This is a genomic window from Variovorax sp. ISS6 (genome assembly GCF_056523145.1).
The window spans coordinates 168242-283584 of sequence record NZ_JAWRZC010000002.1 but is presented as its reverse complement, the minus strand read 5'-3'; the positions used below and the strand labels follow the sequence as shown (position 1 = coordinate 283584).

General features: G+C 70.6%; 56 protein-coding genes (2 of these 56 running past the window's edge). 49 read left to right on the top strand and 7 right to left on the bottom strand.

Features of this window, described 5'->3' with window-relative positions:
- The 21 genes from AC1HIL_RS33040 to AC1HIL_RS32940 form a co-directional block, all read left to right on the top strand.
- Positions 1-35011 carry the 3' portion of an Ig-like domain-containing protein gene (locus AC1HIL_RS33040; RefSeq protein WP_479669096.1) on the top strand. The gene continues 13718 nt to the left of window position 1, outside the view, so the window shows 35011 of its 48729 coding nt (coding positions 13719-48729); its start codon lies off the left edge, out of view; it ends in the stop codon at positions 35009-35011.
- 29 nt (positions 35012-35040) lie between these two features.
- Positions 35041-36624 carry a TolC family protein gene (locus AC1HIL_RS33035; RefSeq protein WP_479669097.1) on the top strand — a complete coding sequence of 528 codons (1584 nt, stop codon included), beginning with the start codon at positions 35041-35043 and terminating at the stop codon, positions 36622-36624.
- Positions 36625-36663: 39 nt separating this feature from the next.
- Complete coding sequence (locus AC1HIL_RS33030) at positions 36664-37776, top strand: efflux RND transporter periplasmic adaptor subunit (RefSeq protein ID WP_479669098.1); 1113 nt, start codon at positions 36664-36666, stop codon at positions 37774-37776.
- 16 nt (positions 37777-37792) lie between these two features.
- Positions 37793-39244 carry an efflux RND transporter periplasmic adaptor subunit gene (locus AC1HIL_RS33025; RefSeq protein WP_479669099.1) on the top strand — a complete coding sequence of 484 codons (1452 nt, stop codon included), beginning with the start codon at positions 37793-37795 and terminating at the stop codon, positions 39242-39244.
- Between the two features lie 13 nt (positions 39245-39257).
- Positions 39258-41417, top strand: coding sequence for a peptidase M50 (locus AC1HIL_RS33020; protein ID WP_479669100.1), 2160 nt, complete (start codon positions 39258-39260; stop codon positions 41415-41417).
- Between the two features lie 160 nt (positions 41418-41577).
- Complete coding sequence (gspG, locus tag AC1HIL_RS33015) at positions 41578-42027, top strand: type II secretion system major pseudopilin GspG (protein ID WP_479669101.1); 450 nt, start codon at positions 41578-41580, stop codon at positions 42025-42027.
- Positions 42024-43064: a type II secretion system minor pseudopilin GspK gene (gene gspK, locus AC1HIL_RS33010; RefSeq protein WP_479669102.1), complete on the top strand. Its 1041-nt coding sequence runs from the start codon at positions 42024-42026 to the stop codon at positions 43062-43064. The genes gspG and gspK overlap by 4 nt, the downstream gene beginning before the upstream one ends.
- Positions 43061-44233, top strand: coding sequence for a type II secretion system protein GspL (gene gspL, locus AC1HIL_RS33005; RefSeq protein WP_479669103.1), 1173 nt, complete (start codon positions 43061-43063; stop codon positions 44231-44233). The genes gspK and gspL overlap by 4 nt, the downstream gene beginning before the upstream one ends.
- A gap of 8 nt (positions 44234-44241) precedes the next feature.
- Entirely contained in the window at positions 44242-44892 is a 651-nt protein-coding gene (gene gspM / locus AC1HIL_RS33000; protein WP_479669104.1) for a type II secretion system protein GspM, read from the top strand.
- Complete coding sequence (gene gspD, locus AC1HIL_RS32995) at positions 44892-47522, top strand: type II secretion system secretin GspD (protein WP_479669105.1); 2631 nt, start codon at positions 44892-44894, stop codon at positions 47520-47522. The genes gspM and gspD overlap by 1 nt, the downstream gene beginning before the upstream one ends.
- On the top strand, positions 47519-48958 hold the full coding sequence (gene gspE / locus AC1HIL_RS32990; protein WP_479669106.1) for a type II secretion system ATPase GspE: 1440 nt from the start codon (positions 47519-47521) through the stop codon (positions 48956-48958). Before gspD ends, gspE begins: the two co-directional genes overlap by 4 nt.
- A gap of 8 nt (positions 48959-48966) precedes the next feature.
- Positions 48967-50169 carry a type II secretion system inner membrane protein GspF gene (gene gspF / locus AC1HIL_RS32985; RefSeq protein ID WP_479669107.1) on the top strand — a complete coding sequence of 401 codons (1203 nt, stop codon included), beginning with the start codon at positions 48967-48969 and terminating at the stop codon, positions 50167-50169.
- A 257-nt stretch (positions 50170-50426) separates the two neighbouring features.
- Positions 50427-51665 (top strand): substrate-binding domain-containing protein, encoded by a 1239-nt coding sequence (locus AC1HIL_RS32980; RefSeq protein ID WP_479669108.1) that lies wholly within the window; start codon positions 50427-50429, stop codon positions 51663-51665.
- Between the two features lie 198 nt (positions 51666-51863).
- Positions 51864-53027 (top strand): substrate-binding domain-containing protein, encoded by a 1164-nt coding sequence (locus AC1HIL_RS32975; protein ID WP_479669109.1) that lies wholly within the window; start codon positions 51864-51866, stop codon positions 53025-53027.
- A gap of 208 nt (positions 53028-53235) precedes the next feature.
- The gene (locus AC1HIL_RS32970) at positions 53236-53991 is read left to right on the top strand and encodes an STN domain-containing protein (RefSeq protein ID WP_479669110.1); all 756 of its coding nucleotides are present in this window, start codon (positions 53236-53238) and stop codon (positions 53989-53991) included.
- Positions 53988-54584 (top strand): RNA polymerase sigma factor, encoded by a 597-nt coding sequence (locus tag AC1HIL_RS32965; RefSeq protein WP_479669112.1) that lies wholly within the window; start codon positions 53988-53990, stop codon positions 54582-54584. The genes AC1HIL_RS32970 and AC1HIL_RS32965 overlap by 4 nt, the downstream gene beginning before the upstream one ends.
- Positions 54584-55591, top strand: a complete 1008-nt coding sequence (locus AC1HIL_RS32960; protein ID WP_479669113.1) for a FecR family protein — start codon at positions 54584-54586, stop codon at positions 55589-55591. The genes AC1HIL_RS32965 and AC1HIL_RS32960 overlap by 1 nt, the downstream gene beginning before the upstream one ends.
- Before the next feature lie 73 nt (positions 55592-55664).
- A complete protein-coding gene (locus AC1HIL_RS32955) occupies positions 55665-56042 on the top strand; it encodes a FecR/PupR family sigma factor regulator (RefSeq protein ID WP_479669114.1) in 378 nt (125 codons plus the stop codon).
- The gene (locus tag AC1HIL_RS32950; protein WP_479669115.1) at positions 56033-68869 is read left to right on the top strand and encodes a filamentous haemagglutinin family protein; all 12837 of its coding nucleotides are present in this window, start codon (positions 56033-56035) and stop codon (positions 68867-68869) included. Before AC1HIL_RS32955 ends, AC1HIL_RS32950 begins: the two co-directional genes overlap by 10 nt.
- A gap of 178 nt (positions 68870-69047) precedes the next feature.
- Positions 69048-69632 (top strand): RNA polymerase sigma factor, encoded by a 585-nt coding sequence (locus AC1HIL_RS32945; protein WP_479669116.1) that lies wholly within the window; start codon positions 69048-69050, stop codon positions 69630-69632.
- 114 nt (positions 69633-69746) lie between these two features.
- Positions 69747-70379 (top strand): transposase, encoded by a 633-nt coding sequence (locus AC1HIL_RS32940; protein ID WP_479669117.1) that lies wholly within the window; start codon positions 69747-69749, stop codon positions 70377-70379.
- Positions 70380-70384: 5 nt separating this feature from the next.
- Here the strand turns inward: AC1HIL_RS32940 and AC1HIL_RS32935 are convergent, their stop codons facing one another.
- On the bottom strand, positions 70385-70822 hold the full coding sequence (locus AC1HIL_RS32935) for a type II secretion system protein N (protein ID WP_479669118.1): 438 nt from the start codon (positions 70820-70822) through the stop codon (positions 70385-70387).
- 144 nt (positions 70823-70966) lie between these two features.
- On the opposite strand from AC1HIL_RS32935, the gene AC1HIL_RS32930 reads away from it, so the two are divergent.
- The 27 genes from AC1HIL_RS32930 (at position 70967) to AC1HIL_RS32800 (ending at position 108449) form a co-directional block, all read left to right on the top strand.
- Positions 70967-71482, top strand: a complete 516-nt coding sequence (locus AC1HIL_RS32930) for a prepilin-type N-terminal cleavage/methylation domain-containing protein (protein ID WP_479669119.1) — start codon at positions 70967-70969, stop codon at positions 71480-71482.
- Between the two features lie 24 nt (positions 71483-71506).
- A complete protein-coding gene (gene gspI / locus AC1HIL_RS32925; protein WP_479669120.1) occupies positions 71507-71866 on the top strand; it encodes a type II secretion system minor pseudopilin GspI in 360 nt (119 codons plus the stop codon).
- Complete coding sequence (locus AC1HIL_RS32920) at positions 71867-72574, top strand: PulJ/GspJ family protein (protein ID WP_479669121.1); 708 nt, start codon at positions 71867-71869, stop codon at positions 72572-72574. It begins immediately after the preceding gene.
- A gap of 21 nt (positions 72575-72595) precedes the next feature.
- Entirely contained in the window at positions 72596-73849 is a 1254-nt protein-coding gene (locus AC1HIL_RS32915; RefSeq protein WP_479669122.1) for a cation:proton antiporter, read from the top strand.
- Between the two features lie 155 nt (positions 73850-74004).
- Positions 74005-75153 (top strand): transporter substrate-binding domain-containing protein, encoded by a 1149-nt coding sequence (locus AC1HIL_RS32910; RefSeq protein WP_479669123.1) that lies wholly within the window; start codon positions 74005-74007, stop codon positions 75151-75153.
- Between the two features lie 16 nt (positions 75154-75169).
- A complete protein-coding gene (locus AC1HIL_RS32905) occupies positions 75170-75769 on the top strand; it encodes an ANTAR domain-containing response regulator (RefSeq protein WP_093346041.1) in 600 nt (199 codons plus the stop codon).
- A gap of 259 nt (positions 75770-76028) precedes the next feature.
- Positions 76029-77276: a transporter substrate-binding domain-containing protein gene (locus tag AC1HIL_RS32900; protein ID WP_479669124.1), complete on the top strand. Its 1248-nt coding sequence runs from the start codon at positions 76029-76031 to the stop codon at positions 77274-77276.
- 76 nt (positions 77277-77352) lie between these two features.
- Positions 77353-78246, top strand: a complete 894-nt coding sequence (urtB, locus tag AC1HIL_RS32895; RefSeq protein WP_057591911.1) for an urea ABC transporter permease subunit UrtB — start codon at positions 77353-77355, stop codon at positions 78244-78246.
- A 5-nt stretch (positions 78247-78251) separates the two neighbouring features.
- Positions 78252-79367 carry an urea ABC transporter permease subunit UrtC gene (urtC, locus tag AC1HIL_RS32890; protein WP_479669125.1) on the top strand — a complete coding sequence of 372 codons (1116 nt, stop codon included), beginning with the start codon at positions 78252-78254 and terminating at the stop codon, positions 79365-79367.
- Positions 79364-80122, top strand: coding sequence for an urea ABC transporter ATP-binding protein UrtD (urtD, locus tag AC1HIL_RS32885; protein ID WP_479669126.1), 759 nt, complete (start codon positions 79364-79366; stop codon positions 80120-80122). Before urtC ends, urtD begins: the two co-directional genes overlap by 4 nt.
- Positions 80116-80808 (top strand): ATP-binding cassette domain-containing protein, encoded by a 693-nt coding sequence (locus AC1HIL_RS32880; protein WP_479669127.1) that lies wholly within the window; start codon positions 80116-80118, stop codon positions 80806-80808. Before urtD ends, AC1HIL_RS32880 begins: the two co-directional genes overlap by 7 nt.
- A 55-nt stretch (positions 80809-80863) precedes the next feature.
- Complete coding sequence (locus tag AC1HIL_RS32875) at positions 80864-82405, top strand: amidase (protein WP_479669128.1); 1542 nt, start codon at positions 80864-80866, stop codon at positions 82403-82405.
- A 172-nt stretch (positions 82406-82577) separates the two neighbouring features.
- Complete coding sequence (phnA, locus tag AC1HIL_RS32870) at positions 82578-83816, top strand: phosphonoacetate hydrolase (RefSeq protein ID WP_479669129.1); 1239 nt, start codon at positions 82578-82580, stop codon at positions 83814-83816.
- Between the two features lie 10 nt (positions 83817-83826).
- Positions 83827-84924 (top strand): iron-containing alcohol dehydrogenase PsrA, encoded by a 1098-nt coding sequence (psrA, locus tag AC1HIL_RS32865; protein ID WP_479669130.1) that lies wholly within the window; start codon positions 83827-83829, stop codon positions 84922-84924.
- The gene (gene phnY, locus AC1HIL_RS32860; protein ID WP_422099179.1) at positions 84921-86366 is read left to right on the top strand and encodes a phosphonoacetaldehyde dehydrogenase; all 1446 of its coding nucleotides are present in this window, start codon (positions 84921-84923) and stop codon (positions 86364-86366) included. The genes psrA and phnY overlap by 4 nt, the downstream gene beginning before the upstream one ends.
- Before the next feature lie 109 nt (positions 86367-86475).
- Entirely contained in the window at positions 86476-88041 is a 1566-nt protein-coding gene (locus AC1HIL_RS32855; RefSeq protein ID WP_479669131.1) for an ABC transporter substrate-binding protein, read from the top strand.
- Between the two features lie 49 nt (positions 88042-88090).
- Positions 88091-89047 (top strand): ABC transporter permease, encoded by a 957-nt coding sequence (locus AC1HIL_RS32850; protein WP_093346069.1) that lies wholly within the window; start codon positions 88091-88093, stop codon positions 89045-89047.
- A gap of 3 nt (positions 89048-89050) precedes the next feature.
- Positions 89051-89896 (top strand): ABC transporter permease, encoded by an 846-nt coding sequence (locus AC1HIL_RS32845; RefSeq protein ID WP_261210613.1) that lies wholly within the window; start codon positions 89051-89053, stop codon positions 89894-89896.
- A gap of 14 nt (positions 89897-89910) precedes the next feature.
- The gene (locus AC1HIL_RS32840) at positions 89911-91611 is read left to right on the top strand and encodes a dipeptide ABC transporter ATP-binding protein (protein WP_479669132.1); all 1701 of its coding nucleotides are present in this window, start codon (positions 89911-89913) and stop codon (positions 91609-91611) included.
- Positions 91608-92408 (top strand): phosphodiesterase, encoded by an 801-nt coding sequence (locus AC1HIL_RS32835; protein ID WP_479669133.1) that lies wholly within the window; start codon positions 91608-91610, stop codon positions 92406-92408. The genes AC1HIL_RS32840 and AC1HIL_RS32835 overlap by 4 nt, the downstream gene beginning before the upstream one ends.
- Entirely contained in the window at positions 92405-93664 is a 1260-nt protein-coding gene (locus AC1HIL_RS32830; protein WP_479669134.1) for an alkaline phosphatase family protein, read from the top strand. Before AC1HIL_RS32835 ends, AC1HIL_RS32830 begins: the two co-directional genes overlap by 4 nt.
- Positions 93665-93776: 112 nt before the next feature.
- The gene (locus tag AC1HIL_RS32825) at positions 93777-94844 is read left to right on the top strand and encodes a porin (protein WP_479672801.1); all 1068 of its coding nucleotides are present in this window, start codon (positions 93777-93779) and stop codon (positions 94842-94844) included.
- A gap of 50 nt (positions 94845-94894) precedes the next feature.
- The gene (locus AC1HIL_RS32820) at positions 94895-96499 is read left to right on the top strand and encodes an alkaline phosphatase D family protein (protein ID WP_479669136.1); all 1605 of its coding nucleotides are present in this window, start codon (positions 94895-94897) and stop codon (positions 96497-96499) included.
- Positions 96500-96503: 4 nt separating this feature from the next.
- On the top strand, positions 96504-97808 hold the full coding sequence (locus AC1HIL_RS32815; RefSeq protein WP_479669137.1) for an MgtC/SapB family protein: 1305 nt from the start codon (positions 96504-96506) through the stop codon (positions 97806-97808).
- Positions 97809-97846: 38 nt separating this feature from the next.
- Positions 97847-99844 carry an acetate--CoA ligase gene (acs, locus tag AC1HIL_RS32810; RefSeq protein ID WP_479669138.1) on the top strand — a complete coding sequence of 666 codons (1998 nt, stop codon included), beginning with the start codon at positions 97847-97849 and terminating at the stop codon, positions 99842-99844.
- Positions 99845-100014: 170 nt separating this feature from the next.
- A complete protein-coding gene (locus tag AC1HIL_RS32805) occupies positions 100015-100233 on the top strand; it encodes a hypothetical protein (RefSeq protein WP_479669139.1) in 219 nt (72 codons plus the stop codon).
- Positions 100230-108449 (top strand): glycoside hydrolase family 94 protein, encoded by an 8220-nt coding sequence (locus AC1HIL_RS32800; RefSeq protein WP_479669140.1) that lies wholly within the window; start codon positions 100230-100232, stop codon positions 108447-108449. The genes AC1HIL_RS32805 and AC1HIL_RS32800 overlap by 4 nt, the downstream gene beginning before the upstream one ends.
- A 16-nt stretch (positions 108450-108465) precedes the next feature.
- Here the strand turns inward: AC1HIL_RS32800 and AC1HIL_RS32795 are convergent, their stop codons facing one another.
- Positions 108466-109263, bottom strand: a complete 798-nt coding sequence (locus AC1HIL_RS32795; RefSeq protein ID WP_479669141.1) for a LuxR C-terminal-related transcriptional regulator — start codon at positions 109261-109263, stop codon at positions 108466-108468.
- 209 nt (positions 109264-109472) lie between these two features.
- Here AC1HIL_RS32795 and gmd point away from each other — a divergent pair, with 209 nt between their 5' ends.
- Positions 109473-110513, top strand: a complete 1041-nt coding sequence (gene gmd / locus AC1HIL_RS32790; RefSeq protein WP_479669142.1) for a GDP-mannose 4,6-dehydratase — start codon at positions 109473-109475, stop codon at positions 110511-110513.
- A gap of 13 nt (positions 110514-110526) precedes the next feature.
- Here gmd and AC1HIL_RS32785 read toward each other — a convergent pair whose 3' ends face one another.
- The 5 genes in view from AC1HIL_RS32785 to AC1HIL_RS32765 are tightly spaced (at most 47 nt apart) and all read right to left on the bottom strand, a layout consistent with a single transcriptional unit that may run on beyond the window.
- On the bottom strand, positions 110527-112059 hold the full coding sequence (locus AC1HIL_RS32785) for a mannose-1-phosphate guanylyltransferase/mannose-6-phosphate isomerase (protein WP_479669143.1): 1533 nt from the start codon (positions 112057-112059) through the stop codon (positions 110527-110529).
- Between the two features lie 47 nt (positions 112060-112106).
- Entirely contained in the window at positions 112107-112892 is a 786-nt protein-coding gene (locus AC1HIL_RS32780; protein ID WP_093350099.1) for a response regulator transcription factor, read from the bottom strand.
- A complete protein-coding gene (galE, locus tag AC1HIL_RS32775; protein ID WP_479669144.1) occupies positions 112865-113995 on the bottom strand; it encodes a UDP-glucose 4-epimerase GalE in 1131 nt (376 codons plus the stop codon). Before galE ends, AC1HIL_RS32780 begins: the two co-directional genes overlap by 28 nt.
- Complete coding sequence (locus tag AC1HIL_RS32770; protein ID WP_479669145.1) at positions 113992-115263, bottom strand: WcaI family glycosyltransferase; 1272 nt, start codon at positions 115261-115263, stop codon at positions 113992-113994. The genes galE and AC1HIL_RS32770 overlap by 4 nt, the downstream gene beginning before the upstream one ends.
- Positions 115260-115343 carry the final stretch of a lipopolysaccharide biosynthesis protein gene (locus AC1HIL_RS32765; protein WP_479669146.1) on the bottom strand. 1227 nt of this gene lie beyond the right edge of the window, so the window shows 84 of its 1311 coding nt (coding positions 1228-1311); its start codon lies off the right edge, out of view — the gene reads right to left on this strand; it ends in the stop codon at positions 115260-115262. Before AC1HIL_RS32765 ends, AC1HIL_RS32770 begins: the two co-directional genes overlap by 4 nt.

The window sequence follows — 115343 nt, the reverse complement described above, 5'->3', positions numbered from 1 at the left end:
CGACGGCGGCTACGCCTTCGTGCCGGTGGCCAACTACAACGGCCCGGTGCCGGTCGCCACCTATGCCGTGACCGACGGCACCGCCACCTCGACCGCGACGCTCACGCTGCAGGTCACGCCGGTGACCGACGGCTTCAGCGACGCGAGCGAGAGCGTCTCGACCAACGAGGACACGCCGCTGTCGGGCTCGGTGCTCACGGGCACCAGCAGTGTCGACGGCCCGGTCGCGGTCACGGGCTTCACGATCGGCGCGACCAGCTATGCGGCGGGCGACACTGCCACCATCGCCGGCATCGGCACGCTGACCATCGCGGCCGACGGCAGCTACACCTTCACGCCCGCGGCCAACTACAACGGCCCGGTGCCGGTCGTCGGCTACACGGTGAGCGACGGCACCAGCACCGACAGCTCGACGCTGACCATCAGCGTCACCGCGGTCAACGACGCGCCGGTGGCCGGCAACGACACGGTCGCGGCCACCGAGGACACGCCGCTGACCATTCCCGCGGCCACGCTGCTGGGCAACGACACCGATGTCGACGGCAACATCCTGACGATCACCAGCGTGCAGGGCGCCATCAACGGCACGGTGAGCCTCGTCGGCGGCGACGTGGTGTTCACGCCCGCGCCCAACTACAACGGCCCGGCCAGCTTCACCTACACGGTGAGCGACGGCAATGGCGGCACCTCGACCGCGACCGTGACGGTGAATGTCGCGGCCGTCAACGACGCGCCCACCGCGGGCAACGACGTGGCGAGCACGCCGATCAACACGCCGCTGGCGAACATCCCGGTGCTGGCCAACGACAGCGACGTGGACGGCGATGCGCTCACCGTCACCGGCGCCACGCTCGCCGATCCCTCGCAGGGCACGATCACGGTCAACCCGAACGGCACGCTGAGCTTCACGCCCGCCACCGACGTGACGGGCGCGGTGCGCGTGAACTACACCGTGAGCGACGGCAACGGCGGCACGGCCACGGCGACGCTGACGATCAACGTCGGCGCCAACACGCCGCCGCAGAGCGCGAACGTCACGGTCGACGGCACCGAGGACACGCCGCTGACCCTGACCACGGCCGACTTCCCATTCACCGATGCCGATGCCGGCCAGCGGCTCGCGAACGTGCGCATCGACAGCCTGCCGGCCAACGGCACGCTGCTGCTCAACGGCGTGGCGGTGACGGCCGGCCAGCTGGTCTCGGCCGCCGACATCGCCAGCGGCGCGCTGAGCTTCGTGCCGGGCGCCAACGGCAACGGCACCGGCTATGCGAGCTTCACCTTCTCGGTGCAGGACAGCGCCGGCGCCTTCGACACCGCGCCGAACACGATCAGCATCGACATCGCCGCTATCAACGACGCGCCGGTGGCGAATCCCGACAGCATCACCATCGCCGAGGACACGACCGCCACCGGCAACGTGCTGGGCAACGACAGCGACGTCGACGGCGACACGCTGAGCGTGACCCAGTTCGTGGTCGGCGGCAGCACCTACACGGCCGGCCAGACCGCCACGCTCGCTGGCGTCGGCACGCTGACCATCGCCGCCAACGGTGCCTACACCTTCACGCCGGCGCCCGACTACAACGGCCCGGTGCCCGTGGCCACCTACACGGTGAGCGACGGCAGCGCCACCGCCAGCTCGACGCTCACCATCGCCGTGACACCGGTCGACGACGCCTTCACCGACGCCGACGAGAACGTGCGCGTCAACGAGGACTCGGTGCTCACGGGCTCGGTGCTCGCGGGCACCAGCAGCGTCGACGGCCCGGTCACGGTCACCGGCTTCACCATCGGCAGCACCAGCTACGCCCCGGGCGACACCGCCACCCTCGCGGGCGTCGGCACGCTGACCATTGCCGCCAACGGCAGCTACACCTTCACGCCGGCACCCAACTACAACGGCCCGGTGCCGGTCGTCACCTACACCATGACCGACGGCTCGAGCAACGACAGCTCGACGCTGACCATCGTGGTCGACCCGGTGGACGACGCCTTCTCGGACGCCGACGAGAGCGTGACCACGCCCGAGGACACGCCGGTCTCCGGCTCGGTGCTCGTGGGCACCAGCAGCGTCGACGGCCCGGTCACGGTCACCGGCTTCGCGATCGGCGCGGCCAGCTACGCCGCGGGCGACACCGCCACCATCGCGGGCGTCGGCACGCTGACCATCGCCGCCGACGGCAGCTACACCTTCACGCCGGCCGCCAACTTCAACGGCCCGGTGCCGGTCGTCAGCTACACCCTGACCGACGGCTCGAGCGGCGACAGCTCGACGCTGACCATCGTCGTCACCGCGGTCAACGACGCGCCCGTGCCGGCCGCCGACACCGGCAGCACGGCCGAGGACACGCCGCTCGCCGGCAACGTGCTGGCCAACGACACCGACGTCGACGGCGACACGCTGGTCGTCACCGGCTTCAGCGTCGACGGCAACAGCTACGCGGCCGGCCAGACCGCCACCCTCGCGGGCGTCGGCACGCTGACCATCGCCGCCGACGGCAGCTACAGCTTCACGCCGGCCGCCGACTTCAACGGCAGCGTGCCGGTGGCGAGCTACACGGTCAGCGACGGCACGGCCAGCGCGAGCGCCACCCTGACGCTGACGGTCGGGGCCGTCAACGACGCGCCGGTCAACACGCTGCCCGCGGGCTGGAACACCAGCGAGGACACGCCGGTGGGCCTGACCGGCCTGCAGGTCTCGGACGTGGATGCCGGCGGCGCGCCGGTGCGCGTCACCCTGAGCGTGCCCAGCGGCACCCTGACGGCCGCCTCGGGCGGCGGCGTGACAGTGACCGGCAGCGGCACCGGCGAGCTGGTGCTCGAGGGCTCGATCGCGAGCATCAACGCCTACCTGGCCGGCGCGGCGCGGCCCGACTACCGGCCGGTGGCCAATGCCGACGGCAACGTGGTGCTGACCATGACCACCAGCGACCTCGGCAACACCGGCGCCGGCGGTCCGCGCACCGACACCGACACTGCGGTGATCGCGATCGCTCCGGTCAACGACGCGCCCTCGGGCGTCGACCGCACGGTCACCATCGGCGAGGACGGCAGCTACACCTTCTCGGTGGCCGATTTCCCGTTCTCCGATGCCGCCGACAGCCCGGCCAACGGCCTGCAGGCGGTGGTCATCACCACCTTGCCGCCGGCCGCCGAGGGCGTGCTCACGCTCAATGGCGTGGCCGTGACCGAGGGCCAGGTGATCGCGGCCGGCAGCCTCGGCCAGCTGCGCTTCACCCCGGCCGCCAACGTGAACGGCAGCGGCATCGGCGCCTTCGGCTTCCAGGTGGTGGACGACGGCGGCACGGCCAACGGCGGCCAGAACACCGACCCGGTGCCCAACACCTTCCGCTTCGACGTCACGCCCGACAACGACGCGCCGGTGGCCAACCCCGACACGGTGGCCGCGACCGAGGACACGCCGCTGACGATTCCCGCGGGCACGCTGCTCGCGAACGACACCGACGTCGACGGCAACCCGCTGACCATCACCAGCGTGCAGGACGCCACCAACGGCACGGTGAGCCTGGTGGGCAACAACGTGGTGTTCACCCCGAACGCCAACTACAACGGCCCGGCCAGCTTCACCTACACGGCGAGCGACGGCAACGGCGGCAGCTCGACCGTGACCGTCACGGTCAATGTCGCGGCCGTCAACGACGCGCCCGATGCCGCGAACGACGTGGCGAGCACGCCGATCAACACGCCGCTGGCCAACATCCCGGTGCTGGCGAACGACATCGACGTGGACGGCGACAGCCTCACGGTCACGGGCGCCACGCTGAACGATCCCGCGCAGGGCACGGTCAGCGTCAACGGCGACGGCACCCTGAACTTCACGCCGGCCAGCAACGTGAGCGGGCCGGTGGTGATCACCTACACGGTCAGCGACGGCAAGGGCGGCACCGACACCGCGACGCTCACGGTCAACGTGGGGGCCAACACGCCGCCGACCAGCGCCGACGCCACGATCGCCGGCACCGAGGACACGCCGGTCGTGCTGGCCACGGCCAACTTCGCGTTCACCGACAGCGACGCGGGCCAGACCCTGGCGAACGTGCGCATCGACACGCTGCCGGCCAATGGCACGCTGCTGCTCAACGGCGTGGCGGTGACGGCCGGGCAGCTGGTCTCGGCCGCCGACATCGCCGCCGGCCGCCTGAGCTTCGTTCCCGGTGCCAACGGCAACGGCACGGGCTATGCGAGCTTCACGTTCTCGGTGCAGGACTCGGCCGGCGCCTTCGACGCGACGCCGAACACCATCCGCTTCGACATCGCGGCGGTCAACGACGCGCCGGTGGCCAACCCCGACACGGTGGCCGCGACCGAGGACACGCCGCTGACGATTCCCGCGGGCACGCTGCTCGCGAACGACACCGACGTCGACGGCAACCCGCTGACCATCACCAGCGTGCAGGACGCCACCAACGGCACGGTGAGCCTGGTGGGCAACAACGTGGTGTTCACCCCGAACGCCAACTACAACGGCCCGGCCAGCTTCACCTACACGGTGAGCGATGGCCAGGGTGGCACCTCGACGGTCACCGTGACCGTCAATGTCGCGGCCGTCAACGACGCGCCGATCGTCAACCCCGACAGCGTGACCGTGCCCGAGGACACGGTGGCCACCGGCAACGTGCTGGCCAACGACAGCGACGTGGAGGGCACGCCGCTGGTGGTGACCGAATACACCGTCGACGGCAACACCTACGCCGCGGGCGACACGGCCACGCTGGCCGGCATTGGCGCGCTGGTGATCAATGCCGACGGCAGCTGGCGCTTCACGCCGGCGGCCAACTACAACGGCCCGGTGCCGGTCGCGAGCTACCTCGCGAGCGACGGCAGCCTGGTCTCGAGCTCGACGCTGTCGATCGTCGTCTCGGCGGTCAACGATGCGCCGGTGGGCAATGCCGACACCGGCACGCTGGCCGAGGACGGCAGCGCCAGCGGCAACGTGCTGGCCAACGACAGCGATCCCGACGGCGATGCGCTGAGCGTCACCGGCTTCAGCATCGGCGGCACCAGCTACCTGGCCGGCGAGAGCGCGAACATCGCAGGGGTGGGCACGCTGGCGATCAACGCCGACGGCAGCTGGCTCTTCACGCCCGCGCCCAACTACAACGGCCCGGTGCCCGAGGCCACCTACACGCTGAGCGACGGCACGGCCAGCGCCACCGCGACGCTGAGCCTCACGGTCACGCCGGTGAACGACGCGCCGGTGGCCGGCAACGACGTCGCGAGCACGCCGATCAACGTGCCGCTCGCCAACATCCCGGTGCTGGCCAACGACAGCGACGTGGATGGCGACCCGCTCGCCGTCACCAGCGCCACGGTGGATCCGGCGCGCGGCACGGTCTCGATCAACCCCGACGGCACGCTGAACTTCACGCCGGCGGCCAACGTGACGGGCGCGGTCGTCATCGGCTACACCGTGAGCGACGGCAAGGGCGGCACGGCGAACGCCACCCTGACCGTGAACGTGGGCGCGAACACGCCGCCCACCAGCGCCGATGCCACGGTGGCCGGCACGGAAGACACGCCGGTGGTGCTGGGCACCGCCAATTTCGCGTTCACCGATGGCGATGCGGGCCAGACGCTCGCCAACGTGCGCATCGACACGCTGCCGGCCAACGGCACGCTGCTGCTCGATGGCGTGGCGGTCGGTGCCGGGCAGGTCATTTCCGCCGCGGACATCGCGGCGGGTCGCCTGAGCTTCATGCCGGGCGCCAACGGCAACGGCACGGGCTACGCGAGCTTCACCTTCTCGGTGCAGGACTCGGCCGGCGCCTTCGATGCGACGCCGAACACGATCAGCTTCGACATCGCGGCGGTCAACGACGCGCCGGTGGCGAACCCCGACACGGTGACGGCCGTCGAGGACACGCCGCTGAGCATTCCGGTCGGCACGCTGCTCGCCAACGACACCGACGTCGACGGCAACCCGCTGACCCTCACGAGCGTGCAGGACGCCACCAACGGCACGGTGAGCCTGGTGGGCGGCAATGTGGTGTTCACGCCCAACGCCAACTACAACGGCCCGGCCAGCTTCAGCTACACCGTGAGCGACGGTCAGGGCGGCACATCGACCGTCACTGTCACGGTGAACGTCGGCGCCGTGAACGACGCGCCAGTGGCCGGCAACGACATCGCGAGCACGCCGATCAACGTGCCGCTCACGAACATCCCGGTGCTGGCGAACGACAGCGATGTCGACGGCGACAGCCTCACCGTGACCAGCGCGACGCTGAACAACCCGGCGCAGGGAACAGTCAGCATCAACGCCGACGGCACCCTGAACTTCACCCCCGCGGCCAACGTCAGCGGCCCGGTCGTCATCGGCTACACCGTGAGCGACGGCAACGGCGGCACCGCGAACGCGACGCTGACCGTCAATGTCGGCGCCAACACGCCGCCGACCAGTGCCGACGCCACCATCGCCGGCACCGAAGACACCCCGGTCGTGCTCGGTACCGCCAATTTCGCCTTCACCGACGCCGATGCCGGCCAGACGCTGGCCGCGGTGCGCATCGACACGCTGCCGGCCGACGGCACGCTGCTGCTCAACGGCGTGGCCGTGACGGCCGGTCAGGTCGTCTCCGCTGCCGACATCGCCGCGGGCCGCCTGAGCTTCGCTCCTGGCGCCAACGGCAACGGCACGGGCTACGCGAGCTTCACGTTCTCGGTGCAGGACTCGGGCGGCGCCTTCGACGCCGCGCCGAACACGATCCGCTTCGACATCGCCGCGGTCAACGACGCGCCCGTGGCGGCGCCCGATGCCATCACCACGCCCGAGGACACGGTTGCGACCGGCAACGTGCTGGGCAACGACACCGACGCGGACGGCGACACGCTCACGGTCACCCAGTTCACGATCGACGGCGCCACCTACACGGCCGGCCAGACCGCCACGCTCGCGGGCATCGGCACGCTGCGCATCGCGGCCGACGGCGGCTACGTCTTCACGCCCGCGCCCGACTACAACGGCCCGGTGCCGGTCGCGACCTACGCCGTCAGCGACGGCAGCGCGACCGCGACGGCCACGCTGACCATCGCGGTCGCGCCGGTCAACGACGCGCCGGTGGCCAGCCCCGACACCGCCACCGTGGCCGAGGACACGCCGGCCACCGGCAACCTGCTGGGCAACGACAGCGATGCGGACGGCAACACGCTCGCCGTCACCGGCTTCACCGTCGCGGGCGACACCACCGCCTATGCCGCCGGCGACACCGCCACGCTCGCGGGCATCGGCAGCCTGCTGATCCGCGCCGACGGCAGCTATGTCTTCACGCCCGCGGCCAACTACAACGGCCCGGTGCCGGTCGTCACCTACACCGTGAGCGACGGCAGCGCGAGCGCGACATCGACCTTGACGATCGGCGTGACGCCGGTCAACGACGCACCGGTGGCCGGCGACGACATCGCAAGCACGCCGATCAACACGCCGCTGACGAACATCCCGGTGCTCGCGAACGACGGCGATGTCGACGGCGACGCGCTGACGGTCACGAGCGCGACGCTGGACAACCCGGCGCAGGGCACGGTGTCGATCAACCCCGACGGCACGCTGAACTTCACGCCCGCGGCCAATGTCAGCGGCGCGGTCGTGATCCGCTACACCGTGAGCGACGGCAACGGCGGAACCGACACCGCGACCCTGACGGTCAACGTGGGCGCGAACACGCCCCCGGCCAGCGCCGACACCACGGTCGCCGGCATCGAAGACACGCCGGTGGTGCTGGGCACCGCGAACTTCCCCTTCACCGACGGCGACGCGGGCCAGACCCTGGCCGCGGTGCGCATCGACACCTTGCCGGCCGACGGCACGCTGCTGCTCGATGGCGTGGCCGTGACCGCGGGCCAGGTCGTCTCGGCCGCCGACATCGCGGCGGGCCGCCTGAGCTTCGTGCCCGGCGCCAACGGCAACGGCACGGGCTACGCGAGCCTGCGCTTCTCGGTGCAGGACAGCGCGGGCGCCTTCGACGCCACGCCGAACACGCTGAGCTTCGACATCGCCGCGGTCAACGACGCGCCGGTGGCCAATGCCGACACCGCCACCGTGACCGAGGACACGCCCGCCAGCGGCAACGTGCTGACCAACGACAGCGACGTGGACGGCGACACCCTCGCCGTGACGGGCTTCAGCATCGCGGGCGACGCCACCGTCTACCTGCCGGGCCAGACCGCGACGATCTCGGGCGCGGGCAGCCTGACGATGAACGCCGACGGCAGCTACAGCTTCACGCCCGCGGCCAACTACAACGGCCCGGTGCCGGTCGTGAGCTACACCGTCGCCGACGGCAAGGGCGGCAGCGCGAGCGCGACCCTGACGCTGAACGTCAGCGCCGTCAACGACGCGCCGGTGGCCAACCCCGACAGCGCCAGCACCGCCGAGGACACGCCGGTGTCGGGCAACCTGCTGGGCAACGACAGCGATGCCGACGGCGACGCGCTAGCGATCACGGGCTTCAGCGTCGGCGGCACCGCCTATGCGCCGGGGCAGACCGCGACCCTCGACGGCGTCGGCACGATCACCGTCGGCGCCAACGGCGCCTACAGCTTCACGCCGGCCGCGAACTTCAACGGCGCGGTGCCGGTCGTGACCTATACCGTGAGCGACGGCAACGCCAGCGCGAGCTCGACCCTCGCCATCGCCGTGACGCCGGTCAACGACGCGCCGGTGGCCGGCAACGACCTCGCGAGCACGCCGATCAACACGCCGCTGGCGAACATCCCGGTGCTGGCCAACGACAGCGATGTCGATGGCGACAGCCTCACGGTCACGATCGCCACGCTGGACAACCCGGCCCAGGGCACGGTGTCGATCAATGCCGACGGCACCTTGAACTTCACGCCGGCCAGCAACGTGACCGGCCCGGTCGTCATCCGCTACACGGTGAGCGACGGCAACGGCGGCACCGCCACGGCCACGCTCACCGTCAACGTGGCGGCCAACACGCCGCCGCAGAGCGCCGACGCGACGGTATCGGGCACCGAGGACACGCCCGTGGTGCTGGGCCTGGGCAACTTCGCCTTCAGCGACGCCGACGCGGGCCAGAGCTTCGCCAATGTGCGCGTCGACACGCTGCCGGCCAACGGCACGCTGCTGCTCGACGGCGTGGCCGTGACGGCGGGACAGGTCGTCTCGACGGCCGACATCGCCGCGGGGCGGCTGAGCTTCGTGCCGGGCGCCGATGGCAACGGCACGGGCTACGCGAGCTTCACTTTCTCGGTGCAGGACTCGGCCGGGGCCTTCGACACCTCGCCGAACACGATCACGTTCGACATCGCGGCGGTCAACGACGCGCCGGTCGCGAACCCCGACACGGTGACGGCCGTCGAGGACACGCCGCTGAGCATCCCGGTCGGCACGCTGCTGGCCAACGACTCCGACGTCGACGACAACCCGCTGACCCTCGTCAGCGTGCAGGACGCGACCAATGGCACGGTGAGCCTGGTCAACGGCAACGTGGTCTTCACGCCGGCCGCCAACTACAACGGGCCGGCGAGCTTCAGCTACACCGTCAGCGACGGGCAGGGCGGCACCTCGACGGTGACGGTGACCGTGAATGTGGGCGCGGTCAACGACGCGCCGGTGGCCGGCAACGACATCGCGAGCACGCCGATCAACACGCCGCTGGCGAACATTCCGGTGCTGGCGAACGACAGCGATGTCGATGGCGACTCGCTGACGGTCACGAGCGCGACGCTGAACAACCCCGCGCAGGGCACGGTCAGCATCAACGCCGATGGCACGCTGAACTTCACGCCCGCCAGCAATGTCAGCGGCCCGGTCGTCATCAGCTACACGATCAGCGACGGCAACGGCGGCACCGCCAATGCGACGCTGACGGTCAATGTCGGTGCGAACACGCCGCCGACCAGCGCCGATGCCACGGTGGCCGGCACCGAGGACACGCCGGTCGTGCTGGGCACGGGCAATTTCGCCTTCACCGACGCCGATGCCGGCCAGACGCTGGCCGCGGTGCGCATCGACACCGTGCCGGCCAATGGCACGCTGCTCCTGAATGGCGTCGCGGTCACCGCCGGCCAGGTCATCTCGGCCGCCGACATCGCCGCGGGCCGCCTGAGCTTCGCTCCGGCCGCCAATGGCAACGGCACGGGCTATGCGAGCTTCACTTTCTCGGTGCAGGACTCGGGCGGCGCCTTCGATACGGCGCCGAACACGATCAGCTTCGACATCGCCGCGGTCAACGACGCGCCCGTGGCCAACCCCGACATCCTCGATGCGACGGAAGACACGCCGCTGACGATTCCGGCGGGCACGCTGCTGGACAACGACACGGACGCCGACGGCAATCCGCTGACCATCGTGAGCGTGCAGGACGCCACCAACGGCACCGTGAGCCTGGTCGGCGGCAACGTGGTGTTCACGCCTGCAGCCAACTACAACGGCCCGGCCAGCTTCACCTACACCGTGAGCGACGGCCAGGGCGGCAGCTCGACCGTCACGGTCACGCTCAACGTGGGTGCCGTCAACGATGCGCCCGTGGCCGGCAACGACACGGCGAGCACGCCGATCAACACGCCGCTGGCCAACATCCCGGTACTGGCGAACGACAGCGACGTCGATGGCGACATCCTCACCGTGAGCTCGGCCAGCGTCGATCCGGCCCTGGGCACGGTCCAGGTCAACGTCGACGGCACGCTGAACTTCACGCCCGCCAGCAACGTGACGGGCCCCGTGGTCATCAGCTACACCGTGAGCGACGGCAAGGGCGGCACGGCCACCGCGACGCTCACGGTCAATGTCGGCGCCAACACGCCGCCGGCCAGTGCCGACGCCACGGTGGCCGGCACCGAGGACACACCGGTGGTGCTGGCCCTGGGCAACTTTGCCTTCTCCGACGCCGATGCCGGCCAGAGCCTGGCGGGCGTGCGCATCGACACGCTGCCGGCGGACGGCACGCTGCTGTTGAACGGCGTGGCGGTCACGGCCGGGCAGGTGGTCTCGGCGGCCGATATCGCCGCGGGGCGGCTGAGCTTCGTGCCGGGCGCGAACGGCAACGGCACGGGCTACGCGAGCTTCAGCTTCTCGGTGCAGGACTCGGCAGGGGCCTTCGACGCGGCGCCGAACACGATCAGCTTCGACATCGCGGCGGTCAACGACGCGCCGGTGGCGAATCCCGACACGGTGACAGCCGTCGAGGACACGCCGCTGAGCATCCCGGTGGCGACCTTGCTCGCCAACGACACGGATGTCGACGGCAACCCGCTGAGCATCACGAGCGTGCAGGGCGCGGTCAACGGCACGGTCGGCCTGGTCGGCGGCAGCGTGGTGTTCACGCCGAACGCCAACTACAACGGGCCGGCCAGCTTCACCTACACCGTGAGCGACGGTCAGGGCGGTAGCTCGACCGTCACGGTCACCGTGAACGTCGGTGCCGTGAACGATGCGCCGGTGGCCGGCAACGACCTCGCGAGCACGCCGATCAACGCGCCGCTGGCCAACATCCCGGTGCTGGCGAACGACAGCGACGTCGATGGCGACAGCCTCACGGTCACCAGCGCCACGCTGAACAATCCGGCGCAGGGCAGCGTCAGCATCAATGCCGACGGCACGCTGAACTTCACGCCCGCGGCCAACGTCAGCGGCCCGGTCGTCATCAGCTACACCGTGAGCGACGGCAACGGTGGCACGGCCACGGCCACGCTGACGGTCAATGTCGGCGCCAACACGCCGCCGACCAGCGCGGACGCGACGATCGCGGGCACCGAGGACACACCGGTCGTGCTCGGCACGGGCAACTTCGCCTTCACCGACGCCGATGCCGGCCAGACGCTGGCCGCGGTGCGCATCGACACCTTGCCGGCGGACGGCACGCTGCTGCTCAACGGCGTGGCCGTGACGGCAGGCCAAATCGTCTCGGCCGCCGACATCGCCGCGGGCCGCCTGAGCTTCGCGCCCGGCGCCAACGGCAACGGCACGGGCTACGCGAGCTTCACGTTCTCGGTGCAGGACTCGGCCGGTGCCTTCGATACCGCGCCGAACACGATCCGCTTCGACATCGCCGCAGTCAACGACGCGCCGGTGGCGAACCCCGACACGGTGGCCGCGACCGAGGACACGCCGTTCACGATCACCGCGGCCACGCTGCTGGGCAACGACAGCGACGTCGATGGCGACACCCTGGCCATCACCAGCGTGCAGGATGCGGTCAACGGCAGCGTGAGCCTGCTGGGCGGCAACGTGGTCTTCACGCCCGCGGCCAACTACAACGGCCCGGCCAGCTTCAGCTACACGGTCAGCGACGGCAAGGGCGGCAGCTCGACGGTGACCGTCACGGTCAACGTGGGCGCGGTCAACGATGCGCCCGTGGCCGGCAACGACATCGCGAGCACGCCGATCAACGTGCCGCTCTCGAACATCCCGGTGCTCGCGAACGACAGCGACGTGGACGGCGACATCCTCACGGTCACCAGTGCCAGCGTCGATCCGGCCCTGGGCAGCGTCAGTGTCAATGCCGACGGCACGCTGAACTTCACGCCGGCCGCCAACGTCAGCGGACCGATCTCGATCACCTACACGGTCAGCGACGGCAAAGGCGGCAGCGCCAGCGCGACGCTGACGGTGAACGTCGGCACCAACACGCCGCCCGACAGCACCGATGCCACCGTGGCCGGCACGGAGGACACGCCGCTGGTCCTCGGGCCTTCGAACTTCGCCTTCAGCGATGCCGACGCGGGCCAGACCCTGGCCAACGTGCGCATCGACACGTTGCCGGCCAAAGGCACGTTGCTGCTCGACGGCGTGGCGGTCACCGCCGGCCAGGTGATCTCGGCGGCGGACATCTCAGCCGGCCGGCTGAGCTTCGCTCCGGCCGCCAACGGCAACGGCACGGGCTACGCGAGCTTCACCTTCTCGGTGCAGGATTCGGGCGGCGCCTTCGACACAGCGCCGAACCGCCTCACCATCGACATCGCGGCGGTCAACGATGCGCCGGCCGGCGCGGTCGACACCGTCGGCGCGACCGAGGACACGCCGCTGTCGATCCCCGTGGCCACGCTACTGGCCAACGACAGCGACGTCGACGGCGACACGCTCGCGATCGTCAGCGTGCAGGATGCCGTCAACGGCAGCGTGCGGCTCGATGGCGGCAACGTGGTCTTCACACCGAACGCCAACTACAACGGCCCGGCCAGCTTCACCTACACGGTGAGCGACGGCAAGGGCGGCACCTCGACCGTGACGGTCACGGTCAACGTGGGCGCGGTCAACGACGCGCCGGTGGCCGGCAACGACGTGGCGAGCACACCGATCAACACGCCGCTGACGAACATCCAGGTGCTGGCGAACGACAGCGATGTCGATGGCGACAGCCTCACCGTGACCAGCGCGACGCTGAACAACCCGGCGCAGGGAACGGTGACGGTCAACGCCGACGGCACGCTGAACTTCACGCCCGCGGCCAACGTCAGCGGACCGGTCGTCATCAGCTACACCGTGAGCGACGGCAACGGCGGCACCGCCACCGCGACCCTGACGGTCAACGTCGGCGCGAACACGCCGCCGACCAGCGCCGACGCGACGGTCGCCGGTACCGAGGACACGCCGGTCGTGCTGGGCACCGCCAATTTCGCGTTCACCGATACGGATGCGGGCCAGACCCTGGCCAATGTGCGCATCGACACGCTGCCCACCGATGGCACGCTGCTGCTCGATGGCGTGGCGGTCACCGCCGGCCAGCTGATATCGGCCGCCGACATCGCGGCCGGACGGCTGAGCTTCGTGCCGGGCGCCAACGGCAACGGCACGGGCTATGCGAGCTTCAGCTTCTCGGTGCAGGATTCGGGCGGTGCCTTCGACGCGACGCAGAACACGATCAGTTTCGACATCGCGGCGGTCAACGACGCACCGGTGGCGAATCCCGAGACGGTCAGCGCGCTCGAGGACACGCCGCTGAGCATCCCGGTCGGCACGCTGCTGGCCAACGACACCGATGTGGACGGGAACCCGCTGACCATCACGAGCGTGCAGGACGCGACCAATGGCACGGTGAGCCTGGTCAATGGCAACGTGGTCTTCACACCCGCGGCCAACTACAACGGAGCGGCGAGCTTCACTTACACAGTGAGCGACGGGCAGGGCGGCACCTCGACCGTCACCGTGACGGTCAACGTCGCAGCGGTGAACGACGCGCCCGTGGCTGGCAACGACATCGCGAGCACGCCGATCAACACGCCGCTCTCGAACATCCCGGTGCTGGCGAACGACAGCGATGTCGATGGCGACAGCCTCACGGTCACCAGTGCCACGCTGAACAACCCGGCCCAAGGCACGGTGTCGATCAATGCCGACGGCACGCTGAACTTCACCCCGGCCAGCAACGTCACGGGCGCGGTCGTCATCAGCTACACCGTGAGCGACGGCAAGGGCGGCACCGCGACGGCCACGCTGACCGTCAACGTCGGCACCAACACGCCGCCGAACAGTGCCGATGCGACCCTCTCCGGCACGGAAGACACGCCGCTCGTGCTCACGAGCGCGAACTTCGCCTTCACCGATGCCGATGCGGGCCAGACCCTGGCCAATGTGCGCATCGACACGCTGCCCGCGAACGGCACACTGCTGCTCGACGGCGTGGCCGTCACGCCGGGCCAGGTGATCTCCGCCGCCGACATCGCGGCCGGGCGTCTGAGCTTCGTGCCGGGCGCCGACGGCAATGGCACGGGCTACGCCAGCTTCAGCTTCTCGGTGCAGGACTCGGCCGGTGCCTTCGACGCCACGCCGAACCGCATCGGCTTCGACATCGCCGCGGTCAACGACGCGCCCGTGGGCGTGCCCGATGCCGTCGACGCGACCGAGGACACGCCGCTGAGCATCCCGGTGGCCACATTGCTGGGCAACGACAGCGACGTCGATGGCGACACGCTGGCCATCGTCAGCGTGCAGGACGGTGTCAATGGCACGGTGGCGCTGATCGGCGGCAACGTGGTGTTCACGCCGAACGCCAACTACAACGGCCCGGCCGGCTTCACCTACACGGTGAGCGACGGAAAGGGCGGCACATCGACGGTCGCGGTCACGGTCAATGTCGCTTCTGTCAACGACGCGCCGGTGGCCGGCAACGACGTGGCGAGCACGCCGATCAACACGCCGCTGACGAACATTCCGGTGCTGGCGAACGACAGCGATGTCGATGGCGACCCGCTGACGGTGACCGCGGCGACGGTCGACCCGGCGCGCGGAACGGTCACGGTCAATGCCGACGGCACGCTGAACTTCACGCCCGCGGCCAACGTGACCGGCGCGGTGGTGATCAGCTACACCGTGAGCGACGGCAAGGGCGGCACCGCGATCGCCACGCTGACGGTCAATGTCGGCGCCAACACGCCGCCGACCGGCGCCGACGCCACGGTCGCCGGCACCGAGGACACCCCGGTCGTGCTCGACTCCTCGAGCTTCGCGTTCACCGACGCGGACGCGGGCCAGACGCTCGCGAATGTTCGCATCGACACGCTGCCGGCCAATGGCACGCTGCTGCTCAACGGCGTGGCGGTGACGGCGGGGCAGGTCGTTTCGGCGGCCGACATCGCGGCCGGACGCCTGAGCTTCGTGCCGGGCGCCGACGGCAACGGCACGGGCTACGCGAGCTTCACCTTCTCGGTGCAGGACTCGGCCGGTGCCTTCGATGCCACGCCGAACACCATCAGCTTCGACATCGCGCCTGTCAACGACGCGCCGGTGGCGAATCCCGACACGGTGACCGCGACCGAGGACACGGCGCTGACCATTCCCGTCGGCACACTGCTCGCGAACGACCGCGACGTGGACGGGAACACGCTCGCCATCGTGAGCGTGCAGGATGCGACCAATGGCACCGTGAGCCTGGTGGGCGGCAATGTGGTGTTCACGCCCGCGGCCAATTACAACGGCCCGGCCAGCTTCACCTACACCGTGAGCGATGGGCAGGGTGGTACTTCGACCGTGACGGTCACGGTGAATGTCGGTGCGGTCAACGACGCGCCGGTAGCTGGCGATGACATCGCGAGCACGCCGATCAACACGCCGCTGACCAATATCCCGGTTCTGGCCAATGACGGCGATGTCGACGGCGACAGCCTCACCGTTACCGCCGCCACGCTGAACAATCCGGCGCAGGGTACGGTCAGCATCAACGCCGATGGCACCTTGAACTTCACGCCGGCGTCCAACGTGACCGGTCCGGTCGTCATCAGCTACACGGTGAGCGATGGCAAGGGCGGTGTGGACACGGCGACCTTGACCGTCAACGTCGGCACCAATACGCCGCCGAACAGCGCCGATGCGACGATCTCGGGCACCGAAGACACGCCGGTCGTCCTGGGCACCGCGAACTTCGCGTTCACCGATGCCGATGCGGGCCAGGCGCTGGCCAACGTTCGAATCGATACGCTGCCGGCCAACGGCACGTTGCTGCTCAACGGCGTGGCGGTCACGGCCGGCCAGGTGATCTCGGCCGCCGACATCGCGGCGGGCAACCTGAGCTTCGTGCCGGGCGCGAACGGCAATGGCACGAACTACGCGAGCTTCACCTTCTCGGTGCAGGACTCGGGCGGCGCTTTCGACGCCACGCCGAACACCATTACCTTCGACATCGCGGCCGTCAACGACGCGCCAGTAGCCAACCCCGACACCATCGGCGCGGTCGAGGACACGCCGCTGACGATCCCCGTGGGCACACTGCTCGCGAACGATACGGATGTCGACGGCAACCCGCTGACCATCACGAGCGTGCAGGACGCGACCAACGGCACCGTGAGTCTGGTCGGCGGCAACGTGGTCTTCACACCGGCCGCCAACTACAACGGCCCGGCCAGCTTCAGCTACACCGTGAGCGATGGCCAGGGCGGCAGCTCGACCGTGACCGTCACGGTCAACGTGGGCGCGGTCAACGATGCGCCGGTGGCGACCAACGACATCGCGACCACCCCGATCAATACGCCGCTTGCGAACATTCCGGTGCTGGCCAACGACACCGACGTGGACGGCGATCCGCTGACCGTGACCGGCGCCACGCTGAACAATCCGGCGCAAGGCACGGTGACGGTCAATGCGGACGGCACGCTGAACTTCACGCCCGCCGCCAACGTGACGGGCCCGGTCGTCATCAGCTACACCGTGAGCGACGGCAAGGGCGGCACGGATACCGCGACGCTGACAGTCAATGTGGGCGCGAACACGCCACCGAACAGCGCGGACGCAACGATCTCTGGCACCGAGGACACGCCGGTCGTGCTGGGCACCGCGAACTTCGCCTTCACCGATGCGGATGCCGGCCAGGCGCTGGCGAACGTTCGCATCGACACGCTGCCGACCAATGGCACGCTGCTGCTGGATGGGGTGGCGGTCACCACCGGGCAAGTGATCTCGGCGGCTGACATCGCCGCGGGCCGGCTGAGCTTCGTGCCGGCCACGAATGGCAACGGTACGGGCTACGCCAGCTTCAGCTTCTCGGTGCAGGACTCGGGCGGTGCCTTCGATGCCGCGCCGAACCGCATCACCTTCGACATCGCGGCGGTCAACGATGCGCCAGTCGGTACGCCCGACACCATCAACGCAGTCGAGGACACGCCGCTGACCATTCCCGCCTCGGCATTGCTGGGCAACGACAGCGATGCCGATGGCGACACGCTGACCATCACGAGCGTGCAGGGCGCGGTCAATGGCACGGTCAGCCTGGTCGGCGGCAACGTGGTATTCACGCCCAACGCCAACTACAACGGTCCGGCCAGCTTCACCTATACGGTGAGCGATGGCAATGGCGGCAGCTCGACGGTGATGGTCACCGTCAATGTGGGTGCGGCCAACGATGCGCCGGTGGGGAACCTCGATACCGTCGATGCGACCGAGGACACGCAGCTGACGATCCCGAGCAGCGTGCTGCTGGGCAACGACACCGACGTGGATGGCGATGCGCTGACCATCACGAGTGTGCAGGACGCGGTCAATGGTTCGGTGAGCCTGGTCGGTGGCAACGTGGTGTTCACACCGGCTGCCAACTACAACGGCCCCGCGAGCTTCACGTACACCGTGAGCGACGGGCAGGGCGGTACGTCGACCGTGACGGTCACGGTCAACGTGAGCTCGGTCAACGACGCGCCGGTGGCGGGCAACGACATCGCGAGCACGCCGATCAACACGCCGCTCGCGAATATCCCGGTTTTGGCGAACGACAGCGATGTCGATGGCGACAACCTCACGGTCACCAGCGCCACGCTAAACAACCCGGCACAGGGCACGGTCAGCATCAACGCCGACGGCACCTTGAACTTCACGCCGGCGAGCAATGTGACGGGCGCCGTGGTCATCAGCTACACGGTGAGCGACGGCAACGGCGGCACCGCAACGGCCACGCTGACGGTGAATGTGGGTGCGAACACGCCGCCCACCAGTGCCGACGCGACGGTCGCCGGCACCGAGGACACGCCTTTCGTGCTCGGCACCGCGAACTTCGCCTTCACCGATGGCGATGCGGGCCAGACGCTCGCCAATGTGCGCATCGACACGCTGCCGGCCAACGGCACGCTGCTGCTCGATGGCGTGGCGGTCAGCGCCGGTCAAGTCGTCTCGGCCGCCGATATCGCCGCGGGCCGACTGAGCTTCGTGCCGGGTGCGAACGGCAACGGCACGGGCTACGCGAGCTTCAGCTTCTCGGTGCAGGACTCGGCAGGCGCCTTCGACGCGACGCCGAACACCATCCGCTTCGACATCGCGCCCGTCAACGACGCACCGGTGGCGAATCCCGATACGGTGACGGCCGTCGAGGACACGCCGCTGAGCCTTCCGGTGTCGACCTTGCTCGCCAACGACACCGATGTCGACGGCAACACCCTGAGCATCACCAGCGTTCAGGACGCGACCAACGGCACCGTGAGCCTGGTGGGCGGCAACGTGGTGTTCACGCCCAACGCCAATTACAACGGTCCGGCCAGCTTCACCTACACCGTCAGCGACGGGCAGGGCGGCAGCTCGACCGTCACGGTCACGGTCAACGTGGGCGCCGTGAATGATGCGCCGGTGGGCGGCAACGACATTGCCAGCACCCCCATCAACACGCCGCTGGCGAACATCCCCGTGCTGGCCAACGACAGCGATGTCGATGGCGATGCGCTGACGGTGAGCTCCGCGACCGTGGATCCTTCCCGTGGCACGGTCAGCATCAACGCCGATGGCACGCTGAATTTCACGCCGGCCAGCAACGTCACGGGCGCCGTGGTCATCACCTACACGGTGAGCGACGGCAACGGCGGCACCGCGACTGCCACGCTGACGGTCAATGTCGGGGCGAACACGCCGCCGAACAGTGTCGACGCCACGATCTCCGGTACGGAAGACACGTCGGTGGTGCTGGGCACCGCGAACTTTGCATTCACTGATGCCGACAGCGGTCAGACCCTGGCCAATGTGCGCATCGATACGCTGCCGGCCAATGGCACGCTGTTGCTCGACGGCGTGGCAGTCACCGCGGGCCAGGTCGTCTCTGCCGCTGACATCGCGGCTGGTCGCCTGAGCTTCGCTCCGGCCGCCAACGGCAATGGTCCGGCCTACGCAAGCTTCAGCTTCTCGGTGCAGGACTCGGGCGGGGCCTTCGACACCGCGCCCAACACCATCACCTTCGACATCGCCGCGGTCAACGACGCACCGGTCGGCAACCCCGACACGGTGAGCGCGAGCGAGGATGTGCCGCTGACGATCCCCGTGGGCGCGCTGCTGAGCAACGACACCGACGCGGACGGCGATGCGCTGACGATCGTGAGCGTGCAGGATGCCGTCAATGGCACGGTGACCTTGGCCAACGGCAGCGTGGTCTTCACGCCCACGGCCAACTACAACGGCCCGGCCAGCTTCACCTACACGGTGAGCGACGGCAAGGGTGGTACCTCGACCACGACCGTGACGGTCAACGTCGCCGCCGTGAACGATGCGCCGGTGGCCGGCGACGATATTGCCAGCACGCCGATCAACACGCCGCTCACGAACATCCCGGTGCTCGCGAACGACAGCGATGTCGATGGAGATCCGCTCACCGTCACCAGCGCCACGGTGGATCCGGCGCTCGGCACGGTCACGATCAACGCCGATGGCACGCTGAACTTCACGCCGGCCAGTAACGTGACTGGCGCCGTAGTCATCACCTACACGGTGAGCGATGGCGAAGGTGGCACCGACACCGCGACCTTGACGGTCAATGTCGGCACCAACACGCCGCCGAACAGCGCCGATGCAATGGTCACCGGCACCGAGGACACGCCAGTCGTCCTCGGAACGGCCAACTTCGCCTTCACCGATGCGGATGCCGGACAGACGCTCGCGAACGTTCGCATCGACACGCTGCCGGCCAATGGCACCTTGCTGCTCGATGGGGTGGCTGTCACGGCAGGTCAAGTCATCTCGGCCGCCGACATCGCCGCCGGCCGCCTGAGCTTCGTGCCCGCGGCCAATGGCAACGGCACGAACTACGCGAGCTTCACCTTCTCGGTGCAGGACTCGGCAGGGGCCTTCGACGCGACGCCGAACCGCATCGGCTTCGACATCGCCCCGGTCAACGATGCGCCGGTGGCGAACCCCGACACCGTGGCCGCGACCGAAGACACGCCGCTGACCATCGCGGCATCCACGCTGCTCGCCAACGACACCGATGTCGACGGTAACCCGCTGACCATCACGAGCGTGCAGGACGCGACCAACGGGACCGTGAGCCTGGTCAATGGCAACGTGGTGTTCACGCCCGCGGCCAACTACAACGGACCGGCCAGCTTCACCTACACCGTGAGCGACGGCCAAGGCGGCACCTCGACGGTCACCGTGACGGTCAACGTCGCGGCGGTCAACGACGCGCCGGTCGCGGGCAACGACATCGCCAGCACGCCGATCAACACGCTGCTCTCGAGCATCCCGGTCCTCGCCAACGACAGCGACGTCGATGGCGACCCGCTGACGGTCACCAGCGCCACGCTGAACAACCCGGCGCAGGGCTCGGTCAGCATCAACGCCGACGGCACGCTGAACTTCACCCCGGCCAGCAACGTCACGGGCGCGGTCGTCATCAGCTACACCGTGAGCGACGGCAAGGGCGGCACCGCGACGGCCACGCTGACCGTCAACGTCGGCACCAACACGCCGCCGAACAGTGCCGATGCGACCCTCTCCGGCACGGAAGACACGCCGCTCGTGCTCACGAGCGCGAACTTCGCCTTCACCGATGCCGATGCGGGCCAGACCCTGGCCAATGTGCGCATCGACACGCTCCCTGCGAACGGCACGCTGCTGCTCGATGGCGTGGCCGTCACCGCCGGCCAGGTGATCTCGGCGGCGGACATCGCCGCCGGGCGCCTGAGCTTCGTGCCCGGTACCGACGGCAACGGCACGGGCTACGCGAGCTTCACTTTCTCGGTGCAGGACTCGGCCGGCGCCTTCGACACGACGCCGAACCGCATCACCATCGACATCGCTGCGGTCAACGACGCGCCGGTGGCCGCGCCGGACACGGTGGCCGCCGTCGAAGACACGCCGCTGAGCATCCCGGTGGGCAGCCTGCTGGGCAACGACACCGACGCCGATGGCGACACGCTGGTCATCATCAGCGTGCAGGACGGCATCAACGGCACGGTGGCGCTGATCGGCGGCAACGTGGTGTTCACGCCGAATGCCAACTACAACGGCCCGGCCAGCTTCACCTACACGGTGAGCGACGGCAAGGGCGGCAGCTCGACCACGACGGTGACGGTCAATGTCGCCGCGGTCAACGACGCGCCGGTGGCCGGCAACGACATCGCGAGCACGCCGATCAACACGCCGCTGACGAACATCCCGGTGCTGGCGAACGACAGCGATGTCGATGGCGACAGCCTCACCGTGACCAGCGCCACGCTGAACAACCCGGCGCAGGGCACGGTGACGGTCAACACCGACGGCACGCTGAACTTCACGCCCGCCAGCAACGTGACGGGCCCCGTGGTCATCAGCTACACCGTGAGCGACGGCAAGGGCGGCACCGCCACGGCCACGTTGACCGTCAATGTCGGCGGCAACACGCCGCCCGACAGCGCCGATGCCACCATCGGCGGCAGCGAAGACACCGCGGTGATCCTGAATCCGTCGAACTTCGCTTTCAGCGACGCGGACTCGGGCCAGACCCTGGCGAACGTCCAGATCGACACGCTGCCGGCCAACGGCACCTTGCTGCTCGATGGCGTGGCCGTGAGCGCAGGCCAGGTGATCTCCTCCGCCGACATCGCCGCGGGCCGGCTGAGCTTCGTGCCCGCGGCCAATGGCAACGGCACGGGCTACGCGAGCTTCACCTTCTCGGTGCAGGACTCGGGCGGGGCCTTCGACGCCACGCCGAACCGGATCACTTTCGACATCGCGCCGGTCAACGATGCGCCTTTGGGCAACCCCGACACCGTCAATGCGGTGGAGGACACGCCGCTGAGCATTCCGGTCGGCACGCTGCTGGGCAACGACACCGATGTGGACGGCGATCCGCTCACCATCGTGAGCGTGCAGGACGCGACCAATGGCACGGTCAGCCTGGTCAATGGCAACGTGGTGTTCACGCCGGCTGCCAACTACAATGGGCCGGCCAGCTTCACGTACACCGTGAGCGATGGGCAGGGCGGCTCGTCGACCGTGACGGTCACGGTGAACGTCGGGGCCGTCAACGACGCGCCAGTGGCTGGCGACGACATCGCGAGCACGCCGATCAACACGCCGCTGACCAATATCCCGGTGCTGGCGAACGACAGCGATGTTGATGGCGACAGCCTCACTGTCACCGCCGCCACGCTGAACAATCCGGCGCAGGGCACGGTCACGGTCAATGCCGACGGCACGCTGAACTTCACACCCGCGGCCAATGTGACCGGTCCCGTCGTCATCAGCTATACGGTGAGCGACGGCAAGGGTGGTGTGGATACGGCGACGCTGACGGTGAATGTCGGCACCAATACCCCGCCGAACAGCGCCGATGCGACGATCTCGGGCACCGAGGACACGCCGGTCGTTCTGGGCACTGCGAACTTCGCCTTCACGGATTCCGATGCGGGCCAGGCGCTCGCCAATGTGCGCATCGATACGCTGCCGGTCAACGGTACGCTGCTGCTCAATGGCGTGGCCGTCACTGCCGGCCAAGTGATCTCGGCGGCCGACATCGCGGCGAGCAATCTGAGCTTCGTGCCGGGCGCAAACGGCAACGGTACGGGCTACGCGAGCTTCACCTTCTCGGTGCAGGACTCGGGCGGCGCCTTCGACACCACGCCGAACCAGATCACCTTCGACATCGCAGCAGTCAACGACGCGCCGGTGGCGAACCCCGACACCATCGGTGCGGTCGAGGACACCCTGCTGACGATCCCCGTGAGTACGCTGCTCGCGAACGACACCGACGTCGACGGCAACCCGCTGACCCTCGTCAGCGTGCAGGACGCCACCAACGGCACGGTCAGCCTGGTCAATGGCAACGTGGTCTTCACGCCCGCCGCCAACTACAACGGACCGGCCAGCTTCACTTACACCGTGAGCGACGGCCAGGGCGGCACTTCGACGGTCACGGTCACCGTGAATGTCGGCGCCGTGAACGACGCGCCGGTCGCCGGCAACGACATTGCCAGCACGCCGATCAACACCCCGCTGGCCAACATCCCGGTACTGGCCAACGACAGCGATGTCGATGGCGACAACCTCACGGTCACCAGCGCCAGCCTCAACAACCCGGCGCAGGGAACGGTCAGCATCAACGCCGACGGCACGCTGAACTTCAACCCCGCGGCGAACGTGACGGGCCCGGTCGCCATCAGCTACACCGTGAGCGACGGAAAGGGCGGCAGCGCGACCGCCACGCTGACGGTCAATGTCGGCACCAACACGCCGCCCAACAGCGCGGACGCGACGATCTCGGGCACCGAGGACACGCCGGTCGTGCTGGGCACCGCGAACTTCGCCTTCACCGACGCGGATGCGGGCCAGGCGCTGGCGAACGTTCGCATCGACACGCTGCCGACCAATGGCACGCTGCTGATCGATGGCGTGGCGGTCACTACCGGGCAGGTGATCTCGGCTGCGGACATCGCCGCGGGCCGGCTGAGCTTCGTTCCCGCGGCCAACGGCAATGGCACGGCTTATGCCAGCTTCAGCTTCTCGGTGCAGGACTCGGGCGGTGCCTTCGATACCGCGCCAAACCGTATCACCTTCGATATCTCCGCAGTCAACGATGCGCCGGTCGGAACACCCGATACCGTGAATGCGGTCGAAGACACACCGCTGACCATTCCCACGTCGGCATTGCTGGGCAACGACAGCGATGTCGATGGCGATACGCTGACCATCACGAGCGTGCAGGGTGCCGTCAATGGCACGGTCAGCCTGGTGGGCGGCAACGTGGTGTTCACGCCGAACGCAAACTACAACGGCCCGGCCAGCTTCACCTACACGGTGAGCGATGGCAACGGCGGCAGCTCGACGGTGACGGTCACCGTCAATGTCAGCGCGGCCAACGATGCGCCGGTGGGGAACCCCGATACCGTCGATGCGACCGAGGACACGCCGCTGACGATCCCGAGCAGCGTGCTGCTGGGCAACGACACCGACGTGGATGGCGATGCGCTGACCATCGTGAGCGTGCAGGATGCGGTAAACGGCACGGTGAGCCTGGTCGGTGGCAACGTGGTATTCACGCCCGCTGCCAACTACAACGGCCCGGCCAGCTTCACCTACACGGTAAGCGATGGCAATGGCGGCAGCTCGACCGTGACGGTCACGGTCAACGTGGGTGCTGTCAACGACGCGCCGGTGGCTGGCAACGACATCGCGAGCACGCCGATCAACACGCCGCTGGCGAACATTCCGGTGCTCGCGAACGACAGCGACGTCGATGGCGACTCGCTGACGGTCACCAATGCCACGCTGAACAACCCGGCCCAGGGTTCGGTGTCGATCAATGCCGATGGCACCCTGAACTTCACGCCCGCCAGCAACGTGACGGGCGCGGTCGTCATCACCTACACGGTGAGCGACGGCAAGGGTGGCACCGCCACCGCCACGCTGACCGTCAACGTCGGCACCAACACCGCGCCGAACAGCGCCGATGCGACCCTGTCCGGCACCGAGGACACACCAGTCGTCCTGGGCACGGCCACCTTCGCCTTCACCGATGCGGACGCCGGCCAGACCCTGGCGAACGTCCGCATCGACACGCTGCCCACCAACGGCACGCTGCTGCTCGACGGCGTGGCCGTGACGGCCGGCCAGGTGGTCTCGGCGGCCGACATCGCCGCGGGACGGCTGAGCTTCGTACCCGCCGCCAACGGCAACGGCACGGGCTACGCGAGCTTCACCTTCTCGGTGCAGGATTCGGGCGGTGCCTTCGACACCACGCCGAACCGCATCACCTTCGATATCGCGGCCGTCAACGACACGCCGGTCGCTAACCCCGACACCGTCAATGCGGTAGAAGACACGCCACTGAGCATCCCGGTCGGCACGCTGCTGGGCAACGACACCGACGTGGACGGCGACCCGCTCACCATCGTGAGCGTGCAGGACGCGACCAACGGCACGGTGAGCCTGGTGGGCGGCAATGTGGTGTTCACGCCCGCTGCCAACTACAACGGGCCAGCCAGTTTCACGTACACCGTGAGCGATGGGCAGGGCGGCTCGTCGACCGTGACGGTCACGGTGAACGTCGGGGCCGTCAACGACGCGCCGGTGGCTGGCGATGACATCGCGAGCACGCCGATCAATACGCCGCTCACCAACATTCCGGTGCTGGCCAACGACAGCGATGTCGATGGCGACAGCCTCACGGTCACGAGCGCGACGCTGAACAATCCGGCCCAAGGTACGGTCACGGTCAATGCCGACGGCACGTTGAATTTCACACCGGCCAACAACGTGACTGGCCCGGTGGTGATCAGCTACACCGTGAGCGACGGCAAGGGTGGCGTGGACACGGCGACGCTGACGGTCAACGTCGGCACCAATACCCCGCCGAACAGCGCTGACGCGACGATCTCCGGTATCGAGGACACGCCCGTCGTTCTGGGTACCGCGAACTTCGCCTTCACGGATGCGGATTCGGGCCAGGCGCTGGCCAATGTGCGCATCGATACGCTGCCGGTCAACGGCACGTTGCTGCTCAACGGTGTTGCGGTCACTGCCGGCCAGGTGATCTCGGCCGCAGACATCGCCGCAGGCAACCTGAGCTTCGTGCCGGCCGCCAACGGCAATGGCACGAACTACGCGAGCTTCACCTTCTCGGTGCAGGATTCGGGCGGCGCCTTCGACACCACGCCGAACCGCATCAACTTCGACATCGCGCCGGTCAACGATGCACCCGTGGGCAACCCCGACACCGTCAGCGCGGTGGAGGACACGCCGTTGACGATCCCAGTGGGAACACTGCTGGGCAATGACTCCGATGTCGACGGCAACCCGCTGACCATCACCAGCGTGCAGGACGCGACCAATGGCACCGTGAGCCTGGTCGGCGGCAACGTGGTCTTCACGCCCGCTGCCAACTACAACGGCCCGGCCAGCTTCACCTACACGGTGAGCGATGGCCAGGGTGGCACATCGACGGTCACGGTCACCGTGAATGTCGGCGCCGTGAACGACGCGCCGGTCGCGGGCAACGACATCGCGAGCACGCCGATCAACACGCCGCTCTCGAACATCCCGGTGCTGGCCAATGACAGCGATGTCGACGGCGACAGCCTCACGGTCACCAGCGCCACGCTCAACAATCCGGCCCAAGGCACGGTGACCATCAACGCCGACGGCACGCTGAACTTCACGCCCGCCGCCAACGTCACGGGCGCCGTGGTCATCAGCTACACGGTGAGCGACGGCAAGGGAGGGACGGACACCGCCACCCTGACGGTCAACGTCGGCACCAATACGCCGCCCGACAGCGCGGACGCGACGATCTCCGGCACCGAAGACACTCCGGTCGTCCTGACCACGGCCAACTTCGCCTTCACCGACACGGATGCCGGCCAGACGCTCGCGAACGTTCGCATCGACACGCTGCCGGCCAATGGCACGCTGCTGCTCGATGGCGTGGCGGTCACCACGGGGCAGGTGATCTCGGCGGCCGACATCGCCGCGGGCCGGCTGAGCTTCGTGCCGGCCGCCAATGGCAACGGCACGGGCTACGCCAGCTTCAGCTTCTCGGTGCAAGACTCCGGTGGCGCATTCGATGCCACGCCGAACCGCATCAGCTTCGACATCGCGCCGGTCAACGATGCGCCGGTCGGCACGCCCGACACCGTCAACGCGGTCGAGGACACACCGCTGACCATTCCCGCGTCGGCATTGCTGGGCAACGACAGCGATGCCGATGGCGACACGCTGACCATCACGAGCGTGCAGGGCGCGGTCAATGGCACGGTGAGCCTGGTGGGCGGCAACGTGGTGTTCACACCGAATGCCAACTACAACGGCCCGGCCAGCTTCACCTACACGGTGAGCGACGGCAACGGCGGCAGCTCGAACGTGACGGTGACCGTGAACGTCGCGGCGGCCAACGACGCACCCGTGGCCTCACCCGACACGGTCGCCGCGACCGAAGACACGCCGCTGACCATTCCCACCGGGAATCTGCTGGCCAACGACACCGACGTGGACGGCGATGCGCTCACCATCACGAGCGTGCAGGACGCGGTCAACGGCACGGTGAGCCTGGTGGGCAGCAACGTGGTGTTCACGCCGAATGCCAACTACAACGGCCCGGCCAGCTTCACCTACACGGTGAGCGACGGCAAGGGCGGCAGCTCGACCACGACCGTGACGGTCAATGTCGCCGCCGTGAACGACGCACCGGTGGCTGGCGACGACATCGCGAGCACGCCGATCAACACGCCGCTGGCCAATATCCCGGTGCTGGCGAACGACAGCGACGTGGATGGCGACGCGCTCACGGTGACGGGCGCGAGCGTCAATCCGGCGCTCGGCTCGGTCACGGTCAATGCCGACGGCACCTTGAATTTCACGCCGGCCAACAACGTGACGGGACCGGTCGTCATCAGCTACACGGTGAGCGACGGCAAGGGCGGCACGGACACGGCCACGCTGACGGTGAACGTCGGTACGAACACGCCACCCAACAGCGCCGACGCGACGATCTCGGGCACCGAGGACACGCCGCTGGTCCTGACCTCGGCCAACTTCGCGTTCACCGATGCAGATGCGGGCCAGACGCTGGCGAACGTTCGCATCGACACGCTGCCGGCCAATGGCACATTGCTGCTGAATGGCACGGCCGTCACGGCGGGCCAGGTGATCTCGGCGGCCGACATCGCGGCGGGTCGGCTGAGCTTCGTGCCGGCGGCCAATGGCAACGGCACGAACTACGCGAGCTTCACTTTCTCGGTGCAGGACTCGGGTGGCGCCTTCGATACGACGCCGAACCGCATCAGCTTCGACATCGCGCCGGTCAACGATGCGTCGGTGGGCAACCCCGACACCGTCAACGCGGTGGAGGACACGCCGCTGAGCATTCCGGTCGGCACGCTGCTGGGCAACGACACCGATGTGGATGGCGATCCGCTCACCATCGTGAGCGTGCAGGACGCCACCAACGGCAGCGTCAGCCTGGTCGGCGGCAACGTGGTCTTCACCCCGAACGCCAACTACAACGGCCCGGCCAGCTTCAGCTACACGGTGAGCGACGGGCAGGGCGGTACTTCGACGGTCACGGTGACCGTCAATGTCGGTGCGGTCAATGACGCACCCATCGCGGGCAACGACATCGCGAGCACGCCGATCAACACGCCGCTGACCAACATCCCGGTGCTGGCGAACGACAGCGATGTCGATGGCGACAGCCTCACCGTCACCGCCGCCACGCTGAACAACCCGGCGCAGGGAACGGTCAGCATCAATGCCGACGGCACGCTGAGCTTCACGCCGGCCAACAACGTGACGGGCGCGGTGGTCATCAGCTACACGGTGAGCGATGGCAAGGGCGGCACCGCGACTGCCACGCTGACGGTCAACGTGGGGACCAACACGCCGCCGAACAGTGCGGACGTGACCATTGCCGGCACCGAAGACACGCCGGTTGTGCTGGGCACCGCCAACTTCGCGTTCACCGATGCCGATAGTGGCCAGACGCTGGCGAATGTGCGCATCGATACGTTGCCTGCGAACGGCACGCTGCTGCTCGATGGCGTGGCCGTGACGGCCGGCCAGGTCATCTCGGCGGCCGACATTGCGGCCGGTCGCCTGAGCTTCGCTCCGGCCGCCAACGGCAATGGTCCGGCCTACGCCAGCTTCAGCTTCTCGGTGCAGGACTCGGGCGGGGCCTTCGACACCGCGCCCAACACCATCACCTTCGACATCGCCGCGGTCAACGACGCACCGGTCGGCAACCCCGACATGGTGAGCGCGAGCGAGGACGTGCCGCTGACGATCCCGGTGGGCACGCTGCTGGGCAACGACACGGATGTCGACGGCGACGCATTGACGATCGTGAGCGTGCAGGATGCCGTCAACGGGACGGTCACGCTGGCGAACGGCAGCGTGGTCTTCACGCCGAACGCCAACTACAACGGCCCTGCCAGCTTCACCTACACCGTGAGCGACGGAAAGGGTGGCACCTCGACCACGACCGTGACGGTCAATGTCGCCGCCGTGAACGACGCGCCGGTGGCGGGCGACGACCTCGCGAGCACGCCGATCAACACGCCGCTCACGAACATCCCGGTGCTCGCGAACGACAGCGATGTCGACGGAGATCCGCTCACCGTCACCAGCGCCACGGTGGATCCGGCGCGCGGCACGGTCACGGTCAACGCCGATGGCACGCTGAACTTCACGCCTGCTGCCAACGTGACGGGGTCGGTGGTCATCACCTACACGGTGAGCGATGGCAAGGGCGGCACGGACACCGCCACCTTGACGGTCAATGTCGGCACCAACACGCCGCCGAACAGCGCCGATGCGACGATCGCCGGCACCGAAGACACCGCCATCACGCTGACGAGCGCGAACTTCGTGTTCACCGACGCGGACAGCGGCCAGACCCTGGCGAACGTTCGCATCGACACGCTGCCGGCCAACGGCACCTTGCTGCTGAACGGAACGGCCGTGACGGCGGGCCAGGTGATCTCGGCTGCCGACATCGCCGCCGGTCGCCTGAGCTTCGTCCCCGCGGCCAACGGCAACGGCACGAACTACGCGAGCTTCACCTTCTCGGTGCAGGACTCGGGTGGTGCCTTCGACGCCACACCGAACCGGATCACTTTCGACATCGCTCCGGTCAACGATGCGCCGGTGGCGAACCCCGACACCGTCAATGCGGTGGAGGACACGCCGCTGACGATCCCAGTGGGCACGCTGCTCGCGAACGACACCGACGTGGACGGCAATCCGCTGACCATCGTCAGCGTGCAGGACGCCACCAACGGAACGGTCAGTCTGGTCAATGGCAACGTGGTGTTCACGCCGGCCGCCAACTACAACGGTCCGGCCAGCTTCACCTACACAGTGAGCGACGGCCAAGGCGGCACCTCGACGGTCACCGTGACGGTCAACGTCGCGGCGGTCAACGACGCGCCGGTGGCGGGTGACGACATCGCCAGCACGCCGATCAACACGCCGCTCTCGAGCATCCCGGTCCTCGCCAACGACAGCGACGTCGATGGCGACAGCCTCACGGTCACCAGTGCCACGCTGAACAACCCGGCCCAAGGCACGGTGTCGATCAATGCCGACGGCACGCTGAACTTCACCCCGGCCAGCAACGTCACGGGCGCGGTCGTCATCAGCTACACCGTGAGCGACGGCAAGGGCGGCACCGCGACGGCCACGCTGACCGTCAACGTCGGCACCAACACGCCGCCGAACAGTGCCGATGCGACCCTCTCCGGCACGGAAGACACGCCGCTCGTGTTCACGAGCGCGAACTTCGCCTTCACCGACGCGGACGCCGGCCAGACCCTCGCGAACGTCCGCATCGACACACTGCCGACCAACGGCACGCTGCTGTTCAACGGCGTGGCCGTCACCTCGGGCCAGGTGATCTCCGCCGCCGACATCGCCGCGGGCCGCTTGAGCTTCGTGCCCGCGGCCAACGGCAACGGCGCCGCCTACGCGAGCTTCACCTTCTCGGTACAGGACTCCGCCGGCGCCTTCGACGCCACGCCCAACCGCATCACCATCGACATCGCACCGGTCAACGACCTGCCGGTCGCGAACCCCGACGCGCAGACCATTCCCGAGGACACGGTCGCCACGGGCAATGTGCTGGGCAACGACAGCGACGCCGACGACAACACGCTCACGGTGACGCAGTTCGTGGTCGACGGCAGCACCTACACGGCCGGGCAGAGCGCCTCCCTGGCGGGAGTGGGCACGCTGGTCATCAATGCCGACGGCAGCTACGTCTTCACGCCGGCCGCCAACTACAACGGCCCTGTGCCGGTGGCGACCTATACCGTCAGCGACGGCACGGCCACCGCGAGCGCCACGCTCACGCTCGCCGTTTCCCCGGTGGCCGACGGTTTCTCCGACGGCGACGAAAGCGTGAGCACGGCGGAGGACACGCCGATCTCGGGCTCGGTGCTCGCGGGCACCAGCAGTCCCGACGGCACGGTGACGGTCACCGGCTTCAGCGTGGCCGGCGATGCCACGGCCTATGCCGCGGGCCAGACCGCCAGCATCGCGGGCGTGGGCATGCTGAGGATCAACGCCGACGGCAGCTACACCTTCACGCCGGCGGCCAACTACAACGGCCCGGTGCCGGTCGCGACCTATCGCCTGAGCGACGGCAGCAGCACCGACACGTCGACGCTGACCATCGTGGTCACGCCGGTGGACGATCCCTTCACCGACGCCGACGAGAACGTGAGCACGCCCGAGGACACGCCGATCTCCGGCACCGTGCTCGCGGGCACCAGCAGCGTCGACGGCCCGGTGACGGTCACCGGCTTCACGGTGGCGGGCGACGCCACGGCCTATGCCGCGGGCCAGACGGCCAGCATCGCGGGCGTGGGCACGCTGACGATCCGCGCCGACGGCAGCTACACCTTCACCCCGGCGACAAACTACAGCGGCTCGGTGCCGGTCGCCACCTATGCGATGACCGACGGCTCGAGCACCGACAGCTCGACGCTGACGATCACGGTGAGCGGCAGCAACGACGCGCCGGTGGCGAACCCCGACACGAAAACCGTGCCCGAGGACACGCCGGCCACCGGGAACGTGCTGGGCAACGACAGCGATCTCGACGGCGACAGCCTGACGGTGACGGGCTTCACGGTCGGCGGCATCAGCTACACCGCCGGCCAGACGGCCACGCTCGCCGGCGTGGGCACGCTGGCGATCGATGCCGACGGCAGCTACGTCTTCACGCCCGCGGCCAACTACAACGGCCCGGTGCCCGTGGCGACCTACACCGTGAGCGACGGCACCGCCACCGCGAGCGCGACGCTGACCATCGTCGTCACGCCGGTCAACGACGCACCAGTGGCGGGCGACGACCTCGCGAGCACGCCGATCAACACGCCGCTCACGAACATCCCGGTGCTCGCGAACGACAGCGATGTCGACGGAGATCCGCTCACCGTCACCAGCGCCACGGTGGATCCGGCGCGCGGCACGGTCACGGTCAACGCCGATGGCACGCTGAACTTCACGCCTGCTGCCAACGTGACGGGGTCGGTGGTCATCACCTACACGGTGAGCGATGGCAAGGGCGGCACGGACACCGCCACCTTGACGGTCAATGTCGGCACCAACACGCCGCCGAACAGCGCCGATGCGACGATCGCCGGCACCGAAGACACCGCCATCACGCTGACGAGCGCGAACTTCGTGTTCACCGACGCGGACAGCGGCCAGACCCTGGCGAACGTTCGCATCGACACGCTGCCGGCCAACGGCACCTTGCTGCTGAACGGAACGGCCGTGACGGCGGGCCAGGTGATCTCGGCTGCCGACATCGCCGCCGGTCGCCTGAGCTTCGTCCCCGCGGCCAACGGCAACGGCACGAACTACGCGAGCTTCACCTTCTCGGTGCAGGACTCGGGTGGTGCCTTCGACGCCACACCGAACCGGATCACTTTCGACATCGCTCCGGTCAACGATGCGCCGGTGGCGAACCCCGACACCGTCAATGCGGTGGAGGACACGCCGCTGACGATCCCGGCCGCCACCTTGCTGGGCAACGACACCGACGTCGACGGCAACCCGCTGACCATCGTGAGCGTGCAGGATGCGACCAACGGCACGGTCAGCCTCGTCGGCGGCAATGTCGTCTTCACCCCGAACGCCAACTACAACGGCCCGGCCAGCTTCACCTACACCGTGAGCGACGGCCAGGGTGGCACCTCGACGGTCAGCGTGACCGTCAACGTCGCCGCCGTGAACGACGCGCCGGTGGCTGGCAACGACATCGCCAGCACGCCGATCAACACGCCGCTGAACAACATCCCCGTGCTGGCGAACGACAGCGACGTCGATGGCGACAGTCTCACGGTGACCGGCGCCGTGCTGGACAACCCGGCCCTCGGCACGGTCACGGTGAACCCCGACGGCACGCTGAACTTCGTGCCGGCCACCAACCTCAACGGCCCGGTCGTCATCCGCTACACCGTCAGCGACGGCAAGGGCGGCACCGCCACCGCGACCCTGACGGTCAATGTCGGCGCCAACACGCCGCCGGACAGCGTCGACGCGACGATCCGCGGCAGCGAGGACACGGCGCTCGTGCTCACCGGCGCGAACTTCGCGTTCACCGATGCCGATGCGGGCCAGACCCTGGCGAACGTTCGCATCGACACGCTGCCGGTCAATGGCACGCTGCTGCTCGACGGCGTGGCGGTGACGGCGGGCCAGGTGATCTCGGCGGCCGACATCGCGGCCGGCCGGCTGAGCTTCGTGCCCGCGGCCAACGGCAGCGGCACGGCCTACGCGAGCTTCACCTTCTCGGTGCAGGACTCCGCCGGTGCCTTCGACATCACGCCCAACCGCATCACCATCGACATCGCGCCGGTCAACGGCGCACCGGTGGTGCGACCCGACAGCGCCGTCTCGGCTGGCGGCGCGCCGGTCACGATCGACGTGCTGGCCAACGACAGCGACCCCGAGGGCGGCCCGCTCACGGTGCGCGACATCAACGGCGTGCCGATCGCGGTCGGCGGCTCGGTCGCGGTGGACGGCGGCACGGTCACGCTCAATGCCGACGGCACGCTCACCTTCGTGCCGCTGCCGGGCTTCTCGGGCACGCCGAGCTTCTCGTACACCGCGGTCGACCGCGACGGCGCCACCGCCACCGGCACGGTGAGCCTCACGGTCTCGCCGGCCACGCAGCCGCCGGCGCCGCCCCCGCCACCCGTCCCGCCGCTGGCTGAGGTGCCGCCGAGCGTCGGCCAACTGCTCGAGTTCGGCCAGCCCGACTGGCCCGCGGGCTGGGATATCCGTACCGAGTGGGGCTACAAGGCCTACGAGCTCAAGCCGATGGCGGTGCCGCTGCACATCGACGAGGCGGTCAATGCCATCCGTCCGCTCTACGGCATCCAGTTCCTCGACGGCAAGGAACCGCTGCGCATCGCGCTCGAAGGCATCCGCCCGCTCGACGGCATTCCGCGGCTCGACAGCGGAACGCCGATCCTCGACGTGGTCGAGAGCCTGCAGCGCCGCTTCGTGGTGCTCGACCCGGCGCGCGCGATGTTCTCGCGCCAGGGCGACGTGCGGGTGCTCGATGCCGTGCGCCCGGGCCAGGAACTGCTGGTGGGCGACACCGCGGACCGGCCGGACGGTGCGTCGGGCCTCGGCGCGCTCGGCGCCGCGGCTTCGGAAGCCTCGAACGACCCGCGCATCGGCAACGAGCGCACGCCGCCGCAGCGCCTGGCACCGCCGGCGCCGCGCGCGGCCGGGCTGCCGGTGGGCGACGTGGGCGGGCTGCTCTTCAGCGAGCAGATCGCCTTCCACGTCAACCAGTCGGCCACGGAAACGGAGCAACTGGCTGCCGCCCTGCGCGCGCAGCCGGTTGTGGAGATCACCCCTTGAGAAACCGAACTCGAAGAAAGACGTCCGCCATGCCATCGATCCAACGCACGACCCGCACGACCCGTCCACGCGCCGCCGCGCCTGCCGCCACATCGAGGCTGCGCGCCGCCGCGCTCGCCGCCGCCTCGATCGCCGTGCTGGCGGGCTGCAGCGTCACGCCCGCGCCGCTGACCAAGACCGAGCTGACGCTGCGCGTGGACCGCAACCTCAAGTCGCTGACGGCCGACCAGGAGCCGGTGGGCGGCGCGATCGGCCTCTACGAGGCGATGGCGCGCGCGCTCAAGTACAACCTCGACTACAAGGTCGCGATGATGGAGGAGGCGGTGCGCGGGCGCGAGCTCGACCGGGCGCGCTTCGACATGCTGCCGCAGCTGGTGGCCAATGCCGGCTACAACGGGCGCAGCAACGACAGCGGCGCGAGCAGCCGCTCGCTGCTGACCGGGCGGCAATCGCTGGAGCCCTCGACCTCGTCGGAGCGCCAGACCACGGCCGCCGACCTGAGCCTGAGCTGGGACGTGCTGGACTTCGGCGTCTCGTATGCGCGCGCCAAGCAGACGGCAGACCAGCGGCTGATCTCGCTCGAGAACCGCCGCAAGGTCGCCAACCGCATGGTGGAGGACGTGCGCACCGCCTACTGGCGCGCCATCAGCGCCGAGCGGCTGATCCGCAAGCTCACGCAGCTGTCGGGCGACGTCAACAACGCGCTCGGCGATTCGGAGGAGATCGCGCGCCGGCGCACCACCAGCCCGCTGGCCGCGCTGACCTACCAGCGCGACCTGATCGACGTGCAGCGCCAGATCCAGGCGCTGCAGCGCGAGCTGGTGATCGCCAAGGCGCAGCTCGCCGCGCTCATGAACCTCGCGCCCGGCACCGAGTTCTCGCTGGTGGTGCCGCAGCGCAGCGCGCTGTCGACCGAGTTCTGCCTCTCGGGCGAGGGGATGGTGCGCGCGGCGCTGGAGAACCGCTCGGAGCTGCGCGAAATCGCCTACCGGCTGCGCATCAACGAGAGCGACGGCACGGTCGCGCTGCTGCGCAACCTGCCGAGCGTGCGCGCCTTCATCGGCACCAACTACGACTCCAACGACTTCCTCTACAACAACAACTGGTCGGGCGTGGGCGTGCGAGCGAGCTGGAACCTGGTGAGCCTGTTCCGCTATCCCGCCGACAAGCGGCTGATCGAGACCCAGGCCGAGTGGCTGACCGAGCGCGAGCGCGCGCTGACCATGGCCATCATGACCCAGGTGCACGTGAGCCGCGCGCAGTTCGCGTTCGCGCGCCAGTCGCTGATCACGGCCGGGCGCTACTCGGAAGTGCAGGGCGGCATCACCACGCAGATGCAGTCGGCCTTCAAGGCCAACCAGGAGAGCCGCCAGCGCGTGATCCGCGAGGAGATGAACGGCCTGCTGGCCGAGGTGCGCTACGACCTGGCCTATGCCGACATGCAGAACGCCTTCGCCAACGTCTACAGCGCGATCGGCCTCGACAGCTTCACGCCCGAGGTCAGCAGCCGCGACTCGGTGGCGCAGCTCGCGGGCGGGCTGCAGCAGCTGTGGCAGAGCCGCCAGGACATGACCGGCGCCACCGCGGCCGCAGCCTGCGGCGCGGCGTCCTGACGCGCGACTTCTCTCGTTCCACCACCGGGCCCTCGCTCCATGAACCTCGACGATCCCACCCCCGAGCCGTCCCGCAGCCCATCGCCCGACCGCGCGCGTTGGCGAACGCTGGCGATCGGTGCCGCCTTCGCGATCGTGCTGGTCGCGATCGCCTGGGGCTACCTGGGCGGCGGCGGCGCGAAGAAGCGCGAGGCAGTGCCGCCGGTGGCGGCGGCGCCCGCGCCGACCCCGGCACCGGCACCTGCTGCAACCGCAGCCAAGCCCGCGCCCGCCGCCGAGCCGGTCGTGGCGCCGGGCACCGCGCTCGCGGCGATGGCACCGCCCGCGGCGCCGTCCACGCCCGCGCCGCTCGCGGCCGCCACGCCACCCCAGGGCACCGGCAATGCCGCCGCCGTCGCGGCGGCGGCCGCCCCCGGCGCGCTGGCCTCGATCGCGCCGGCCGACGCACCGCGCGCCGATGCCAGCGCGGTGCGCGGCGTGGTCAAGCCCAAGGACGAGGTGCTGTTCTCGGCCAAGATCGCCGCGCGCATCGCGCAGATGCCCTTCAAGGAGGGCGAGCGCTTCCAGAAAGGCGCGGTGCTGGTGGCCTTCGACTGCTCGCGCATCCGCGCCGAGGCGAATGCCGCCTGGGCCGCCAACCGCGCGAGCCAGACCATCCTCAAGCAGAGCGAGGAGCTCGACCGCTACGAGGCCATCGGCAAGAGCGACGTGCAGATCGCCAAGGCCAAGGCCGAGCAGACCGGCGCCGAGGCGACCGCGCTCGAGGCCCAGATGCGCGACTGCACCATCGTCGCGCCGTTCTCGGGCATCGTGGTGGAGAACATCTCGCACCAGCACGAGAACGCCGCCGCCGGCAAGGAGCTCACGCGCGTGCTCAACGACAGTGAGCTCGAGATGCACCTGATCGCGCCCTCGGCTTGGCTCGGCTGGCTGGCGCCGGGCAGCCCCTTCAGGTTCAGGATCGACGAGACCGGCCGCAGCTACGAGGCCAAAGTCACGCGGCTCGGCGCCGCGGTCGACCCCGTGAGCCAGACGGTGCGCGTGGTCGGCCAGTTCGCCGGCGGCCGCGAGGCGGTGCTGCCGGGCATGAGCGGCAGCGCGGAATTCGCGCAGAACCCGGCCTCGCGGCAGCGCGCGCAGGCCACCCCATGAGAAGGCGGACAGCACCATGAGCGCAGCACCCCTGGGGGATGGTCCTGGAGGCCCTGGAAGCCCCGCAAGCCCGTCGCCGAAGCCGGCGCAGGCGGCGCCAGCCGGCGCGCGCGTGGTCGACGCCACGCCGCGCTTTCGCGACGGCACGCTGGTGCTGCTCGAGCTCGAGGCCGAGATCCGGCGCCAGCAGACCGAGAAGGAGCTGGTCTTCCACCTGCTCAACGAGGCCAAGCGCATCCTGCCGTTCCGCCAGGCCTTCTGCCTGCGCCGGCGCCATGCCGACGCGGCCTTCCAGGCGATCGGCGTGTCGAGCCTGGCCGCGGTGGACCGCAACGTGCCGCTGATCCGCTGGATCGAGCGGCTGGTGGCGAGCCTGCCGGCCGAAGCCTCGCGCACCGAGGCGCCGCTGGCCTTCGGCCGAGAGGCCTACGTCGACCCCGAGGAGCGCGACGCGGCGGCCTATCCGTTCGCGCACGCGCTGTGGCTGCCGATGCGCATGAAGGACGGCGACGCGCTCGGCGGCGTGCTGCTGTTCGCGCTCGAGCCCTGGAGCGAGCCGCAGCAGAAGGTGGCGCGCCGGCTGGCCGAGACCTACTCGCACGCCTGGGGCGCGCTGGCCGGGCCGACCCGCTTCTGGGAGCGCTGGCGCTTCGAGCGCCGCACGCGCTGGCTGATCGCCGCGGCGGTGCTGCTGGCCTGCATCTTCCCGGTGTCGATGAGCGCGCTGGCACCGATGGAGGTGGCCGCGGCCGACCCGGCCGTGATCGCCGCGCCGCTCACGGGCGTGGTGGCCGAGATCCTGGTGCCGCCGAACACGCCCGTGAAAGCCAACCAGCCGATCCTGCGCTTCGAGGACACCAAGCTGCGCAACGAGCTCGAGCTCGCGCAGCGCAAGATGCAGGTGGCGACCGCGCGCTTCGCGAGCACCTCGCAGGCCGCGATCGACAGCGCCGACGCCAATCGCGAGGTGGCGATCAACAAGGCCGAGCTCGACCTCGCCACCGCGCAGTACGACTATGCGCGCGACCTGATGGCCAAGTCGGTGCTCAGCGCGCCGGTCGACGGCATCGCGGTCTACAGCGACCGCCGCGACTGGCAGGGCCGGCCGGTGGAGACGGGCCAGCAGATCATGAAGATCGCCAACGCCGAGCGCATCGAGTTCAGCATCTTCCTGCCGGTGCAGGACAGCATGCTGATCGAGGACGGCGCGCGCGTGAAGATCTATCTCGACAGCGATCCGCTGCGCCCGATCGAGGCCCACCTGCTGCGTGCCGGCTACCAGGCCGAGAAGACCGACGGCAGCACGCTGGCCTTCCGCCTCGCGGCGCGCGCCGACGATGCCCAGGCCCTGCACCAGCTGCGCATCGGCACGCGCGGCACCGCGCAGGTCTACGGCGGCAAGGTGCCGCTGCTGTTCTACGTGCTGCGCCGCCCGATCACCGTGGCGCGCCAGACCCTGGGCTGGTAGGAGGCCGACGCCCATGGCCCCCAAGCCGGCCATCGCCCAGGGCGAACTGCCCGACGACGCGCTGCTGCCCGAGCTGCGCGAGGAGCTGCGCTTCGACCGCAGCTCGCCGCTGCTCGACGGCGCGCCGAGCTGGAGCATCTTCGACCCGGTGCGGCATGCCTACTTCCAGATCGGCCAGGTCGAGCTCGCGCTGCTTTCGGCCTGGCGCGGGCGCACGGTCGGCGAGATGCGGCGGCTGTTCGCGCAGCAGCAGGGCGCCGAGCCCGAGCCCGGCGCCGTCAAGGCGCTGCTGCAGTTCCTCGCGAGCAACAACCTTACGCGCGCGCCGCTGGGCGACGCGGTCAAGAGCCTGAGCGCGCAGGCCAGGGCGCACGACCAGGCCTGGTGGAAATGGCTGCTGCACCATTACCTGTTCATCCGCGTGCCGCTGGTCAAGCCCGACCGCTTCCTGCGCCGCACCGTGCACTGGGTGGCGCCGCTGTTCACGCGCGGCTTCGGGCTGCTGATCGTCGCGCTCGGGCTGGTGGGCCTGTATTTCGTCTCGCGCCAGTGGGACGAGTTCCTGCACACCTTCCCGTACTTCTTCTCGCTGCAGGGCATCGCGATCTACGGCCTGAGCCTGGCCTTCACCAAGACCATGCACGAGCTCGGCCATGCCTATGCCGCCACGCGCTACGGCTGCCGCGTGCCGACCATGGGCGTCTCGTTCCTGGTGATGGTGCCGGTGCTCTACACCGACACCACCGACACCTGGAAGCTGCGCTCGCGCAAGCAGCGGCTGCTGGTCGACGGCGACGGCGTGCTCACCGAGCTGTGCCTGGCGAGCATCGCGACCTTCCTCTGGGCCTTCCTGCCCGACGGGCCGGTGCGCAGCGCCGCCTTCGTGATCGCCACCACGAGCTGGATCAGCACGCTGGCGATCAACCTGAGCCCGTTCATGCGCTTCGACGGCTACTACTTCCTGTCGGACATGATCGGCGTTCCCAACCTCAGCAGCCGCTCGCAGGCCTTCGGCCAGTGGCAGCTGCGCGAATGGCTGTTCGGCCTCGGGGCGCCCATGCCCGAGCCGGTGGCGCCGCGCACCGCGCGCATGTTCGCCTTCTTCGCCTGGGCGACCTGGTTCTACCGCTTCTTCCTGTTCCTCGGCATCGCGCTCGTGGTCTACCACTTCTTCTTCAAGGCCGTGGGCATCTTCCTGTTCGCGGTCGAGATCGGCTGGTTCATCGTGATGCCGGTGGCGCGCGAGGTCGGCCACTGGTGGCGCATGCGCGAGCGCATCGTGCCCGGACGGCGCGGCATCGCGAGCCTGGCGATCCTCGGCGCGCTGCTGCTGGCGGCCTTCGTGCCGCTGGACGTCAACGTCAAGGTGCCGGCCGTGCTCGGTGCCACGCGCGAGGAGCCGGTGTTCGCGCCCGAGGCGGCGCAGGTCGCCGAGCTCAAGGTGCGCCCCGGCGAACGCGTGCGCGAGGGCCAGGTGCTGTTCACGCTCGCCTCGCCGATGCTCGAACAGGAGCAGCGCGAGGCGCGCATCCGGCTCGCGCTGCTGCAGGCGCGGCTCGCGCGCTCGGTGGCCGACAAGATCGACCGCGCCCAGACCCAGGAGCTGCTGCGCGGCGTGGTGGCCGAGCAGGAGAACCTCAGCGGCCTGGCCAAGCGCCGCGCGCTGCTGCAGGTGAAGGCCCCGTTCGCCGGCACCGTGGCCGACTACGACGCCGAGCTGCATCCGCAGCGCTGGATCACCGGCAAGCAGCTGCTGGCGCGCATCGTCGACGAAGGCGGCGCGCAGGACCTGCGCGGCTATGTCGAGGGCCAGCATGCCTGGCGCCTGCGCGACGGCGCCGTCGGCCGCTTCGTGCCCGACGATCCGCGCCAGGCCAGCTTCGAGGTGCGGCTGGTGGGCCTGTCGTCGGTCGCGGCCGAGGAGATCGATTCGGCCTACCTGCAGTCGGTGCACGGCGGCCCGATCGCGGTCAACGTCACCGACAAGGGCAAGGCGGTGCCCAACCAGAGCCAGTACCCGTTGTTGATGCGGCCGCTGGAGCCGCAGCGCGACGCGATCTACCTGCACCAGATCGTGCGCGGCGTGGTCACGCTCGACGCGCAGGGCGAGAGCTTCTTCGCGAAGGTGGCGCGGCAGGTGCTGCGGGTGCTGGCGCGGGAGAGCGGGTTGTGAGGGCCGCGCGAGCCGCACTGTGGCCCGCTCGTGTGAAGCTGGCGTGACGACGAGCCCGCGAGGGCGCGCGCGCCAAGCTCCCGAGGATTTTCAATCGGACTGACATCTACCGCTGCGAGCATGGACCGGACCGCTGAAGTCCAATGTTCGGGAGCGAAAGATGACCGCAGTTTCAAGCCGTCGCCGCACGGATCGGCAGACCCGTCTTGAGGCGGCCTTCACCCTCATCGAACTGATGGTGGTGCTCGTCATCATCGGCGTGCTGGCGGCGCTGATCGTGCCCAGCCTGATGGACCGTCCCGACCAGGCACGCGCCACCGCGGCGCGCCAGGACGTGGCGGCCATCATGCAGGGGCTGAAGCTCTACCGCCTCGACAACGGCGCCTACCCGAGCGCCGCGCAGGGGTTGCGCGCCCTGGTCGAGAAGCCCTCGGCGGGCAAACCGCCGGCCAACTGGCGCCCCTACCTGGAACGGCTGCCCGCCGACCCCTGGGGCAATGCCTACCAGTACCTCAACCCCGGCACCCGCGGCGAGATCGACGTGTTCTCGCTCGGCGCGGATGGCGAGCCCGGCGGCGAGAAGGCCAACGCGGACATCGGTTCCTGGTGATCGCGGGCCCACACGTGCGCGGCTCGATCGTCATCGCGGCAAGGGCGGACCGCGCGCGGCAGCGCGGCATGGCGGTCGTGAGCGCGCTTTTCATCGTGGCGCTGATCGCCGCGCTCGCCGCCGTGATGATGAACCGCCAGAGCGCCGCGATCCGCGAAACCCAGGGCGAGCAGTCGCGAGTGCAGGCGCGCTGGCTGCTGCGCGGCGAACTCGGCGCGGCACAACAACTTCTGCGTGCCGAGGCCACGCGCGATCCCACCACCCGGCTCGACGGCGCCTGGAGCCGGCCCTCGGTGCGGCCGGCCGGCGGCCTGCTGGCCGTGGAGGGCGGCGCCCGCCTGGTGAGCGAGATCAGCGACGAACAGGGCAAGTACAACCTGCGCAACCTGGTCGAGCGCGGGCGCATCGACCCGATCGAGCTCGGGATCTTCCAGCGCCTGTGCGCCTCGCTCGGCGTGCCGGCGACCGCATCGCAGGCGATCGCGCGGCGGATCGCGCTGAGCTTCGGTGACGACGAGTCCGCCACCTCGGGGAGCTTCGCGGCGCAGGAAGGCGCGGTCGATCCGGCGGCCGTGGCCGCCGCGTCGCTGGGCCTGCCGCTCGACCTGCCGCGCCAGCCCAGGGCGCCGCGCCCGCGCGCGGTGGAGGACCTGCTCGCCACCGCCGGCGTCGACGCCACGGCGGTCGCCAGGCTGGCTCCCTTCGTCACGGTGCTGCCGTTTCGCACCTGGATCAACGCCAACACCGCGAGCGCCGAACTGGTGGCCGCGGGCGTGCCGGGCCTCTCGCTCGAACGCGCGCGCGAACTGCTGGCCGCGCGCGACCGTGGCCAGTGGTTCATCAACACGGGCGATTTCTCCAACCGACTCCAGATGCCGGAATTCGACACCCTGGCCCTGCGCATCGGCGTCACCAGCAACTGGTTTCGCGTGGCCAGCATGCTCGAGACGCCGCGCACGAAGTTCTTGCAGACGGTGCTGCTACTCGACGACAAGGCTTCGCTGCCGCGCGTGATGTGGTTGCGGGAGGGCGTATGAAAGCCCGCCCCGTGCAGCGCCTGCGGCTGCGGCTGCCCGGATGGGCGGGCGAGGGCGGTGGCCCGGTGCTGGCGCACTGCGGCTGGCGCGCGGAAGACGGCACCTGGCACGACGAGGGCGAGTTGGCGCTGGCGACCATCGCCGAGCGCTTCGCGGCCCGGCGCGTGGAAGCGGCGCTGCACCCGGCCGACACGCCGATGCGGGCCTTCGTCCTGCCGCCGCTCACCGGCCGCCGACTGCGCGAGGCCGTGCTGGGTGCCGTGGAACCCTGCGCGCTGCAACCGGTGGAACAGCTCGTGGTGGCCTTCGGCCCGCGCGATGCGCGCGGCCAGGTGCCGACCGCCTGGGTGGCGCGCGACACCATCGAGGGCTGGCGCGTGCTGCTGCATCGCCACGGCCTGCCGGTGCGCGAGCTGCACCTGCCGACCGCCTTCCTGCCCATGGCCGCCGAAGGCGGGACGGCCTGGCCCATCGAGCGCTGGCTGATCGTGCGCATGGGCGCGGCCCAGGGCTTCGTGCACTGGCTGCCCGAGGGCGAGGACCGCGCGCTGGCGCTCGCCGCGCAGGCGGGCGACGCGGCGCCGGACGCGATCCGATGGCTGGACGACGAACCGGCGGACGCCGCGCACTGGTCGGGCGAGGGCTGGGGCTGGGCGCTGCCCGCGGGCGAGGCCGCGAGCGACGGCATGGCCGCCTCGCTCGCGCTGCCCGCGCTGGGCTGGGGGGCGCTCGCGCTCGTGGTGTGGCTGACCGTTCTCAACGTGCAGGCCGACCGCCTGGCGGCACAGGGGCAGGGCCTGAAGCGGCAGATGGCGGCGCGCGTGCAGGCCGCCTTCCCCGACATCCCGGTCGTGGTCGATCCGCTGAAGCAGGCGCGCCAGCACAAGGATGCGCGCGCCGCCGGCGACGTACCCGTCACCGGGAGCGACTACGCGGGCCTTTCGCAGGCCGCCGCGAGCCTGCTGGCCGAGGTGCCCACGGGACAGGTGCAGCGGCTCGACTACGCCGCGGGAACGCTGCGCCTGCGCTGGCGCGAGGGCGGCGCGCCGGTGGGCGAGGCATGGCGTGCGTTGCAGGCCCGGGGCCGCGAACGAGGATGGGTGCTCGAGGGCGATGCGGCCGAACTGCGCCTCGGTGTCGCGGCGCCGGCAGCACAGGGCGGCCCATGACGCGGCCCATGAACGCCGTCCCGCGGCGCCTGCACGCGCTGGCCGGCCGATGGCATGCGGCGGGACAGCGGCTGCGCGCGGGTACCGCGCGCTGGTGCGCCTTGCCCGCGCGTGACCGCCTGGCGGTGGGAATCGCGGCGCTGGTGATGGTGCTGGCCCTGCTGTGGCTGCTCGCGGCCCAGCCTGCGCTCGAGCGGCGCGCGCGCTGGCAACGCGAGCTGCCGCTGTTGCAGGCCCAGTCCGCCGAGCTCGAGCGGCTGCTGGCCGACGTGCCAACGGCACGTCCGCTCGACGCACCGCGGCGCGGCGGCACGGCGGACGCCGACGGCCTGCGCGAACCGCTCGCCGTCGGGCTCGACCGTGCCGGCCTGCGCGGCCTCTATCGCATCGACGCCGTCGTGGCCGATGCGCCCGGCGCCGCCGGCAAGCCGGCCCCGGCCAAGGCCTGGCGGATCGAATTCGACGCACCCGTTCCGCCGGGATGGGTGCTTTCCTGGCTCGCGGAAGTCGCCGCGCGCGGCGACCTCGAGGTCGGCGCCGCGATGCTCGAGCGTGTCGCACCTGTCGCTTCCGGGAACGGCGGCGATGGCGGGGCGCAAGGCAGCGTGCGCGGCCGGGTGGACCTGCAGTCCACCCAACTCATCAAGGACGGTCAGTGATGCGAGATCGAATGGGCCCGGCATGGCGCCGATGGGCAACGGCGTGCGGCCTGGCATTGGCCGCCGCGGGCAGCGGCGCGGCGCCGGCCACGGACACCCAGGGCGTGGCGGCCGCCGCCGCGCCGCAGCCCGCGCGCGGCGGCCGCGACGAGCGCGTGGTGCTCAACTTCGTCGATGCCGACATCGCCTCGGTGGTCTCGGCGCTGGCCCGCTTCCTCGGACGCAGCTTCCTGTTCGACCCGCGCGTGAAGGGCCAGATCACCCTGGTGTCCGAAGGCGAGGTGCCCGCGCCCACGGCCTACGCGATGCTGTCCTCGGCCCTGCGCATGCGCGGCTTCGCGATCGTCGACGTGGGCGAGGTGAGCCGCGTCGTGCCGGTGGCCGACGCGAAGCTGCAGGGCGGCACCGTCAACACCCGCAGCCCCGGCGGCGGGCTGGCCACGCGCACCTTCCGGCTCAGCTACGAGAACGCCGAGGCGATGCTGCCGGTGCTCAAGCCGCTGATCGCGGCCGAAAACAGCATCGCCGCCTATCCGGCCAACAACACGCTGGTGGTGACCGACTACGTCGACAACCTCGAGCGCCTGGCGCGCATCATCGAGAGCATCGACACGCCGACCTCGCTCGACGCCGACATCGTCAAGCTGCGCAACGGCGTGGCCACGGATGTGGCCGCGCTGGCGTCGGAACTGCTCGAAGGCAGCGGTGGCGAGAAGGGCCGCCGCGACATCGTGGTGCTGGCCGATCCGCGCTCCAACAGCATCGTGATCCGCTCCAGCAGCCCGGGACGCACGGCGCTCGCGCGCGAGCTGATCGCCAAGCTCGAGAACGCGCAGAGCGATCCGGGCAACCTGCACGTGGTCTATCTGCGCAATGCACAGGCGGTGAATCTCGCGGGCGTCCTGCGCGGACTTCTGACCGGCGAATCGCCGGACACCGCCACCAGCGGCAGCGGCTCGGTACGCGCGGCGCTCGGCGCGGGCGGCATGCTCGCGGGCGCCGGGGCCGCGAACGGTGGCGGCACGGCGGGAACGAGCGGCGCGAACGGCACGGGCGGCACCGTGGGCAGCAGCGGCGGCAACACCTCGGGCGGCAGCAACGGCAGCCGCTTCGGTGGCGGCGTGTCCGGCACCGCGGGCGGCACCGGCGGCCGCGGCGGCTCGGCGGGCGGCGGCGGCGGGGCCACGGCATTCTCCGCGGGCGGCGTGACGGTGCAGGCCGATGCCACCACCAACACCCTGCTGATCGCCGCACCCGAACCCATGTACCGCAGCCTGCGGCGCGTGATCGACACGCTCGACCAGCGGCGCGCGCAGGTGCTGGTCGAAAGCCTGATCGTCGAGGTGACCGAGACCGATGCGGCCGAGCTCGGCATCCAGTGGATGGCCACCGGCCGCAACGGCCAGGTGATCGGCGGCGCGAACTACGGCGCGGCCACGCTCAACGCGGCCGCGCGCAATTCCATCGAGGCCTTGCCGCGCGGACTCAACATCGGCATCGTCGACGGCACCGTCAACCTGCCGGGCGTGGGCGAGATCCTCAACCTCAAGATGCTCGCGCGCGCGCTGCAGGCGAAGAACGGCGCCAACATCCTGTCGACCCCGAACATCCTCACGCTCGACAACGAGCCCGCGTCGATCATGGTGGGCAAGACCGTGCCTTTCGTGAGCGGCCAGTACATCACCAACGGCACCACCAACAACAACCCGTTCCAGACCATCCAGCGCGAGGACATCGGCCTGAAGCTCAACATCCGCCCGCAGATCTCCGAGGGGGGGACCGTCAAGCTCGACATCTACCAGGAGGTCTCGAGCATCGACGAGCAGAACTCGGGCCTCTCGGGCATCGTCACCAACAAGCGCGCGCTCGACACCAGCGTGCTGGTGGACGACGGCCAGATCATGGTGCTCGGCGGACTGATGGAAGACAGCGTGACCCACGGCAGCGAGGGCGTGCCGGTACTCGGCGACGTGCCGGTGCTCGGCAACCTGTTCCGCTACGACAAGCGCCAGCGCGCCAAGACCAACCTGATGGTGTTCCTGCGGCCCTACGTGATCCGCGACGCGAACGCGGGTCGCGGCCTCACGCAGGACCGCTACGACTTCATGCGCATGCAGCAGGGCCTGGTGCGGCCGCCCGCGCGCGGCCTGCTGCCCGGCATGGGCGCGCCAGCGTTGCCGCCTTCGGACCTGCCGGTGGCCGCGCGCACGCGCTCGCTCGACCTGCGGCCCGAAGGCTGGGAGCGCACGCGCGAGCAGCCACCGCCCGCCACTCTCACCGACAGCACCGTGCGCCAGCGGCCCGCGCCGCCACCGCAGGCCGCCGAGGACACGGTGCGCACCCGGCTTCCGCTGGGCCTGACCGTCGCCTCCGATCCTTCGGCGCTCTACGGGGGAAGCAACGACAAGGTCACGGTGATCCAGATCGCCGATGTGCGCGCCGACCAGGACGCGCAGCGCATCGTCCAGCGCGTGCGCATCAGCGGCATCGCCGCCTATGTGGTCGGCGGGCCCGGCGGCGAGGGCAACCTGGTGCGTACCGAGGTCGCGCGCGATCCGCAGGCCGTGGACAACGCCGTCGCGCTGCTGCGCGAACTGGGCTTCCGCCCGGAACTGGTGATCTCCCCATGAGCCCCGCGCTTCCCCACGCCTGGGCGCGCAGCCAGCGCATCGTCCTGCAGCCGGCCGACGAGGCGGCGGCCGAGGGCGCGTGCATCGTCGTCTGCCGTCGCACGCCGGGCTGGGCCGTGGCGGAGGTGCGGCGGCGCTTCGGTGCGCTGCCGCTGCACCAGGTCGGCGACGGCGAGATGGACCGGCTGCTCGAGCGCGGCTACGCCGAAGGCGACGATGCCGCCTCGGTGGTGGGGGCGGTCGAGCAGCAGGTCGACCTCGACCGCCTGATGCAGGACATTCCGGCTGTCACCGACCTGCTCGACGCCCAGGACGATGCGCCGGTGATCCGGATGATCAACGCGCTGCTGGCGCAGGCCGCGCGCGATGGCGCAAGCGACATCCACCTCGAGTCCTTCGAGACCCATTCGGTGGTGCGCTACCGCGTCGACGGCACGCTGCGCGACGTGGTGGCGCCGCGCAAGGCGCTGCATGCGGCGCTGATCTCGCGCATCAAGATCATGGCGCAGCTCGACATCGCCGAGAAGCGACTGCCGCAGGACGGCCGCATCACCCTGCGCGTGGGCGGGCGCCCGATCGACGTGCGCGTGTCGACCGTGCCCACCGCGCATGGCGAGCGCGCCGTGCTGCGCCTGCTCGAGAAGGACGCGGGCCGCCTGCAGCTCGAACGCCTGGGCATGGCGAGCAACACCCTGGCCGAACTCACGCGGCTGGTGCGGCAGCCGCACGGCATCGTGCTGGTCACGGGGCCCACCGGCAGCGGCAAGACCACCACGCTCTACGCGGCGCTCGGCCAGCTCGACCTGTCGACGAGCAACATCCTCACCGTCGAGGATCCGGTCGAGTACGACCTGCCGGGCATCGGCCAGATTCCCGTCCACGCGAAGATCGGCATGACCTTCGGCGCCGCCTTGCGCGCCGCGCTGCGGCAGGATCCCGACAACATCATGATCGGCGAGATCCGCGACCTCGAGACCGCGCAGATCGCGGTGCAGTCCTCGCTGACCGGGCACGGCGTGCTGGCCTCGCTGCACACCAACGACGCCGTGTCGGCGGTCACTCGCATGAGCGACATGGGCATCGAGCCCTTCCTGCTGTCGTCCTCGCTGCTGGGCGTGCTCGCGCAACGCCTCGTGCGCCGTCTTTGCCCCGAGTGCAAGACGGCGCATCCGCAAACAGATGGGCGCACCGTCTACCGGCCGGCGGGCTGCCCCGCCTGCGGCCACTCGGGCTTCAAGGGCCGTACCGGCATCCACGAGCTGTTCGTGATCGACGACGAGATCCGGCGCCTGATCCACCAGGGCGGCGATGAGCAGGCCATGCGCGCCGCCGCCGCCGAGCGCGGCATGCGTTCGATGCGCGAGGATGGCCAGCGCTGGGTCCGCGAGGGCGTGACCACGGCCGAGGAAATCGTGCGCGTGACGCGCGACGCCTGAGCTTCGCCATGGCACGCTTCGAGTTCGAGGCCGCGAACGGCGCGGGCGAGATCCAGCGCGGCAGCGCCGAGGGCGAGTCCGCTCGCGCGGTGCGCGCCCAGTTGCGCGAGCGCGGCCTGACGCCGCTGCAGGTGCGCGAGGCCGCGGCCGGCGGCTCCTTCTCCTTCCTGAACCCGGCGCTCGGTGCCGCCGACCTGTGCTGGTCCACGCGCGAGCTCGCGAGCCTGCTGGGCGCGCGGTTGCCGCTCGAGGCGGCGCTGGTCGCCACCATCGAGCAAGCCGAGCGTCGGCATGTGGCCGAGGCGCTGAGCGCGGTGTGCGACGGCGTGCGCGCCGGCATGCGGCTGGCCGACGCGCTCGGCGAGCGGCCGCGCGACTTCCCGGCGATCTATCGCGCGCTGGTGAGCGCGGGCGAGGACTCGGGCGACCTCGCGCGCGTGATGGAACGGCTGGCCGACTACCTCGAGAACCGCGACAACCTGCGCGGCAAGGTCCTGACCGCCTTCATCTACCCGGCCGTGGTCGGCTTCGTCTCGCTGTGCATCGTCGTCTTCCTGCTCGGCTACGTGGTGCCGCAGGTGGTGGGTGCCTTCGCGCAGGCGAAGCAGGAGCTTCCCGCGATCACGCGCGCGATGCTGGCGGCCAGCGCCTTCGTGCGCGAATGGGGCTGGCTGAGCGCGGGCGTGCTCGCGGCCGGCTGGATCGCCGCGCGTGCCGCGCTGCGCGACGCGACAAGGCGCATGCGCTGGCATGCCGCGATATTGCGCATGCCGGTCGCGGGCCGCTTCGCGCTCGGCGTCGACACCGCGCGCTTCGCCTCCACGCTGTCGATCCTGATGGATGCCGGCGTGCCGCTGCTGCGCGCGCTCGAGGCCGCGCGGCAGACGCTCGGCAACGAATGGATCAAGCGCTGCGTGCTCGAGGCCACCGGCCGCGTGAAGGAGGGCACGCCGCTCGCCGCCGCGCTGAAGGCGCAAAGAATATTTCCCTCGAACCTCGTCCACCTGGTCGCCAGCGGCGAGAAGACGGGAGCGCTCGCGGCGATGTTCGAGCGTGCCGCGCAGAACCTCTCGCGCGACCTCGAGCGCCGCGCGATGCGACTCACCACGCTGCTCGAACCCCTGATGATCCTTGGCATGGGCGGCGTCGTGATGGCCATCGTGCTGGCCGTGCTGATGCCGATCATGGAGATGAACCAGATGGTGCGCTGAGGACGAAAGTCCTCGCGCGATCGTCTTCGCGCGATCTCGCGTGTTGCCGGATGCAGCGCGAACTCGGGAGTTTTCCACCGCGTCTTCCCGAGCTTTTTTCGGCCTGCTGTCACCCCCCGAAAAGAAGATTCATGGGTCGCCAGGAAGGCGGCACAGGTAGCGAGGAGGCAGGCGGATTCGATGGCCCCATGGGGCCCCGCGAACCACCTGTCTTTGGCAGCTCAAATCTTTATTGGTCAATGCAAAGGAGTTTCCCAATGCGTGCAATGTTCAAGCCGGTCGCGATGGCGGCCGTGATGGTGGCGGGCCTCGTGGCCGCCGGTGCAGCTTCTGCCCAGATCGCCGTCGGTGGCGGTGCGACCCTGCCCGAGGTGCTGTACGACGCAATCCTGCCGAGCGGCGTGGGCCAGACGAACTTCAGCTACACCGGCACGGGCTCGGGCGCTGGCAAGACGGCGTTCTACACGAACAACGCCACCAGCTTCAAGAACGAATCGCTGGCCACCACGCCCGCCTGGGGCGCGACCCAGTCGGTGCATTTCGCCGGCAGCGATTCGCTGGTGACCAGCACCGAGCGTGACGCCTACAACAACGACGTGTTCCCGGCCGGTGGCACGCAGACCCGCCTGCAAGCCTGGGGCCGCCAGATCCAGGTGCCCGCCGTCGGCACCGCCGTGCTGGTTCCCTACAAGCGCGCCGGCATCGCCGACCTGAACCTGACCGACGCACAGATGTGCGCCGTGTTCAGCAACAAGACCGGCGGCCAGACCTGGGGCCAGCTGCGCGGCACGACCGACGCCACCACCGTGAAGGTCGTCTACCGCACCGACACCAGCGGCACGACCGAACTGCTGAGCCGCTACCTGGTCGCCGCCTGCCCGGGTTCGGGCTTCGTCGTCTCCAACGCCTTCACCACCGTGGTGGCCGGCGCCCTGACCGGCGGCACGATTCCCACCCACTGGGTTCCCGTGACTGGCAGCAGCGGTGTTTCGGGCGCCTTCGGCACCGACAGCCGCATCGGCTACCTGAGCCCCGAAGCCGCCTACACCGGCAGCGACAACTCGGTGGTCGCGAAGATCAACGGCAACCTGGCCGATGCCACCGCGATCCAGACCGTGCTCGCCACGAAGGCACTGCCGACCGCTGGCGTGACGCCGGCCGAACTGATCGCCGCGCGCGATCCGCTGAACTGGGTCCCGGCCTATGCCAAGCCGGCCAGCGGCTATCCGATCTTCGGCACGACCAACCTGCTCGTGAACCAGTGCTACAAGGACGCCAACGTCCAGACCAAGGTTCGCAACTTCCTGGTCGGCCTGTTCGGCACCACCTACAACGCCACGATCACCTCGCACAACTTCGTGAACCTGCCGGCCACCGGCACGGACACGAAGAACTGGAAGAAGGCGATCTCGGACGTGTTCCTGAACGTGAACCATCCGCTGGGCATCGGCAACGTCAGCGTCTGCAACGGCATCGGCCGCCCGCTGGCGAACTGATCGACAAGGACCGTATCGCGGTCCGACCGCTGGCATGACCTTCGGGGCAGGCCAGCGATCCCGGCCCCGGGGCGCGAAGGCTGCGATCGGCGGCCGGAGCCTTCGGGGCCTTCGCGCGTGTTCCGTTTCGTCACCTGTCCCCCGTCGTGCGCGCCGACGCGAAGGCGCGTCTCCCACACCCCTCGCCGGAGTTCCCTCATGCTTGCAAACTGCCTGAAGACCGCCGCGTCCCTGCTCGCGGCCACGGCCCTGTGGACCGCCGCGAGCGTCCACGCCCAGATCGTCGTGGGCGGTGGCTCGCCCGTTCCCCAGCCCCTGTACGAGACGCTGATGCCCAGCGGCGTGGGTCTCACCAGCTTCAGCTATACGGGCATCGGCAGCAACGGCGCCAAGCAGGCCTTCCTCGACAACAACGCGAGCTCGCTCAACAACGAGTCCCTGGCGGCGCGGCCCGCCTGGTCCTCGATCCAGTCGGTGCATTTCGCCGCGGGCGAGGCACCGCTGAACGCGGTCGAGCTGTCGAACTACAACATGCTGCATGGCCTGGACTGGGGCCCGCTGGCCCAGCTCCCTGCACTGGCCCTGCCGGTGCTCCTGCCTTTCAAGCGCACGGGCCTGGCCAGCCTCAATCTCGGCACCGCGAAGATGTGTGCGCTCTTCGCCAGCAAGCCCGGCGGCCAGACCTGGGGCCAGTTGCTCTCGACCAGCGACCCGACCCCCGTCAAGCTGGTGTACCGCACCGATACCAATGGCCTCACCGAGGCGCTGAGTCGCTACTTGGTAAACGCCTGTCCGGCCGGGGGCTTCACGGTGTCGAACAACTTCGCCACGATGGTCGGCGGCGCATTGCCCGGCGGCACGATCCCTTCGCAATGGGTCGCCGTATCCGGCGACAGCGCGATGGCCGCCGCGATGACGGCCGACGGCCGCATCGGCTATCTGGCGCCGAATGCGAGCTTCACGGGCACCAGCCCCGCGGTCGTGGCCCAGATCAACGGCACGCTGCCGGTGACTTCGGCGATCCAGGCGGCCCTGGCCACGCAACCCCTGCCGGCGGGCGCGGCGAACAACCCGATGAGCTGGCTGCCGCCTTACGCGACGCCTGCTCCGGGCACGACCTACCCGATCGTCGCGCTCAGCGGCGTGCTGATCAACCAGTGCTATCGCGATGCCGTGGTGCAGACCAGGCTGCGCAACTTCCTCAACGGCTTCTACGGTCTCGCGAGCCTGCCCAGCCCCTACATCGCACTGCCGGCGGCCTGGCGCAGCACCATCGCCAGCACCTTCCTGGCCGGCGGCGGCCCGTTGTCGGTCGGCAACGTGAGCGTCTGCAACGCCATCGGCCGCCCGCTGCAGAACTGAGGGGACGTCCGCACGATGCAAGCCTGGCGTTCGTGCCGTGGCGAGGCGACACCGGTGCGCGGCTTCCATGTCACGCGAGCGTCACCACCACGGATTAACGTTGTTCCCAGACTGAGCCCGCCGCGCCGTCCCGGATCGTCCGGCGAACGCGGCGACTCGGGGGAATGCGCGCCTATCGGGTATGAGAGCGAATTCGGCATCGGTCAGTGTGCTGACACTGGTCGGGTGTCTGGCCGGAGCGGCCACGCTGCTCGCGCCGTGCGGCGCGCAGGCGCAGGCAGTGCGCTCGAACGCATCTGTAACGACAACAACAACAGCGACGCCGGCATCGCCCGGCGGGCAGATCGATTTCGACATCGGCGCGCAGCGCCTGGGCGATGCGATCGATGCGTACAGCCGGGCCACGGGACTCGACGTGCTGCTCGATGGCGAGGATGCGAGCCGCATGGCGGGCGCCGTGCACGGGCGGTTCAACGCCGCGCAGGCGCTCGAGGCGATGCTGGCCGGAACGGGGCTGGAGGCGCGCCATGCCAGCGCGACGTCGGTGGTGATCCAGGCCGCTCGCGCGCCGGTCGCGCCGGCGCCGCCAACGATGGCGGACGCGCCGGTGATCGAGGAGTCGGGGTTCCACGGAGGAGATGTCTTGTACCAGTCCTATGCCGCCCAGGTGCAGCAGGCGCTGCGCGCCTCGCTGTGCGGTGCCAGCGAAACGCGGCCCGGTGGCTATCGCCTCGCGTTGCAGTTGCGGCTCGACGCACGCGGCGCGGTCGAGCGCTTCCGCCTCCTGAGCACGACCGGCCAGACCAGCCGCGACGCGGCCGTGCTGCGCAAGGTGCGCACGCTTGCGGTCGGCGTACCGCCGCCGCCTTCGCTGCCGCAACCGCTGGTGGTCCTGCTGCTGCCGGAGGGGCCGGATGCCGAGCCGGCCTGTGCCACATCGGCTGCCGCCGGGGCCTTGCAGTGACGAATGACGCCGCGGGCCTCGCGGCGAGCCTGCGCGCGCGCGTGGTCGCGCGCTATGCCGAACTGCGCGGCAAGCTCGAGCGCATCGTGGGCTCGCGCGATGTCGCTGCCGACGCCATGCAGGAGACCTGGTTGCGCCTCGCGACCAGCGCCACCGAAGCTGGCGCGCCGCCCGGCGCGGGCGCCTCGAGTCCAGGGCTGGTGCACAACCCGGACGCCTACCTGCTGCGCATGGCCGCGAACATCGCGATCGACCGCTACCGGCACGACAACGAGGCACTGCTGGTGCGCGGCGAGATCGACGCGCTGATGCATGTGGTGGACGAGACCGCCGACCCCGCGCGCATCGCGAGCGCGCGCAGCGACGTGGACGCACTGAGCCATGTGCTCGCGCGCATGCCGGCACGGCGTCGCGCCATCCTCGTGGCCGCGCGTGTGGAGGGCCGCCTCAACAGCGAGATAGCGCAGCGCCTGGGCGTGTCGACGAGCACGGTCGAGAAGGAGCTGCGCGCCGCCCTGGAGTATTGCAAGAAGCATTTGCCGCACGTTGAGGCGGCGCAGCACGGCCACTACAGCGGTCCGAGAAAATACTGATGCTCGCCACCATGTCACTCGATCCGTCCGAACCCGGCTCGCCACAGCACCAGGCCCAGGCCTGGTGGCTGCGCCTGCATTCGGGCCAGGCTACGCGCGCCGATGCCGAGGCCTTCCGCGAATGGGCCACGCGCAGTGCCACGCATGCGCAGGCCTGGCGCGAGCTGATGCGCGTCTGGTCCTCGCTCGACCCGCTGCTGGTCGAGGAAGCGGCGCGCCAGGCCCTGCCCATGCGCAGGCCGCGCGGCTGGCGTCGCCTGCTCGAACGCGTCACCGGTGCCCGTGCGCCGTACTCTTCGGGCCGGCGTGCCTTCGTCGGCGGCGCCGTCACCGCCGCGGTGGCCGCGGGCGTGGTCGCGGTGAACCCCCCATGGGGACTCTGGCCCTCGGTCGAGGAGTTCGCGGCCGACTACCGCACCGGCACCGGCGAACAGCGCCAGCTCGCACTCGCACCCGACGTCGAGGTGCAGATGAACACCCAGACCGTGATCAACCGCAGCGGTGCCGGTGGCTTCGAACTGGTGGCGGGCGAGGCCGAAGTGGCGCTCGCCGGCGCCGAGCGCTTCTTCGTCGAGGCAGGCGGAGGGCGCATGCAGGCCCAGGCCGCGCGCATCAACATCCGCTATACCGGCCCGCAGGTGTGCGTGACCTGCCTCGAGGGCAAGGTGACGGTCATGGTGGCCGGCCAGCATCGCACGCTCGGGGAAGGGCGCCAGATCTTCTACGACAAGGCCGGGCTGCAGGAGCCGGTGCGTGCCGACGTGGCGAGCGTGGCGGCGTGGCGCAGTGGCGTGCTGTCCTTCGATCGGCTGCCGCTGTCGGAAGTGGTGGCGGAGATCAACCGCTACCGGCCCGGCAAGGTGTTCCTGCGCAACGACGACCTGGGCCGCACGCTGGTGCGCATGCAGATCGCGCTGCGCAGCATCGACAACGCGCCGCTGATGATCCGCGAACTCTATGGCGCGCGCATGCGCTCGCTGCCGGGCGGCTTCGTCGTGCTGAGCTGACGCGGTTCGCGTCTTTTTTTTCCACCGCGCGAAAAAACTTTACGGGTTGTCGCTTGCCGGCTCGTCATGGGGCATGGAACCGACAACGACGCGCGACGATCGCCCCGCCGAGCACGACGCCTGCCTCGGCGAAGCCTTCGACTGGCTGGTGAGGCTCAACGGGCTGCATGACCGGAGCGAGGCCGAGTCGCTGGCGCTGCAACGCTGGTGCGCCCGCAGCGCGCTGCATGCGCAGGCCTGGCACGAGGCCATCGCGTTGTGGCGCGCGCTGCTGCCGGCGGCTTGCATCGCCACGCGGCGCGGCACGCGCTGGCCCCAGCGCCCGCGCCGCATGCGCGCTTTCGGTGCGCGCAGCACTTCCGACCGCATCGCCGCCGCCGCGCGCGGCGGTGCCCCGACTTCTTCCCTTCTTCTCTCCACGCATCCGCGCCCTGGGCAATCATGGTCCTGAATCCGTACCCCCTCCGTCCGCGCCCCTTCGCCGTGCAGCCGCTGGCGCGCGCCATCGCACTGATGCTCACGGTGGGCGGCGCCGCCACCACGTTGCCCGCGCATGCGCAGCAGCGCGCCTTCAGCGCCGGCTGGATGGCGCAGAAGAACATTGCGCAGGGCCAGGCCATGGCCACGGGCCGCCTGCCCAACGGGCTGCCCGCGTCGACGCTCACCAACCCTCGCGCGCAACAACAGCAGGCCAGCCAGCAATTGCAGCGCTCGCTCGGCAACCTCAACCTCGCTGCGCAGAGCATCGCGGCGCAGCAGGCGGCGCAGGCGGCCGCGCGACAGGCTGCCTTGGACGAGCCTTCGTCAGTGCCCGATGGGCTCGCCGATGGCGGGTTGCGCGTCGACACCAATTCGCTGACCGCAGGCTGGCTCAACGCGCAGGCACCGGTGCAATCGCAAGGCACCGATGGCCGCACGACCGTCACGATCCAGCAGACCGGCGACCGCGCGATCCTCAACTGGGAAAGCTTCAACGTCGGCAAGCGCACCACGGTCGATTTCAAACAGCAGGCCGACTGGGCCGTGCTCAACCGCGTCAACGATCCGCAGGCGCGGCCTTCGCAGATCCAGGGGCAGATCAAGGGCGATGGCACGGTGCTGATCGCGAACCGCAACGGCATCGTGTTCAACGGCTCGAGCCAGACCGACACACGCAACCTCGTTGCGGCGGCAGCGAAGATCAGTGACGAACAGTTCAAGGTGCGCGGCATCTACAGCGCGCAGGAGAACGGCAACTACACGCCGGCCTTCACCGAGACCGGCGGCAAGGTCGAGGTGCAGGCCGGCGCGCGGATCGCCACGCGCCAGCCCGACTCCGTGACGCAGGGTGGCGGCTATGCGCTGCTGATCGGCAAGGAAGTGAACAATGCCGGCACCATCGCGACGCCGCGCGGCCAGGTGCAACTGGCGGCCGGCGACTTCTTCATCGTGCGCGCGGGCCAGGGCACCGCGGGCAACCAGTTCTCGACCACGCGCGGCAACGAGGTGGCGCCGAAGTTCGACGCCGGCAGCACGGCCGGCGCCGTCACCAACACCGGCCTGCTGCAGGCACCCGAGGGCGACATCACGCTCACGGGCCGCAAGGTGGTGCAGGACGGCGTGGCCGTGGCCACCACCACGGTCGACGCGCGCGGCACCATCCACCTGCTGAATCCGGCGAGCGACAGCCTCGGCAGCGTGACCACCACGGCGCGCGCGCTCAGCGCCGTGCTGCTCGACCAGAACAGCCGCACCGCGCTCGACAGCCAGCGCGATGCGTTGATCGCACCGCCCGCGGCGCAGGCCCAGGCGCCGAGTCCGGCCTTCGACAACCTCTCGCTGATCGAGGACCGGCGCGACCAGTCGCGCATCGAGATCGTCTCGGGTGGCCGCGTGCTGTTCGAGGGCGGTTCCAGCACGCTGGCCACCGGCGGCCAGATCGCGGTGAGTACCGGCGCGACCGGCCGCAGCACGGTGGCCGATGGCGCGCGGCTCGACGTCTCGGGCGCGGTCGGCGTGCAGGTGGCGATGTCGTCCAACAACGTGCAGATCAACATCCAGGGCAACGAGCAGCGCGACGCGCCGCTGAACCGCGACACCACGCTGCTCAACAACAGCAACGTGTGGATCGACCGGCGCAAGCTGCTGCGCGTGGCGGCTGGCGTCGGGGGCTACGACAAGGAACGCTGGTACACGCCGGGCGGCCTGCTGGAGGTCGGCGGCTACCTGGGCCTGCAGGGCCACGGCATCGGCGAATGGTCGGCGCAGGGCGGCAGCGTCACCTTCACGGGCGGCGAACTCGTGACGCAGTCCGGCTCGAACATCAACCTCTCGGGCGGCACGCTGGACGTGCAGACCGGCACGATCCGCCAAAGCTGGCTCAAGGGTGTCGACGGCCGGCTCTACGAGGTGTCGAGCGCGCCGGCCGATGTGCAGTACACGGGCCTCTACAAGGGCTATGAAGACGCGCACAAGCGTTGGGGCGACAAGACCACGGGCTTCTTCTACAACCCGCTGATCGGGCCGCAGCAACGGCTGGAGAACGGCTACACGGTGGGCCGCGACGCGGGCCGGCTGGTGGTTTCGACGCAGGCCGCGGTGCTCGAGGGCGACATCACCTCCACCGTGTACCAGGGGCCGCGCCAGACGACGAAGCGCGACGCCGGGCTCGATGGCTATGCGCAGTCGCACGACGCGGCCGCGCTCGCGGCGCAGCTCGTGCTCGGCAGCTACGTCACGATCCACGCGACCGACCCGGCGAAAGGACCCGCGCGCGGCTTCCAGAACTTCGCGCCGACCTTCGAGCGCATCGTGTTCGGCGGCGACGAGCCCGACCTCGGTGCCGGCCTGTCGCCCGACGGCCCGTTGCCGCAGGCACGCAAGGACGCGCTGTACGTGGACAGCGACCGTCTCAATGGCTGGGGCCTGGGCATGCTGCTGGCGGCGGGCGCCGACAGCGTGACGGTGGACAAGGCGATCGAGGTCGTGCCCGGCGGCACGATCCGGCTGCTCGCGCCGCAGGTGCGTGCGAATGCCGGCCTGACGGCACGTGGCGGCCAGATCGCGCTGGGCAACGTGCGCCAGGTGCTGGCCGGCTCGGGCGACCTCGTGGAGAGCCCGCTGCCTGCCTTCGGCGACAAGCCGGCGCAGGTGACGATCGCGCCAGGCACGCTGCTCGACGCCCGCGGGCTGTGGACCAACCAGCAGCGCGATCCGCTCGACGTCCTCGGGCTGCCCTACGTGGACGGCGGCGTGGTCGACGTGCGCACCACCGGCGACCTGACGCTGGCCGCGGGCGCCACGATCGACGTGTCCTCGGGCGCGGCGCTGCTGGCCAGCGGCAAGAGGCTCGGCGGCCGCGGTGGCGACGTGACGCTCTACGCCGACATGCAGTCGAGCGCGCCCTCGACGCACGGCCTGCTGCTGGTGGATGGCGACATCCGCGGCTTCGGCGTGGCCGGCGGTGGCACCTTGCGCATGGCCTCGGGCACCGCGATCTCGATCGGCGGCGAGGTGCCTGGCATGGGCGGCACGCTGGGCGCGGGGCAGGCCGCGCCGACCGACCTGGTGCTGCTGCAGGACTACCAGGTGCGCGCGGGGGATGTGCTGCCGGTGGACTACAGCTACGAGCGCTCGCGGGCGCTGCCGGGAGAGGCGCTGGGGACGCGGCCGATCATCGGCCTGGGGGACAACAGCGTGACACTGGCGGCCGACTGGACACCGCCTTATTCGAGCGGGACCGACAAGTCGTACAGCCTTTCGGGCATGCGTAGCGACGGCACCTTCGCATCCTTCATCGTCCGGAGCTCTGGCGACAGGCCAACGCTGCCCGCGGGATTCGTCATCCAGGCCATCACTTTTTCCGAAAACTTTCCCACCGGCTACATCGTCGAGGCGAATGTCTTCCCCACCGGCCTGAACATCGTCCCCGAGCTGCGCACACTCGCGGCCGGCGCCAAGGCGCCGTCGGACTTCACCATCGCCGGCGGCACCCGCGTCGCCGCCGGCGCGGTGTTCCAGCGCGAGGTCGCCACGCGCGCCAACCTCGCGCTCGGCGGCGCCACCTTCCAGTCGGGCTTCTCGAACTACGACATCAACGGCCGCCTGGGCGTGGTCGTGGCCGAGGGCAGCATGCTCGACGTGCGCATGCCGGTCCTGCGCTTCATCGACGGCGCCGACACCGTGGCGGGCGGCGGCGATCCCGCGGCTGCGCTGGAGCGCTGGCTGCCGCCGACCTGGAGCGAGGACCCGGCCAGGCGCACGCTCACGCAGCGCGGCGGCGCCGGCCTGGTGCTGCGCTCAGCCGTCGACAGCGGCACCGGCGTCGTGGCCAGCGGGCCGGTCGAGGTGCGCGCGGGCGCGTCGATCGCGGTCGATCCCGGCCAGGCGATCGTGCTGCAGGGGCGCGACATCACGGTGAATGGGCGGCTGGCCGCGGCCGGCGGCACGATCGCGCTCGAGCAGCCGGGCAGCAGTTCCTCGGCGCCACCCGGCCTGATCTGGATCGGCGAGACGGCGGTGCTCGACGTGGCGGGCCAGGCCGTGACCGCGCGCGATGCCGCGGGCCGCAGCTATGGCCGGGTGGCCGACGGCGGCACGATCCGCGTCGGCGGCGCGCTCGACTGGGAGGCCACCGGCCAGGCCGGCGGCGCCAACGCCTTCGTGGTCGTGCGGCCTGGCGCCGTGCTCGAGGCCTCGGGCGCGAGCGCCTCGCTCGACCCCGCCCTGGGCGGCGCGGTGGCCGGCGATGGCGGCTCCATCGTGCTGTCGTCGAACCAGGGCCTGTACGTCGACGGCAGCCTGCGCGCCGCGGCGGGCGGTGCCGGCGCGGCGGGCGGCACGCTGGCGCTGGCGCTGGACTCGGCCAGCTATCCGGCCAACGTCGGCGTGGAGGTGCTGCGCCACCGGGAACTGGTGCTGGCGCAGGTCCAGGGGCCGAGCCTGCTGGGCGAAACCGGCGGCATCGCCGAGGCCCGGGGACTGCTGCGCACGGGCACCGGCCGCATCGGCGTGGACCGCATCGAGGCCGGCGGTTTCGACAATCTCTCTCTGCTGGTGCACGGCCCGCTGAGCTTCGATGGCCCGGTCGCGCTGCACATGGACCAGAGCCTGCGGCTCTACGCGGGCAGCTATGCGCATGCCGAGACGGCGGCGGGCGGCTCGGCGGTCGCGCTCTCGGCGCCCTACGTGCGGTTGGCCGGCGTGACGCGCAAGCCCGCGTCCGACCAGGACACGCTGCCCTCGGCGATCTGGAGCCGCGGCCCGTCGCAGCAACCGGGCGACGGCCGCTTCTCGGTGCAGGCAGACCTGGTCGACGTGCGCGACCGCGTCGGCTTCGGCGTGCATGCCGACATCGACCTGCGCGGCAGCGTCTACACGGTGGACCGGCGCGGCTTCGCCTCGGTGGACATCGACAGCCGCGGCGACATCCGGCTGCTGGGCGGACAGGCCGGCCTCGGGTTGCCGGTCACCCTCACGACCGAGCTCGCCACGCCCGACAACCTCACGCTGACCGCCGCGCAGATCTATCCCGCGACCGGCGCGGGCGCGCGGATCACCGCCGGCGTGCCGGTGCCCGACCCCGAAGGCAGCGGGCCCGCTCAGTACCGTGCCGGCAGCGTGCTCGCGATACGGCGCCACGGCGATGCCGAGCCCGCGATGCCGTACTCGGTCTTCGGCACCCTGCAGCTCGGTGCCGAGACCATCGAGCAAGGCGGCGTCGTGCGTGCGCCGCTGGGCCAGATCGTGCTGGGGACGGCGGACGCCGACGCGATGGTCACCGATCGCGTGCTGCTGCAGCCGGGCAGCATCACGTCGGTCAGCGCCGCTGGCCTGCGCATGCCCTACGGCGGCACGGTCGACGGGCTGAGCTACCTCCAGGGCGGCAAGTCGGTGACGCCCGAGGGCTTCGACAACGACCGCCGGGGCGTGCAGATGACGGCGCGCCAGGTCGAGGTGCAGGCCGAGGCGGTGCTCGACCTGTCGGGCGGAGGCACGCTCGCGGGCGCGGGCTTCGTTGCCGGCCGCGGTGGTTCGGTGGACATCCTCGCCACGCCGCTGGCCAATGCGAACCCGGTGGCCAACCGCTACAGCAGCGCCGGCAACGCGGTCTATGCGATCGTGCCCGACAGTGCGGCGCGCTATGCACCGGTCGCGCCCGAATCGGGCGCCGGCATGCCGGCGATCGGCCAGCGCATCACCATTCCCGCGGGCGTGCCCGGGCTGCCCGCGGGCACCTACACGCTCATGCCATCGAACTACGCGCTGCTGCCCGGTGCCTTCCGCGTCGAGATCGGCAAGACCGACAGCGGCGCGATCGGCCTGCCGGGCGCTACGGCCACCGGCGGCGGCTCCTACGTGAGCGCGGGCTATCTCGGCATCGGGGACACCGCGATCCGCGACGCGCTGCCCACGCGCATCGTGCTCACGCCGGGCACGCGGGTGCGGGCCTACGCGAGCTACAACGAGACCGACTACAACGCCTTCGTGCTCGCCGACGCGGCGCGGCGCGGCTTCGTGCGCGGCATGCTCACCTCCGACGCGAAGACGCTCGACCTCTTCCTGGCACAGCCGAAGGACGGCGCGCCGGCCGACAGCGCCCTGCGCTTCGAGGGCGAGGCGCGCCTGGCACCAGAGGCGGGCACGGCGGGCTACGGCGGCACGGTCAACGTGCGCAACCTCGGCGAGATCCTGGCTGACGGGCAGGCCGCGACGCCGGGGCTGGATCGGGCCTCCGTGCACGACGCCGACCTGAACCGCATCGGCGCGCCGCGGCTGGTGCTCAACGGCACCATCCGCAGCAGCTACGGCCAGACCGGCCGCATCGCCACGATCTCCGACGGCGGCGGCGCGCTCACGGTGCGCAGCGGCGCGCGCCTCGCGGCCTCCGACATCGTGATCGCGGGCAACGAGATCGTGATCGAGGAGGGCGCCGCGCTCGACACCATCGGGCGAGGGCGCACGAGCTTCGACTCGGGCGACGGCTTCGTCTTCTACGGCAACAACGCGCTGGTGCTGTCCAACGGCTGGTTCGACCTGCAGCTGGCCTCGAATGCATTGGGCGGCATCGGCTCGATCGATATCGGCCGCTGCGTGAGCAGCACCTGCACCGCGCCGACCACGCTGCTGTCGGAAGGCACGATCGCGATCGCCACCAATGGCACGCTGACGCTGGCCGACAACGTCTCCTACGGCACGCGCAACCTCGCGCTGGCGCTCGCGGCGGTCAACCTCGGCGAGGACGCGAGCATCGCGGCGGCGGCCGCCGCCGGCCGCCTGCCCTCGGGCCTGGGGCTCAACCAGGCGCGGCTCGACCGGCTGCTCGCGGGCAACACGGCCACGGGCGCGCCGGCCCTCGAGACGCTGGTGCTCAATGCGCGCGACGCGGTGAACGTGTTCGGCGCGGTGACGCTCGACGCCTCGAGCCTGCAGCGCTTCGTGCTCGGCACGCCCGCGATCCACGGCTACGGCGAGGCGGGCGACGTGGCGGCGATCCGTGCCGGCGAATTCATCTGGGCCGGCTCGCAGGCCGCGCCCGGTGCCGCGATCGCCGAGGCACTCGGCGACGGCCGTCTCGACATCTCGGCCCGCTCGATCGTGCTCGGGCCGAATCCGGGCACGGCGCGCGACAACGGTGCCGACGATGCGCGGATCGCGCTCGGTTTCTCGCAGCTGCGGCTCGAAGCCAGCGAGAGGATCGGCGGCGAAGGCAAGGGCTCGTTGGCGGTCTACCACCGCCAGGGCGCCTACACGCCGGGCGAGGGCCAAGCCTACGAAGGCGGCGACCTGCGCCTGGTCGCGCCCGTGGTCACGGGACAGGCGGCCTCGACCCTGCGCATCGCGGCCGGCGGCGCCATCGACATCGTCGCGCCGGCAGGCGCGGCGCGCGCGACGAGCGACGCGCTGGGCGCCACGCTCGAGCTGAAGGCGCAACGCATCGGCGTCGACGGCAGCGTGGTGCTGCCCTCGGGCCGGCTGGTGCTCTCGGCCAGCGGCGACATCGTGCTGGGCGCGGATTCGCGCATCGATCTCTCGGGCCGCAAGGTCGTGCTGTTCGATGTCGACAAGTACAGCTGGGGTGGCGACCTCGTGCTCTCGAGCGGCGCGGGCAACATCGTGCAGGCCGCGGGCGGCGTGATCGACGTGTCGGCCGTCGAGCAGCGCGCCGGCACGGTCGAGGCCACCGCGCTCGGCGCGGCGGCCGGCCGCATCGAGCTGGCCGGCGAGCTGCGCGGCACCGCCAGCGGCCGCTACGACGCCGGCGGCACGCTCGTGCCCTACGGCGCGGGCGAGTTCACGGTGCGCGCGCAGAATCTCGTCGACTTCGCTGGGCTCAACACGCGGCTCAACGCGGGTGGTGTCTACGGCGCACGCCGCTTCCAGATCAAGCAGGGCGACCTCACGGTCGACGACGGCGTGAAGGCGCGCGAAGTCGCGATCACGCTCGATGGCGGCAGCCTGCGCGTGGCCGGGCGTATCGACGCGAGCGGCGAGCAGGTCGGAACGATCCGCCTGGCCGCCGCGGGCGACCTGCGCGTGGACGGCACGCTCGACGCGCACGCCACCGGGCTGCGCGTGGACAGCCACGGCAAGATCATCGACAGCCCCAACCGCGCGATCGTCGAGCTCACCAGCCGCGACGGCATGCTGACCCTGGGTGCGGATGCGCGCATCGACCTGCGCGCCGGCACCGCGGTGCCGGAGGGCAGCGGCGCCGGCTCGAACGATGGCCGCGCGCGCGGCACGCTCGATCTGAACGCACGCCGTACCGGCGGTGCGGGCGAGGGCGGCAGCGGCGCCGGCGCCAACGACGTGGCCGTGTCGATCGAGGGCCGGCCCGCCATCCAGGGAGCCAAGACCATCGCGGTGAACGCCTTCCGTCGCTACGACGACGCGCCGCTGGCCGAGCTGCCCGACGTGTCGGGCCACCGGCCGCAACTCGTCACGCAGGCCTTCCTGGACGCCATCGACGGCGACAGCCGCGGCTTCGTCGACGCGGCGCTCGCCAATGCGGCGCTGGGCATCCGGCTCGCGGGCCTCGACGGCTGGCGGCTGCGTCCGGGCGTGGAGATCGTGAGCAACGCGCTCACCAACCCGAACGGCGATCTCACGATCCCGGGCGACCTCGACCTCTCGGGCTACCGCTACGGACCGGGCGTCGATCCGGCGCGACGCGGCTCCGGCGAACCCGGCGTGCTCTCGGTGCGCGCCGCTGGCAACCTCAACATCCACGGCAGCATCAGCGACGGCTTCGCGCCGCCGCCGGGTACGCCCGACGACAACGGCTGGGTGCTCAAGGAAGGTCCCGGCACGGGCAATTCCTTCGGCGGCGACGTGGTGGTTCCGATCGACGGCGTGCGGCTCGACGCGGGCACGCGCTTTCCGGCCGGCGCGACGCTGAACTACAGCATCCAGGTGGCGGCGATGACGCTGCCCGCCGGCACGCTGCTGCCCGTGGACGCCGTGCTCACGGGCAGCCTGAGCCTCGGCGCCGGCACGGTGGTTGCCGCGAACATCTACAACGCCGACGGGTCGCTGGCCTACAAGGCCGGCGCGGTGCTGCCAGCGGGCGTCATGCTCGGCGCCGGCATGCGGCTCGGCGCGGGCACGGTGCTGCGCGCCGACGCCGCGGTGGCCGCGCTGACCTGGCCCAAGGGCGTCAGGCTGCCGGTGCAGATGAGCGTGACGGCGGCATTCCAGCTCGCGCGGGGCTCGCTGATCCCGGCGAACACGGTGCTCGAACTGCCGGGCAACCAGCCGATCGAGCTGCGGCCCTCGACCGGCGGCGTGCAGGGGCGCAACTGGGCGGTGGCGCCGATGCTGCCCGAGGGTGTCGAATCGTGGGACCTGCAGCTCGTGGCCGGCGCCGACCTGGGCTCGGCCGACCGGCGCGCGCTCGATCCGGCCTCGAAGGGCGCGATCCGCCTGGGCGACACCCACCACGTGGTGAAGCGCACGCCGGGCGGCTACTTCTGGCTGCCGGACAACTTCTTCGGCATCCCGGCGGGCACGCCGGTCGAGCAGAGCTACATCGACGAGGGCTGGTGCGACCCGGACTTCGGCCAATGCGAGGTCAAGAGCGGCAGCACCGACCCCGTCTCCCCCGCCTTCAGCGTGGTGCGCACCGGCACGGGCGACCTCGAGCTGCTGGCCGCCGGCGACATCCGCAGCGATTCGCTGTTCGGCATCTACACCGCGGGCACGGCGACCGCCGTGGACGCCGCGTACCAGCGTGCGCGCGGCAAGCCCGACGGCACGGTGCTCGGCCAGGGCGTGCCGGCGACCGACTACGCCGCGAGCCTCGCGAGCTATCGCGCCTGGTATCCCGACCAGGGCGGCAACGTGTTGATCGCGGCCGGGGGCGACCTGGTGGGCGACATCAGCGGCACCGCCTCGTCGAGCGTGCTGCCGGGCAACTGGCTGTGGCGGCAGGGCTCGGGCACGGCATCCGTCGGCGGCGATGCGATCCCGGCAGCCTGGTGGATCAATTTCGGCGCCTACACGGCCCGCGCCGGCGGCGGGACCATGCCCGAGCTCACGGGCTTCACCGGCATTGGCGCCCTCGGCGGCGGGGATGTGCGCGTGCGCGTGGGTGGCGAGGCCGGCGCGATCGACCTGCGCGGCCTGCAGGCGGCCGGCCCCGACACGCGCAGCCAGGGCCTGGTGGTGACCGTGGCCAGCACCGGCCGCGTGGGTGCCGACGGCAGCCTCGCGCTCACCGGCGGCGGCGACATCGACATGCGCGTGGCCGGCGCGCTCAATCCGCAGCGCGGCCTCGCCAGCAGGACCGACACCGAGAACCTGGTGCTGACCGGCGCGATCGCCAACCTGCGTGGCGCGACCGCGCTGAGCGCGGCCTCGATCGGCAGCCTGGGGCTGGTCTACCAGGCGAACGGTTCCTCCTTCGTCGATGCCATCGATCCCCGGGGCGCCGATCCGCGCGTGGCCACCTACGCCGACGCGCGCGGCGGCATCAACCTGGTGCCGGGCGACACCACCGTGAGCCTGCGCTCGCTCGGCGACCTGGTGCTCGGCGGCGTCGCCGATCCGGGCCGTGCCGCCACGCCGAGCAGCTCGGACTTCCAGCGCGACGCGGCCAACGGCAATGGCCAGGGCTGGTTCAGCCTGTGGAGCGGCCGCAGCGCCATCGACCTCGCGGCCGCGGGCGGCAACCTGGCGCCGGTGACGGCCATCGGGCGCGATCCCTACGGCCGGCCGAGCACGGTGACACGCGACGGATGGATCGTCTATCCCTCCGTGCTGCGCACGGCGGCGCTCTCCGGCAATCTCTACTACGGCGCCGCCGCGCTGCCGGCCGCCATCGGCTCGCCCGAGCTGCTGAACTACGGCCTGCTGCTCGCGCCTTCCCCGACGGGGCAGCTCGAGATGCTCGCCGCGGGGTCGATCTACGCGGGCCGCTACATGGTCGGCATGTCGGGCGCGGACATCGCGCTGCCGACGCCGTTCGCACCCGCCTTCACGGGATCGATGACGGGCACGGGCGAGTTCGTCAGCAATGTCTCCGGCACCGGACTGGGCCTCGACGTGCCGTCGCTGTTCGCCTTCGGCCCGAACAGCGCCGTCACGCCGCTGGCGCGCCCCGCCGGTGCGCCGCCGATGCGCTTCTACGCCGCCGGCGGCGACATCCTGGGGCTGAAGACCGGCGAGACGGTGAGCTTCGGCCGTGGCAGCGCCACCTGGTACAACGCGGCGGCGCCGGTGCACATCCGCGCGGCGCGCGACATCGTCAACACGGGCGACGCGCCGGGCAGCACCGGCACCGCACCGGTCGAGCTCATCGCCGAGATCGGTGCCACGCTGCGCGGCAACCTGATCGTCCACGCCAGCCCCGAGGACGTCTCCATCGTCTCGGCCGGCCGCGACATCCTCTACGCCAACTTCGACATCGCCGGCCCCGGCACGCTCGAGGTCTCGGCCGGCCGCAACCTGCTGCAGGAGGACCGCGGCGGCATCGTCTCGGTCGGGCCCATTGCCACCGGTGACACGCGACGCGGTGCCTCGATCGCGCTGATGGCGGGCATCGGCGCCGAAGCCGCCACGCGCGGGCTCGACATGTCGGCCATCCGCGCGCGCTACCTCGACCCGGCGAACCGCGCCGAGGCCGGCACGCCGCTGGCCGAGCAGCCGGGCAAGGCCGTGATGACCTACGAACGCGAACTCGCCGACTGGCTGAAGACGCGCTACGGCTTCGAGGGCGACATGGCGCAGTCGCTCGCGTACTTCGATGCGCTCGCGCCCGAGCAGCAGCGCATCTTCCTGCGCGAGGTCTACTACGCCGAGCTGCGCGCGGGCGGGCGCGAGTACAACGACGCCGCGAGCAGCCGCTCGGGCTCCTACCTGCGCGGGCGCGAGATGATCGCTACGCTGTTCCCGGCGCGCGACGCGGCGGGCCAGGCCATCGCGCGCGGCGGCGACATCACGATGTTCGGCGGATCGGGCGTGCGCACCGATTTCGGCGGCGACATCGAGATGCTGGCGCCGGGCGGGCAGATCATCGCCGGCGTGCAGGGCGCTGTGCCGCCTGCCGGCTCGGGCGTGATGACGCAGGGCGAGGGCGACATCCAGCTCTATAGCCAGGGCAGCGTGCTGCTCGGGCTGTCGCGCATCATGACCACCTTCGGCGGCGACATCCTCGCCTGGTCGGCGCAGGGCGACATCAATGCCGGCCGCGGCAGCAAGACCACGGTGCTGTTCACGCCGCCCAAGCGCGTGTACGACGACCTCGGCAACGTGAAGGTGTCGCCGCAGGTGCCGAGCTCGGGCGCGGGCATTGCCACGCTGGCGCCGATCGCCGAGGTGCCACCCGGCGACGTGGACCTGATCGCGCCGCTGGGCACCATCGATGCGGGCGAGGCCGGCATCCGCGTCTCGGGCAATGTCAACGTGGCGGCGCTGCAGGTCGCGAACGCGGCCAACATCCAGGCCAAGGGCGAGTCCAGCGGTCTGCCGGTGATCGCGGCGGTGAACGTGAGCGCGCTCACGAATGCCAGCGCCGCGGCCGCGCAGGCCTCGATGGCGGCGCAGGACACGGTACAGCGCGAACGCACCGCGGCGCGCCAGGCGCTTCCCTCGGTGTTCACGGTGCGCGTGCTGGGCTTCGGCAACGAACCCGCCGAGGGCAGCGAAGCGCCGCCGGCCGGCGGCAGGGGCGCGGCGCCGGCCGGCACCGATGCCTACAACCCGCGCAGCGTGATCCGCGTGCTCGGCGGCGGCGCCAGCCTGCCGCCCGCGGCGAGTCGCCAACTGACGGACGAGGAGCGCGCCAACCTGCAACGCTGAGCCGTGCCGCGCGCCCCGGCCGGTGGGCGCACCCCGTTTCTTCCCGCCACAGGTCCCGCCGCATGCCGCCTCCGGAAAGTTTCCGGAGACCGGCGAGCCGGGGCGTCCATCGAAAACCATCATGACCCCAGACATCGAGGCCCTTGGCCGCAGCAGAGCATCGGATCGGTTCACGCGGATGCCCCCGCCCTCGCTCTGGCGCCTGCCGCTGGAGCGCCAGGGACTCTTCCTGCCCGACCTGCGCGTGCCGCAGGCCGAGCCTGCGCCAAAGCCGCCAGCGGCGATCGACTTGCAGGCCTACCTCGAAGCGCACTATGCACGGCTGCACCGGCGGCTGGAGCGGCACCTCGGCTGCGCCGACCTGGCCAGCGAATGCCTGCACGACGCCTGGTTGCGGCTCGGCGATCGCCAGCCGCGGGCGGAGCTCTCGAACCCGGATGCCTACGTCTACCGCGTGGCCTGCAACCTGGCGATGGACAGCCTGCGTGCACGCCGGCGCTGGCTCGGCGCCGACGATGCCGAGGCGGACGCGAATGTCGAGGTCATCGCCGATGGCCAGCCCGGCCCGGAACTGATCGCCGAGGCGCGCTCGGAGGTCGCGGCCGTGGACCGCGCGATGCAGCGCCTGCCGCGGCGCCACCAGTCGGTGCTGCTGGCCCTGCGCTGGCACGAGATGTCGCGCCAGGAGGTGGCGCGGCGCCACGGGGTGTCGGTGCGCAAGATCGACACCGCGCTGCGGCAGGCGCTCGGCGGCCTGCGTTGATCGGCGAGGCCCGCGATGCACGCCCATTCGTCGCTGAACGCCGGGATCGACGCCGGCGCTACGAGGTCGTCACGGATCCTGTCGCATAGTCTTTCGGGGAAGGAGGATCGCAAGATGTTGAAGTGGACGGCGCCCCTGCGGGTCACGATGCAGGAACTCGACGCCAGGCTATCGAAGATCGTCGAACACGCACGGGAGGAGCCGGTGGCAGTCAATCGCTATGGCTCGCCCTGGGTCTGGATCGTGAGTCACCGCGCCTGGGTGCAGGCCGACAACCTGCGTGCGCTGGTGCCCAGGAGCCATCCGCTGGTGCCGTTGCGCGACCTGGTCGACGATGCGCTGCGCTACGAGCGCGGGCTGCTGGCCGAACTGGCGCGCGAGCACGGCAGTGCCGTCGGCCTGCCGATCCTGCTGCGCTGCCTGGTGCTGCAGATCATCTATTCGATCGAGGATGCGGAGAAGGTGCACGAGAGCCTGGTCTACAACATGCTGTTCCGCTGGTTCGCGGGCTTCGAGAAGTTCGCCGACGAGCTGCCAGGCCATGCCGAGTTCACGCGCGAGCTGCAGGCCGTGGGCACCGATCCGCGCGCGGTGCGCATCGTGACGCGCTGCCTGTCGAGCACCCACCTGCCCGAATCGGGGGAGGGCGATTTCCGCGTGAACCGTGGCCTGCTGCATGCGCTGTCGAACTGGGTGGCCGATGCCTCCCTGCCACAGCCCAAGCCGCACGGGGCGCGCAGCGTCTGAGGTTCCTAGGGCGTACCCACGCGCACGATGCCAGGGCTTGCCAGCGATGGCATCGCCGGCGCGGCGATGCGTTCGGTGCGGCCCGCGATGTCGATCACGACCGCGCCGGGCTCGATCGCCGACAGCCTGACCGAGGGCGCGAGCGATTCCCCGATGCGGAAGGCGCGAGGGGCCGCACCGTTGACGGCCAGCACGGCCACCCCCTGCAATTCACCCTTGATCAGCCCGTTGACCGCCACGCTGGCCCGGATCTCGCCCGGGCCGAGCCAGCCGGCGATGGTGCCGGCGGCGGGGTCGGGCGCGGGTGCCGGCGGCGCCGCCGCCGCGGCGGCCACGGTGTCGGCGGCGGGCAGGCGCGCCCAGACGGCAATGCCCGCGGCCACCAGCAGCAGGCCGGCCGCATGCACGGCATACAGGGGGAGTCGTTTGGCAGAAGAATTCATGGTCGGTGCTTCCGGTGTCGGGCTCCTGTCTATCACCGCGGTGTTGGCTTTGTGTGTCGGGAACTCGGGTGTGCATGCCGCGCGACCTTCATCGCACCATCACATGCGCGGCCTAGCATCGCCGCGGCACACAGCCGCCCTCCGATGAACCTCGCACCGCTCCATGCTCCGGCGCCGCGCGCTTGGCGCCGGCCGCACGGCTTCTCGTTGATCGAGTTGATGGTGGTGATGGTGATCGTCGGCATCGCCACCGCGGCGATCAGCCTGAGCGTGGCGCCGGATCCGGCGCGCGAGCTGCGGCGCGATGCGCGCGAACTCACCCGGCGGCTCGCGGCCGCGCAGAACGAAGTGCGCGTCGACGGCCGCGTGATCGCCTGGGAGGCCGATGCCGACGGCTACCGGTTCAGCCGCGGCACCTGGCGCCTGCAACCCGGCAGCGCCATCCCCACGGTCACGACCCTGGGCGCGCTCGACCGCTTCGAGCGCGACGACGTGCTCGGCCCCGTCGCCTGGCGCGCCGGCCCGGTGGAGGTCGTGCCTTCGCGCCCGGTGCTGCTGACCGCCGAGCCCATGGGCGCCCCCTGGCAGCTCGCGCTGCGCCACGCCGACGCCACGGTCGTGATCGTGCGAGACCCGTCGGGCGCCTACCTGCTGCGCTGAACCATGTCCCCCCGTTGCCGTGCCATGGCGAGGCCGTCAGGCTTCACGCTGATCGAGGTGCTGATGGCGCTCACGATCGTCAGCATCGCGCTGGCGGCGATCGTGCGCGCCTCGAGCCAGTCGATCACCCATCTCGGACTGCTGGAGAAGCAGTCGCTCGCCATGCTCTCGGCCGAGAACCGGCTGGCGGAGTTGCGCATCGGCAGCGCACCGGCGTCGCCGGGCGTGCTGCGCACGCCGTGCCCGCAGGGCGAGGTGCCGCTGCTGTGCCGGCTGGAGGTGGGCGCGGCCGTTGGCGGATTGCGCAGCGCGACGGTCGAGGTGTACCTCGCGGGCGATGCGCATTCGCTCGCCTCGCTGCAGACCCGGATCGAGGTGCGCTAGATGCGCCGCAGCGGCTCGTCGAAAGTTCGCGGCCAGGGCTTCACGCTGGTCGAAGTGATGATCGCCATCGCGCTCATGGCGGTGGTCAGCGTCATGGCATGGCGCGGACTCGAGAGCGTGACGCGGACCGACAGCCAGCTCGAGCGACGCAGCGACGATGCCGCGCGGCTGCTGCGGGCGCTGGGCCAGCTCGAGACCGACCTGGCCCAGCGTGCCACCACCGAGCTGCCGTTGCCGGCGCAGGAGGCGGCGGCGTCGAGCGCGACCGGGGGCACCGCGCCGACGGCGGCCACGGCCGTGCGCGCGAGTGCGCAGTTGCTGCCGACCGCACTGCAGGTGCGCAGCCAGGCCGCGCTGCCGTTGCTGATCGAGATCGTGCGCGCCGCGCCGGCGGCCCCAGGTCAATGGCAGCGCGTGCAGTGGTGGCAACGCGGCAGCTCGCTGTACCGCGCCGCGGGCGAGGCGCGACGGGAGTTTCCGCTGCCCGCGCCGGATGCCGCCGACCGGGTCGAGGTGCTGGGCGACGTCGCATCGTTCGGGCTGCGGGCCTGGGAACCGGGCCAGGGGTGGCGCAACCTCCCGGCCGTCGCGCCCGCGCGCCTGCCCGCCAGCGGCCTCGAAGCCGAACTGGCGGTGCTGCCGGCCGGCGACGGACCCGCACGGCGCTTCAGGCGCGTGTTCGTGCTCGAGGGAAATTCGCCCGGTTGATGCCACGGTAGCATTCACCCCATGCTCCCCAGCCTGCTATCGACCTTCGCCGACCTGATCCTCTTCATGGGCCTGTCCTGGGCCATCTGGCGCGCCCTCGGCCGCTCGGTGCCGATCGCGGTGCTGCCGATCATCATCGGCCTGCTGCTCGCGGCCACTGACGTGCTGCCCAAGGCCGCCGGCATTCCGTCGGCGGGCGGCGACTTCATCGGCTGGATCGGCGTGCTGCTGCTGGCCTTCACGGCCGGGCTCGAAACGCGGCAGACGGTGCACCTGCCGGGCGCAGCCGACCTGCCGCCCGCTCGGCCCGGCGAGACGCTGCGCTTCGTCGCCAGCGCGGTGATGGCGCTGCTGCTGCCGTTCGCGGTGGGCACGCTGGCCGCCAAGCTCTGGTTCAACCACCTGCCGGGTTGGGCCGCGCCGCATGGCGGGCCATGGTGGGGCGCGCTGGCGATCGGGCTGTGCCTCGCGGTGAGTGCGCTGCCAGTGCTGATCGGCATCGTGCGCGAGCTCGGGCCGCTGCACCGGCCGCTGACGCGCATCGCGCTGCGCATCGCGGTGCTCGACGACGCGGTGCTCTGGATCGGCCTGGCGCTGCTGCTGCTGGCGGCCGAAGGGCAGGCGCTGCTGGCGGGCTCCTGGATCAAGCCGGCCGCCGCGATCGCGCTGGCCGCGGCGCTCGCGGGCATTGCCGCCGTCGCGCGCAAGGCGACGCGCGAACCGCCGGCCTGGGCGATCTGGCTGGCAATGCCGCTGTTCCTCGCGGCCGGCGCGTGGTCGAGTTCGCAGCTGGGCCTGCATGAACTGCTCGGCGCCTACTTCGCGGGCGCGATCGTGCCGGCGGCCTGGTCGCGGCGGCTGCCGGTGGAGCGGCTCGGCCAGTTCGCATTGATCGGCCTGGCGCCGGTGTTCTTCGGCCACAGCGGGCTCAAGATCGACGGCAGCGTGCTGGGCTGGGCCTCGCTGCAGGCCTCGGCCACGCTGCTGGTGCTGGCGGTGGGCGCCAAGCTGGTGGCGGTGCTGGCGTGCGCGCCGGCCAAGTGGCTGTCGCGGCGCGAGGCGCTCGCGGTGGGCACGCTGCTGCAATGCAAGGGGTTGATGGAGATCGTGGCCGCCACGATCCTGCGCGACAAGGGCCTGCTGTCGGAACATGCCTTCGCGGCCCTGGTCACGCTCGCCGTGCTGTCGACCCTGCTGACCGGGCCGGCCTTCCGCTGGATCGTGCGGCGCGTGGCGCCGATGGAGAACGCCAACGGCCGCCCCGCCTCCCACTGAAGCGCGGGGCTTCTGCAAAGACTTGCCTGCCGTGGACGCGGGACTGCTACAGTAGGGCGGACGACGCCGCAAGGCCTCGACATTGACATGGAGCAGTGAAGCTCCCAGCGGCCGCGAGGGCTGCTGGGGGCTTTTTTCATTTGGGAGTCCAGACCGTGACCGGATCCAAACCACAACCCCCCTGGCGAGTCGGGGTGCTTTTCTCATCGACGGGCGTGACCGCGGCCGTCGAGCGCACGCAGCAGGCCGCAACCCTGCTCGCGATCGAGGAGGTCAACGCGAGCGGCGGGGTGCTCGGGCGGCCGATAGCGCCGGTGGTGCTCGACCCGGCCTCGCGGCCGCCGCGCTACCGCGAGCTGGCCAAGCAGCTGTGCGACCAGGCGGGCGTGGCCGTGATCTTCGGCTGCTACATGTCGAGCACGCGCAAGGCGGTGCTGCCGGTGGTCGAGGCGCATCGCGCGCTGCTGTTCTATCCCACGCTCTACGAAGGCTTCGAGTACTCGCCGAACTGCGTCTACACGGGCGCGGCGCCGAACCAGAACTCGGTGCAGCTGGTGCGCTACCTCACGAGCCATTTCGGCAAGCGGCTGTTCCTGATCGGTTCGGACTACGTCTATCCCTACGAATCCAACCGGATCATCGCGGACCTGTTCCGCCAGGCCGGCGGCGAGGTGCTCGACGAGATGTACGTGCCGCTGCGCGTGGCCGACATCGACATGCCGAAGGTGATCCGGCGCATCGAGGCCGCGCAGCCCGACGTCGTCTACTCGACCGTGGTCGGCGACGGCATCGCGCGCTTCTACGAGGCCTACGGCGAGGCGGGCTTCGACCAGCAGACCCATCCGATCGCGAGCCAGTCGACGCAGGAGGCCGAGATCGCGCAGATGTCGGCGCGCGCGGCCGCGGGCAGCATCACGGCGGCGCCTTACTTCTCGACCCTGCAGACGCCGGCCAACCTCCGATTCGTCGCGGCCTGGCGCAAGCGCTTCGGCACCGGCCTGCCGATCACGGCCTGCGCGGAGTCGGCCTACTTCCAGGTGATGCTCTATGCGCAGACGCTAGCGCGCGCGGGCAGCGACCGGCTCGAGGCGATGCTGCCGCACCTGCACGAGCACGAGTTCGACGCGCCGCAGGGCCGGGTGCGCATCGACCAGGAGAACCACCACACCTACCTCTGGCCGCGCGTGGCGCGCGTGGATGCGCAGGGCACGTTCCAGGTGGTGGACGATCCGGGCCTGCGCGTGAAGCCCGATCCCTACATGTACGAGAACCGGTTCGATCCGCTCGCGGGACGACCGGCCTGAGGGAAGCGGAGGCGCCATGACCATTTCGCTGCTGCGCGAACTGCCCGAGCTCAAGATCGTCGTCGTCCATCCGCCGGACGAGGAGGGCGATGCCCTCGTCAGCCACCTGCGCCGCGTGGGCTGCATGGTCAGCATGGCCTGGCCCATGCCGGCCACCGTGCCGCCCAATGTCGACGTGCTGTTCCTGCTCGTCGAAGGCGAGTCGCGCCAGGCCACCGAGGCGCTGCTCAAGTCGATGCCGCGGCCCGAACCGACGGTGATCGCGATCGTCAACTACGAGGACCCGACCACCCTGCAGCTGGTGCTCGAGAGCGCGGCCTTCGCGGTGGTGCAGAAGCCGATCAAGCCCTTCGGCCTGCTCGCGCACCTGGTGACCGCGCGCAGCCTGTGGGCCGAGCGCCAGGCGATGCTCAAGGAGAACCGCAAGCTGCGCCGCAAGATCACCAGCGACCAGGCCATGAGCCGCGCGAAGACGATCCTCATGGCCTCCAAGGGCATCAGCGAGGGCGAGGCCTACCAGGCGATCCGCGCGCAGGCGATGGCCAAGCGGCTGTCGATGGAACAGATCGCGAGTTCGATCATCAACATGGAAACCCTGTTGCACCCGTCGCCTTAACTCGCTAGCATGACTGCATCGAGTCGGTCCTCCGGCTCGGTGGCTGCATCCCCTTGATTCGTCAGGCGCCGATGCAGCCGGCACCGGGAACCATGTGTGTTCTCCGGTCCACCTGGCAATGAAGCCCACGCCGCGGTCCCCACCGCGTTGTGGGTTTTTTTTCGCCTGCGCCCGACAGTGCTGTCGGCTGGTTCCACCCATCGAGTTCTTCAACCATTCGTCAGCGCATGGTCGCTGCGTCACGTCCCGAGGTTCCATCATGTCGACAACCAACCGCCGCCACTTCCTCGTTTCCTCGGCCGCTTCCGCGGCTGCCCTCGCGTCGCCCGCGCTGATGCGCAGCGCCCACGCGGCCGACACCATCAAGGTCGGCGCGCTCTATTCGCAGACCGGCGGTCTCTCGATCGTCGAGAAGATGCTCGCCAACGGCGTGCGCATGGCCGTGGCCGAGATCAATGCCGCGGGCGGCGTGATGGGCCGCCAGGTCGAGGTGGTGCTCGAGGACGGCGCCTCCGACCCGAAGACCTTCAACGAGAAGGCCTCGAAGCTGATCACGCGCGACCGCATCGAGACCGTGTTCGGCTGCCACACCTCGGCCAGCCGCAAGGCGGTGCTGCCGGTGTTCGAGCGCCGCAACGCGATGCTGTTCTATCAAACGCACTACGAAGGCTTCGAGTGCTCGAAGAACGTGGTCTACAGCGGCGCGGTCGCCAACCAGCAGCTGGCCAACTACGTGCCGTGGATCGTCGAGAAGCTCGGCAAGAAGAAGTTCTTCATCGTCGGCTCCAACTACGTCTATCCGCGCGAGATGTCGAAGGTCAGCAAGAAGCTGATCGAGCAGTCGGGCGCCAAGTGGGTGGCCGACGAGTACCTCGAGCTCGGCCATTCGGAGTGGGCCTCGGTGGTGCGCAAGATCAAGGAGTCGGGCGCCGACGTGGTGCTCTCGCACGTGGTGGGTGATTCGCTCGTGGCCTTCTACCGCGAGTACAAGAACCAGGGCATGTCGCAGGCCGCGGTGCCGATCTGCGCCACCGTGATCAGCGAGATCGAGATCGCGGCCATGGGCGGCGAGTACGCGGCGGGCAGCTACACCTCGGTGCCGTACTTCATGTCGATCGACACGCCGGCCAACAAGTCCTTCATCGAGCGCTACCGCAAGTTCGTCAACGACCACAAGGCCGTGACCTACCACTCGCTCGAAGCCGCTTACTTCCAGGTCTTCCTCTGGAAGCAGGCGGTGGAGGCCGGCAAGGCCACCACGGCCGATGCCATCCGCGCCAACATCGGCGGCCAGAGCTACGACGCGCCCGGCGGCAAGGTGCGCATCGATCCCGAGAGCCTGCATGCCTGGGTCACGCCGCGCATCGGCCAGTGGCAGGCCGACGGCCAGAGCAAGGTGGTCGACGCGAGCCCGCAACCGGTGCGGCCGCTGCCGTACTTTGCCTACGGCGAGACCGACGCCAACCTGATCTGCAAGCGCAACGGCGCCGCGCCGGTGAAGGCCTGAAAGAGGCCTGAACAGCCGTTCGCGGGCGCGGCGGCATGTGCCGTGCCCGCATTCACCCTCGAGAGAAAGACTTCCGATGTTGGACGTACTCCTGATCGGGCTCAGCATGGGCTCGATTCTTCTGCTGGCCGCGCTCGGCCTGGTCATCATCTACGGCGCGATGGGCGTGGTGAACATGGCGCACGGCGAGATGATCATGGTCGGCGCCTATGCCGCGGTGCTGGCGCAGATCTGGCTCGGGCTCGGGCTGTTCGCCGCGATCCCGATCGCCTTCGTGGTCGCGGCCGCGCTGGGCCTGCTGATCGAACGCTGCGTGGTGCGGCGCCTCTACGGCCGGCTCGGCGACACGCTGCTCGCCACCTGGGGCGTGGCAATCCTGGTGCAGCAGGCGGTGCGGCTCGAAGGCGGCCTGGCCTTCTTCGGCATCCACATCGAAGGGCTGGGGCCGGGGCTGCAGAACATGCCGATCCCCGCCGTGCTGCAGGGCGCGGTGATGGTCGGCGACACGCCGATCAATGCCTACCGCGCCTTCATCGTGGCCTGCACCGTGGTGCTGACCTTCGCGACCTGGCTGCTGCTCTACCGCACGCGCATCGGCATGCAGGTGCGCGCCATCATCCGCAACCCGCGCATGGCCGCGGCCTGCGGCATCGACGTGCAGCGCGTCAACGCCTGGACCTTCGCCTTCGGCGCCGGCCTGGCCGGCATCACCGGCGTGCTGGTGGCGGGCTTCAAGACCGTCTCGCCCGACATGGGCACGGCACTGGTGGTCGACAGCTTCCTGGTGGTGGTGTCTGGCGGCGTCGGCAGCCTGCTCGGCGCGGTCGTCACCTCGATCGGCCTCGGCGAGGTCACGGGCGTGGTGGCGGCGGTCAGCAACGACATCCTCGCGCGCGCGGTGGTGTTCGGCCTGGTGATCCTGCTGATCGTGGTGCGGCCGCAGGGCCTGTTCTCGTTCAAGGGGCGGTGAGCGGCATGGGCACTCCTCTGGACCGGCGCGCGACCTTCGCCGCCTACGCACTCTTCCTGGCCCTGGTCGCGCTGGCACCGCTGGTGCTCGACGGCTTCTGGCTCAACCGGCTCGCCAAGTACCTGGTGTTCGGCATGCTCGGCATCGCCGTCGCCATGAGCTGGGGCTATGCCGGCATCCTGAATCTGGGGCAGGGGCTGTTCTTCGGCCTCGGCGCCTACATGCTGGCCATGTCGCTGAAGATGGCCAGCCCCACCAGCCTGCAGCATGGCGGTGCCAACCCGGTGCCGGACTTCATGCTGTCGAACGCGCAGCCCGGCGCCACCGTCGACCTGTGCTGCATCAACCCGGGCGCCTTCCTGTGGCAGCCGTTCCAGTCGCAGGGGTTCGGCCTCGCCATGGGCCTGCTGCTGCCGGCGCTGGTGGCCTTCGTGCTCGGCGCGCTGCTGTTCCGCAAGCGCATCGCGGGCGTGTTCGTCTCGATCGTCACGCTGGCCCTGGTGCTGCTGGTGCGCCTGCTGCTGGTCGACGCGCAGCCGATCACCAACGGCTTCAACGGGCTGTCGGACCTGGCCTGGCTGCGCATCGCGGGGCACGAGCTCGATCCCTACGGCGTGTCGACCTACTACCTGGTCGCGGGCGTGCTCGCCGTGGTGCTGGTCGGCGCGCGCGCGCTGCTCGCCACGCGCGCCGGCGTGATCCTGCGCGCCACCTCGGGCGATCCGCAGCGCGCGCGCTACCTGGGTTTCGACGTGGCGCACTACCAGACCTTCTTCTTCGCGCTGTCGGCGGCCATCGCCGCGGTGGCCGGGATGCTCTACGTGGTGGTGGCCGAGTTCGCCTCGCCCACCTTCATGGACCTGAGCTTCTCGATCACCATGGTGGTGTGGGCCGCGGTGGGCGGGCGCGCCTCGCTGCTGGGCGCGTGCATCGGCGCGATCCTGATCAATATGCTCGAGGCCACGGCGAGCGAGACCCAGTCGCTGGTCGAGGCCTGGCGCGTGATCGTGGGGCTGACCTTCGTGCTGGTGGTGCTGTACCTGCCCAAGGGCATGGCGGGCTGGGCGCACGACCTGCTCGAGCGCATCGGCCAGCGCCGTGCTGGCGGAGGTGCGCCATGAGCGACATCGCACTCGAACTGCATGCGCTGGGCGTGAGCTTCGGCGGCTTCAAGGCGGTGGACGGCGTGTCGCTGCGCGTGGCCGAGGGCGAGCTGCGCGTGCTGCTGGGCGCCAACGGCGCGGGCAAGACCACGCTGATGGACCTGATCTCGGGCAAGACGCGCAGCACCGAGGGGCGGGTCGAGCTGCACGGGCGCGACCTCACGAACTGGCCCGAGTACCGGATCGCACGCGCGGGCATCGGCCGCAAGTTCCAGATCCCGAGCGTGTTCCGCGAGCTCACGGTGCGCCACAACCTGTGCGTGGCCGCGAGCCGCGAGCCCTCGATCCTGCGCAACCTGCGCTGGGGCTTCGGGCGCGAGACCGACCGCCGTGTCGACGAGATCCTGGCCCTGGCCGGCCTCGAGGAGGTGCAGCAGCAGCAGGCCGGCGACCTGAGCCACGGCCAGACGCAGTGGCTGGAGCTGGGCCTCTTGATCGCGCAGCAGCCGAAGGTGGTCCTGCTCGACGAACCCACGGCCGGCATGACGGCCGGCGAAACGCGCAAGACCGCGCAGATCCTCAAGAGTCTGCGCGGGCGCCACACCATCCTGGTGGTGGAGCACGACATGGCCTTCGTGCGCGACATCGCCGAGCGCATCACTGTGCTGCACCTGGGCCGCGTGCTGGCCGAGGGCAGCGTCGCCGAGATCGAACGCGATGCGCGCGTCCGTCAGGCCTACCTCGGATCTCACGGAATCGCATCAACATGCTGACACTCGCCAACGTCGACAGCTATTACGGCCGCAGCCACGCGCTGCAGGACGTGAGCCTCTCCATCCCGAAGGGGAAGATCACCGCCATCCTCGGGCGCAACGGCATGGGCAAGACCACGCTGCTGCGCACCCTGATGGGCAGCATGGTGCGCGCCACGGGCCGCATCGAACTCGACGGCCTGCGCATCGACGGGCTGCCCATGCACCTGCGCGCGCGCGGCGGCATCGCCTACGTGCCGCAGGGGCGCGAGATCATCCCGGACTTCAGCGTGCGCCAGAACATCCTGATGGGTGCCTTCTCGGGCCGCGGGCCGCGCGCGATACCGCCGCTGGCGCTCGAGCTGTTCCCGTACCTGGCGGCCAACCTCGACCGCCCGGGCGGCGTGCTCTCGGGCGGCCAGCAGCAGCAGCTCGCACTCGCGCGCGCCCTCGCGGCGCAACCGAGCGTGATGCTGCTCGACGAACCCAACGAGGGCATCCAGCCCTCGTTGGTGCAGGAGATCGAGGCCGCGATCGCGCGCATGAACCGCGAGCTCGGCCTGACGATGGTGCTGGTCGAGCAGAACATCGACTTCGTGCGCCGCGTGGCCAGCGGCTTCGCCATGTTCGAGAAGGGAGCGATCGTCGAGAGCGGTCCCATCGAGCAGCTGAGCGACGAGATCATCGATCGCCACATGACCTTCTGAATTTCCCTTTTTGTCTCCCTCTTCATTCACCGCATTCACGAGGAGTTTCTTCGCCATGAGCCAGACCACCCCCGCCATCGACCTCGCCACGCTGACCGTCGACACCGTGCAGGAAGGCTTTCGCAACGGCAGTTTCACGGCCGAGTCGCTCGCGCACGCCTGCCTCGCGCAGATCGAGACCTGGAACGGGCGCTACAACGCCATCATCTTCCTCAACGACGAGGCCATCGACGACGCGCGCGCCATCGACCGCCGGCGCGCGGCCGGCGAGGCGCTCGGCCCGCTCGCGGGCGTGCCCGTGGTCGTCAAGGACCCGATGGACATGGTCGGCTTCCCGACCACGGCCGGCTGGTCGCTGCTGCACGGCAAGAGCGGCGGCGTCGACCTGATGCCCGCCACCGACGCGCCCGTGGTGGCGCGCATGCGCGCTGCCGGCGCCGTCATCCTCGGCAAGACCAACGTGCCGGTGCTGAGCCACACCGGCACCCATGCCGACGACAGCTGGGCCGGCCCCACGCTCAACGTGGTGCTGCCCGATCGCGTGCCCGGCGGCAGCAGCGCGGGCACGGCCACCGCGGTCGGCGCCAGCATGGCCGTGCTGGGCCTGGCCGAGGAGACCGGCGGCTCGATCCAGAACCCGGCCTCGGCGCAGGACCTGGTCGGCATCAAGCCCACCATCGGCCTGGTGCCCAATGCGGGCGTGATGCCGCTGTCGGGCAACCGCGACGTGGTGGGCCCGATCGCGCGCACCGTGAAGGACGCGGCGCTGTGCCTCGACGTGCTCGCGGGCTACTCGCCCGAGGATCCGAAGACGCTGGCCGGCGTCGGCAAGAAGCCGGTGGGCGGCTACACCGCGCAGTTCGGCAGCCGCAACCTCGCGGGCGCGCGCATCGGCCTGTACGGACCGGGCTGGCGCACCCAGCCGCTGTCGGCCGAGGCGAGCGAGCTCTATGCGCGCGCGGCAAAGGAACTCGTGCAGCGCGGCGCGGTGCTGGTCGACGATCCCTTCGCCGACAGCGGCTTCGCGCAGCTGCGCCAACCCACGCTGCCGCTCACGAACTTCGATGCGCGCGGCATGGAGTCGGTGCCCTACGACCTGCAGAAATACCTCGAGCGGCTGGGCCCCGACGCCGCGCTCAAGTCCTTCGCCGATTTCGCGAAGGCGACCGAGAAGGAATCCGCCTTCGCCCCCGGCGGCGTGCTGAGCTACCTGCACAACCTGCCGCAGTTCGCGGCCGCGCTCAGGTCGCCGGGCACGCCGCCCGACCTGTCGGACTTCATCGCGCTCAAGGAGGCCTATCTGCGCATCGTCGACGCGGTGTTCGCGCGCAAGCAGCTCGACGCGCTGGTGTTCCCGCAGATGCGCGAGGAGCTGCCGGTCACGCGCGGCGGCACGATCCAGGAGACCACGGTGGGCGAGCTCAACATCGCGGGCCTGCCGGCCGTGACGGTGCCCGCGGGCTACTACGCCTCGGGCGCGCCGTTCGGCCTGCTGTTCGTCGGGCCGCTGTGGAGCGAGGCGACCCTGCTCGCGCTGGCGCACGACTACGAGACGGCGACGCGGCATCGCAAGGCGCCGTGGCTCGCGGCCGCCTGAGCGCAGCGTACGGAGCGCCGTCTCCGTACTTTCCCGGGCGATGTATAGCTCTGCTCAATACATTGCCCGAAAAACTTGAATTGGACGAATAGAAGCTTCGAGCGGACAGTGCACCCAGCGCGAGACGACAAGGTCTCCGAGACAAGTCACTGATTTCCAAAGGAGCTTCCCGATGACATTTCAAGCCGAGACCGTCCTGGCCAATGGACGGCATTACGCGAAGCCGCGCGCGCCGGTGGTCGTGGTGTGCGTCGATGGCTGCGAGCCCGACTACATCACGCAGGCGATCCAGGCCGGCGCGGCGCCGTTCCTGCAGTGCATGCTCGAGCAGGGCAGCTCGCTGATCGGCGACTGCGTGGTCCCGAGCTTCACGAACCCGAACAACGTGTCGATCGTGACCGGCGTGCCGCCCTCGGTGCACGGCATCTGCGGCAACTTCTTCTACGACGTGGCGGCGGACAAGGAGGTCATGATGAACGACCCCGAGTACCTGCGCGCGCCCACGCTGCTGTCGGCCTTCTCCGATGCCGGCGCGCTGGTGGCGGCCGTGACCGCCAAGGACAAGCTGCGCACCATGCTCGGCCACGGCCTGCGCGGCATCTGCTTCTCGGCCGAGAAGGCCGACAAGGCGACCGTCGCCGAATGCGGCATCGACCGGGTGCTCGATCTGGTCGGCAAGCCCGTGCCCTCGGTCTACAGCGCCGACCTCAGCGAGTTCGTCTTCGCCGCCGGCGTGCGCCTGCTCGAGACGCGCAAGCCCGACCTGATGTATCTCTCGACCACCGACTACGTGCAGCACAAGTGCGCGCCCGGCACGCCCGAGGCCAACGCCTTCTACGCGATGATGGACGGCTACCTCGCGCGGCTCGACGCACTGGGCGCGGTGATCGGCCTCACGGCCGACCATGGCATGAGCCCCAAGACCGACGCGGCCGGCAATCCGCGCGTTCTCTACCTGCAGCAGGAACTCGATGCGCGGCTCGGCGAGGCCAGCACGCGCGTGATCCTGCCGATCACCGATCCCTACGTGGTGCACCACGGCGCGCTTGGCTCGTTCGCGACGGTGTACGTCAACCGCGCGCCGCTGGAACAGGTGCACGAGGCGCTGGCCGGTCTGCCCGGCGTGGAGCAGGTGCTCACGCGCGACCAGGCGGTGCGGCAGTTCGAGCTCGCGGGCGACCGCATCGGCGACCTGGTCGTGGTCGGCGACCACCTGACGGTGCTGGGCACCAGCGCGGCGCGGCACGACCTCAGCGGCCTCACGGTGCCGCTGCGCTCGCACGGCGGCATCTCGGAGCAGAAGGTGCCGCTGCTGTTCAACCGCGCGCTGCAGGGCGTGGACCCGCGCCGCCGGCTGCGCAACTTCGACGTCTTCGACCTGGCCCTGAACCATGCGGGCGCCGCCCACTGAAGAGGTCCAGATGTCCCAGGAATTCTTCAATCCCGTGCGCAGCGTGTACGGGGCAGGGGCTCTGTCGTCCCTGCCGAAGCTGCTGGCCGGCCGCAAGGCCGTGGTCGTGACCTTTCCGGAGGCGCGCCGCTTCGGGCTCGTCGACCGGCTGCAGGCCCTGCTCGGCGACGGCTTGGCCGGGGTGATCGACGCGGTGCTGCCAAACCCCGACGTGGCCGAACTGCGGGCCCTCTACGAGGCGTTCTGGCAGGAGTCGGCGCAGGCCGAGGTGCTGGTCGCGGTCGGCGGCGGCAGCGCGATCGACACCGCCAAGGCGCTGATGGTCGGCACGCGAAGCGGCCGCTTCGACGACCTGGTGGCGGCCCTGGCCGCGGGCGGCCCCTTCGTGCCGGCGCGCGTGAAGACGCTGATCGCGGTGCCGACGACCGCCGGCACCGGCAGCGAGGTCACGCCCTGGGCCACGATCTGGGACCGCGAGGCGCAGCGCAAGCATTCGCTGCACCTTCCCGAGACCTGGCCCAGCATCGCGATCGTCGACCCCGAGCTGATGCTCTCGCTGCCGGCCTCGGTGACGCTGCAGAGCGGTCTCGACGCGCTGTCGCATGCGCTCGAGGCGATCTGGAACGTGAATGCGAACGCGCTGTCCGACACCTTCGCGGTCGCGGCGGTGCAGCAGATCTTCGAGACCCTGCCGCTCTTGATGGACAAGCTCGACGACCTCGATCTGCGCGCCCGCATGGCGCTGGCCGCGCTGCAGGCCGGCATGGCCTTCTCGAACACCCGCACCGCGCTCGCGCATTCCATCTCCTACGAGATGACCCTGCGCTATGGCCTGCCGCACGGCATCGCCTGTTCGTTCCCGCTGCCGATGGTGCTGCGGCGCGCGATCGGGCAGGACGCCGGCCGCGACGCGGTGCTCGAGCGCGCGCTCGGCCCGCTGGACCGCGCGCCGGAGAAGCTGGCCGGCTTCATCGAGCGCCTGGGCGTCAAGACGCATTTCTCGGACTACGGCGTGTCGAGCGAGCAGGCGGACCGCATGGTCGCGCATGCGCTGACCGGCGCGCGCGGCAAGAACTTCATCGGCACCCAACAGAAGGAGGCGGCATGAACGCCATTCTCGACAGACAGGACATCCGCGTCGAAGCGCTGCGCATCGGCGGCGAGAAGGTCCACACGCCGCGCACGATCGCCGTGCGCAACCCCTACACCGGCGAGACGGTGGGCACCGTCGCCATGGCCACGCTGGAGGACGTGCGGCGCGCCTACGAGATCGCGCACGCCTACGTGCCGCGCCTGTCGCGCTACGAGCGCTCCGCGATCCTCAACCGTGCCGCGCTGCTGCTGCGCGCGCGCACCGACGAGGCCTCCACGCTGATCACCAGCGAGTCGGGCCTGTCGAAGAAGGACAGCATCTACGAGATCGGCCGCGTGGCCGACGTGCTGAACTTCGGCGCCAACGAGGCGCTGCGCGACGACGGCCAGGTGTTCTCGTGCGACCTCACGCCGCACGGCAAGCAGCGCAAGGTGATTACCACGCGCGAGCCGTTGCTGGGCGTGATCACCGCCATCACGCCCTTCAACCACCCGATGAACCAGGTGGCCCACAAGGTGGTGCCCTCGGTCGCGACCAACAACCGCATGGTGCTCAAGCCCTCGGAGAAGGTGCCGCTGTCGGCGCTGTACTTCGCGGACCTGCTGTACGAAGCCGGCCTGCCGCCCGAGATGCTGCAGGTGATCACGGGCGACCCGCGCGAGATCGCCGACGAGATGTTGACCCACCGCCACGTGGAGCTGATCACCTTCACCGGCGGCGTCGAGATCGGCAAGTACATCGCGAACAAGGCCGGCTACCGGCGCATCGTGCTCGAGCTCGGCGGCAACGACCCGCTGATCGTGATGGACGACGCCGACCTCGACCGCGCCAGCGATCTCGCCGTGCAGGGTTCCTACAAGAACTCGGGCCAGCGCTGCACCGCCGTCAAGCGCATGCTGGTGCACGAGAAGGTGGCCGCGGAGTTCACCGAGCGCGTGGTGGCCAAGACCCGCGCCTGGAAGTTCGGCGATCCGATGGATGCGGGCAACGACATGGGCACGGTGATCGACGAGGCCGCGGCGCGCCGCTTCCAGGCGGTGGTCGAAGAGGCGGTCGCGCAGGGCGCGCGGCTGCTGGCCGGCAACGAGCGCGAGGGCGCGCTGTACGCGCCGACGGTGCTCGACCGGGTGCGCCCCGAGATGACCGTGGTGCGCGAGGAGACCTTCGGCCCGGTGTCGCCGATCCTGCGCTTCGCGAACATCGACGAGGCCATCGCGATGTCGAACGGCACCGCCTTCGGCCTCTCGTCGGGCATCTGCACCAACCGCATGGACGACGTGATGCGCTTCGCCAAGGAGCTCAAGGTCGGCACCGTCAACCTCTGGGAGGTGCCGGGCTACCGGATCGAGCTCACGCCCTTCGGCGGCATCAAGGACTCGGGCCTTGGCTACAAGGAAGGGGTGCAGGAGGCGATCAAGTCGTTCACCAACTGCAAGACGCTCTCGCTGCCATGGTGAGCCCACCGACAATGGACTGAACGGCGCGCGGCCTCGCATCGACATGCGATGCGAGGCCGCGCGAACCGAAGAGCGCCGGCCAGGCGCCCGATGACTGCCAGGAGACACGATGAAACCCAACGACAACTGCCCGATCGACGCCATGCGCCGCCGATTGCTGACGGGCGCCGGCGCCGGCGCCGCGCTCTCGCTCGGCGAGCTGCTCTTTCCGCGGGCGGCGCAGGCCGCCCCCAAGCGCGGCGGCACCTTCGTCTACACCAACACCTACCCGAACAACCGGATGGGCGATGCGCGCACCGGCCGCCATCCCCAGCACTGGCTCGACCTCAACAACCGCAGCGCCTACAACGCGCTGACCTGGGTCGACGAGAACCTCGAGGTGCAGCCCGAGCTCGCCACGGCCTGGGAGCCGAGCGCCGACCTCAAGGTCTGGGACATCACGCTGCGCGAAGGCGTGCTGTTCCACGACGGCCGCGAGATGACGGCCGACGACGTGGTGTCGTCCTACCGCTTCCACCAGACCGCGACCGGCTACGCCAAGCAGATCGTCAAGGTCGAGAAAGTGGGCAGGAAGGTGCGCATGACGCTGGACGCGCCGAACAGCGAGTTCCCCTACGTGCTCGCCGAGTACCACCTGATGATCATGCCGGCGGCCGAGAAGGACGCGATCGGCCTCGCGGGCATCGGCACCGGGCCGTTCCGGATCGCGAGCCTCGATCCCAAGCGCCGCATCATCCTCGAGCGCAACGAGAAATACTGGCGCGCCGGCTTTCCCTACCTCGACCGGCTCGAGGTCGTGAGTTCGCCCGGCCGCATGGAAGGCGCGCTGAACGGATTCCGCGGCGGCCTGTTCGATGCCGTGATCGGCGTCGACCCCGGTCTGCTGCCCGACCTCGAGCGCACGCCCGACCTCAAGTACAGCCTGTCGAGCAGCGGCGACCAGGCGCTGATGGTGATCCCCAAGGTCGAGGGCTCGCCGCTCGACGACAAGCGCGTGCGGCAGGCCCTGGCGCTGGCGGTGGACCGCGAGAAGATCATCCGCATCGTCTACGGCAAGAAGGCCGGCTGGGTCGGCAACGACTCGCACCTGACGCCGGCCAATGCCGCCTTCCAGCCGCTGCAGCGCATGCACGACGTGGCACGGGCGCGCGCGCTGCTGGCCGAGGCCGGCCATCCCAACGGCGTGAAACTGCCGACCTTCTATTTCGCGCCCACCTGGCCCGAGGTGCCGTGCGTGTTCCAGGTGCTGGCCGAGTCGGTGAAGGAGGCCGGCATCGTGCTGCCGATCGAGCAGCGGCCGAGCGACGGCTACCGCCAGTGGCGCGTCGAGGATGCCGAGAAGACGCGCAAGCACCGCTTCGCCTACACGCCGGCCGGCCCGCGCAATCCGGGCGTGAGCCTGTACCGGCTGCGGCCCGACAACAACGAGAGCGGCTACTGGCGCGGCGCGGGCTGCGACGAGTACATGGCGCTCTACCAGAAGTCGCTGGCCGAGCCCTCCACCGAGAAACGGCGCGCGAACTACGTGCGCATGCAGGAGATCCTGCGCGACGAGGTGCCGACCCTGTCCGCGGGCGGACGGCGCAACCTGCTGATCCACAAGCCCAACGTGCACGACCTGCGCAACCACTCGCAGTTCTGGTCGATGCGCTTCGACGAGGTCTGGAAATCGTGAGCCGGCCCCGCATCCCCTTCACCGAACCGCGCGCGAACGGCGACCCATCATGCTCATGACCTTCCTGCGGCGCGTGGGCCTCTACGCGCTGACCCTGCTGCTGGCCTCGATGCTGGTGTTCGTGGCGACCGAGGTGCTGCCCGGCGACGCGCTCGAAGTCAGCCTCACGGCCGACGAGATCGCGATGATGAATCCCGAGGACCTGGCGCGAAAGCGCCACGACCTCGGCCTCGACCGGCCGGCGCCGGTGCGCTACTTCGAGTGGCTCACGGGCGCCATGCGCGGCGATTTCGGCAAGACCATCCTCGGCGGCACGCCGGTGGTCGAGATCATCCGCGAGCCGGTGAAGAACTCGCTGCTGCTCGCGGCCGTGACGGCGCTGGTGGCCATTCCGGTGTCGCTGCTGCTGGGCATCGTCGCGGCCTTCTGGCGCGGCCGGCTGCCCGACACGCTGGCGTCGATGGGCGCGGTGATCGGCTACTCGATCCCCGAGTTCGCCTCGGGCAACCTGCTGGTGCTGGTGTTCGCGATCTGGATCCCGGTCTTCCCGGCCGTGATCCTGGCCTTCGCCGACGCGCCGCCGTCGGCGCTGCTGGCCGTGTCGGTGCTGCCGGTCGCGACGATCGTGTTCGGCTCCATCGCCCACCTGGTGCAGCTGATCCGCACCGGGCTGATCGAGTCGCTGGCCAGCGACTACGTCGAGCGCGCCCGCTTCACCGGCCTGGGCGAGCTGCGGCTGATCCTGCGCCATGCGCTGCCGGCCTCGGTGATCCCGGCGCTCAACTCGGCCGCGCTCTACGTGGCCGGCCTGCTCAGCGGCATCGTGGTGGTCGAGAAGGTGTTCGGCTATCCCGGGCTCGGAATGATCCTGCTGCAGGCCGTCGACAAGCGCGAGGTGCCGATCGTGCAGGCCATCAGCCTGCTGGCGGCCCTGGCCGTCGTCTCGATGAACCTGCTGGCCGACCTCGCGGTGGCCGCCCTCGACCCCCGCGCCAGGAGCCGCTGAATCATGATGTTCAAGATCAACCACCACGCGCTGCTGCGGCCCGTGGCCCTGTTCGGCATCGGCATCGTCGTGCTGCACCTGGCCGTCGCGCTGGCCGCGCCCTGGATCGCGCCCTACGACCCGATGTCGCTCAACGGCGGCCGCGCCGAGCCGCCGAGCGCCGAGTTCTGGCTCGGCACCGACGTGCTGGGCCGCGACTACCTGTCGCGCCTGCTGTGGGGCGGACGCACGGCGCTGCTGGCCGCCTTCACGGGCGTGGTCGTTGCGGTCGGCGTCGGCAGCATCCTCGGCGTGACGGCCGCCTACCTCGGCGGGCTGTTCGACGACGTGATGATGCGCATCGTCGACCTCAAGCTGGCGCTGCCGGGCATCCTGTTCGTCGCACTGTTCGCGGTCGGCTTCGGCGAATCGCTGCCGGTGCTGATCGTGCTCATCGGGATGGTGTACTTCCCGGGCGTGATCCGGATCGTGCGGGCCCAGGCGCTGACACAGGTGCAGCTGGGCTACGTGAAGGCCGCGCAGCTGCGCGGCGAGGGCACGGTGTCGATCATCCTGCGCGAGCTGCTGCCCAACACGCTCGACGTGGTCTACGTCGAGTTCGCGATCCGCATGTCGCACGCGATCCTGCTGCTGAGCTCGCTGTCCTTCCTGGGCATGGGCATCTCGCCGCCCACGCCCGACTGGGGGCTGATGGTCGCCGAGGGCGTGAGCCAGCTCGCGTTCGCACCCTGGCTGGTGCTGGCGCCGGCGGTCTTCATCTCCACGCTGGTGGTGGGACTCAACTTCGGCGCCGAGGCGCTGGCACGGGCCCTGGGACTGGACGCCACGCGCGGCCAGGACGCGGCATGAAGGAACAGGCAACGATGAAGCATCCCGAATCCAACGCGCTGGCACGGCGCCAGCAGGGGGCGCGCCGCATCGGCGGACGGCTCGAGGTCCAGGGCCTGGGCATCGGCTACCGGCGCGCCGACGGAGAGATCGTCGGCGCGGTGCGCGGCGTCGAGTTCACGGTCGAGGCCGGCAGCAGCCTGGGCATCGTCGGCGAGAGCGGCTCGGGCAAGTCGACCGTGGCGCGCACCCTGCTGGGCCATTGCCGGCCCGGCGGCGTGATCACCGCGGGCGCGGTGCGCATCGCGGGCGAGGACATCCTGCGCCTGGACGAACCGGCGCGGCGCCGGCTGCGCGGCCGGCACATCGCCTTCGTGCCGCAGAACCCGCTGAGCTCGCTGACGCCGCACATGCGCATCGGCGACCAGGTCGACGAGGCCGTGCGCCACCTGCGCGGCTGCGGCGCCGCCGAGGCGCGGGCGCGCACGCTCGAGCTGTTCGAGGCCACCAACCTGCCCGATCCGAAGGGCATCTGCGCGCGCTTTCCGCACGAGCTCTCGGGCGGCCAGCGCCAGCGCGTGGTGATCGCCGCGGCGCTGGCCGGCGACCCGGGCGTGCTGGTGCTCGACGAGCCGACCACCGCGCTCGACAAGACCACCGAGGTCCAGGTGCTGGAACTGGTGCGCACGCTGCGCGAGCGCTTCGGCACCTCGCTGATCTACGTGAGCCACGACCTCGGCGTGATCTCGCGCATGTGCGACCAGGTGATCGTGATGCACCAGGGCCGCATCGTCGAGCAGGGGCCGGCCGCGCGCATCTTCGGCGCGCCCGCGCATGTCTACACGCGGCAGCTGATCGCGGCCATTCCGCGCGTCGATGCCGAGCCGCCTGAGCGCGAGCAGCAGCAGGCGCAGGACGCGCTGCTCGTGGCCAAGGACCTGGCGTTCTCTTACCCGGCGCGCCGCCGCGCCTGGTTCCAGCCCCCGCCGGCCACGGCGCGGCCCGCGCTGGCGGGCCTGTCCTTCGCGATCGGGCGCGGCGAGACGCTCGGCCTGGTCGGCGAGTCGGGCAGCGGCAAGTCCACCGCGGCCTCGCTGGTCGCGGGGCTGATGGCGCCGTCGGGCGGCTCGCTGCACTTCGATGGCCAGCCGCTGGCCGCGAAGGCCACCGACCGCTCGCCGACGCTGCGCCGGCGGGTGCAGATCGTGTTCCAGGACCCGCTGTCCTCGCTCAATCCTCGCCAGCGCATCGCCGCCATCCTCGAGCGGCCGCTGACCCTGTTCACCGGGCTGCGCGGCCCGGCGCTGCGCGAACGCGCGCAGGCGCTGATGCGGGCGATGCACCTCGATCCGGCGCTGCTCGAGTGCTACCCGCGCCAGCTCTCGGGCGGGCAGCAGCAACGCGTCGCCATCGCGCGCGCCTTCGCGGCCGAGCCCGACCTGATCGTCTGCGACGAGATCACCTCGGCGCTCGACGTGTCGGTGCAGGCCCAGGTGCTGGAGCTGCTGCTCGAGCTGCAGCGCAAGACCGGCACGGCCTACCTGTTCATCAGCCACGACCTCGGCGTGGTCCGGCGCATGGCCGACCGCGTCGTGGTGCTGCGCCATGGCGAGGTCCGCGAGGCCGGCGCCACACGCCAGGTCTTCGATGCCCCGGCCGACGACTACACGCGCCTGCTGCTGCAGGCCACCGCCCTGCATTCCGTGACCGCCTCACCCGAAACCCTTGCCGCATGACCAAGTTCATCCATATCACCGATCCCCACCTCGTCGCGCCCGGCGAGATCCTGCACGGCCTGGACCCGTACGCGCGGCTCGCCGCCTGCGTCGACGACATCCTCGAGCACCACCGCGACGCGGCCTGCTGCGTGATCACGGGCGACCTCGCGCACCGCGGCGAGAGCGCGGCCTACGCGGCGCTGCGCACCCAGCTCGCGCGGCTGCCCATGCCGTGCTTCCCGCTGGTGGGCAACCACGACATCCGCGCGCTGCTGGCGGCGCAATGCCCGGGCGGGCCGAGCGACGGCAACGGCTTCGTGCAGGGCCGCTTCGACCTGGCCGACGCGAGCTTCCTGCTGCTCGACACGCTCGACGAAGGCCGCAACGGCGGCCTGTACTGCGAGCAGCGTCTGGCCTGGCTCGCGGCCGAGCTCGACCGACTCGGCGAGCGGCCGACCTACCTGTTCATGCACCACCCGCCGTTCGACATCGGCATTCCGTGCCTCGACCGCATCGGCCTCGCGAACCCCGAGCCCTTCGCGCGGCTGGTGGCGGGCCGGCGCAACCTGCGCCACCTGTTCTTCGGCCACGTGCACCGGCCGGTCTGCGGCAGTTGGCGCGGCATCCCGTTTTCGACCATGCGCGGCCTCAACCACCAGGTGCCGTTCGATCTGCACACCATCTCGCCGGTGCCCAAGAGCCACGAGCCGCCGGCCTATGCGGTGGTGTTCCTCGCGGCGGACCAGGTCACGGTCCACTTCCACGACTACCTCGACAAGTCCACGCTCCCGGCGCCCCGGGACGTTTCGAAATGAGCAGCCGGCGGCGCGCCGTCGTGGTGGTCTGCGACAGCCTGTGCGCGGACCTGGTCACGCCCGACGTGGCTCCCGCGCTCGCGGCGCTGCGCGCGCAGGGCGCCGACTTCGTTTCGGCGCGTGGCGTCTTTCCCTCGACCACGCGCACCAGCTCGGCCTCGATGGCCACCGGCTGCCTGCCGGCCGCCCACGGCCTGCTGGGCAACACCATGGTGCTGCGCGAGCAGGGCGCGCTGGTGCGGCTGTCGGTGGGCAAGCCCGACTTCCTCGAGCGCCTGCGCCGCGCCACGGGCCGCACCTTGCGGCGCCCGACCTGGGCCGAGCGGCTGGCGCGGCAGGGCGGCGCGATCGTCATGTCGAACGTGTCGCCGGGCGCGGCCTACCTGCAGGACCCCGACGGCTTCGGCCATGTCTACCACCGCGCCGGCTCGCGCGGACCGGGCGGCGCCGCATTGACGGACGGCCTGGCCATCGAGGTGGGCGCCGCGGGCGACCGGGCGATGACCGATCGCTTCTGCCGCGAGGTGCTGCGCGAACGCGCGCCCGCGCTGGCCGTGCTGTGGCTCTCGGAGCCCGACCACACGGCGCACGGCGTGCCGCTCGGATCGGGCGAGCACCTGGCGATGATCGCCCACGCCGATGCCTGCGTCGACCAGGTGCGGCGCACCGTGGAGGCGCTCGATCCGGCCGGCGACGAGATCCTGCTGGTCGCCTGTTCCGACCATGGCATGGAGACGGTGCAACGCAAGATCGACCTCGACGCGCTGCTGGTCGAGGCCGGCTGGAAGCAGTCGCGCGAATCGCGGGAGGTGGTGGTGGCGCCCAACGGCAATGCCGCGCTGCTTTACTTCGCCGACGAGGCGCGCGACGCCATTCCCGCGCTCGTGCGGTGGCTGCAGGACCAGGACTTCACCGGGCGTGTGTTCGCCGGCCGGGCCCTCGCAGAGATCGGCCTGCCGACCGAGGGCCCGCTCGGACTCGCGCTGGCGCTGCGCCATGACGCGAGCACCAATCCCCATGGCGTACCGGGCCGCAGCGTCTCGCTGCTGAGCCCGTTCAGCGATTCATCGCCCGTCGGCTGCGCGCAGCACGGCGGACTGGGCGAGCACGAACAGCATCCCTTTCTCTACCTGAGAGGGGGAGGGCTTCGTCCCGGCGAGCGACGCCAACCCGCGTCGCTGATCGACATCGCGCCGACCGTGCTGCGCCACCTCGGCGTGGCGGCGGACGGCATGCAGGGACGCGCATTGCAGTAGACGCGCCGCGTCTTTCGCTCCCCCGACGCCGGATGGATTCGTCACGCATGCGCGTGAGGGGCCCGCCTGCGCGTCGCCATCCCTGGGTCACCCCCACCACTCGAAGAAAAAGATGAAGAGACAAAGAAGATTCACCCCCGTCATCGCCGGCGGCGCCATGCTCGCCATCGGTGCCTGCCATGCCCAGTCGAGCGTCACGCTGTTCGGGCTGATCGACACCGGCGTCGCCCACTACCGCGTGCACGGCAAGGGCAGCCAGACCGCGCTGGCCTCCGACGGGCTCGCGAGCAGCCGCCTGGGCTTTCGCGGCCAGGAGGACCTGGGCGGCGGCCTGAGCGCGGGCTTCTGGCTCGAGGGCTCGCTCGCGGTCGACAACCCGACGTCCTTCGACCTCGCGCGGCGCTCGACCGTGAGCCTGGCCGGCCCCTGGGGCGAGCTGCGGCTGGGCCGCGACTACACGCCGACCTACCTGATCCAGTCGGACTTCTCGGGGCCCTGGGTCACCAACGGCGTCGGCGAGAGCATCGTCTACCGCGGCCGCGCCATCCTCTACGGCAGCGCCAACGCGGGTCAGAGCTCCCATGTGCGCGTGAGCAACTCGGTCGGCTACTTCCTGCCGCGCGACCTGGGCGGCTTCTCGGGCCAGTTCCAGTACGGCCTGCCCGAGGCGGTCGACGGCGGCGACGCGGAGCGCTACCTCGGCGGGCGCCTCGGCTACCGGCAGGGCGCGTTCCGCGTGGGCGCGGCCTACAGCCGGACCATGGGCGGGCCGAAGGCGCCGACCACGCGCCCGCGCGACATCCGCTCTGCCAGCATCGGCGTCGCCTACGACTTCGGCGTGGCATCGGTCGAGGCGCTCTACGCGCAGGACCGGGTGGAGATGCCGCTGGGCCACAAGCGCTTCGAAGGCGCGACCGTCGGCGTGACGGTGCCGGTCGGCCCCGGCGAGATCCGCGCGAGCTACGGGCAGGTGGCCTTCCGCTACCCGGGCGACCGCTCGCGCGCCAGCAAGATCGCGCTCGGCTACGTGCACCACCTGTCGAAGCGCACCGCGCTCTACGCGACCTTTGCCCACGTGCGCAACCGGCGCGGCGCCGCGTTGACCGTCGGCGGCGACGTCGCAGGCCTCGCCGACCACGCGGCCAGTGGCCAGAACTTCGGCATCCGCCACGCGTTCTGAGCGCGCCCGTCCCGCACAACCACCCCCACAATCCACGATTGGAGACAAGCATGCACCGTCGCGATCTCATCCGCCTGGCCTCGGCCGCCGCGGTCGCCACCTCCCTGCCGCGCTGGAGCTGGTCGAACACGCTGGCCCAGCGCGAACTGTTCCCGCTCGGCGTCGCCAGCGGGTCGCCGACCCCCGACGGCTTCGTGCTGTGGACCCGGCCGCTCGACGGCCCGGTGCCCGGCACCGTGCCCTTCGACACGCCGCGCCTGCCGCTGCCCGCCGCGCTGACGGTGCGCTGGGAGGTGGCCGAGGACGAGGCCTTCCGCCGCATCGTGCGCGCGGGCCAGGCGAACGCGCTGGCCGAGCTCGGGTACGCGGTGCACGTGGAGGTGTCGGGCCTGCGGCCGGACCGCTGGTACTTCTACCGTTTCATGCACGGCGACGCGGTCACGCAGACGGCGCGCACGCGCACCGCGCCGGCCCTGCACGCCATGCCCGGGCGCACGCGCTTCGCCTTCGTCTCGTGCCAGCGCTGGGAGCAGGGCCACTACGCGGGCTACCGCCACATGCTCGACGAGAACCTCGACCTGGTCGTGTTCCTCGGCGACTACGTCTACGAATACGCGATGCCGAAGAAGCCGCCGAGCTACCAGCTGGTGCGCACCCACACGCTGCCGGCCGCCAAGACGCTCGCGGACTTCCGCGACCGCTACGCGCTCTACAAGACCGACGCGCAGCTGCAGGCCGCGCACCGCGCCTGCCCGTGGCTCGTGACCTGGGACGACCACGAGGTGCAGAACGACTACGCGGGCCTCGAAGGCACCGGCCCGGCGGGCGACTTCCTCGCGCGGCGCGGCGCCGGCTACCAGGCCTTCTACGAGAACATGCCGCTGCGCGCCTCGGTGCTCACGCAGGGTGTCGGCGGGCTCGGCACGCTCGACGGCCTGCGCATTTACGAGCGGCATGCCTGGGGCCGGCTGCTGCGCTTCCACATGCTCGACACGCGCCAGTACCGCGACCGCCAGCCCTGCCGCGTGCCCGGCGAGGAATCGCCGAGCTCGGTGACGCCCACGGGCTGCCCCGAGCTGCGCGACCCCGCGCGCTCGATCCTCGGCAGCTACCAGGAGCGCTGGCTCGAGCAGGGCCTGGCGCAGGACGCCGCGCTGGGCGAGCGCTGGAGCGTGGTGGCGCAGCAGACCATCTTCGCGCAGCGCAACTACAAGCCGCTGCCGGCCGAGAGCTACCACCCCAGCACCTGGGACGGCTATCCCGCGAGCCGCCAGCGCGTGCTCGACGCGGTGCAGGGCGCGGGCGCGCGCAACACCGTGTTCCTCGGCGGCGACATCCACCAGAACTACGTCAGCCGCGTGCTGGCCGACTTCTCGCGGCCGCAGTCGCCGGTCATCGCGAGCGAGTTCTGCGGCACCTCGATCGCCTCGGCCAGCGGCACGGCGCAGAGCCGCGCGCAGGAGATCGCCGACAACAACCCGCACATCCTGCTCGCGCGTTCCGACCGGCGCGGCTATGCGGTGGCCGACGTGACGCCCGGGCGCTGGGTCACCTCGCTGCGCGTGCTCGACGACGTCGCACAACCCGACAGCGGCATCTCGACGCTGGCGCGCTTCGCGGTCGACGACTGCGTGCCGGGTCCCCGGGCGGTCTGACCCCATGCCAGACAAGACCATCCCCATGACCACCGGGGCCGAGTGGCCCTACCTGGAGATCCTGGTGCGGCTGGCGCTGAGCCTGGCGCTCGGCCTGCTGATCGGGCTGGAGCGCGAGCGCCGCGGCAAGGAGGCGGGGCTGCGCACCTTCGGCTTCATCTGCCTGCTCGGCGCGCTCGGCGGCCTGCTCGGCATGCCGGTGGCGCTGCTGTGCCTGGCGCTGGTCGGCGTGCTCGCGGTGCTGCTCAACGTGCAGACGCTGCGCGCCGGGCAGGGCGCCGAGCTCACGACCTCGGCCGCCATGCTCGTGACCTGCCTGGCCGGCGTGCTCTGCGGCCAGGGCCACACCATCTCGCCCGCGGCCGTGATGGTGCTGGCCACCGCGCTGCTGGCGTGGAAGGAACGGCTGGCCGGCTTCTCGGCCGGGCTGACCGAAAGCGAGATGCGCTCGGCACTGCTGCTGGCCATCCTCGCGATCGTGATCTATCCGGCGCTGCCGGCCGGGGCCGTGGGACCGTGGCACCTGGTGGAGCCGCGCGCCGCCTGGGTCACGGTGATCCTGATCGCGGGCATCGGCTTCGTGAACTACATCCTCTGGAAGCTCTACGGCACGCGCGGCACCGAGCTCTCGGGCTTTCTCGGCGGGCTGGTGAACAGCAACTTCACGGTGATCGAGATGGCCTCGCGCGTGGTCGCCACGCGCGGCGCCTACGTGGGCACGGCCTATCGCGGCATCCTGCTGGCGACCACCGCGATGGTGGTGCGCAATGCCGGGCTGCTGCTGATCCTGGCGCCGCTCGCGCTGCTGGGCGCCTCGGGCGCCTTCGCGCTGATGATGCTCGCGAGCGCGGTGCTCGTGCTATGGAGCTACCGGCGAGCCACGCGCGGCCCCGTGCCCGACGTGCCCGAGATCAAGCTCGACCTGCCGTTCTCGCTGCCGCTGGCGCTCAAGTACGGCGTGGTGTTCCTGGTGCTGCACATCGTCGGCGGCCTCACGCAGCGGCAGTTCGGCGATGCGGGCTTCTACTTCGTGAGCGTGGTCGGCGGCCTGATGTCGAGCGCGAGCGCCGTGGCCGCGGCCGCCGCGCTCGCGTCGCAGGGCAGCCTGTCGGCCACCACCGCCGGCACGGGCGCGGTGCTGGCCTCGCTCACGAGCATCGCGTTCAGCATGTCCTTCGTGCTGCGCACGCGCGAACGCAGCCTCACCACGAAGCTGTGCACGGCCATGCTGTGCATCGCCGTTGCAGGCGCCGTCGGGCTGGCCGGCCGGCACCTGGTGCTGCCGCTGATCCTGCCGAGCGTCGGTTGAGCGCCGCATCGGTCCCTCACTTCTTGAACCCCATACCCATGAGCCATCCCTCGAAGAACATCGAATCCGTCCTGGTCGAGAACCGCGTGTTCCCGCCCGATGCCCGCGCCACGCAAGGCGCCCGCATTTCCGGCATGGCCGCCTACGAGGCGCTGTGCAAGGAAGCGGAGGAAGACTTCGAAGGCTTCTGGAGCCGCCAGGCCACGACCCACCTGCAGTGGACGAAGCCCTTCAGCAAGATCCTCGACGAATCGAACGCGCCGTTCTACCAATGGTTCGGCGACGGCGAACTCAACGCCAGCGCCAACTGCCTCGACCGCCACATCGGCACGCCGGTCGAGAACAAGACCGCCATCGTCTTCGAGGCCGACGACGGCACCGTCACCCAGGTCACCTACAAGGAGCTGCTCGCGCGCGTGAGCCAGTTCGCCAATGCGCTCAAGGCGCAGGGCATCAAGAAGGGCGACCGCGTCATCGTCTACATGCCGATGACGGTCGAGGGCGTGATCGCGATGCAGGCCTGCGCGCGCATCGGCGCCACCCACAGCGTGGTGTTCGGCGGCTTCTCGGCCAAGGCGCTGCAGGAACGCATCATCGACGCCGGCGCGGTCGCGGTCATCACCGCCAACTTCCAGCTGCGCGGCGGCAAGGAGCTGCCGCTCAAGGCCATCGTCGACGACGGCATCGCGCTCGGCGGCTGCGAGTCGATCAAGACCGTGTTCGTCTACGAACGCACACCCTCGGCCTGGAACCGCGTCGAAGGCCGCGACAAGACCTTCGCCGAGGCGCTGGCCGGCCAGAGCAGCGAGTGCGCGCCCGAGCCGGTGAATGCCGAGCACCCGCTCTTCATCCTCTACACCTCGGGCTCCACCGGCAAGCCCAAGGGTGTGCAGCACGCCACCGGCGGCTACCTGCTGTGGGCCAAGATGACGATGGACTGGACCTTCGACATCCGCCCCGAGGACGTGTTCTGGTGCACCGCCGACATCGGCTGGATCACGGGCCACACCTACGTCGCCTACGGCCCGCTCGCGGCCGGCGCCACGCAGGTGGTGTTCGAGGGCGTTCCCACCTTCCCGCACGCGGGGCGCTTCTGGCAGATGATCGAGAAGCACAAGGTCAGCGTGTTCTACACCGCGCCCACCGCGATCCGCTCGCTGATCAAGGCGGCCGAGGGCGACGAGAAGGTGCATCCGAAGAACTGGGATCTCACGAGCCTGCGCATCCTCGGCTCGGTCGGCGAGCCGATCAATCCCGAGGCCTGGATGTGGTACCACCGCAATATCGGCGGCGAGCGCTGCCCGATCGTCGACACCTTCTGGCAGACCGAGACCGGCGGCCACGTGATCACGCCGCTGCCGGGCGCCACGCCGCTGGTGCCGGGCTCGTGCACCTTGCCGCTGCCGGGCATCATGGCCGCGATCGTGGACGAGACCGGCAAGGACCTGCCCAACGGCGCGGGCGGCATGCTGGTGATCAAGCGGCCCTGGCCCTCGATGATCCGCACCATCTGGAACGACCCCGAGCGCTTCAAGAAGAGCTATTTCCCCGAGGAGATGGGCGGCACGATCTACCTGGCCGGCGACGGCGCGGTGCGCAGCGCGGATCGCGGCTACTTCCGCATCACGGGCCGCATCGACGACGTGCTCAATGTGTCGGGCCACCGGCTGGGCACGATGGAGATCGAGTCGGCGCTGGTGTCCAAGACCGACCTCGTGGCCGAGGCCGCGGTGGTGGGGCGTCCGGACGACGTGACGGGCGAGGCGGTGTGCGCCTTCGTGGTGCTCAAGCGCGCGCGCCCGACCGGCGAGGAGGCCAAGCAGATCGCCACCGAGTTGCGCAACTGGGTGGCCAAGGAGATCGGGCCGATCGCCAAGCCCAAGGACATCCGCTTCGGCGACAACCTGCCCAAGACGCGCAGCGGGAAGATCATGCGGCGGCTGCTGCGCAGCATCGCCAAGGGCGAGGCGATCACGCAGGACACCTCGACGCTCGAGAACCCGGCGATCCTGGAGCAGTTGTCGCAGGCGAATTGATCCGCGGAAACACGGTCCGAAGACCTCCTTCGCTGTAGGAGAGGGCACCTTTCTTGCTTATTTGAGGCCCGAACCCGCACGACACGAGGAAAGAGAGTACGGTCGGCAAACGTTCACACAGTTCTCGCGATCGCGCGGCAGCTCTTGATCCGTCACCAGGAGCTTTCGCCATGTCCGCACCCGTTTCCTCTCCCCATTCGCAGATCGAGCTGATCGGCAGCGACGTCGAGTCGCTCGCCTCCCACATGCACCATTGCGCGCACGCGCAGGGCCGCTGGTCCTCGCTGCGCGGGCGCCTGCAGCAGCTGCACGGGCTCGCGGCCGGTCGCATCGTCACCCTGGCGTGCGCCGCCACGGTCCTCGGCATCGGCCTGTTCCTCGCGGCTTGAGCGCCACGGCCATCGTCCACAGGCTCGACGGACTGAGCGCCTACGCGCGCCACCTGCTGCTCAACCCGCACGATCCGGTCGCACCGCCGATCCGTGCCGAGCTGTTCGGCGTGCAGCGCTTCGAGCAGCACGGGCGCAGCCTCGCGCGCGCGCAGGCGGTGGTGGCGGACGACGGCCACGGCGCGCGCACGCGCGAGCGCGCGCCGTTCTTTCCGCGCGTGCGGAAGAACCTCGAGTCGCTGCGCGGCGCCTTCGACTACATCGCGCTGATCTCGCAGAGCGGGCGCTACGTGTCGCCGGCCGCGGAATGGCTGCTCGACAACTTCCACCTGGTCGAGGCGCAGCTGCAGCAGATCCAGGACGGCGTGCCGCGCAGCTACTACGCGCGCCTGCCCAAGCTCGCGCGCGCGCCGCTGGCCGGCCTACCGCGCATCTACGGCATCGCCTGGGCCTACGTGGCCCACACCGACAGCGTGCTCAACCAGGCGCTGTTCACCGCCTTCCTCGATGCCTACCAGGACGTCGAGGAACTCACGCTCGGTGAACTCTGGGCGCTGCCCACCACCTTGCGCGTGGTGCTGCTCGAGAACCTGCGCCGCGTGGCCGAGAGCATCGCCGAGAACAAGGTGGCGGGCGAGATCGCGCATGCGGCCTGGGACGCGGCCGCGCGGCTCGACGCGGCCGACCTCGACGTGCTGTTCCGCGCGCTGCACAGCCACGGCCTGCAGCACAGTTACCTCACGCAGCTGTGGCAGCGCCTGCCGGGCGAGCATGGCGAGAACATGCCCGCGCTGGTGCGCTGGACCGAGCTGCACTGCCCGAACGGCGCGGCGCTGATTCGCGATGCGCAGGACGCGCAGGTGGCCGCCAACCTGACCGTTGGCAACATCATCACCACGTTGCGCATGGTCGGGCAGGTGGAGTGGAACGACCTGATCGAGCCCGTGAGCCGTTCGCTGCGCGTGCTGCGCGAGCTGCCGAGCTTCGCGGCGGAGAGCGAGCCCACGCGCCAGCAGATCACGCATGCGATGGAGCAGGTGGCGCGTCAGAGGCGGCGCTCCGAGCGCGACGTGGCGCAGGCCGTGGTGCAGCTGGCCATGGCGGCCGCGCACGACGGCATCGATACGCGCGAGCCCGATGTCGACCCCGCGGACGAGACCGCCGGCTACTACCTGTTCGGCCAGGGCCTCCCCGCGCTGGATGCGCTGCTGCGCCCGCGCGCCGACGCCGCGGGCCCTCGCGCACGCCGCGCCGCGCGGCACGGCGCGCGCTCGTGGCGGCTGCCGCTGTACGCCTTCGCGGTCGTGCTGGTCACCGGCCTGCTGTTGGTGGCCGCCGCGCGCGGGCTGCCGCACCGCGGCGACTGGCTGTCGGTGCTGGCGCTCGTGCTGCTCGCCTGGCCGCTGTCGGAAGCGGTAACCGCGCTGGTCCAGCGCATCGTCGCGGAATCGGTGCGCGTGCAGGCGCTGCCGCGGCTCGATTTCGCGGCCGGCATTCCCGCGCGACACCGGGTGCTGGTCGCGGTGCCGGCCATGCTGGTCTCGGCCGAGGGCAACGCGCAGCTCGCGCACCGGCTCGAGCTGCACTGGCTCGCCAACCGCGAGGCGCATGCCCAGTTCGCGCTGCTGACCGACTGGGTCGATGCGCCGCTCGCGACGCTGCCTGGCGACGCGCCGCTGCTCGAGGACGCGCTCGCGCGCATCGCGGCGCTCAACGCGCGCCATCCCGCAGCCGAGGGCGCGCTGCCGCGCTTCGTGCTGCTGCACCGCCCGCGCAGTTGGAGCGACACCGAGCAGCGCTGGATCGGCTGGGAGCGCAAGCGCGGCAAGCTCGAGATGCTGCTGCGCCTGCTCGCGCAGGGCGAGGCCGACGGTTTCCTGCCGCCGGCGCCCGGCAGCTTCGCGACCGGCCGCACGCCCTACGTGCTCACGCTCGACAGCGACACCGTACTGCCGCCCGGCGCGCTGCGCGAGCTGGTCGCGGTCGCCGCGCATCCGCTCAACGCGCCGCGCGTCGATGCCGCGCGCCGCCGCGTGGTCAGCGGCTACGGCATCCTGCAGCCGCGCATCGTCACGCCCTTCGGGCCGCGCGAGGAGCGCTCGCTGTTCCGCTGGATCTTCGCGGGCGCCTGCGGGCTCGATCCCTACAGCAACAGCGCCTCCGACGTGTACCAGGACGTCTTCGGCAGCGGCTCGTTCACCGGCAAGGGCCTGCTCAACGTGCGTGCCGTGCATGCGGTGCTCGACCGCCGGCTGCCCGACGACGCGGTGCTGAGCCACGACCTGCTCGAAGGCTCGATGGCGCGTTGCGCGGTGGTGAACGACCTGGTGCTGGTGGAGGACTTCCCGCACCACGCGGGCGTGTTCGCCTCGCGCGTGCACCGCTGGGTGCGCGGCGACTGGCAGCTGCTGCCGCTGATGCGGCGCGCCCGCCACTACGGCATCGACGGCGTGGGGCTCTGGAAGATGGGCGACAACCTGCGCCGTTCGATGGTGGTGCCGGCCTCGTTCGCGCTGCTGGTGCTGGTGGTGTTCACGCATGCGCTGCCGCTGGGCTGGACCTTGCTGGCCGTGGCCGCAGGGCTGACCATCGGCCCGGTGCTCGGCGCGCTGGCCGGGCTGGTGCCGACGCGGCGCGCGATCGAGCTGCGCCATTTCTTCGACGTCGGCGCGGTCGAACTGCTGCGTGCCCTGGCCGGCGCGGCCTGGCAGTTCGTGCAACTCGCCGCGCAGGCGCGGATGCTGCTCGACGCGACGGCGCGCGCGCTCTGGCGGCTGCTGGTGAGCCGGCGGCGCCTGCTGCAATGGACCACCGCCGCGCAGTCGCAGGCCCAGTCGAGCCAGCGCCTGGCCGCGTTCCTGCGCGGTGGCGGCGCGGTCGGGGGCGCCTGCCTGCTGCTGGCCGTGGCCGCGCACTACAGCGACTGGCCGGTGCTGGCCCCGCTGCTGTTCGTGCTGTGGGCACTGGCGCCGGTCGCGGCCTGGTGGGGCAGCCGGGTCGAGACCGGGCGTCCCGATGCGCTCGACACCGGCCAGCGCGACTATCTCGAAGCGCTGGCGCGCGACACCTGGCGCTTCTTCGAGCACGTGGTCGGCGCGCAGGACAACCACCTGCCGCCCGACAACCTGCAGACCGATCCCGAGCCGGCCCTGGCGCACCGCACCTCGCCGACCAACATCGGCATGTACATGCTGGCGGCTGCCTGCGCGCGCGAGTTCGGCTGGATCGGCAGCACCGAGTTGGTGGCGCGGCTGACGGCCACGCTCGGCAGCGTCGACCGGCTGCACAAGCACCAGGGCCACCTGTGCAACTGGTACGACACGCAGACGCTCGAGCGGCTGGCGCCGGCCTATGTCTCGAGCGTGGACAGCGGCAACCTGGCCGGCCACCTGATCGCCGTGGCGCAGGCCTGCCGTGCCTTCGCGGCGCAGGATGCGGCCGGCGGCGGCGCGGCCGGGGCACCGAATGGCGAGGCCCTCGAGGCGCTCGCGCGGCGCTGCGAGGCGCTCAGCGACGGCATGGACTTCCGCGGCCTCTACGACCCGAAGAGGCACCTGTTCCACATCGGCCTGCGCGTGGACGACGACGTGCTCGACGCCAGCTACTACGACCTGATGGCCTCGGAGTCGCGGCTGCTGAGCTTCCTCGCGATCGCCAAGGCCGACGTGCCGCGGCGCCACTGGATGGCGCTGGGCCGGCCCTTCCTGCTGGTGGGCTTCCGGCCCGGCCTCAAGTCGTGGTCGGGCTCGATGTTCGAGTACCTGATGCCCTCGCTGGTGATGCCCGAGCCCGACGACGGCCTGCTGCAGGTGGCCAATGCCGCCGCCATCGCCGAGCACCGCGCCTTCGCGCGCGCGCAGGACCTGCCCTGGGGCGTGTCGGAGTCGGCCTATCACGGCCGCGACCATTCGCTGGCCTACCAGTACGCGCCCTTCGGCGTGCCGCGCCTCGCGTTGCGCCGCACGCCACCCACCGACCACGTGGTGGCGCCCTATGCGAGCGCGCTGGCCGCGGTGCTCGCGCCGGCCGAGGCGACCGACAACCTGCGGCGGCTCGAATCGCTGGGCGCGCGCGGCGCCTACGGCTTCCACGACGCGGTCGACTTCACTGCCTCGCGCCAGCACGAGGGCCAGGCCTTCACCGTGGTGCGCAACTTCATGGCGCATCACCAGGGCATGACCCTGGTGGCGCTGTGCAACGTGCTGCGCGACGACGCGCCGCGCCGCTGGTTCGGCAGCGCGGCTGTGGTGGAGGCGCATCTCTCGCTGCTGCACGAGCGCACGCCGCGCCAGATCATCGGCAGCGCCGACCCGCGCTCGCCGCCCGAACCGAGCCGCGGCGAGCTGCCGCCGATGTTCCAGCCGCGGCTGGTCGATCCGCTGGCACCGGGCCCGCAGCCCACGCACCTGCTGTCGAACGGCCGCTACACGGTGGCGCTGCGCGCCAGCGGCGCCGGCGTGAGCCGCTGGCGCTCGTTCAACGTGACGCGCTGGCGCGACGACCCGCTGCGCGACGGCTACGGCACCTTCTTCTACCTGCGCGACGACGCGAACGACACGCCCGTCTCGCTGACCGCGCTGCCCGCGCCCGGCATCGACTGGGACTACCGCACCCGCTTCCTCGCCGACCAGGTGCAGTTCGATGCCAGCGGGCCGGGCCTGCAGGTGCGCACCACGGTGCTGATCAGCCCCGAGGACGACACCGAGCTGCGCAGCATCACGCTGCAGAACACCAGCGAGCGCACGCGCACGCTCGAGCTGTTCTCGTACTTCGAGCCGGTGCTCTCGAACCCCAAGGCCGACGAGGCCCATCCGGCCTTCGCCAACCTGTTCGTCGAATCGCGCTGGCTTCCGGACCTGCGCGCGCTGCTGATGTCGCGCCGGCCGCGGCTGCAGGGCGATCCGGCGGTGGCGGCCGTGCATTTCGTGGCCTCGGTCGATGCCCACGTGATCGCCATCGACTGCATGACCGACCGCCGCGCCTTCGTCGGCCGCAACCGCACGCTGGCGGCGCCGGCGATCGACATGCAGCCGCTCGATGCCACCGGCGCGCCCATCAACGGCCTCGACCCCATCGCCTGCCTGCGCGTGCGGCTGTCGATCGCGCCGGGCGCCACCGCGCGGCTGGGATTCGCCACCGCGGCCGACGACAGCATCGAGGCGCTGATGCCCACCATCGACCGCTACCTCGAGCCGATGCACGTGGAGCGCACGAAGCGCATGGCCGCCACGCTGGCGCAGGTGCGACTGCGCGACCTCACGATCACGCCCGCGCAGAACGTGGCGCTGCAGGACCTCACCACCATCCTCACCTACACCACGCCGCGCCCGATGGGCGAGCGCGGCCTGTTCGACCTGCGGCAGATCTGGCGCTTCGGCATCTCGGGCGACAAGCCGATCGTGCTGGTGCTGATCCATTCGGTGAGCGGCATGGGCCTGGTCAACGCACTGCTGCGCGCGCAGCCGTGGTGGGGCTTCGGCGGCGTGGCCTGCGACCTGGTGGTGATCAACGGCGAGCCGTCCTCCTACCTGCTGTCGCTGCAGCGCGAGATCGAGACCTTGCGCCAGCGCGTGCTGCAGCAGACCCGCAACAGCTTTCCGCGCAACGACACGGCCGGCTTCTACCTGCTGCACGAGCAGGAGGTGTCGGCCGCCGAGCGCGCGGCGCTGTCGAGCATGGCGCGCGTGGTGTTCACCGCCGACGGGCGTGCGCTCGACGTGCAGGTGGCCGCCTTGCGCGAAGCGCGCGGCATGGGGCCGTGGGCACCCGAGGCCGTGCTGCCGCCGGCCGTGCCGCTGGCGGCCGGCGTCGCGTCGACCCTGCCGACCGAGACCGTCGCGGGCGAGTTCGATGCCGCGAGCGGCGAGTTCCGCTTCGAGGTGGGCCTCGCGCGCCGCACGCCGCGTCCATGGATCAACGTGATCGCCAACGCGGGCTTCGGCTTCCAGGTCTCCGAGTGGGGCAACGGCTTCACCTGGGCCGGCAACAGCCGCATGCACCAGCTCACGCCGTGGTCGAACGACCCGGTGCAGGACCCGGCCTTCGAGCACTACCTGCTGCAGGACCTGTCGACGCGCGAGCTGCTGCCGCTCACGCCCGCGGGGCGCGGCGGCGGCGACGGCGCGCCCGACGACCTGCTGCACCGCGTTCGCCACGGCCAGGGCTACACCGTCTTCGAATGCCGGCTGGGCGGGTTGTCGCTGAGCACCACCTTCCTGGCCGACCGCGACGATGCCGTGAAGCTGGTGCATGTTCAGCTGCGCAACGAGGGCAGCGGCACGCGCCGGCTGCGCGCGCTCGCGATGGCCGAATGGCAACTGGGTGCCGCGCGCGGCGAGCGCCGCAGCGTGCGGACCTGGAAGCAGGACGACCTGCCGGCCGTGTTCGGCGAGCAGCGCGAATCGAGCGGCGGCTTCGGCGGTGGCACCGCCTTCCTGATGCTCGCGGGCCTGCCGGGCGCCACCCAGTGGACCTGCGACCGCAACGAGTTCTTCCGCGGCCGCGGCATCGTCGAGGTGCCCGACAGCCTCGGGCGCCGCGGCGGCAGCGGGCTCGATGCCTGCGCGGCCGTCGATGGCGAGTTCAGGCTGGCCGCGGGCGAGAGCGCGAGCTTCACCTTCGTGCTGGGCCATGCCGACAGCGCCGAGGCCGCCATCGCGCTTGCACGGCGCTGGCGCGAACGCGACGTGCCGGCCGCACTCGCGCAGGTCGGCGGCTTCTGGGACGAACTGCTGGGCCGGCTGCGGGTGCGCACGCCCGATCCGCTGTTCGATGCGATGGTCAATCGCTGGCTGGTCTACCAGACCCTGGCCTGCCGGCTGTGGTCGAAGGCCGGCTTCTACCAGGCCGGCGGTGCCTTCGGTTTCCGCGACCAGCTGCAGGACGCGATGGCCTTCGCGCTCACCGATCCGAAGCGGCTGCGCGCGCAGATCCTGGTCAACGCGGCGCGGCAGTTCCCCGAGGGCGACGTGCAGCACTGGTGGCACATGCCCGGCGGCGCCGGCGTGCGCACGCATTTCTCCGACGACCTGCTGTGGCTGCCGTTCGCGGCCGCGCACTATACGCAGGTGACGGGCGACACCACGCTGTTCGACGAGAGCGTGGGCTTCATCGAGGGCGCGGCGATCCCGGCCGGCGCCGAGGACGCCTACTACACGCCGCAGCATGCCGGCCGCGTCGCCAGCCTCTACGAGCACGGCGCGCTGGCCATCGACCGCAGCCTCGCGACCGGCACGCATGGCCTGCCGCTGATGGGCACGGGCGACTGGAACGACGGCATGAACCGGGTCGGCCACGAGGGCCGCGGCGAATCGGTCTGGCTCGCGTGGTTCCTCTGCAGCGTGGTCGAGCGCTATGCACCGATTGCGCAGGCCCGCGGCGAGACCGAACGCAGCGCGCGCTGGCTGCGTGCGCGCGAGGGCTGGATCGCCGCGCTGCACGACGCGGGCTGGGACGGCGCGTGGTTCCGCCGTGCCTTCTTCGACAACGGCGCGCCGCTGGGCTCGGCCGCCAACGACGAGTGCCGCATCGACCTGATTGCGCAGGCCTGGTCGGTGCTGTCGGGCGCCTCGGACGAGGGTCACACCCACGCCGCAATGGCCGCCGCGAAGGCGCACCTGCACGACGACACGGCCGGGCTGCTGCGCCTGCTGGCGCCACCCTTCGTGCAGTCGGCCAACAACCCGGGCTACATCCAGGCCTACCCGCCGGGCGTGCGCGAGAACGGCGGGCAGTACGCGCATGGCGCCGTGTGGGGACTGATGGCGCAGGCGCTGCTCGGCGACCGCGAGGCGGCCTGGGCGAGCTTCGAAGGCCTGAGCCCGGCCCATCGCGCCAGCGATCCGCGGCGCGGTCCGGCCTACGAGCTCGAGCCCTACGTGATGGCCGGCGACATCTACGGCGCCGCACCCTACGTGGGACGCGGCGGCTGGAGCTGGTACACGGGCTCGGCCGCGTGGCTGCACCGCGCGGCGGTCGAAACGCTGCTGGGCCTCACGGTGAAGGGACACGCGCTGTCGCTCGCGCCGCGCGTGCCCGCGCACTGGCCGGCCTTCGAGATCGAACTGCGGCTCGGGGAGCGCGAATTCAAGCTGCAATGGGGCGCGCCGCAAGGCGCCGCCGCCGCCACCCACCATGCGGTGGAGGGCGACTGGATCGACTGGCGGGCGCTGCCCGCGAAGGCGGTGGTGCGGATCGGCACGCGCTCGGGCGCCTGAACCGCCGGCGCCCGGCTCACAGCAGCCCGGTCAGGGTCGCGCGGCTCACGGCCTGTGCGCGCGAATGCACGTTGAGCTTCTTGTAGATGTTCTTCATGTGGGCATTGACGGTCTGCATCGAGATGCCGAGACCTAGGCTCACGGTGCGTGTCGCCTGGCCGCGTGCCACGCAGTCGAGCACCTCGCGCTCCCGCGTCGTCAGCACGATGTCCAGCGGATGGGCGTCGGGCGTGGGCCGCTCGACCGAATGCCGCCCCATGCGCGCCAGCAGCCGCCGCGACAGCCTGGGCGTGATGGCCGCGCCGCCATTGACCACCTGCAGCACGGCCTGCGCGAAGCTCTGCTGCCACGCGTTCTTGAGCAGGTAGCCCGTGGCGCCGGCCTCGAAGGCGCGCAGCACGTGGGCGTCGTCCTCGAGCGCGGAGACCACGATGATCTCGCAGTGGCTCTGCAGCTTGGGCGCATCGCGGATCAGTTCGAAGCCCGAGCCGTCGGCCAGGCGCAGGTCGAGCATCAGCACGTCGAACTCTTCCGACGCGAGCAGGCGCCGCGCGTCGCGCGCGCTGCCGGCCTGGCCCTGGAGCCGGATACGCATGTCCGACAGCAGCTCCTGCGCGATGACGCGGCGCATGCCCTCGTCGCCGTCCACCAGCAGCACGCGCACGGGGGCGTCGTCCTGCCCGGTCATGAAATGCGGCCACTGCGGCTCGCCGGGCCGGCAGACCCCGGTCCCGTCACGGGTCCGGTAGCGGGTGATGCGGCCGCCGTCGAGCCTGGCGAACGTCTCGGAATCGGACGATGTTTCGTCGGTCATGAGTAACTCCCTTGTGTCAAAGCGACCTGAATGTTTTATGGGGTCGCGGAATCCACGAATAGAGTACTTTCTAATTGCTTTGAATGTAGGCCAGGGCGCTGTCGATACCGCAAGCGAGGGGTGATGGGTACGTAGTCGAAAGGCCCAAGTTGCCCACCGCGACGGCGGAACTCCTGTACGCTGCATCACGAGTCAACCAAGGAACCGTGATGAAGAAGAAGACCGCGATCGTCACGGGCATCAGTGGCCAGGACGGCGCCTATCTGGCGCAACTGCTGCTGGCCAAGGGCTATGTGGTCCATGGCACCTACCGCCGCACCAGCTCGGTCAATTTCTGGCGCATCCAGGAGCTCGGCATCCAGGACCATCCCGATCTGCATCTGGTCGAGTACGACCTCACCGACCAGGGAAGCTCGCTCAGCCTGGTTCAGCAGACCGAGCCCGACGAGATCTACAACCTCGCGGCGCAAAGCTTCGTCGGCGTCAGCTTCAACCAGCCCGTGGCCACGGCGCACATCACCGGCATCGGGGCGCTGCACCTGCTCGAGGCGATCCGCCTCATCGACCGGCGGATCCGCTTCTACCAGGCATCGACCTCCGAGATGTTCGGCAAGGTACAGGCCGTGCCCCAGGTCGAGGGCACGCCGTTCTATCCGCGCAGCCCCTACGGCGTGGCCAAGCTCTATGCGCACTGGATGACCGTCAACTACCGCGAGAGCTACGACATCTTCGGCAGCTGCGGCATTCTCTTCAATCACGAAAGCCCGCTGCGCGGGCGCGAGTTCGTGACGCGCAAGATCACCGACGCCGTGGCCCGGATCAAGCTCGGCAAGCTGGAGGTGCTGGAGCTCGGCAACCTCAACGCGCAGCGCGATTGGGGCTTCGCGCAGGAGTACGTGGAGGGCATGTGGCGCATGCTGCAGACGAGCGAGCCCGATACCTACGTGCTGGCGACGAACCGTGCCGTGACCGTGCGCGACTTCGTTCGCCTGGCGTTCCGGGGCGCGGGGATCAAGGTGGAATTCAGGGGCGTCGACGAGGCGGAGACCGCCGTCGACACGGCGACCGGCAAAACGGTGCTGCGCGTGAACCCGAAATTCCACCGCCCCGCCGAGGTCGACCTGCTGATCGGCGACCCCAGCAAGGCCAGGGACCACCTGGGATGGGCGCCCACGACCACGCTCGAGCAGCTCTGCCAGATGATGGTGGACGCCGACCTGCGGCGCAACGAGGCCGGCTTCTCGTTCTGAGCGCCGCGCCGTCTCAGGCCGGCTGCGCTTCGGGCAGGGGACGCGGGCTGTTCCACTCCACCGTCGGCGTCGCGACGGCGCCTTCGCCGGCGATCGACAGCAGCGCCTGGTTCTGCGCATCGCCGCGATCCGGCACGATGCCGCAGCGCCCGTAGCTGTCGTCGAAACGCACGATGTCGTCCTCGCCGAGGTAGCTGCCGGTCTGGACCTCGATCACCTCCAGCGTGGTCTTGCCCGGGTTCTCGAGCCGGTGCACGCAACCGAGCGGCAGGTAGATCGATTCGTTCTCGCGCACCAGCCTGACCTTTCCGTCGCAGGTGGTCTTGGCCGTGCCCTGCACCACGATCCAGTGCTCCGAGCGGTGGTGATGCATCTGCAGCGACAGCTTGGCGCCGGGCTTGACCGTGATGTGCTTGACCTGGAAGCGCTCGCCGTTGTCGATGCTGTCGTACGCACCCCAGGGCCGCACCGTGCGCCGGTGCTCGGTGGCCTCGGGCCGGCCCTCGAGCGCCAGCATGCGCACCACCTCCGCGACCTGCTCCACGCAGCCCGCGCTCGCGACCAGCAGCGCGTCGGGCGTGTCCACGATGATCAGGTCCTCGGTGCCCAGCGCCACCACCGGGCGGTGCGGCGCATGGATGAAGGTGTTGCGCGCGCGCAGGCTGCGGCCCTTGCCGCTCGTGCGGTTGCCGGCCTCGTCGGCGGGATGCAGGGTCGCGACCGCGTTCCAGCTGCCCACGTCGCTCCACGCGCCCTCGAAGCGCACCATCGCGATGTCGGGGTGCTTCTCGAGCACCGCGTAGTCGATGCTCTCGCTGCGGCAGGCCTGGAAGGCCTCGGCGCCGAGGCGGCGGAAGCTGCCGTCGATCGACGAGGTCGCGAGCGCGCGCTCGCAGGCGAGCAGCACGTCGGGCGCATGCGTGCGCAGGGCCGCGACCAGCGTGCCGGCGCGCACGAGGAAGATGCCCGCGTTCCAGCAGAAGCCGCCGTGCGCGAGCAAGGCCGCCGCCACCTGGGCCTGGGGCTTCTCGAGAAAGCGCGCGACCGCATGGCTGCGGCCGTCGGCCGAGGCGGTCCCCACCTCGATGTAGCCGTAGGCCGTGCTCGCGAAGGTCGGCGCCACGCCGAAGGTCACGATGCGACCGGCATGGGCGGCCTCGACGCCGGCGTGCACGGTGTGCGCGAACAGCTCGGCATCGGGGATGTGATGGTCGGCCGGTGCAAAGAGCAGCAGTTCGTCGGCCCCGGCCTGCAGCGCCGCCACCGCCATCGCGGCCGCGGTGTTGCGCCCCACGGGCTCGAGGATCTGGCACCCGCCGACGCGTGCGGCATCCACGGTTTCGCGCACCAGGAAGCGGTGTTCCTCCGCGGCGATGCAGGTGATCTCGCCATGGAGGCCGCGCAGGCGCTCCAGCGTGAGCTGCAGCAGGCTCTTGCCGCCCACCAGCGGCGCGAACTGCTTGGGCAATGCCTTGCGCGACAGCGGCCACAGGCGCGTGCCGCTGCCGCCGCACAGCACGACGGGATGGATGATGGAAGTGGTCATGGGGTGTCCGATGAAAGAAAAAGGAGGAGAAGAGGAAGGGCGGCGGCTCAGAGCTGGCCGGTGTGCGTCGCGAAGCTCACGGCCTGCGCGCGCGAATGCACCTGCAGCTTCTTGTAGATGTTCTTGATGTGGGCATTGACGGTCTGGCCCGAGATGCCGAGCCGTTCGCTGATCTCCTTGGAGACGCAGCCGCGCGCCACGCAGCGCAGCACCTCGCGCTCGCGCGTGGTCAGCGTGGCCTCGCGCTGCGGCGCGTCGGGCGGTGGATCGCCGGCCTGCTGGCTCAGGCGCGCGAGCAGGCGGCGCGACAGCCGCGGCGTGATCGCCGCGCCGCCGTTGACCACCTGCAGCACGGCTTGCGCGAAGCTCTGCAGCCAGGCGTTCTTCAGCAAGTAGCCGGTCGCGCCGAGCTCGAAGGCACGCATCACGTGGGCGTCGTCCTCGAGCGCCGAGACCACGATGATCTCGCAGTAGCTGTGCTGCTTGCGCGCCTCGCGGATCAGGTCGAAGCCGGTGCCGTCGCCCAGGTGCAGGTCGAGCATCAGCACGTCGAACTCCTGCGTCGCCAGCAGGCGCCGCCCCTCGCGCACGCTGCCGGCCTGCGCCTGCAGCTGGATGCGCATGTCCGACAGCAGCTCCTGCGCGATCACGCGCCGCATGAACTCGTCGTCGTCCACCAGCAGCACGCGCACCGGCGCGTTCTCCTGCCCGGTCAGGAAGTGCGGCCACTGCGGCTCGGCCGGCGGGCAGACGCCCGTGGTGTAGCTCGCGCGGCGCGCGAAGGTCCGGCCGGACTCCGGCGTCTCTAGAGAGGAAGGAACGGTATCGGACATGAAGGGATCCCTGGTTGAGTGGAAGGCGTTCTGGGTAGCGGGAGCGGTGCGGGTGACGGCGGCGGCGCGGCCTCGTCGAAGCCGTGCGGATTGCCGACCTGCCAGCGCCAGCTGTCGGCGCACATGTCGTCGAGGCTGCGGCGCGCGCGCCAGCCGAAGCGGGCCTGGGCGCTGTCCGCGTCGGCCCAGTAGGCCGGCGCGTCGCCGGGGCGCCGCGGCCCCAGGCGCAGGGCGATCGCACGACCGCTGGCGCGCTCGAAGGCCGAGACCACCTCGAGCACCGAGGCGCCGCGCCCCGTGCCGAGGTTGGCCATCAGGATCCCCGGCTCGCGCGTCACGTGGCGCAGCGCGGCCACATGGCCCTCGGCCACGTCCATCACGTGCACGTAGTCGCGCACGCCGGTGCCGTCGGCGGTGTCGTAGTCGGTGCCGTGCACCACGAGGTGCGCGCGCGTGCCCACCGCCACCTGCGAGATGTAGGGCATGAGGTTGTTGGGGCGGCCGTTCGGGTGCTCGCCGATCAGCCCGCTCTCGTGCGCGCCCACGGGATTGAAGAAGCGCAGGCAGGCGATGCCCCAGCGCGCGTCGGCGTGCGCCAGGTCGAGCAGCACCGTCTCCACCATGGCCTTGGTGCGGCCGTAGGGATTGACGGCGGCGTGCGGCGCGCTCTCGGGAATCGGCGAGCGCGCCGTGTCGCCGTACACCGTGGCCGAGGACGAGAACACCAGCCGGCGCACGCCCGCGCCGTCCATGGCGCGCACCAGCGCCAGCGTGCCCGCCACGTTGACCTCGTAGTAGCCGAGCGGGTCATCCACCGAATCGCCGACCGCCTTCAGCCCCGCCAGGTGCAGCACCGCGCCGAAGACATGCGCGGCGAACACCCGCTCGAGCGCCGCGGCGTCGCGCACGTCGGCGCGCACCAGGAGCGGCGCCACGCCCGTGATGGCCGCGATCCGCTCCAGCGAGCGCGCGCTGCTGTTGACCAGCGTGTCGAGCACCACCGGCAGGTAGCCCGCCGCGATCAGCGCCACGCAGGCGTGGCTGCCGATGAAGCCCGCGCCACCGGTCACGAGGATTTTGGGAGTGGAGAAGGCGGCGTTCATGGCGATGCGGGCTGCTCGCTGCGGTCCACGAGGCAGCGCAGCAGCTCGGCCTCGAGGCGCCGGAAGATCGCGTCCTGGTCCAGCTCGGCCTCGGCGAAGGCGCGGCCGGCCGCGCCCAGGGCCTCGCGCCGCGAACGGCAGGCCGCGAGCTGCGCGATCGCGTCGGCGAGCGCGCGCGCGTCGCCCGGCGGCACCACCACGCCGCGGCCCGTCACGGCGCGGCCGAGCTCGGTGTCGGGATGCGCGGTCACGATCACGGCGCGGCCGCTCGCGAGCATGCCGGTCAGCTTCGAGGGCATCACCAGGTCGGCGGCGTCGGCGCGCTGCGGCAGCACGTGGATGTCGGCGCTGCCGAGCAGCTCGTCGAGCCGCTCGGCCGGTTGCAGGTCGAGGAAGTGCACGTGGCGCAGCCGCAGGCAGGCATCCATCAGCGCCGCGCGGCTCGGTCCGTTGCCGCAGATGACGAAGTGCAGCGCCGGCGCATCGGCCAGCATCGCGGCGGCCTCGGCGAGCAGCTCGATGCCCTGCTTGTGGCCCAGGCTGCCCGCATAGAGCACCAGCACCGCGCCGGGCGCGATGCCGAGCGTGGCCCGGTAGCCGCCGGCGGGATTGGGTGCCTCGGGGTCGCGCGGGGGAGCCGGCCGGATCGCGCGCAGGTCGACACCGTTCGGGAACAGCACGAGTCGGTCCGGCGGCACGCCCTTGTCGCGGGCCTTGGCGAGCATCGCGGCCGAGATCGTCGAGACGCGGTCGAAGCGGCCCAGCAGCCAGCGTTCGATCGCCAGCGCCATGCGCCGCACGCGGCCGCCGCGCACCAGGCCAAGGCCGAAGGCCGCGTCCACCTCGTAGTCCTGGATATGCAGCCACGATTTGCAGCGCAACAGCTTCGACAGCAGCAGCACGCCCGGCGCGCAGAACAGCGGCGGCTCCACCACCATCACCACGTCGGGCCGCCAGCGCGCCTGCGCCAGCAGCAGCGGCAGGCTCGACAGCATGAACGACGCCAGGTGCGCGAGGCGGGCCAGCGTGCGCGGACGCGCGGGCACCCAGGTCGGCGCGCGCCAGACATCGACGCCCTGCCAGTCGCCGCGCCGGTAGGCCCAGGCCGAATGGCCCTCGGCCACCTGCCATTGCGGAAAGAAGGGCGGCGCCGCGATCACGCGCACCGCGTGGCCCCGCGCGCTCAGCCAGCGCGCCATCTCGCCCGAGTATTTGCCCACGCCGGCCAGCTCGGGCGCGAAGTTCATCGAGTGCAGCAGGATCTTCATGGCCGGGTCCGCCACGCGCCGCGCGCCAGGCCGCGCGCCATGCGCACGATGGGATAGGTGCCGAACTCCAGCCGCATGCG

Excerpts from the sequence above, each read along its gene's own strand:
- AC1HIL_RS33035 (WP_479669097.1), top strand. The coding sequence starts at position 35,041 with ATGCCATCGATCCAACGCACGACCCGCACGACCCGTCCACGCGCCGCC.
- AC1HIL_RS33030 (WP_479669098.1), top strand. The coding sequence starts at position 36,664 with ATGAACCTCGACGATCCCACCCCCGAGCCGTCCCGCAGCCCATCGCCC.
- AC1HIL_RS33025 (WP_479669099.1), top strand. The coding sequence starts at position 37,793 with ATGAGCGCAGCACCCCTGGGGGATGGTCCTGGAGGCCCTGGAAGCCCC.
- AC1HIL_RS33020 (WP_479669100.1), top strand. The coding sequence starts at position 39,258 with ATGGCCCCCAAGCCGGCCATCGCCCAGGGCGAACTGCCCGACGACGCG.
- gspG (WP_479669101.1), top strand. The coding sequence starts at position 41,578 with ATGACCGCAGTTTCAAGCCGTCGCCGCACGGATCGGCAGACCCGTCTT.
- gspL (WP_479669103.1), top strand. The coding sequence starts at position 43,061 with ATGAAAGCCCGCCCCGTGCAGCGCCTGCGGCTGCGGCTGCCCGGATGG.
- gspM (WP_479669104.1), top strand. The coding sequence starts at position 44,242 with ATGAACGCCGTCCCGCGGCGCCTGCACGCGCTGGCCGGCCGATGGCAT.
- gspD (WP_479669105.1), top strand. The coding sequence starts at position 44,892 with ATGCGAGATCGAATGGGCCCGGCATGGCGCCGATGGGCAACGGCGTGC.
- gspE (WP_479669106.1), top strand. The coding sequence starts at position 47,519 with ATGAGCCCCGCGCTTCCCCACGCCTGGGCGCGCAGCCAGCGCATCGTC.
- gspF (WP_479669107.1), top strand. The coding sequence starts at position 48,967 with ATGGCACGCTTCGAGTTCGAGGCCGCGAACGGCGCGGGCGAGATCCAG.
- AC1HIL_RS32980 (WP_479669108.1), top strand. The coding sequence starts at position 50,427 with ATGCGTGCAATGTTCAAGCCGGTCGCGATGGCGGCCGTGATGGTGGCG.
- AC1HIL_RS32975 (WP_479669109.1), top strand. The coding sequence starts at position 51,864 with ATGCTTGCAAACTGCCTGAAGACCGCCGCGTCCCTGCTCGCGGCCACG.
- AC1HIL_RS32960 (WP_479669113.1), top strand. The coding sequence starts at position 54,584 with ATGCTCGCCACCATGTCACTCGATCCGTCCGAACCCGGCTCGCCACAG.
- AC1HIL_RS32955 (WP_479669114.1), top strand. The coding sequence starts at position 55,665 with ATGGAACCGACAACGACGCGCGACGATCGCCCCGCCGAGCACGACGCC.
- AC1HIL_RS32950 (WP_479669115.1), top strand. The coding sequence starts at position 56,033 with ATGGTCCTGAATCCGTACCCCCTCCGTCCGCGCCCCTTCGCCGTGCAG.
- AC1HIL_RS32945 (WP_479669116.1), top strand. The coding sequence starts at position 69,048 with ATGCCCCCGCCCTCGCTCTGGCGCCTGCCGCTGGAGCGCCAGGGACTC.
- AC1HIL_RS32940 (WP_479669117.1), top strand. The coding sequence starts at position 69,747 with ATGTTGAAGTGGACGGCGCCCCTGCGGGTCACGATGCAGGAACTCGAC.
- AC1HIL_RS32935 (WP_479669118.1), bottom strand. The coding sequence starts at position 70,822 with ATGAATTCTTCTGCCAAACGACTCCCCCTGTATGCCGTGCATGCGGCC.
- AC1HIL_RS32930 (WP_479669119.1), top strand. The coding sequence starts at position 70,967 with ATGAACCTCGCACCGCTCCATGCTCCGGCGCCGCGCGCTTGGCGCCGG.
- gspI (WP_479669120.1), top strand. The coding sequence starts at position 71,507 with ATGGCGAGGCCGTCAGGCTTCACGCTGATCGAGGTGCTGATGGCGCTC.
- AC1HIL_RS32920 (WP_479669121.1), top strand. The coding sequence starts at position 71,867 with ATGCGCCGCAGCGGCTCGTCGAAAGTTCGCGGCCAGGGCTTCACGCTG.
- AC1HIL_RS32915 (WP_479669122.1), top strand. The coding sequence starts at position 72,596 with ATGCTCCCCAGCCTGCTATCGACCTTCGCCGACCTGATCCTCTTCATG.
- AC1HIL_RS32905 (WP_093346041.1), top strand. The coding sequence starts at position 75,170 with ATGACCATTTCGCTGCTGCGCGAACTGCCCGAGCTCAAGATCGTCGTC.
- AC1HIL_RS32900 (WP_479669124.1), top strand. The coding sequence starts at position 76,029 with ATGTCGACAACCAACCGCCGCCACTTCCTCGTTTCCTCGGCCGCTTCC.
- urtB (WP_057591911.1), top strand. The coding sequence starts at position 77,353 with ATGTTGGACGTACTCCTGATCGGGCTCAGCATGGGCTCGATTCTTCTG.
- urtC (WP_479669125.1), top strand. The coding sequence starts at position 78,252 with ATGGGCACTCCTCTGGACCGGCGCGCGACCTTCGCCGCCTACGCACTC.
- urtD (WP_479669126.1), top strand. The coding sequence starts at position 79,364 with ATGAGCGACATCGCACTCGAACTGCATGCGCTGGGCGTGAGCTTCGGC.
- AC1HIL_RS32880 (WP_479669127.1), top strand. The coding sequence starts at position 80,116 with ATGCTGACACTCGCCAACGTCGACAGCTATTACGGCCGCAGCCACGCG.
- AC1HIL_RS32875 (WP_479669128.1), top strand. The coding sequence starts at position 80,864 with ATGAGCCAGACCACCCCCGCCATCGACCTCGCCACGCTGACCGTCGAC.
- phnA (WP_479669129.1), top strand. The coding sequence starts at position 82,578 with ATGACATTTCAAGCCGAGACCGTCCTGGCCAATGGACGGCATTACGCG.
- psrA (WP_479669130.1), top strand. The coding sequence starts at position 83,827 with ATGTCCCAGGAATTCTTCAATCCCGTGCGCAGCGTGTACGGGGCAGGG.
- phnY (WP_422099179.1), top strand. The coding sequence starts at position 84,921 with ATGAACGCCATTCTCGACAGACAGGACATCCGCGTCGAAGCGCTGCGC.
- AC1HIL_RS32855 (WP_479669131.1), top strand. The coding sequence starts at position 86,476 with ATGAAACCCAACGACAACTGCCCGATCGACGCCATGCGCCGCCGATTG.
- AC1HIL_RS32850 (WP_093346069.1), top strand. The coding sequence starts at position 88,091 with ATGCTCATGACCTTCCTGCGGCGCGTGGGCCTCTACGCGCTGACCCTG.
- AC1HIL_RS32845 (WP_261210613.1), top strand. The coding sequence starts at position 89,051 with ATGATGTTCAAGATCAACCACCACGCGCTGCTGCGGCCCGTGGCCCTG.
- AC1HIL_RS32840 (WP_479669132.1), top strand. The coding sequence starts at position 89,911 with ATGAAGCATCCCGAATCCAACGCGCTGGCACGGCGCCAGCAGGGGGCG.
- AC1HIL_RS32835 (WP_479669133.1), top strand. The coding sequence starts at position 91,608 with ATGACCAAGTTCATCCATATCACCGATCCCCACCTCGTCGCGCCCGGC.
- AC1HIL_RS32830 (WP_479669134.1), top strand. The coding sequence starts at position 92,405 with ATGAGCAGCCGGCGGCGCGCCGTCGTGGTGGTCTGCGACAGCCTGTGC.
- AC1HIL_RS32825 (WP_479672801.1), top strand. The coding sequence starts at position 93,777 with ATGAAGAGACAAAGAAGATTCACCCCCGTCATCGCCGGCGGCGCCATG.
- AC1HIL_RS32820 (WP_479669136.1), top strand. The coding sequence starts at position 94,895 with ATGCACCGTCGCGATCTCATCCGCCTGGCCTCGGCCGCCGCGGTCGCC.
- AC1HIL_RS32815 (WP_479669137.1), top strand. The coding sequence starts at position 96,504 with ATGCCAGACAAGACCATCCCCATGACCACCGGGGCCGAGTGGCCCTAC.
- acs (WP_479669138.1), top strand. The coding sequence starts at position 97,847 with ATGAGCCATCCCTCGAAGAACATCGAATCCGTCCTGGTCGAGAACCGC.
- AC1HIL_RS32805 (WP_479669139.1), top strand. The coding sequence starts at position 100,015 with ATGTCCGCACCCGTTTCCTCTCCCCATTCGCAGATCGAGCTGATCGGC.
- AC1HIL_RS32795 (WP_479669141.1), bottom strand. The coding sequence starts at position 109,263 with ATGACCGACGAAACATCGTCCGATTCCGAGACGTTCGCCAGGCTCGAC.
- gmd (WP_479669142.1), top strand. The coding sequence starts at position 109,473 with ATGAAGAAGAAGACCGCGATCGTCACGGGCATCAGTGGCCAGGACGGC.
- AC1HIL_RS32785 (WP_479669143.1), bottom strand. The coding sequence starts at position 112,059 with ATGACCACTTCCATCATCCATCCCGTCGTGCTGTGCGGCGGCAGCGGC.
- AC1HIL_RS32780 (WP_093350099.1), bottom strand. The coding sequence starts at position 112,892 with ATGTCCGATACCGTTCCTTCCTCTCTAGAGACGCCGGAGTCCGGCCGG.
- galE (WP_479669144.1), bottom strand. The coding sequence starts at position 113,995 with ATGAACGCCGCCTTCTCCACTCCCAAAATCCTCGTGACCGGTGGCGCG.
- AC1HIL_RS32770 (WP_479669145.1), bottom strand. The coding sequence starts at position 115,263 with ATGAAGATCCTGCTGCACTCGATGAACTTCGCGCCCGAGCTGGCCGGC.